The following is a 98626-nucleotide window of genomic DNA, read 5'->3' as shown; positions in this document are numbered from 1 at the left end:
CGTGGAAGACGGTGTGGCGGGCCATCGAGCCCGAGCTGGTCAAGCTGGCTGAGGACGAGTCACGGTTCGAGAATGTCACCACCCTCGGTGTCGATGAGCACATCTGGGGCTCTTCGCAGTTGAGGGGGTAGGTGGTTGAGCGCGTCGTTGCGGGGGTGAGGGTCGAGGTCTCCCGATGATGGAAGTTCTCACACTGACCATCTGCCGGAAGACCTCGACGTGCTCCACGCTACCTTTGCGACCCCTGATCTGACCGTGTTCTGCCGACTGGACGAGCTCGGTCTCGTCGCGGTGGGGCAGTGTCTTGAGTCGGACCGGGCGGTGATCGAGTGCCGGGTTGCGGAGCCGGATCCGTGGTGTCGGGGTTGTGGCAGCCAGGGGCTTTCTCGGCTCATCGCGGATGGGAGTGTAGGAGCGGTCTGAATCCGCCGGCTTCGAGGAGCGATCTGGCGATGTAGTGCGTGAGGTTCCGGAAGCCGAGTGCGGAACCGCGAAGGTGCTCGAGCCGGCCGTTGATGGCCTCCGTCGGTCCGTTGCTCGTGCCGGGGCCGAGAACCTCACCGACAAGCAGCGCGCCCGGCTGGTCGCGGCCATCGAGACCGACCCCGCCCACGACGAGGTGTTCGTCGCGTGGCAGTGCGCCCAGCAACGACGTTCCGCCTACCACCAGAAGGACCTCGCCGCCGGGCGGCGGATCGCCGAGAAGGTCCTCGACACATTCCACACCTGCCCGATCCCCGAGATCGCACGCCTGGGCCGCACCCTCCGCCGCTGGCGAGCCGCGTTCCTGGCCTACTTCACGACCGGACGATCATCGAACGGCGGAACTGAGGCCGTGAACGGGATCATCGAGCTGCACCGTCGCCTCGCCCGCGGCTTCCGCAACCGCGACAACTACCGGCTCCGCATGCTCCTCGCCGCCGGCGGACTCACCCCATGACCCCCACCGGATGTCCGAAGAGCCGCTTGAAGGCCGAGCTCGTCGAGGCGGCAGAACGTGGTCAGGTCAGGTGTCGCGAACGTAGGGTGGTGCATGTCGAGGTCTTCCGGCGGATGGGCAGTGTAGGAACTTCCATTCTGGAAGACCTCGACCTCTATCTGCGAACCGGCCGGCGCCCCTCGTCTACACCTTCAACTGCGAAGAGCCGGTATACCGTTGAGGCCGTGACCGATTCGCGTGACTCGTTCCCCAGACTCCAGGCCCGCACCCAGCGGTTCCGGCTCGGCGCCCCGCGCAGCGCGCGCGTGGTCGGAGACGGATCCCGCGCCCTGTTCCTGCGCTCCTCTGGCCCGGAGGATCCCCGGCTCGCCCTGTGGCTGAGCGATCTGCGGGAGACGGACGCCGACGTCGAGCGCGTCGTCGTCGACCCGCGGGCGCTCGACGCTCACATCGATGCCGGCGCTGGCCCGGACATCGACGGGGGCTCGAGCGGGCCCGAGGGGCAGAAAGCCGACGAGCGCTCGAGCCCAGACCAGGCGCGCGACGCGGAAGGCGCGAACGGCCCCGACGACCTGACCGATGCCGAGGAGTCGAAGGCCGCCGAGACCCTGAGCGACGCCGAGCGCGCGCTGCGTGAGCGCACCCGGGAGCGGGCCAGTGGCATCGTCGGCTTCGACGTCGACCCCGAGGGCCGCACCGCCGCGTTCACGCTGGACGGTGCCCTGTGGACGGTCGACCTGCACCCGGACGCTCCCACGCCCGCGTTCACCCCGCGTCGCCTCGACGTGCCCGGGCCGGTCGTCGACCCCCGGGTGAGCCCGGACGGCCGCCTCGTCGCCTGGTCGACGGTGGACGCCGTGGTCGTCGCGACGACGGACGGCTCCACCTGGCGTCGGGTCGCCGGGGAGGATGGGGGCGACCCTGATGAGCGGGATGCCGCAGCTGGAGCCGGGTCCGCTGGCGATGTCGAGGTCACCGGGGCGGCATCCGCCGTCGAGTCGGCCGAATCGGCATCCGCGGCCGAGCCTGCAGCCCAGACCCCCGCGCCGGGCTCCAACGCGGGCCCCGTCACCTGGGGCATCGCCGACTTCATCGCGGGGGAGGAGCAGCACCGCTACCACGGGCTGTGGTGGTCGCCGGACGCCTCCCGGCTGCTCGTGCAGCGCACGGACGAGTCCCCGGTCGCGGTGTGGCATCTGTGCGATCCGGTCGATCCGGCCGCCGAGCCCCGCGCCTGGCGGTACCCCCGGGCGCTGACCGACAACGCCCGGGTCACCCTCCACCTGGTCGATCTCGCCGCCGCGGGCGGTGCTGGACCCTCCGCCATCACCGAGATCCCCTGGGACCACGCCGCGTTCGAGTACCTCACCGCCGTCACCTGGGACGCCCCCGAGGCGCTCGTGCTCGTCCAGTCCCGCGACCAGCGGCGCACCCGCCTGCTCGGCGTCTCCGTGGACGGCGCCGTGCGGACGCTGCAGGAGGTCACCGATCGCTGCTGGGTCGACCTCGTCCCCGGCACGCCCCGCCACGACGCGGCCGGCCGTGTGATCACAGTCGTCGCCGACCCTGACACCGACACGTACCGGGTGGCCCTCGACGGGCGCCCAGTCGGCTCGGCCGGGCTGCAGATCGACGCGGTCATCGGCGATGACCACGACGGCGTGCTCGCGCTCGCCTCCGCCGATCCGACGCGTCCGGCACCCGTGCGCGTCCGCTTCGACGGCGGCGTCGACCGCCTCGCCCCCGAGGACGCGGTGGCCGGTCTCGCCGCAGCCGCTGACGGCAGCGTCCTCACCGTTCGCACGCTCGCCGACACCCGGGCGACGGCGACCCACCGGTGGCGTGCACCGGACGGCGCGACCCGTGAGCACGTCCTGCGAGACCGCTCGGCGACGCCAGGCCCGCTCAACGTGCGGGTCACCGAGATCGCCGGACTGCCCGCGGCGATCGTCCTGCCCAGGCCCGGCACCGCGGCCGCCCGCGCGGCCAGCCTGCCCGTGCTCGTGCGCCCCTACGGCGGGCCGGGAGCCCGGCGAGTCATCCGCAGCGCCGCCGCCTACGCCGAGGATCAGTGGTGGGCCGATCAGGGGTACCTCGTCCTCGTCGCCGACGGCCGCGGCGCGCCCGGCCGCGGCCCGGCCTGGGACCGTCGCATCCACCTCGACTTCGCCGCGACCCTGCCCGACCAGGTCGCCGCCGTGCACGCCCTGCCCGGGGCACTCGCCCGCCTCGCCGGGCCGGGCCGCATCCCCGCCGCCGACCTCGACCGGGTCGCGATCATGGGCTGGTCGTTCGGCGGGTACCTCGCCGCGCTGGCCGTGCTGCGGGCGCCGGAGACGTTCCACGCCGCGATCGCCGGGGCGCCTCCCGCCGACTGGACGCTCTACGACACGCACTACACCGAGCGGTACCTCGGGCTCGACGCGGCCGCCTACCGCACGAGCAGCCTGATCGATGACGCGCCCCGGCTGACCCGGCCACTGCTGCTCGTGCACGGGTTCGCCGACGACAACGTCACGATCGCGCACACGCTGCGCCTCTCGCAGGCACTGCTCGCCGCCGGCCGCCCCCACGAGGTGCTGCCTCTCTCCGGCGGCATCACCCACATGGCCGCCGACGAGACGGTCGCTGAGCACCTGCTCCTACTGCAGCTCGACTTCCTGCGGCGCAGCCTCGACACGACCGCCGCAGCCCGCACCACCCCCGGCACCGAGGGGAGCCCGTCGACACACGTCGCCGACAGCGCCTCCCGGCCGACAGCCTCATGTACCGAGGAGGACGCACGATGACCGACATCCGCACGCTCGATGGCCGCCCGATCACTCCCGAGGCACTGGCCGACGCTCGCGGCGAACTCGCCCGCCTCGCCGACGAGTGGTGGAGGTGGCGCGCCGCCGAGCAGCCCCGCACCGATGACGACATCCCGCGCATCGAGCGTCCGGCGGGCTGGGCGCCCGACTGGTCGGCGGACGCCGTGGTCCGGTACCGTGCCGACCTCGCCGCGTTCGCCGCCCGCCGCGCCTCTCTGCCCGCGATCGACCCGGCCACGACCCTCGCCGGCACCCCCGGAGCAGAAGGTGCCAGCGCTGCGAACGCGAACAGCGGCGCGCGAGGGGCCAACGGAACAGCCGACGCATCCGCCACGGACGCGCCCGACAGCCCATCCGCCACCCACGCCGCCCAGGCCAGGGCGTACCTGGTCGACCGGGCGTTGATCGGCTCGTCGATCGCCCGGGCCCGCTTCGAGCTCGACGTGCTCGCCGCGTGGCAGCGCGACCCCGGGTTCTACATCGACCAGACGATCGGCGTCGTGTTCGATCTGCTGCGTCCGGAGGGCCCGTTTGACACGGCCCGCACCGAGGACGTCGCCGCAGCGCTCGAGCGCATCCCAGCCCTGCTCGACCAGGGGCGCACCAACCTTGTCGGCCACGCGCAGACCGAGCCGACCAGACTGGCGGCGGCGACCCTCGCCTCCGCTGGCGGACGCCCCGGCGGTGTGGGCGAGGCCGTGCGCGACGCGATCGAGGCCACCGCCGAGGAACTCGCCGGGGACGTGCCCGAGACGCTGCGCGAGCGCCTCGCCACGGCGGGGGAGGAAGCCGCCGACGCGCTCGACGCGTATCGGGCCTGGCTCGAGCACGACCTCGACACGACCCCGTGGCAGCCGATCGGGCGGGAGGCGTTCGTGCGGTTCCTCCGCGAGATCGCCCTGAACCCCGCCGATCCCGAGGAGCTGCTCATCACCGGTCGCATCGAGCTGGAGCGTGCCGAGGCGTTCAGCGTCATCGAGTCGCGCGGCCATCGCCTCGACTCGGGACGCAGTCAGCCGCGCGAGGCGCTGCCGGCGGCCACCGCGTCCGCCTGCGAGCGGCAGCACGCACAGGAGGCCGCGATCCGCGACTTCTACGAGCGCCAGGGCCTGCTCAGCCAGCCAGAGGAGCTGCGCCACTACCGGCTGCTGCCGATGCCCGCCCGCATCGAGCCGCTGCAGTGGCTCGGGGTGACCGACGACATCCCGGCCGAGCACGCCGCGGAGCGTGACGCGCTCAGCTGGCAGCCGGACGCAGCCGAGGATGCGGCCGGTCGCGCCGACACCGACTCCGGGCTCGGCTTCTTCGACGACGCGATCGCCCGCGACCCGATGACCGGGCTCATCCACGAGGGCTGCCACAGCCAGCAGATCGCGCTGTCGGCCGCCCACCCCGACCCGATCCGCCGCCACTACTACGATTCAGGTGCCAACGAGGGCATCGGGTTCTACAACGAGGAGATGCTCGCCCGGGCTGGGCTGTTCGGCGGCGGCATCGACGTCACCCCCGCCGACGACGACCCGGACAGCCGCGAGACGGTCCACGCGTTCCTGCGTCTGCGGGCGCTGCGCGTGCAGATCGACATCGAGCTCGCCCTGGGGCGGCTCACGATCGACGAGGCCACGCGGATCCTCGCCGAACGGGTGCCCATGGACGAGCCCACCGCCCGGTGGGAGGCCGCGTTCTTCGCCAAGACACCGGGACAGGGGATGACCTACCAGGTCGGCAAGACGCAGATCCTCGGCTTCCTCGCCGCGGCCGTCCGCTCGGGCCTGACCCTGCGGGAGTTCCACGACCGGCTCTGGCGCGAGGGCAACGTGCCGATCGCCCTGCAGCGCTACGAGCTGCTCGGCGACGTCGCCCAGCTGCGCGGGCTCGTGCTGTAGAGACGGGGGCCGTCACCTGGGCTGGCCCCCACCGCTCAGGGTCGGGTCGGGGCCCGAGCCGACCACCCGAGGAGCTGCTCCGGCCGGAACGACGCGGGCCGGCATCATCCAGCCGGCCTCGACGTCCTCGCCGCCCGGCGAGCTACTTCTTGAAGCGCTCGGCGACCTGCTGGGCGAGCTGGCCGAGGTCGAGGTTCGACGTGTCGATGCCGAGCCCATGCAGGCCATCGGCGAGCTTCTGCTGCAGGCCCTCCGCCCCCTCGCCGCCGGCGTTCTCACCGAGCTTCGCGATGAGCGACTGCACCTGCTCGTTGCCCTCGAGACTCTTGAGCAGGTCTGTGTTCTGGGCGGCGTCCTTCACCTTGTTGACGATGTCGTTGAAGTCGAACACGAGGGCTCCTTCTGTCGGTGTCGATGTGCGGGCACGGAGCGGGGCCGCCCACCACGGTCGGCGATGGGGCGACGTCCCGGCGATCGGGCTCCTCCTCAGCCTATCGGGGTGGCGCCCGGCACCGCGCCACGCATGGCATCCGCCCTGCATGTCGCGCCCGGCCCGCCCGTGGCACCGGCGGCGTCGCAGAGTGATCCGTGCGGCGCCGGGTGGGAGGGTTCGAGGGGCGTCTGGAGTGCCTTCTGCCGGCGCCGTCGGCGCCGTCGGACGCTAGGCTTGAGGCATGCTCATCTTCACCTCGGTCGTGCTGCTGGTCAACGCGTTCTTCAACGTGATCGTGTGGCCGCAGTTCCTGCGCCGCGTCTCGCGTGATGACCGGGCCCGCGACGAGGAGGGCAACGCCACGAGCTTCCTCCGCGTGCACCAGGTGCTCATCACCCTGGCGCTCACGATCGCCGCGGTCAGCGCGGTCGGCGGCGTGGTCGGTCTGGTCAACGCCGCCACGGCTGGACAGGCCGGCTGAGCCGGCAGGTGCGGGGAAGCTTCCGCACGCCCGCCCGATCCAGTGCGACCGCTGAGCTCGTGCTGCATGGGGCCGGTGCCGGAGCGGTTCGGGTGACGCTCTCGGAGGGCGCGTTCAGCCCCGCCGGGCGCAGTCGATGCACAGCGTGGCGTCCGGGCGCGCCGCGAGCCGCCTGGGATCGATGAGCCGACCGCATCGCGAGCACACGCCGAACGTCCCGGCGTCGGCCCGTGCCGCGGCGTCCTCGAGCGACGCCACCTGCGCCCGCGCCTGATCGCGCACCGCCATCGCCTTCGACCACTCGAACGACAGCGGCACGCCGTCGGGATCGTGCTCGTCGTCATCGGCGCCGGACTGCAGCCGACGCACCTGCGCCAGCGTCCGCTCCGCACGGTCGAGCGCGACCCGAGCATCCTGCAGCCGCAGCGCCAGCGCGGCGCGAGCCTCGGGCGGCGCCGCCTGGGCCACGGCAGGACGGAGTCCCGTGCGCCGTGAGGCGGAGCGGGACGTGCGCGGGGTGCGTGGGCTCATGTCCGCACTCTAGAGCAGAACCGGGTGGCCGGGTGCCCCGGGGATTGCGCGTGACGTCGATTCTGCGCGGCACGGTCTGCGCACGACGTGGATTCGGCATTCTGGCAGGGATTCAGCGCTCGAGGCGGGGTTCGTGGTGAATCGCGGTGATGGCGCTGAATCGGCGTCGGCGCAGAGGTCGAGGACGAGATCGAGGGGCGAGATCGAGGTTTGGCGGTGCCGGCGTCGAGTGTGACGTCGGCCTGGGGGCCTCGCCCCTCACCGCCGTTCGGCGCGCACCGCGAGCCATGCGGCGAGCACCCCGAGCAGGGCGAACGCCGCGAACGACAGACTCAGCGTGCGGGCGCTGCCGGCCACCGTCGGCCCACCCAGATTGATGAGCAGCCCGCTCACCGCCGACCCGATCGTGTTCGCGACGAGCTGCACGGTGTTGACTCCAGCAGAGACCTTCTGCGATTCGAGCGGATCGTCGGTGCTGCGCAGGGCCGCGGCCGCGGTGTGGCCGAACGCGGTGCCGATGCCGATGCCCGCCATGAACAGCGTCGCGAACCACAGCAGCACGATGCCCCAGCCCGCGGGGTCCGGCTGCACCAGACCGTAGCCGGCCAGCCCCAGCGCCAGCAGGACCGGTCCGCCCACCCGGTACGCGGCCACCCGTGCATCGGAGACGGCCCCGGAGGTGAGCAGGCCGCCAGCTGTCCACCCCCACGAGACCATCGCACCGAGGAACCCCGCCATGAACGGCGACATCCCGGCGAGCTCCTGCCCGAACAGCGGCACGAACGCCTCGACGGTGGATGCCGCGGCCAGCGTGGTGATCACGAGGTAGATCCAGCGCAGGGACGAGGCTCCGTGGTAGACGGTGTGCGGCAGCAGAGTACGGCGGCCATGCCGCTCCACCAGTCCGAACGTGATCGCAAGGACCAGCGCCAGCCCGAGCAGTGTCAGCACCTGCCAGGGCTCGGTGAACACGACGGTGAGCGCCAGTGCGGCGGCCACCGCAGTGACGAGGGCGAGGGAGGCGAGCGGGATGCGCTCGGTCGGCGACGTCCCGCTCCGCCGGGGCAGCGTCCGCGCCGCGAGCCATGCTGCGGCGACCGCGCCCAGCGCGAGTGGGGCGAACGCGCCGCGCCACAGCCCGAGCTGGGCGAACAGCCCGCCGAGCAGCGGGCCGATGAGGTTGCCGACGCCCCACATCGCCGACAGCAGGGCGATCGCCCGCGTCCACAGGCGTGATGGCAGGGTGACCCGCATCACTGCGTAGGCGAGGCCGGTGAGCAGCCCGCCGGCGCAGCCCTGGATGAACCGGCCGATGAGGAACACCGGCATCGTGGGCGCCAGCATGCTCACCACGAGTCCCAGCGCGAAGCCCAGGAAGGCGATCGGATACGTCCGCCGCGCGCCCCACGCCCCGAGCAGGCGCCCGACGAACAACGACACCACGACCGAGGGCAGCAGGAACGCGGTGGACACCCAGGCGTACAGGCTCTGCCCGCCGATGTCGGCCACTGCGCTCGGCAGCAGGCTCGCGGTGAGGTACACGTTCGTGCCATACAGTGCGATGCCGCCGGCGAACACGACCACCGCGGCACGGGTGTCGGCGGCGAACAGCTCGCGCCAGGTGGCCGGGTTGCGGGCGGAGTCGAGGGGAGCTGCGGGATCGGTGGACATACGGACCATCAGCCTACCCGGCGCGGCGATGTCGTGCGCGAGTCACAGCGATGTCAGGGGGTGCTCATAGAACTGTAGGCGGCACCGAACGTGCCCGCGCAGGTCAGGGAGACGTGCGACGCATGATGAAAACAGGAGGAACTCATGACCACACCGACTACGCCGCAGCCGAGCGGCCCGACGCACATCTCGCAGTCATCGCAGAAGCCCGGGGTCTCGGCCTGGGCCGTCGTCTCGCTCAGCATCGGCATCGTCTCACTGCTGCTGTGCTGGGTGCCGATCCTCAACAATCTCGTCATCGTCCTCGCCATCATCGGCGTGATTTTCTCGATCATCGGCATCGTCGGGACGAAGGCCGGCCGTCGCAGCGGTCGGGGCATGGCGATCGCCGGTCTCGTGCTCGGCATCATCGCGGTCGTCGGGGTGCTCGGCACCCAGGCGATGTACGGTGCCGCTCTCGACAACGCCTCGAAGTCGCTGGACAGCGCGGCGGCCAGCGCCAGCGACTCGCTCGATCGCATGAGCGGCGACGCCACGGACGACCTGCTCGGCAAGGAGATCACCGTCGATCTCGGCCAGTTCTCGGCCACCAAAGATCAGTATGGGCTCACGGAGACCACACTGCCGGTGCATGTGGTGAACCTCGCCAGCGAGCCGCACACCTACTCTGTGCAGATCGAGGCTGTTGACGCCTCGGGCAACCGGGTCACCGACGACACCCTGATGGTGAACAACCTGGGTGCAGGACAGGCGCAGGACCTGACCGCCTTCGAGTATCAGACGGATGACAAGATCGAGGCGTTGAAGACCGCCACGTTCAAGGTCACCAGCATCTCGCAGATGTGATCCGCAGCGGCGCCCTCAAACGGGTGCCGCGGCGATGAGGAGCAGGCGCGGGTGCGGCCCCTGACGGGGACCCACCCGCGCCTGTCTTCTTCACACGTCGAAGTCGCCGAAGCCACCGAAGTCGCCGAAGCCGCCGAGATCGAACCCCTGGCTGAGTGTCTCGTCCAGCTCGCCGAACGCGCTCGTCGCCTCGGTCGCGGTGTCGCCGACCGAGCCGACCGCCTCGCCGGCCGCATCACCCGCATTGGAGACAGCGTCGCCGAGGTCCGCCGCAGCGTCGCCGGCCGCCTGGGGCACACCATCGAACGCGTTGGTGAGCCCGTCGAACAGCAGTGCCCCGCCGGCGACCCCGAGCGCCGTCGCCGCGGCCCCGCGCAGGAAGCTGCCGCCGGGTCCCCGCCCGGCCGTCGCCGGGGCGGACGCCCCGGTCGCGTTCGCCGCGGACCGCTGCCACTCGCCGGCGGACCCGGTCGCGTCGGCCGTGGTCCCGACGTCGGCCGCTCCGGTCGAGGACGCGGCCGTGGTCTGGGCGTATCCGGTGTTCTGCGCGTGCCCGGCGGCCTGGCCGTATCCCGCCGCGCGGCCGTTCGCCTGACCTCCGGAGCGGCCGCCCTGGAACGCGTCGAACAGCGAGCCGAGCAGGCCACGGGGCGAGCCGTTCTGTCGCGCGCCGGCGGCCTGCGCGTTCTGCAGCTGCTGAGCGAGCGTCGTCCGCTCCCGCTCGAGGGCGTCGATGCGCCCGCGGGCCTCGCACAGCGCCTGCTCCTGCAGCAGCACCGCCTGGGTGAGCAAGTAGACCGCGTTCGGCTGGGCAGCGATCAGCCGCCCGATCTCGGCGTCGGCCTCGGCATCCGGGGTGACGGGCTGCGCGGCGCGGATGCGCTCGGCGAGCGCCTGGATGAGGGTGTGGTCGTCGGCGTCCATTGATCTCCTCTCGGCGTGGCACGGCCGGGCGGGCCCGGCGCGCGTCGATGCGCCGAGTCTATGAGCGCCGGCTGTGCGGAGGCTGAGCGAGCGAGGCCACGCCCTCGCCGGCCAGGACGCTCAGCGCGTCGAGCAGAGCGGCCAGCTGCGCGTCCGTCAGCGGGACGTCGTCGGCGTTCCCGGACCGCTCGTCACCGGGCCCCTCGCGCCGGGAACCCCCTGATGTCCTGACCGGCCGGGCCGACGCGTCCGCGCGGTCGGCCGTCACGCCCCGGGCGACTCCCTGCAGTGTGGTCGTCCAGACCTGCCGCAGCCGGGCGAGGTTCTGCTGGGCCGCGTCCGTGGCGGTGAGCAGACACGCGCGTCGGTCGGCCGGGTCGGGAGCGGAGGCGACGAGCCCGAGGGCGCGCAGGTGACGCACCGTGGGGGTCAGGTTGCTCGGCAGCACGTGCAGTGCCCGCGCCAGCGCGCTCGGGCGGATCGGACCGTGCCGGTCGATGTGCCGCAGGGCGGAGGACTCGGCGGCGGTGAGCCGGTGCACCTCGGGATCGGCGTCGACAGCCGTCTGCAGGGTGCGGGCGAGGGTGAGCGCGAGGTCGGCGCACTCGGCGAGCAGCGCGGTGCGGTCGGCGGACGACGGGGGATGCCCCGCCTCGGCATGGCGCGGGAGGCGGCGGTGTCGCGACGCGGGGAGTGGCTCCCGCAGCGCCGGATCCGCGGGCGACGCGGCCGGCTCGGCGGGCGCCTGCGGTCCTGGGGAATCTGACATGCCTCCATCGTGCCACGCGGCGGAAGATTGTTCTATAGTCATAACCAACGACGTCCACGTGGGCACCACGGCCGGCGTCGCATCCCCCCGTCGAAGGAATCCATGAGCGTCACCCCCTCTCCGTCATCCGACCCGACTCCGTCATCCGACCCGGCCGCAGCCCCGGCGTCGTTCGTCCCGCCGGTGCAGTCGGCGGAACGCCCGGGTGTCTCCACTCCGCTGCTCGTCACCCTCGCCGTGCTCTCCGCGGTCGCGCCGTTCTCGACCGACCTGTACCTGCCGGCGTTCCCGCAGATGAGCACGGAGCTGGCGACCTCCGACACCGCGGTGCAACTGTCGCTCACCGCGTTCCTCATCGGCGCGGGCGTCGGTCAGCTCGTCTTCGGGCCGGTCTCCGACCGACTCGGTCGCCGGTGGCCGCTGCTGATCGGCCTGATGCTCTTCCTCGCGTCGAGCTGTGGGACGGCGATGGCACCGTCGATCGGTGTGCTCATCCCCCTCCGCCTCGTGCAGGGGATCAGCGGCGCCGCCGGGATGGTGATCGGCCGCGCCGTCATCGCCGATCGCTCGCACGGTCGCGCCGCAGCACGCGCCCTCAGCCTGATGATGATGGTCGGTGGCCTCGCCCCGGTTATCGCCCCGCTGCTCGGCAGCGGGCTCGCAGGCGTCATCGGCTGGCGCGGCCTGCTGTGGATCGTCGCCGGTCTCGGTCTGGCCGGACTGGTCGCGAGCGTCGTTTTCGTGCCCGAGACGAACGATGCCGACGCGCGCGCCAGGCGGGCGGCCGCGGACGCAGCCCTCGCCGCGGAGCATCCCGGTGCCGGCGGGGTGCGTGCCCTGGCCACCCGCACGTTCATCGGGCGGACGCTCGCGTTCGCGTTCGCCTTCGCGACGATGATGGCGTACATCTCCGCCTCGCCGTTCGTCTACCAGCGGATGATCGGCCTCTCCGTGCCCGCCTACGGGCTGCTCTTCGGGCTCAACGCGCTGCTGCTCATGCTCGTCTCCGCGATCTCCGCGCGACTCGTGGCCGTGTACGGTGCTGAGCGCCTGCTGCGGATCGGTCTCATCACCAATCTCGTCGGCTCCGCCGCGACGCTGCTCGTCGCCGTCACCGGGGTGCCCGTGTGGCTGCTGACCCTCACCCTCCCGATCGCCGTCGCGCCGCTCGGGCTCGTGTTCGGCAACGCCACAGCCCTGGCGCTCGACGCGGCACCCGCTCGGGTCGCGGGCCTCGGATCAGCGATCCTCGGCATGGCGCAGTTCGCACTGGCCGGTCTCGTCTCGCCGCTGGTGAGCCTCGGCGGCGAGGGCACCGCGACCCCGCTCGGGATCGTGATGGTCACCGCCTCTGTGGTGGCGATGGCGATGTTCCTCGTCGGTCGGAGCAGGACCTCTATCCTAGAGGGATGACGGGAGACGGCGCGCATCGAGCCCTGCCGGGCTGGCCGCCGGTGCTGCGGCACACCCGCGACTACGACCGCCGGTGGCTGCGAGGCGACATCGTCGCCGGGATCACCCTCATCGCCGTGCTGCTGCCGACCGGCATGGGGTACGCGGAGCTCGCCGGGCTGCCGCCCTACACGGGGCTCGTCGCGACCGTCGTGGGTCTTGTCGCCTACGCGGTGTTCGGTCCCTCGCGCACGCTCGTCGTCGGGCCGGACTCGTCACTGTCGCCGATGATCGCCGCGGCCATCGTGCCGCTCGCCCTCGGCTCAGACGCCCGGGCGATCGCCCTGGCCGGGGTGCTCGCCGTGATGATCGGCATCGTGCTGCTGCTCGCCGCGGTGCTGCGCCTGGGCGTGCTCACCGATCTGCTCTCCAAGCCGATCCGCGTCGGCTACCTCAACGGCATCGCCCTGACCGTGCTGGCCGAGCAGTTGCCGGGCGTGCTGGGACTGAACCGGGTCGAGAGCGATGGCGCCGACCCGTTCACCGGGTTCGTGCAGGACGTCGCGGCCGGCATCGCCGACTGGCGCACGCTCGCCCTGGGCGGCGGCGGCCTCGTTGTCATCCTGCTGCTGCGCCGGCTCGCCCCGCGGGCGCCGGGCGCCCTGCTCGTCATCCTCATGGCCGCGATCCTCTCAGCCGGGCTCGGCTGGACCGCCTCGATCGCCACCGTCGGCGCCCTGCCGGCCGGGCTGCCGGCGATCGGCATCGACCTCGCCCTCTTCGACTGGGGCGATGTCGCCGCACTCACGCCCGCCGCTCTCGGCATCGCCCTCATCGCACTGGCCGACACCAGCATCCTCTCGCGCAGCATCAGCGAGCGCGACCACAGACTGGTGGACCCGCGTCAGGAGATGATCGGGCTGGGGCTGACGAACATCGCCGTCGGCGTCATCGGCGGGTTCGCGATCGGAGGGTCGTCGTCACGCACGCCCGTGCTGCGGTCGGCCGGGGGCCGCAGTCAGCTGGCCAGCCTCATCGGCGCGGCCGGCATCCTCGTGTTCCTGTTCGCCGCACCGGCAGCGACCGCCTGGGTGCCCGCCGCTGCGCTGTCGGCGGTCGTGGTCGCAGCCGCGCTCGCCCTGGTCGACGTCGGCACGGTGCGCCGCCTGTTCCGCATGAGCCCCGTCGACGGGCTGCTGTGCCTCACAGCCACGGCCGGGGTGGCGGTGGCCGGGGTGCTCACCGGCATCGGCATCGCGGTCGGCCTGTCGATCCTCGCCCTGTTCATCGAGCAGTGGCGGCCGTATCGTGCTGAACTCGGCCTGGTGCCCGGGCTGCGCGGCTATCACGATCTGCGCCACCCAGGCGCTCGACGCATCCCCGGCATCGTCATCGTGCGCTTCGACGCCCCGCTCAACTTCGCCAACGCGGGCACCTTCTCGGAATTCGTCCGTCGCACGCTCGAACGACGGCGCGACCGCGTGCATGAGGTCGTGCTCGCCGCAGAACCGATCACGGGGATCGACACGACCGCGGTCGACGCCCTGATCATGCTGGACCGCCGGCTCGCCGAGACAGACGTCGACCTCGTGCTCGCCGAGATGAAGGATCCGGTGCGCGAGCGCCTGCGCCGGCTCGACCTAGCCGGGCAGCTCGCCGACAACATGTTCGAGCCCACGGTGGGCGCGGCTGTCGACCGGTTCACCGGGCGGCTGCGCTCCGACATCGCCGCCGGGCGAGACGAGGCCGGGCGCACCGGCGGTCAGAGCGTGGCCCGGCATCTCGGCGGTCAGGATGCGACCAGGCATCCCGACGGATCGACCGCGGGGGAGTGACCCCGCCCCGCATCACTCGGTCGAGGGCGTCAGGTCGTAGAGCGTCACCCCGTCGACCGTCTGCGCGGTGAAATGCTGTTCGACCCACTCGGAGATCTGCTCGGCGGCGTCGGAGCCACCCATCGACCTCCCCATGCTGCGGCCGGCGATGTACCAGCGGATCTCGCCCTGCCCGACATGCTGCTGGAACTCCTCCAGCGTCGGCGCCGGGTCAGTGCCGTTGAACCCGCCGATCGGCATGACGGCACGATTCGAGGCGAGCTGGTAGGCCGCCGCGCTCTGCGACCCGGTCGTCGCCGCCGCCCACCGGGCGTCGCCGGTGTCCTCGAGCAGCGCCACGATCTCATCGGAGGCGTCGCCGCCGTCGAGCAGGCCGCTCATGCCGCTCATGCTGCTCATGCCGCCCATGCCGCCCAGCTCGGGCGTCCCCGAGGCCTGTTGCCCGGCCCCGTCCGGGCCATCCTGCTCGGTCTGGCCATGTCCTCCGTCACCATCCTGGCCGCCGGGGCCACCGAACCGCCCCTGACCACCCTGGCCGCCGGACATCGTCCGTCCTGCGGAGCCGTCGCCGGAGGCGGGTCCGCCCTCTGACGCGTCGGCGGTGGGCATCGCCCCGGTCGTGCCGGAGCCGGACCCTTCCACTCCGGCTGAGCCGCCGTCCGTCATCGCGCCGGGGTCGCCCAGGCCTCCGCCCATCGAGCCGGGGCCGCCCAGGCCTCCGCCCACGCCGCCCATCGAGGTGGTCGACACGGAGGGGCCAGCGGTGATGATCGACCCGGTGTACCCGCGCTGCACCGTGTACAGGGTGTAGGCGACCGGGCCGGTGAACGCCGCGGCGAGGGCCGCCGCGGCCGCGGCGCGCGTGATCCACGGGGAGGTCCACGGCAGCCACGGCGACAGCGCCAGGGCAAGCCCGGCGAGCACGCCGACGACGAGCACCGGCCACTGCTCGACGCTCGAGCTGCGGCCCAGCAGCACCCACGCCCACACCACGGTCAGCGCCGTCACCGCGCCGAGCGTCACCACAGCCGGCCACCGGTCGCGGCGCCGCCACAGCTCTCCGCAGCCGAGCCCGACGAGCCCGGCGATGCCCGGGGCGAGGGCCACGGTGTAGTACGCGTGGAAGATGCCCGACATGGAGCTGAACACGAGGCCGGTGACCACGAGCCACGACCCCCAGATCACGGCGGACGCGCGCAGGGCGTCCGTGCGCGGGCGCCGCCACGTGACCACGAGCAGGGCGACGAGCAGCACGAGCGCGGCGGGGATCAGCCACGAGGCCTGGCCGCCGAACTCGCCCTCGAACAGCCGGGTGATCCCCGTCTCACCCCACATGCCGCCCTGGCCCTCCATGCCACCGACCGACCCGGTCTCGTCGCCGGTGATGCGACCGAACCCGTTGTAGCCGAAGGTGAGCTCCAGGAACGAGTCGTCCTGCGAGCCGCCGACGTACGGTCGCCAGTCACTCGGCACGAGCTCGACGAGCGCGACCCACCAGCCCGCGCCGGCCACGAGCGTGCCGACCGCGATGAACCCGTCGCGGATGCGCCGGCGCAGTGACACGGGCGCGGCGATCAGGTACGCCACGGCGAATCCGGGCAGCACGACGAACGCCTGCAGCTGCTTGGTCAGGAACGCGAATCCGACGGTGAGCCCGGCGAGCGCCATCCAACGGGTGCGGCCGTCCTGGACCGCCCGCAGCACGAGCCAGGCCGTGACGGTCAGCAGCAGCACGAGCAGCGCGTCCGGGTTGTCGTATCGGAACATGAGCGCGGCGATCGGGGTGGCTGCGAGGGCGAATCCGGCGATGAGCGCGGCCTGCGGAGTCGACACCCGGCGCACGGCACCGTGCAGCACGGCGACCGACAGCACGCCCATGAGCGCCTCAGGCACGAGCAGCGCCCACGAGTTCAGCCCGAACAGGCGCACAGACAGCGCCATCACCCACAGGAACGCCGGCGGCTTGTCGACGCTGATCGAGTTGCCCATGTCCGAGGAGCCGTACAGGAACGCCTCCCAGTTCTGCGAGCCCGCCTGCGCCGCCGCGGCGTAGAAGGAGTTGCCCCGGCCAGAGGCGGCGAGATTCCACAGATACGCGACCGTGGTCACCGCGAGCAGCACGAGCAGTGCGGGACGCTCCCAGCGGGTGCGCGGGGTCGCGGCGGCCTCGGGGCGGGTCTCGCCGCGCAGCCAGCGGACGACGTGGTCGCGCACGCCCCGCAGGCGTCCCGCGCCCGGTGCGCGCACGTCGGCTTCGGTGGCGATCGCCGCGGTCGCGGCATCGGATGCCTCGGCCGCAAGGCTGGATGCCCCCGTTACCGGGCTTGTGGTGGCCGCGAGGCTCGCGGCGGCGCGGCCGGGGCGAGGCGTCAGCGGACTGGTGGATGCGGTGGTCATCGGTGCTCCATCGTGTCAGAGGTGTCAGCGGTGCCGTCGGGGCGATCTGCCGGTGTCGGCAGCGCCGCCGGTGTCGCGTCCTGATCGTCCAGCAGGGCGTCACGTGCGGGGCTGTGTCGGGCGGGGCCGACCCCCGCATCCGTCGTGGTGGCAGGCCGGTGCGGCCGGAACACCCAGTGTCGGAAGAGCAGGAACTTCACCAGCGTGGCCAGCAGATTCGCGACCGTGGCGGCGACCGCCTGCCAGACCGGGGCGAGCCCGGCGGTCAGCTGCAGCGCGATCGCGGTGAGCAGCCAGCCGACGAGGAACACCACGAGGCCCTGCCCCTGGTGGACGAGCGCCCGGCGGCGGCCGTGCACGCCGAACGTGAACCACCGGTTCGCCTGGGTGTTCGCGAGCGTGCTGAGCAGCAGGGCGAGGAGGTTCGCCGCCTGCGCGCCGGCGAGCGGCATCAGTCCGAGCAGCAGCAGCGTGTACAGCACCGTGGAGGCGAGCCCCACGACGGCGAAGCGCACGATCTGGCCGAGCAGCCCGTCGTGAGGCGCCTCGTCGTGATCCGTGGCCATCGGCGGGTGCACGGCCTGGCGGATCGCCTCGAGCGGGATCCGCCCGCCGAGCAGCGCGCCGGCCAGCCGGGCGATCCCTGCGAGATCCTCGCGCACGGTGCGGGGGATGTCCACCCGGCTGTCTGGGTCGTCGACCCAGTCGACCGGCACCTCGTGGATGCGCAGCCCGGCCTTCTCGGCGATGACGAGCAGCTCGGTGTCGAAGAACCACTGCGTGTCGTGCACCTGCGGCAGCAGCGCGCGGGCCGCGTCCGCGGTGATCGCCTTGAACCCGCACTGGGCGTCGGAGAACCGCACGCCCAGCAGCGTGTGCAGCAGCAGGTTGTACGAGCGCGAGATGAACTCGCGCGTCGGACCGCGCCGCACGTGCGATCCGCGGGCGAGCCGGGTGCCGATCGCCACGTCGGAGTGGCCGGAGACGAGCGGGGCCACGAGCGGGGCGAGCCCGCGCAGATCGGTCGACAGATCGACGTCCATGTAGGCGAGCACCGGGATGTGCGCCGCGTCGGCGCGCCACACGGTCGACAGGGCGAGCCCCCGCCCCTTGCGGTCGAGGCGCACCGCGGCGACGCCGGGGATCTCGGCGGCGAGCCGGCGGGCGATCGCCCAGGTGTCGTCCGTCGAGGCGTTGTCGACGATCGTCAGCCGGGCAGGCCAGGGCAGCTCCCGGTCGAGGAACGCCCGGGCGCGGGCCACGGCGTGGGGCAGGTCGTGTGCCTCGTTGTGGACGGGGATGAGCAGATCGACGACCGGAGCGGGCACCTGAGTCGTGGTCTGGCCCGGGGCGGGGCGGGGGACGAGCGCGGTGCCATCGGTGGTGGACATGTCGGCGACGATACGGGCCGGACTCTGGGAGGCCGGACAGCGCCGGCTGTGGGACCCCTGATAGCCGGATGCGGAGACGCGGCGCATCTGATGCACATGCGCAGGGCCCGTCCGGTGATCACCGGACGGGCCCTGCGACGCGGTCGGCTGCGGCTCAGCGCTCGACCCAGCCGCGCATCGTCTGCTCGAGCGGCTCGGTCGGGTGGCCGATGAGGCCCGAGAGCACCCCGTTCGTCTCGCCGAGCAGCCCGTCTCGGGTGTTGCCGTTCAGCACGACGACGAACTCCGCGGTGCCATGGTCGACGCCGCTCTGCTCAAGGTCGGTGAGCTCCTGCTCCGGGGTGATCGTCTCGTAGACGACCGGGTGGCCGAGCACGCGGGCGGCGGTCTCGGCGAACTCCCGGAACGACCAGGCATGGTCGCCAGTCACCTCGTAGACGCGGTTCTCGTGGCCGGTCCCCGTGAGCACGACCGCCGCGGCCTCGGCGTAATCCCGCCTGGGGGCACTCGCGATGCGGCCCTCGCCCACGCTGTTGCGGATCACCCCGTGCTCGCGGGCCTGGTCGAAGTCGCCCCGATAGTTCTCGGTGTACCAGCCGTCGCGCAGGATCGTGTATGCGAGACCCGATGCACGCAGGGCCTCCTCGGTCGCCCTGTGCTCCGGGGCGAGTACGAGCGGTGTGTCGTCGGCGTGCGGGGCGGAGGTGTACACGAGCCGGTCGACGCCGGCGAGCTTCGCCGCGTCGATCACGTTCGCATGCTGTGCGACCCGGCGGCCCACCTCGGAGCCGGAGATGAGCAGCGCGTTCGCCACGCCGTCCAGCGCACGCTGCAGTGAGGCGGGATCGCCGTACTCGGAGCGGGCGGTCTGCAGGCCGCGTTCCGCGAGGGTGGCGAGCCTGCGCTCGCTGCGTCCGATGGCGCGGATGTCATCCGGTGCGACGCCGCGGGCGATGAGCGCGTCGATCACGAGGGCGCCGAGATGTCCGGTGGCTCCGAGGACGGCGATGGTCATGTGTGCTCCTTCGATCGGTCGCGGACGCGGGTCGCGACCGATCGCGACCGGCACGCCCGTGGGGGGATGACCGTGGCCGTGAGGAACGGTCCTCGACTGGGGGAGGGCGCGCAGGGCCCGCGGTCAGTGCTTCACCTGCTCCAACGCCTGCCGCCACAGCGAGTATTCCGTCGGCCGATCCTCGTAACTGGCCGACAGCAGGATCGGATGGTGGTCGCTGTCCCCCTGCGGCAGCGAGGCGACCTGGTCGATGCGGAACCCGGTCGACGTGGCCAGGTCGTAGCGTCCCCGGAAGATACGGTAGCGCTGGTAGGTGCGGTCGCTCGTCACGCTCAGCCGGAAGCCGTGACTGCCGACCCGGCGCTCGAGCCCCCGTTGGAAGAACGGGTAGTTGTAGTCGCCGACCATGATCGTCGGCAGGTCAGGGCCCAGCGCGCCGAGCAGCTGGAACGCCGAGCGGATCTGCGTGCGCCGCAGCGCGTTGCGGGCGGTCAGCGGAGCCCCGTGGAACGAGGCGACGAGCAGGTCGCGGCCCGCCTCGGCATCGTGCAGGCGGGAGGCGACCAGACGCTCGTGCGCGGGCGCGGCGACCCGGTCGTGCAGCGACTTCTTCAGCTGGAACGTCTCGGAATCGACGAGCGAGAACCGGTCGTCGCGGTAGAGGACGGCGATGCCGAGCCGGTTCGCCCGGGTCGCCTCGGCGAGCGTGAGCGGGCCGATGCGGCCGGGCAGGGTCTCCACGTCGCACTCCTGCAGGCACAGCACGTCGGGCAGGGTCGCCTCGACGAGGCCCTCCAGCTCGTGCGCCGCCCGGTTCTTGCGCAGGTTGTAGCTGACCACGTTCATCGCCACGGCTGGCCTCCGTTCGTCGTGCCACCCTCCAGCCTAGACGTCGCACCTGTGGATGAGACGGGCGGTGCGGCTGGTCCGGGCGGCAGGAACGACGAGGTGAACGTGGCGAGGGGCAGCGTGGCCGGCGTGGCGGGCAGGGCTGACTCAGGCGGCGAGCGGGGCCGGTTCAGGCGGCGACGGTGTGGGGTAGGACAGCGATGCGTGCGGGATGGCGATGTCGAGGCACGGCCGGCTCAGACTGCGAGCGGGGCGAGGAAGGCGTGCACGTCCGCGAGCTCCTCCGGCGTGGTGGTGTGCCCCATGCCCGCGTACCGGTGCTCGGCGTCGGCGGTGTGGCCGGCGAGCCAGGCCGCGGTGCGGGCCACGGCGGCCGGCGTGATGACCGGGTCGGCGTCCCCGTGCCCCCAGAACGCGGGCGGACGGGTCTCGGCGAGGGCCTCGTCGGCCGGCTGCGCGGCCGAGAGAGCGAACCCGCTGAGGCTCACCGGGCGTGCGACCCGGTCGGGGCGGGTGCGCAGCAGCTGCACGGCCATCAGTCCGCCCTGTGAGAACCCGATCGGCACGACCCGGGTGTCGGCGGGCAGCATCGCGTCCGTCCAGTGCCACACCGCGGCGGTGGCACGCTCGATCGGCTCGGGGCGCGGGTCGCCCGGGCGCTCGATCGGGAACCAGGCGAAGCCGCCGGTCGGCAGGGCGAGCGGGGCGCGCAGCGACGCCCACGGCATCCCCGGGGGAAGGATCAGCGGAGCGAGGCCGGGCAGGTCGCCCTCATCCGTGCCGAAGCCATGCAGGAACAGGGCGACCGGCATGGATGGGTCTGGCATGTCCGTGAACGAGGTGACGGCGTGGAGCAGGTGTGTGGCAGTGGTGGGGGTGGCGGCGGTGACTGGTGCGTCGGACATGGGACCTCGGATCTTGACGGCAGAACGGTGTGATGGTGGGGACGACCAGGATTGAGCCACCCTGCTGGGCACGACCGCGGCTGCGCCAAGAGGTGGCGCAGCCGCGGTCGTTCGTGTCACGGTGGCGCAAGTGGTCGGCGGGTCCCGGGTCAGCGCGAGAGCCCTCCAGATCAGCGCTCGAGCGCGCTCCCGGTCAGTGCTCGAGAGCGAACCCGCCGGTCCAGCCGATCCGCTCGCCGGCGGCCAGGGTCAGCTGCAGGAACCCCACGGCCTCGAGCTCGCGGGCACGCTTGAGCGATCCGGCGTCGACGGCCCTGAGGCCGCCGGCCGCCACCGCCTGAGCGAGGGTCTGCTTCGCCTGGGCGTCGTCGCCGGCGATGAGCACGGTGGTCGGCTGATCGCCGACGTGCCCGGAAGCGAGTGTGGCGGCGAAGTTCGTGTTGAAGGCCTTGAGCACCTTCGCCTCGGGCAGCTGCTGCTGCAGCTCGGCGGCGGCCGAGCTGTCGGACGGCACGACCAGCGCGTCGAACGTGCTGAAGTCGAGGGGGTTCGTGATGTCGACGACGATGCGGCCGGCGAGCTGCGAACCGTAGGCCGAGACGACCTCCGCCAGCGCCGGGTAGGGCAGGGCCAGCACGACCATGTCGCCGTCGACGGGCTTCGTGCCGAAGTCGGAATGGGCGATCGTGGTGACGGCGGCGCCGCCCCGCTGCAGCACGCCGGTGATCGCGGTGCCCATGCTGCCGGTGCCGATGACGGTGAAAGTGGTCATGATGCTCGTGCGTCCCTCTCTGGATCCGTCCGGGCGATGTGCTGGACGGAGGTCACGACGACCGGGCCCGGCAGGTGTCGACGGGGCGGGACCCACCTTCGATGTTGGAGGTGTGCCCGTGCCCGCATCGGACCCGGTGTGCGGTGCGCCGAGCGACATATGTTGTCGCTACAAGTGACTATAGCTGGTGGGGCGTGGTGCGCACAAGGGCGAGGTCGAGCAGCCAGCTCTGCGCCGGTCGCACCCGGGGCAGCCGTGTTCACGCCGCGGGGGGGGGTGGCGCGTTCGTGGCTGCAGGTCGGCAGCGTGGCGCATTCGTGGTCGAGGTTCGTGGGCGCCGCCCGCCACCCGGCCGGCCTGTCGCCGGGTGTACGGGGACTGCGACACGTGCTCAATAGGATGGCGGCATGACCCGGGACGAGCGGCACGCGACGAACGCACAGGACGAGTGCGGCCGGACTGATGCCCCGAACCCGCTCGAGGCGTTCAGCCCCCTCACGCAGGCCTGGTTCCGAGACGCGTTCGCCGCCCCCACCCGGGCACAGGCCGAGGCCTGGCGGTCGATCGCATCCGGCCAGAACTGCCTGGTCGTCGCGCCCACGGGTTCGGGCAAGACGCTCGCGGCCTTCCTGTGGGCGATCGACCTGCTCGTGCGCGAGCGGCGCGCCGCCGCCCAGCCGCAGCCCGTGACATCCGACACAGGCGGCACGGTCAGGGTCGCACAACCGGCACCCCACACCTCCGCTGCCCCCCGGCTCGCCAGCACCGCGAAGCCCGGCGTGCGCGTGCTCTACATCTCCCCGCTCAAGGCGCTCGGCGTCGACGTGCAGCGCAACCTGCGCGCCCCGCTCGCCGGCATCCGCCGCCAGGCCCAGCTGACCGGGGCGCCCCTGCCCGAGATCAGCGTCGGCGTGCGCTCGGGTGACACCCCGCCCCGCGAGCGCCGTCGCCTCGCCGCGCACCCGCCGGACATCCTCATCACGACCCCCGAGTCGCTGTACCTGATGCTCACCAGCCGCGCCGCAGAGACGCTGCGCGGCGTGCACACCGTCATCGTCGACGAGATCCACGCGCTCGCCGACGACAAGCGCGGCGCCCACCTCGCGCTGTCGCTGGAGCGGCTCGATCTGTTGCTCGAACGGCCAGCCCAGCGCATCGGGTTGAGCGCCACGGTGCGGCCGGTGGACGCCGTGGCCCGGTTCCTCGGCGGCGACCGGCCGGTGGACGTCGTGGCCCCGCCCGCCCACCGGCGGTTCGACCTGACTGTCGAGGTGCCGGTGGATGACATGGCGCATCCGCCGACCCCGGATGCAGTCGCAGACCCCTCGGAGCGCGCCGCGGCACGGGAGCCGAACAGTGGCGAGGTCTCCGACGCGGACAGCGCCGGCGAGCACCGGGTCGGCTCGATGTGGCCGTGGATCGAGCGGTCGCTGCTCGACCGCGTGCTCTCGGTGCGCTCGACGATCGTGTTCACGAACTCGCGCCGGCTCGCCGAGCGCCTCACCACCAGGCTCAACTCGCTGCACGCCGAACGACTCCGGGCCGACCAGGGGCCGGAGCGCCGGAGCGCGGACCGTCAGCGCTCGAGCCCTGAGCGGCCGGATGCACCGGTCTCGAATGCTCAGACCCAGGACACACAGCACACGGCCTCGCCGCGCACGGGCACCCCGACCTCCGGCGATCAGCCCTCGGACGCCCCCGCACCGCTCGCCCGCGCCCACCACGGCTCCGTGTCGAAGGAGCAGCGCGCCGAGGTGGAGGAGGCGCTCAAGACCGGCCGGCTGCGCTGTGTCGTGGCCACCTCGAGCCTCGAGCTCGGCATCGACATGGGGCAGGTCGACCTGGTCGTGCAGATCGACGCGCCGCCCTCCGTCGCCAGCGCACTGCAGCGGGTCGGCCGCGCCGGCCACCAGATCGACGGGGTCTCCCGCGCCGTGTTCTACCCGACCCACCGGGCGCAGCTGCTGCAGACGGCGATCGTCACCGAGCGGATGCTCGCCGGCGAGCTCGAGACCCTGCACCTGCCCGCCAACCCCCTCGACGTGATCGCCCAGCAGACGATCGCGCAGACGGCCATGGGCGACCTCGACGTCGAGGCGTGGTACGACACCGTCCGCCGGGCGGCCCCGTTCCGCACTCTGCCCCGCTCCGCCTACGAGTCGGTGCTCGACCTCGTCAGCGGCCGCTACCCGTCGACCGAGTTCGCCGAGCTGCGCGCCCGCGTCGTCTGGGATCGCGACCACGGCGTCCTCACCGCCCGCCCGGGCGCCCAGCGGCTCGCCGTCACCAGCGGCGGCACGATCCCCGACCGCGGGCTCTACCGGGTCATGGCCGTCACCGGCGACGAGGGCACGCCAGGCACCCGCGTCGGCGAGCTCGACGAGGAGATGGTCTACGAGTCCCGGGTGGGCGACGTGTTCACCCTCGGCACCACCGCCTGGCGCATCCGCGAGATCACCCACGACACCGTCAACGTCGTCCCCGCGTTCGGGCAGCCCGGGCGGATGCCGTTCTGGCGCGGCGACAGCGCATCCCGTCCGGCGGAGCTCGGCCGCGCCCTCGGCGCGCTCACCCGCGACCTGCTGCCCGCGGCCCGCGCCGCCGCTGCGGCCCCACCAACCTCCCCGGTCGCCGCGGCCCGCGACTCCACGGACCAGGATGCCAGGGGCCACCCCGCCCCGGTCGCGGCGGAAGACGCCGGCCCGGCCAACCCTGTGAACGTCGGGGTCGACCCCGGCTCGTCGCGGACCCGGACCCGGACCGATCCCCGCCAGGCCGCCGCGGCCCGACTGCGCGCCGCCGGCCTCGACGACCGCGCTGTGACCAACGCGATGACCTACCTCGCCGAGCAGGTCGAGGCCACCGGATCGGCCCCCACCGACTGCGAGCTGACCGTCGAGCGTACCCGCGACGATGTCGGCGACTGGCGACTCGTGCTCGAATCCCCGTACGGCCAGGCCGTCCATGCCCCGTGGGCGCTCGCGATAGCCGCCCGCATCGAGGAGCGCTGGGGCGTCGAGGGCAGCGCGACCGCCTCCAACGACGGCATCATCGTCCGCGTGCCCGACATGGAGGGCGAGCCGCCCGGCGCAGACCTGTTCGTGTTCGATCCGGACGAGATCCGCGCCACCGTCACCGACCGGGTCACCGGTTCGCCGCTGTTCGCCGCCCGTTTCCGGGAGTGCTCCGGCCGGGCCCTGCTGCTCGGCACCGCGGCGCCCGGCCGGCGCTCGCCGCTGTGGCAGCAGCGTCAGCGGTCGGCCCGGCTGCTCGAGGTGGCCGCCCGGCACCCGCGCTTCCCGATGATCCTCGAGACGGTGCGGGAGTGCCTGCAGGACGTCTACGACCTGCAGGCGCTCGAGACGCTGATGCGCGACATCGCCGGACACCGCGTGCGGGTGCGCGAGGTCGCCTGCGAGACGCCATCGCCTTTCGCCCGGTCGATGCTCTTCGGCTACGTCGGCGCGTTCATGTACGAGGGCGACCAGCCGCTGGGGGAGCGGCGCGTCGCCGCGCTCACAGTCGACCCGGCGGTGCTGCGCGAGCTGCTCGGGGAGGTCGAGCTGCGCGATCTGCTCGACGCCGAGGCGATCGCCGAGGTCGCCAGTCGACTGCAGCGGCTCGCCCCGGCCCGGCGGGCGCGCGACGCGGAGGGCGTGGCCGACCTGCTGCGCGAGCTCGGGCCCCTCGACCTCGCCGCGATCGCCGCGCGGATGCGGGAGCCGGACGGCGGGGACGGCTCCGCCCGGACATCCCCGTCGGCACCGGACGCCACCGTCACGAGCGATACGGAGGCCGTCGACGTGCAGAGCCCGTCCCCCGCGGCGTACGCCGCCGCCCGGGCCGCGGTCACCGATCTGCTCGACGGGCGCCGGGCGATCCGGGTGCGCATCGCCGGGCGGGACGAGATCGCCGCGATCGAGGACGCGGCACTGCTGCGCGACGGGCTCGGCTGCGCACCGCCCCCGGGCGTGCCGGAGGCGTTCCTCGCACCCCGAATGGACCCGCTGCGCGAGCTGCTGCTGCGCTGGGCGCGCACGCATCCGCCGTTCCCCGCCATCGACCCGGCCCGGGCGCTGGGGCTCGGCCCCGCCGTCGTCACCGCCGCGCTCGAGCGGCTCGTCGTCGACGGCCTCGTCGTGCGCGGCGCGTTCCGACCCGACGTGCGCGGCGACGCGCCCGAGTACGTGCACCGCGACGTCCTGCGGGCGATCCGCACTCGCAGCCTCGCCCGGCTGCGTGGCGGCATCGAGCCCGTGCCCCAGCCCGCCTACGCGCGGTTCCTCGCCGACTGGCAGCACTGTGACCGGTCGCTGCATGGGCTGGAGGGCGTGCTCGACGCCGTCGAACAGCTCGCCGGCGCACCCCTGCCGGCGTCGACGCTCGAGACGATGATCCTGCCACAGCGGGTCGCCGACTACCGGCCCGGGATGCTCGACGAGCTCGTCACGGCCGGACAGGTGGTGTGGGCCGGATGCGGCTCGCTGCCTGGCCATGACGGCCGGGTGAGCCTGCACCTGGCCGACACGCTCGACCTCACCCTGCCCGTGCGGGAGGACATGGCCGACGGCTGCTCGCCTGCTGTCGGGACGGGGACCGCGGACGGGGTCGCCGACGTTTCAGCTGCGGACGGGGCAGGAATCGCGGATGCGGCCGCAGCCGACGTCCCGTCCGCGGACGCCGACGAGGCGGCCCTGCGTGCCGGCATACGGCATGTGCTTGCCGACCGGGGCGCCGTGTTCGCCCGCGAGCTGCGTGCGGGGCTGCGCGAGCGGGGGCTCGTCGTCACCGCCGACTCCCTCGCCGCGGCGCTGTGGGCCGAGGTCTGGGCCGGTCTGGTCACCGCCGACTCACTCGCCGGGCTGCGCGCGCTCGTCGCTGGCGGTCACGCCGCGCAGAAGACCCGCCGGCGCACGCCCGTGGGACGCGCCCGGCGGCATGGCACCTTCGCCCGGCTGCGCGCCCAGCGGGCTGCGCTCGATGCGGGCCCGGCGAGCGGCACGGCGAGTCACCGGGCGAGCGAGCTCGATGCGACAGGCCTGTCGGTGGAGACGGACCCGCGCCTGGCCGGCCGATGGAGCCTGCTGCCGCCCCCGCGGGCGGGACGCGAGCAGCGGCTCTCCGCCGCGGCCGGCCTGTTGCTCGACCGGCACGGGGTGGTCACCCGCGGCGCCGCACAGGCGGAGGGATTCCCCGGCGGGTTCCAGGCCGCCTACCGCGTGCTTGCTGAGTTCGAGCGAGCGGGCCTGTGTCGTCGCGGCTACCTCGTCGACGGGCTCGGCGGCGCGCAGTTCGCCGCACCCGCCACGGTCGACCGGCTGCGCGAGATGGCCGACAACCTGGCGGACGCGGCACGCCACGGCGACGCCGCCGCCCTGGTCAGCGTGGCTGCCTCCCGAACCGGCGCAGGCCGAATGGAGGCCGCGGCACTCACCCTCTCCGCCACAGACCCGGCCAGCCCGTGGGGTGCGGCCCTCGACTGGCCGGAGCCCGCCGGTGGCGGCAGGACGCGGCCCCGCCGAAATCCCGGCGCGCTCGTCACTACGCTGGACGGCCGCCCCGTGCTGTACCTCGAGCGCGGCGGACGCACCCTGCTGACCTTCCCGGCGTTCGCAGCCGGGTCCGAGGCGGCGTCCGCGCACGCGACCGGCCAGGCTGCAGCCGCAGCGGCCGATTCGGCAGGCGGCCTGGCTGCGGTGCCGGTGACCGGTCCTGTCGCCAACGCCGGGCGGGATGTCGCGACCGCCGAGGACCGCCTGGCCGCAGCCGCCTCCCTTGCCGACACGGTGCGGGAGCGACGCCTGGCCACGTTCACGATCACCCGCATCGACGGGGTGCCGACGACGGACCCCGCGGTCGCCGGGTGGCGGCGGGCGCTGTGCGACGCTGGTCTGGAGCCGACCCCGCGCGGGCTCATCCTGCGCCTTCGACCCTGGTGACCCGACCCGTGCAGAGTCGTTCGCGCGGGGTCGTTCACTCGTCCGGCCGCCTCGAGGGGCTCGAGCCATGACCCAGACGACGACGCGCCCGCCCCGAGACGTTCGGAGCGGGCGCGTCGCATCCCACGCGGAGCCGGCGGGTCAGGCCTGCTCGGCCTGCCGCTCGGCGATGACCGCCTTCTGCAGGCGGTCGCGGCGGGCGATGTACTCGGGGAAGTCCCGGTGCGGGTACTCCCGGTCGGCGTCGGCGCCGATGTGCGCGATCACCTCGTCGGTGAGCGCGTCGCCCTGGCCGATGTCCTCCGCGAGCCCCTTGCCGATGTGCTCGAGGATGTACTTCAGGCCGCCCTCGCCGCCGCCCAGGTGGAAGGCGAGCAACGGGCCGACGCTCGCCCAGCGGATGCCGAGCGAGTTGGTGACGATGTCGTCGAGCTCCCGGGCGTTGACGACGCCCGCGTCGACCAGCCGGATCGCCTCGACGATCACGGCCGCCTGGATGCGGTTGGCGACGAAGCCCGGCACCTCTTTGTGCAGCTGCACCGGATGCTTGCCGATCGACCGGTAGAACGCGAGCGCCCGGTCGATGAGGGCCTGGTCGGTCTGCTCGTCGGCCGAGACCTCGACCAGGGGCAGCACGTGCGGCGGATTGAACGGGTGCCCGATCAGCAGGCGCAGCGGGTTGACCATGAGCTCCGACTGCACGCTCGCCACGATGCCCGAGCTGGACGACAGCAGCAGCGCGTCGGCCGGGGCGTGCGCTTCGACCTCCTTCCAGTTCGCCTGCTTGATGTTCGCCCGCTCCGGGCCGGCCTCCTGCACGAGCTCGGCGTCGGCGACCGCGTCGGCGATCGTCGTCACCGGGATCACGCGGGCGACGGCGGCGGCGACGGCGTCCGGGTCATCCGGGAAGCCCGGGACCCCGGCGACCGCCTGGGGCACCGTCTTCGCGAGCGCCTCGGCGAGATCGGGGCGGGGATCCCACACCTTCACGGTGAGCCCCTCAGCGGCGAACAGCGACGCCCACGACAGGCCGATCAGCCCGGCGCCGACGACAGCGGCCCGCGAGACGGTCGGGGTGGATGCGGCAGGGGCCTGCCCCCCGGCGGATCCGGTGGTCGCAGCAGGCTCAGTGGGCTCAGACATGATTCCTCCTTCGGAATGCACTGCGCGCACGCGGGTCGCGGCGCGCGGGCCGCGGGGAGGTCGGCGTCATCGTCGAGGTCGCACGAGACCCAGGTAATGGAACACGGCGGGCGGCAGGGACATTCCGCGGGATGGCGGGGATACCGTGCGCACGGACACGGACCCGCTGCACGGTCGGTGCTCCGCGACGCCGTCGCGGTGCGATGATCTCCTGGTACAGCGGCACTCCGTGCGCTGACTACGATGGCCGCGTCGAGAGGAGCGCATGCCCGAGGGAGACACCGTGTTCCGCACCGCCCGGGTGCTCGACCGCGCCCTGCGCGGCGGGCGGATCACCCGATTCGAGCTGCGCGTGCCCCGGCAAGCGACCGCCGACCTCACCGGGCTCGTCGTCGACGAGGTCACGTCATACGGCAAGCACCTGCTGCACCACATCGGCGACTGGACGCTGCACAGCCACCTGCGCATGGAGGGACGCTGGGAGCGGCACCGGCCCGGGGAGCGCTGGTGCTCACCCGGCCACCAGGCCCGCGTCGTCCTCACCGTCGCCGCGCACCCGGGCGGGCCCGCGGTCGAGTCGGTCGGGTTCGAGGTCGCCGAGGTGCGGCTCGTGCCGCGGGACGAGGAGCACCTGCTGCTCGATCACCTCGGCCCCGACCCGCTGGGCGCCGCATGGGACGCCGACCCGGCCGGGTCGCGCGGCCGCGACGAGGCCGTCCGCCGGCTCGCCGCAGACACTCGCCCCCTGCACGTCGCCCTGCTCGACCAGCGGAACGTGGCCGGGTTCGGCAACGAGTACGGCAACGAGATCTGCTTCCTCGCCGGCGTCGACCCGCGCCGGCCGGCCCGGGAGACGGACGCGGCGGCGATCCTGCGCCTCGGGGCCCGGATGATCCGGGCGAACCGGCTGCGCGTGGAGCGGACGACCACCGGTGACCGGCGGCGCGGCCAGCGGCTGTGGGTGTGCTTCCGGGCGGGGCGGCCCTGCCGGCGCTGCGGCACGCCGATCGCGTTCGACCGGCTCGGTGCCGATCCCGCCCGGCTGCGCGACGTGTACTGGTGCCCGCGCTGCCAGCGGTGACCGGTGGTGGGCCCGGGCAGCGCGGAACAGCGCGGTCCGGCCGAGCAGCCCGCATGACGTGGGGATGCGGCGGACGGACAAGCGCGTCGGCGCGGGGCAGAGCGGATCAGAGCGGCGGCAGCTGCGACTCGTCGACGACCTGCCGGCGCCCGGCGCGGTCCTCCCGGGTGACGTCGAGCAGCACGACCGGCAGGATGCCGCGCACGGCCAGCTCGATCCGGGCGCGCACGTCCGGGTTCAGCAGCAGGCCGCCGGCGAAGTCCCCGGCGCTGGCGAACACCGACACGGGCGCCACGTGCGCCTGCAGGAACGCGAACAGCGGACGCAGCTCGTGGTCGATCATGAGCGTGTGCCGATCGCTGCCACCGGTTGCCGCGAGCAGCACCGGCCGGTCGGCGAGCGCGTACTGGTCGATCAGGTCGAAGAAGTGCTTGAACAGCCCGCTGTACGACCCGCGGAACACGGGGGACGCGGCGACGAGCAGATCGGCGCCGGCCACCTGGTCGAACACGGCGGCGACCTCCGGGGTGAGGTCGTCGGGCTCGAGCGCCCCGGTGAACCCCTGGCCCAGCCGGGCGACGTCGATGGTGGTCGCCGTCATGCCGTGGCCGGCGTCGGCGAGCTGCCGGCGGGTCTCCTGCAGGATGTCGCGCACGAGCGTGTCGGTGCGTCCCCCGGTCGAGTAGGCGCCGTTCACGGCCACGACGCGCACCGGACGGCCCGGGAACGGCCGGTCGATCCGGTCGATCTCCTCGCGCACGCTCATGCCCTGGCCTCCGTCTCGGCCGCCGCATCCCCGGTCTGTCCGAGCGCCCGGCGCACCGCGGGCAGCACCTCGGTGCCGAGCAGCTCGATCGCGCGCAGCGCGTCCCGCTTGGGCACGTTGCCGAAGCCGAGCTGACAGATGTAGCGCACGTGCCCGTACACCTCGTGCTGGCGCAGGATCTTGTCGACGATCTGGGCGGGGCTGCCGACGAACAGGGCGCCCCCCGGCGAGGCCATCGCCTCGTACTGGTCGCGGGGCACGCGCCAGCCGCGGCCGCGCTGGTGGAAGTTCTGCTGCATCCCCTCGGCGAAGGCGGGGTACGACAGGTCGATCGCCGCCTGGCTCGTCGGGGCGACGAAGCCCGGGCCGTTGACGCTCACGAGCGCCTCGTCCGCCGGGCGGCCGAGCTCGGCCCAGGTGCGACGGTACAGGTCGACGAACCGGCGGAAGCCGTCGAGGCGGCCGCCGAGGACGCCGAGCGCCATCGGCAGGCCGTGTCTGGCGGCGCGCACGGCGCTGGCCGGGGTGCCGCCGACGGCGATCCACACGGGCACGAGCCGGTCGCCGACCGGGCGCGGGGTGATGTCGGCGTCGTGCAGGGAGGGCCGCAGCGTCCCCTGCCAGGTGATCGGGTTCTCACGGCGCAGGTGGTCGAGCAGGTCGAGCTTCTCCTCGAACAGCGCGTCGTAGTCGGCCAGGTCGTAGCCGAACAGCGGGAACGACTCGGTGTACGAGCCGCGACCGACCATCAGCTCGGCACGTCCGTCGGAGAGGTCGTCGAGCATGTTGATCTGCTCCATGACCCGCACCGGGTCGTCGGAGCTCAGCACGCTCACCGTCGGGGTGAGGTGGATGCGGCTCGTGCGCGCGGCCATCGCCGCGAGCAGCACGACGGGGGAGGAGACGGCGAAGTCACGGCGGTGGTGCTCGCCGACGCCGAAGACCGACAGCCCCGCCTGGTCGGCGACCTCGGCCTGCTCGATCAGCTCATGCAGGCGGCGCTGCGCAGTCACGACCCGGCCGGTCTCGGGGTCGGGGGTGAGCTCGCCGAAGTGATAGACGCCGATCTCGAACGGGCGGGTCATCGCCTGGCCCCCTGCAGGACGGGGTCGCCGGCGATGTCCTTGACGCAGGCGGCGGCGAGATGCTCGGCGACGCTCCAGCGCTCGGCCCAGGCGGTGAGTGCATCGAGCACCGGCAGCAGGTCGCGGCCCTTGGCCGTGAGCCGGTACGGGGCGCGGGTGGCGCCGTCGACTCGCTCGATCAGCTCGCAGTGCTGCAGCTCGCCGAGACGGCGGGCGAGCACGGCGTCACTGATGCCCGGGATGCCGCGCCGGATGTCGACGAACCGCTGCGGGCCCGTGCCGAGCGCCTGGATGACCAGGCCGTTCCAGCGTTTGCCGAGCAGGGCCATCGCGGCCAGGAGGGCCGGGCACAGCATCTGGTCGACGTCGGCCTCTCCGCGGCTGGGCGCTGGGGCTGTCGCGGTGCGGGCTGCCGTGCTGGAGGTGGTGTCGATGACGGTGCGTGGCGGGGTCGCCGCGGCGCGCGCCGGGTGGTCGGCGGGAAGGGATCGAATCGTGCTCACAGAATGAGAGTAACAAGGGTGTTCGCAGATAGCGAGCGATCGGCGGATCGTGTCCGCGTCGCTCGCCGGGCGGCCTGCCCGGTGCCGGAGCGCGGCGCCGGGCTACGAGGCATGGTGGAGCGCAGGCCCGCCATGTCGTTGGCCGGAGGAGGGGGGGCAGGGGACGCGGCGTCACCGCCGGCCGCGCGGGCGGACTGCGGTGGAATCGGGGGGCGAACGCGCCGACCCGGACGGGACTGCCGCTGCGGCATCCCCGGGGCCGCACGCGGGTGTGTCGCTGGCACGGCGCCCCGCTCGTCGACTGCTCCGACGGCGCGCGGACGCTGCACGGGGTCTGGACCGAGCCGGAGGCCCAGCGCGCGGCTGACATCAAGGTGCCGATCCTCCTGCATCACCAGTTCACGGCCGACCCTGACGGCGTGCCCACCTGGCTGCGGGACAACTACCTGTACATCGGCGACTCCGAACAGCAGATCGCCTACATCTCCGACGACCACCATCACCTGCTCGCGTGGGACGAGCTCGCGGCGTTCGTCTCCGGGCGCCTGGCGCTGCCGACTGGAGCCGTTGCGCATGCGCGTGGACCACGGGGAGTCGTCCAGCCGGCTCACCGTGCTGCCTCGGTGATCACGGCCCGGGGCCTGGGGACGTGCCCGGACGGTCCCGGGTGACGTGTCCCGGGGATGGCGGCTCAAGCCCGGGGCACGAAGGAGCCCCGCGGCATGCAGTCGCGGGGCTCCTTCAGGCCGACGCCGTGTCAGCCCGGCGTCGACGAGGGATGCGCGCCGACCGAGACAGCCCGGCCGGCGCGCGACGTCCGGCGACGGATGGGCGCCGTGCCGGACGACCGGATCACTTGGTGAAGTCGGTGATGACCGTCACGCCGTTGACCTTGAACGTGTCCATGTCGTGGTACACGTCGACGATGCCGCTGAGGTTCGTCTCGGCGGTCACCAGATCGCCGGGGCGCAGCTTGCCGGTGGCGACCTGGTTGAGCAGGGCCGGGAACTCGGCGCGCGGCATGCCGAACGAGCCGAGGTAGGCGACCTCGTTGGCGATGATGTCGTTGACCGCGATCGGGATGTCGCCGTCCTTGCCCATCGGGGTCATGCCGATCTGCACCGCGCGGCCCTTGCGCTTGGTGCTGTTGAGCGAGGCGAGCAGCGTGGCGTTGATGCCCAGCGCGTCGACCGACACGTCGGCGCCGCCGTGCGTGTAGTCCTTGATCGCCTCGACCGGGTCGGTCTCCATGCTGTTGACCGTGTGGACGGCGCCCATCTTCTTGGCGAAGTCGAGCTTGTCCTGGGCGATGTCGACCGCGATGACGTTCGCGCCGGCCGCGGTGGCGATCTGGATCGCCGACAGACCAACGCCGCCCGCGCCGTAGACGCTCACCCAGTCACCGGGGCGCACGTCGCCGACGCTCAGCACGCCGTGGTAGGCGGTCATGAAGCGGCAGCCCATGCCGCTCGCCTGCGAGAAATCGACCTCGTCGGGCAGCGGGATGAGGTTGAAGTCGGCGGTGGGCACGTGCGCGTACTCGGCGAATCCGCCGTTGTACGTGAAGCCGGGCATCGTCTGATGCTCGCAGACGTTCGAGTCACCCTCGAGGCAGGCCTGGCAGGTGCCGTCGCCACAGGTGAAGGGGACGATCACGCGGTCGCCGACCTTGACCTTCTTGACGTTCTTGCCGACCTCCTTGACGATGCCGCTCATCTCGTGGCCGCCGATCATCGGCAGCGGGGCGAGGAACCCGGTCCACTCTCCCTTCCAGCCGTGCCAGTCGCTGCGGCAGATGCCGCAGGCCTTGACCTCGATGATCGCGCCGTCGTCGGTGAGCGTCGGGTCCGGGACGTCGGTGACGTTGAGCGGCTTGGTGAACTCCTCCAGCACAGCAGCCTTCATGGCGTACTCCTCTGTGTGTCGTCGTGGTGCTCCGGTCGCCTCGTCTCGCACACACAGGTGCGAGGGCGGAAGGCCTCGCGGAGGACCGCACTGTCGGCTCCGGTCTCTCCGGAGCCCCTGATCACTGGCGAGCGTAGCGCCGCACGCGGGCGATGCCGAGAGGTGTCGGAGCCGGGATCCGGGCTGCGAACCGTTCTCAGGAATGGGCGGATCGGCATGCCGGTGCGGAAGCTGGGATCGAGGGGCGAGCGGCGCTGTCGCAAAGTGACACATCCGATGATGGAAGCGGGCACCCATGGACACATCTGATGATCCCGCCGACTGCGACATGCTCACGTCGTCGCTCGCCTCCGCGCGCCGCGAATACCAATGCTTGCGCATATATTGCAGGTGCAACTATAGTGAGGCGTGCCGGGCGCGGCAGGGGAGTACGGCATCGCATCCCGCGGCCGGACGGCGTACCGGACGCACCACCAAGAACGGAGACGACATGCAGTTCGGCATCTTCTCGGTCAGCGACATCACCCGCGACCCCGTCAGCGGCCGCACGCCCAGCGAGGCGGAGCGCATCCGCGCGGCCGTCACGATCGCCCGCAAGGCGGAGGAGGTCGGGCTCGACGTCTTCGCGATCGGCGAGCACCACAACCCGCCGTTCTTCTCGTCGGCGCCGACGACGCTGCTGGCGTACATCGCCGCGCAGACGAAACGCATCATCGTGAGCACCTCGACCACGCTCATCACCACGAACGACCCGGTGCGCATCGCCGAGGAGTACGCGATGCTGCAGCATCTCTCCGAGGGCCGCATGGACCTCATGCTCGGCCGCGGCAACACCGGCCCGGTCTACCCATGGTTCGGCGCCGACATCCGCGAGTCGCTGCCCATGGCGCTCGAGCACTACAACCTGCTGCACCGGCTGTGGCGTGAGGACGTGGTGGACTGGCACGGCCGATACCGCACCCCGCTGCAGGGGTTCACCGCCACGCCCCGCCCGCTCGACGACGTGCCCCCGTTCGTCTGGCACGGATCGATCCGAACCCCGGAGATCGCCGAGCAGGCCGCGTACTACGGCGACGGCTTCTTCGCTAACAACATCTTCTGGCCCCGTGACCACTTCAAGCGGCTGATCGGCCTGTACCGGCGCCGCTTCGAGCACCACGGCCACGGTCGGGCCGACCAGGCGATCGTCGGCCTCGGTGGCCAGGCGTACATCGCCCGGCGGTCGCAGGACGCGGTGCGCGAGTTCCGCCCCTACTTCGACGAGGCGCCCGTGTACGGCAACGGGCCGAGCCTGGAGGACTTCACCAGCCAGACCCCGCTGACGGTCGGCAGCCCCCAGCAGGTCATCGACCGCACGCTCGAGTTCCGCGAGGACTTCGGCGACTACCAGCGACAGCTGTTCCTCATGGACCACGCCGGGCTGCCCCTCGCGACGGTGCTTGACCAGCTCGAGTTGCTCGGCGGCGAGGTCGTGCCGGTGCTGCGTCACGAGATGGAGGCGATGCGGCCGGCCGGCGTCCCCAGCGACCCGCCCTCGCACGCCGACCTCGTGCGTGCGAGGTACGGCGACGAGCCACCCCGACAGCCGCGCCCGAACGCCAACCGGGGCGACAACGTCACCGGCGGCTCGCCCTACCAGGACAGCCCCGAGATCATCGCCCGGCAGCGGCGCGAGGCGCGACGGGCCGCGGAGGCCGGGCGATGACCAAGGCCGCCTCCCGCGCCCGCACCCGGCTCGCCAACGAGGCGTGGGAGGCGCTCTTCCGCGCTCAGGGCGTGCTGCTGCGCGAGTTCGCGGCCGCCGACCTGTGGCATCCGGCGACGCTGTCCGAGTATGACGTGCTCTACACGCTCGCCCGGCACCCGGATGGGCTCGACCAGCGCACGCTGGGGCAGGACGTCATGCTCACCCAGCCCGGGCTCTCGCGGCTCGTCGAGCGGCTCGTCACCCGTGGCTGGGTGTCCCGCGGACGCGACCTGCGCGACGCCCGCCGGGTGCGGCTCGGCCTGACCGAGGCGGGGCACGAGGTGCAGCGGACGATCGGCCGCCGGCACGCCCGCCAGGTCGCCGACCGGATGACGGCGTCGCTCGACGACGCCCAGCTCACCGGGCTGCGGGACCTGGCCCGGCGGCTCATCGACCGTGCGGACGGGACGAGCAGGGGCCGGGCACCTGCGGGCCAGACGGCCGCGGGCCGGTCCGACTCGGGCCGGCCGAGCGAGAATCGGGCGGACTCGGGCCCGGACGGGATGGAGGACGCGGCGGCCTCCGCCGTCGCCTCGGAGACGAGCGGATCATGACCACGACAGCCACCACCAGCAGGCATGATGCCGGACCGGACGAGACAGCCGGTCAGCCGGCCGGACCGGAGCAGACGCGCGACGACCGCGCGCGGACGATCCTCATCATCAGCGCCGGGGTCTCCGAACCGTCGTCGACCGACATGCTCGCCGACCGGTTCGCCCGGGCCGCGGGCGTGACCGCCGACCGCGCCGGGGTGCGCGTGACCGTCCGGCGCATCGGGCTGCGGCCGCTCGCCCAGGAGATCATGCAGGCGCTCGTGGGCGGGCTGCGCTCCGAACGGCTGGAGTCCGCGGTCACCGCACTCGCCCACGCCGACGGCGTCGTCATCGCCACACCGATATACAAGGCGGGCATGAGCGGGTTGCTGAAGAGCTTCCTCGACGTCCTCGACCAGGACCTGCTCGTGGCGAAGCCGGCCGCCCTGCTCGCGACCGCCGGCACCGCCCGGCACGCCCTCGCCGTCGACATCGAGCTGCGCGGGGTGCTCGCCTTCTTCCGCACGCTGACCGTGCCCACCTCGGTGCTCGCCACCGGCGGGGACTGGTTCGACCCCGGCCTCGGCGAGCGGGTCGAGCGCGCCGCCGCCGAGCTCATCGCCCTCGTCGCCGACGACGTCGAGCGGGCTATGACCCGCAGCACGTGGAGCTCGTACGACCACACCTTCGACTCGGCCGCCGAGCGCCGCCGCGACGACGGGCCCGACTTCGACACGGATCTGATGCGCCTGGCCGCCGGAGGGGAGTGAGGGCTGCCGCTGGTGGGCGGCGGGCCGGTCTCGGACGGTGGGTGAGGCGTGTCGAGACGCGGATTCAGCATCCTTGATCGGGTTCAGCGGGATTCGCGGTGCTGCTGCTGAATCGGGGTCGGGATGCTGAATCGGCGTCAGCCCGGGCCACACCTCGGCTAGAACTCCTCGTAGGTGGCAGGGTCCTGGCCTTTCAGCCGGCCGTCCGGACGGGCGAGCTCCGCGATCCGGGCGAGGTCCGACTCGCTCAGGGCGAAGTCGAACACGGCGAGGTTCTCGCGCTGCCGGTCGGGGCTGGCGGCCTTCGGGATCGGCACGACGCCCCGCTGCACGTGCCAGCGCAGGACGATCTGCGCCACCGTCCGGCCGTGCTCGCGGGCGATCGCCTGGAGCACGGGGTCGGCGAGGATGCCGGACGCGCGGCCCAGCGGGCTCCACGCCTCGGTGCGGATGCCGTGGTCGGCGTTCCAGCGCACGGCCTCGTCCTGTGGGAAGCGCGGGTGGATCTCGATCTGGTCGACGACCGGAGCCACCCCGGTCGCGGCGATGATCCGCTCCAGATGCTCGGGCAGGAAGTTGCTCACCCCGATCGAGCGGACGAGCCCGCGCTCCCGGGCCTCGAGCAGGGCCTGCCACGCCTCCACATACCGACCCGCCAGCGGGTTCGGCCAGTGGACGAGCATGAGGTCGATCGGGCCGATGCCCATGCGGTACACCGACTCCTCGATCGCGGCGAGCGCCTGGTCGTAGGCGTGGTGACGGCCGGGCAGCTTGGAGGTGACGGTGATCTCGGAGCGGTCCACGTCGGAGTCGCGCACGCCGGCGCCCACGGCGCCCTCGTTCTCGTAGCTGAAGGCGCTGTCGATCAGCCGGTAGCCGGTGCGGATCGCCCGGGCGACCGCGTCGGCGCCGGCGGCGCCGCGCAGGCGGTAGGTGCCGAGGCCGATGGCGGGCAGGGCGTGACCGTCCGAGAGCGTGAGCTGGGGGACGTCGACAGGGGAGGACGGGGTGGTCGGGGATGCGGTTCCGTGGGTGCTCATGCCACGAGCCTACGCACCTCCACAGACTCTCGTCAGCCCGACGTGACGGCGTGCGTCATCCGCCGGCCTCGCCAGGCGCCCTCGGCCGTGCCAGAGCGTGCGCCCACCGGGCACACCCGGGAGCCGGGTCGGCTCGCGAGTCGGCTCACCTCATCGGGCAGCCGACCCGCGAGCGGCCTGCGCCATGTCGGATCCGTCCGGCGCCGGTCAGGCCGCGTCACCGACCGGGTGCGGAGCCGGATGCGCGTCGGTGCCGCTCTCGACGGTCACCGAGAGCTGCCTGTCGTGCTCGTCCACCCGGGCGGTGTCGCCGGGCTGCAGCGTGCCGGTCACGAGGCGGTCGGCGAGGCGGTCATCCAGCTCGCGCTGGATCGTCCGCCGCAGTGGGCGGGCCCCGTACTCGGGCTGCCAGCCGAGCTCGGCGAGCCGGGCGACCGCCGCGTCCGAGACGACGAGCCGCACGCCCTGCCCGGCGAGCCGGGCGGCGACCTCGTCGACCATGCCGCGGGTGATGCGGGCGACCTGGTCGCGGGTGAGCCGGTGGAACAGTACGATCTCGTCGATGCGGTTGAGGAACTCGGGCCGCATCGTCTCGCGCAGCCGGCCCATCACCCGATCGCGCAGCGCCTGCTCCGAGCCGAAGCCGGTCGGGTCGTCGTTGGCGACGAACCCGAGCGCCCCCGACCGCGAGGCCAGGAATTCCGAGCCCAGGTTCGACGTCATGATGATCACGGTGTTGCGGAAGTCGACCGTGCGGCCCTGCCCGTCGGTGAGCCTGCCGTCGTCGAGCACCTGCAGCAGCAGGTCGAACACGTCAGGGTGCGCCTTCTCGATCTCGTCGAGCAGCAGCACCGAGTACGGTCGGCGGCGCACAGCCTCGGTCAGCTGCCCGGCCTGGTCGAACCCGACGTAGCCCGGAGGGGCGCCCACGAGCCGCGAGGCGGTGTGTCGCTCGCCGAACTCCGACATGTCGAAGCGCACCATCGCCCGCTCGTCGCCGAACAGCGAACGGGCGAGTGTGCGGGCCAGCTCGGTCTTGCCGACGCCGGTGGGCCCCAAGAACAGGAAGCTGCCCACAGGGCGGTGCGGGTCGGCGAGCCCGGTGCGCCCGCGACGCACGGCCCGGGCGACGGCACTGACCGCGTCGTCCTGCCCGACCACCCGCGCGTGCAGCTCCTCCTCGAGGTGCGCCAGCCGGGCGCGCTCGCCCTCGCTGATGCGCTCGGCGGGGATGCCGGTGCGCCGGGCGACGACCCCGGCGATCTGCGCCTCGTCGACGACCGCCTCCACCGGGGCGTCCTGGGACCCCGCGGCGCGCTCCGACGCCACTCGCGCGTTGTGCGCGGTGGCCTCGTCGAGCTCGTGCTGCACCTCGCGGATGCGATCCCGGGCCGTGCCGGCGTCCTCGTAGCGCTCCTGGTCCACGGCGGCGTTCTTCTCCGCCTCCAGCTCGGCCAGCCGCTCCATGAGCGGCGCGGTGTCGACGGTGCGCTCCCCGGTGACAGCGCCGAGCCGCAGCCGCAGCCGGGCCCCGGCCTGGTCGATCAGGTCGATCGCCTTGTCCGGCAGCCGACGGTCGGGCAGGTAGCGGGCCGACAGCCGCACGGCGGCGCGAAGCGCCTCCGGCGTGTACCGCACGTCGTGGTGGTGGGCGAAGGCGGGGGCGACACCCTCGACGATCCGCACCGCGTCGTCCTCGCTCGGCTCGTCGACCGTGACCGGCTGGAACCGGCGGGCCAGCGCCGGGTCGTGCTCGATGCGCCGGTACTCATCGAGGGTCGTCGCCCCGACCAGGTGCAGGTCGCCGCGGGCCAGCCGCGGCTTGAGGATGTTCGCCGCGTCCATGCCGTCGCCGGGTGCGGAGCCGCCGGCGCCGACGACGGTGTGCAGCTCGTCGATGAACACGACGAGCTCGTCGCGGTGGGCGGCGATCTCGTCGAGCAGGCGGGTCAGCCGCTCCTCGAAGTCGCCCCGGAACCGGGTGCCGGCCACCAGGGCGGGCAGGTCGAGGGTGATGACACGCCGGCCGGCGACCGCCGGGGGCACGTCGCCGGAGGCGATCCGCTCGGCGAGCCCCTCGACGACGGCCGTCTTGCCGACGCCCGCCTCGCCGACGAGCACGGGATTGTTCTTCGTGCGCCGCGAGAGGATCTCCACGGTCTGCACGATCTCGTCGTCCCGGCCGATCACCGGGTCGAGCTCGCCGGCCTCGGCGCGGGCGGTGAGGTCCTCGCCGAAGCGATCGAGCATCGGGGTGGCCCCGGCCTCGGTGGACGCGGTGGCGTCCTGCGCATCGTCGTCCTCGTCCACCGCGCCGTCGGACGCGTCGGCCGCCGCGGTCTCCGCCGCATCGGACGCGTGCGCGATATCGGCGGGCCGCACGCCGCGGGTGACCGCCTGCGGAGTGATGCCGAGCCGGGTGAGCACCTGGCCGGCGGGCGTGTCCTGGTCCAGGACGAGCGCGAGGAAGAGGTGCTCCAGATCGATGTAGGTCGCTCCCGAGGCGCGCGCGATCTGGAAGGCGTGGAAGAGCACCCGCTGCAGCGAGGGGGTGATCGCCGGGGCCTCGGTGACCGCGGCGCCCGGCACCGCCTGCGGGAGCCGGGCCTCCACGGCCTCCACGACCCGCTCGGGTGTGATGCCGAGTCCGCGCACCACGCCGGCCGCCGGATCCCGGGTCACGAGCACGCGCAGCAGGTGAAGCGCGTCGACCTCGCCCTGTCCACGGGCGACCGCGTACGAGCCAGCCCGGGCCAGCGCCGTCTGCGTGCGCCGGGCGAGCAACCGGCTGATGTCGATCGCCTGCCGCGACTGCGTGGCCCGCTCGCCGGCGAGATAGCGGGCGAGGAACTCGTCGAATGCGGCGCGCTCCCGCTCGCCGTCATGGTCGCCGTGGGGGCCTGCCTCGCCGCGGCTGGGGGTGACGTTCTCTGGCACGGTGCCTCCTCACAGTGGTTGGAAGGGTGCGGCCGGCCCGCGGACTCGCGGACGTCGCACCCTCGGACTTGAGTGTCATACGCTCAACTCCAACGATCGGGGCGTCGGGATATTCCCCGCGCAGGGTGCGGCCGGGCTGCGGCGGCCGGGCCTCTACCATGGGGCTCATGTCGAGTCAGACCCCGCGCACGCTCCGGCCGGATGCTCCAGAGCCGGTCCGCGCCGCCGGCGTGGACTGCGGCACGAACACGATCCGCCTGCTCGTCCTCGAACGCGCGCCCGACGGGGCGCGCGAGCTCGCGCGGCGCTCCCGGGTGATCCGCCTCGGCGAGGGCGTCGACCGCACCCGCCGCTTCGCCCCGCCGGCGCTCGCCCGGCTCGACGCCGCCCTGGCGGTGATCCGAGCCGAGCTCGACCGACTCGCCGTGCCGGCGTCCCGGGTGCGGTTCGCGGCCACCTCGGCCAGCCGTGACGTGACCGACCCGGCCCCGCTCGTCGACCGGGTCCGCAGCGTCCTCGGCGTCATCCCGGAGGTCATCGCCGGCACCGAGGAGGCGGCGCTGTCATTCCGCGGGGCGACCGCGGGCCTGCCGCGCGCGGCGGCGCCCGGGCGACCGGATCGCACGCTCGTGATCGACATGGGCGGTGGCTCCACCGAGCTCGTCGTCGGCGACGCGACGGCCGGCGCCGTGCTGGCCGCGCACTCGATGGACGTCGGCAGCGTCCGCCTCGCCGAGCGGCACGTGGCCGGCACGCCGCTGGACGCCACCGTTCGTGCCGCGATCGCGCGGGACGTCGACCGGGCGCTCGACCGCGCCGAGCAGATCGTGCCGCTGGGCGGCCTCGACCGGGTCATCGGGGTGTCTGACTCGGTCGGCGCGATCGCGGCCGTCGCAGCCGGCGTCTCCTGCGCGCGCCGTGCCGAGCTCTCCAGGCGCGCGTGGCCGGTGGACGCACTGCGCCGCGCGGCGGCCCGGATCATCCGCTCCGACGCGACCGAGCTCGCCGCGCTCGGCGTCGACCCGGGGCGCCGCGACGTGGTCGGCGCCGCGGCGGTCATCTGGGATCGCGTGTGCGCCCGACTGGTGGCCGCGGGGCTCGCCGTGCCGATCGCGTACAGCGAGCAGGACATCCTCGACGGCGTCGCGAGGAGCGCGCTGGAGCGGCCCGACGCCGGTCGATCGTAGACTCGAGAGCATGCCAGCCAGCACCGAGCCCGCGGCCACCGCGGTCGTCTACCGCGACGGCCGCATCGAGTGCACCGCCGCGGTCGAGGAGATCACGGCGCTGCGCGACGACGCCGAGCGGGTCACCTGGGTCGACCTCGTCGACCCCGATCACGAGCGGCTCGAGCGGCTCGCCGAGCTGCTGCACCTGCACCCTCTCGCCGTGGAGGATGTCGAGGGGAGCGAGGAGCGGGCGAAGCTCGTCCGCTACGAGACCCATCTGTTCCTCACCCTCTACGCCCTGGCGCTCGCTGGGCCAGGCCCCGCGCCGGCCCCGCAGGATCGCATCGTGCGCCACGAGGTGGACGTGTTCGTCGCCGGCCGAGTCGTGGTCACCGTGCGTCGGGCCGACGGGTTCGACATCGACTGCGTGAGACGGGGGTGGGAGGCGCATCCGGGGCTGCTCGCCGCCGGGCCGATGACCTTGGTGTGGGCGATCGTCGACCACGTCGTAGACACGCACTTCGACACCGTCCAGGCGCTCGACGAGGAGGTCGAGCAGCTGGAGGCGGAGGTGCTCGGCACGCATCCGGACGCCCACCGTGTGCAGCGGGACGCCTACCTGCTGCACAAGCAGCTCGTCGTGCTGCGCCGGCTCGCCCTGCCCACCCGCGAGATCGTCAGCAGCATCATCAACCGCTCCGACCCGCCGCTGCCGGACGCGCTGCAGCCCTACCTGCTGGACGTGTACGACCACGTGCTGCGGGTGAGCGACTGGACCGACTCGCTGCGCGACCTCGCCAGCACGATCGTCGACACGAACCTCTCCAGCCAGGGCAACCGGATGAATCTCGTGATGAAGAAGCTCACCGCCTGGGCGGCGATCATCGCCGTGCCCACGCTCATCACCGGGTTCTTCGGCATGAACGTCGACCTGCCGCTGTTCGGCACCGGCACCGGCGGCGTCGTCGCGATCGCCCTCGTCGCGCTCACGAGCGTCGGCCTGTACATCCAGTTCAAGGTGCGCGACTGGCTCTGACCCGCGGTCCCGTCAGCGGGCGAGCCGCTCGCGCAGCTCGGTCGCCGCCTCCAGCAGCGTCTCCGCAAGTCGCTCGGCGCGTCCGTCGGCGAAGCGCTGCTCCACCCCGGTGACGCTCAGCGCCCAGGCCGGCGCCCCCGGCTCGCGCACCGCCACGCCGACCCCGTGGCTGCCAGCCACGATGAGGCCGGGGTTCCACGCCCAGCCGAGCCGTCGCGTCCGCTCGGCGCGCACCCGCACCCGGTCGTCGTCGAAGGCGGGGCCGAGCTCCACCCGCCCGGCCCGGGTCGCCGCGAGCGCCCGGTCGAGCTCGTCGGCGTCGAGCAGTCCCGCGAACGCCATCCCCGCGGTGCCCACGCCGACGGGGAACCGGCTGCCCACGTGCAGCACGTACGACCGCATCGGGTACCAGCCCTCCTCTTCAGCCACGCACACGGTCGTGTGGCCGCGCAGCACGGAGAGGAACGCGCTCTCCCCGGTGGCCTGGGCGATCCGCTGCAGCAGCGGCCGGGCGAGCCGGGGGAGCGGTCGTCGCGCCGCGGCGAGCGTGCCGAGCACGGCCAGCTGCGGCCCCAGCTCCCAGCGTGCCGTGCGGTGCGACCCCGTGACGGGCTCGGTCGCGTCCGCGCGGGAGACCATGCCGGCGTGGTGCAGGCCCTGCAGCAGCCGGTGGGCGGTCGGACGCGTCAGTCCGGCCCGGCGGGACAGCTCGCCGGTGCCGCAGGGGGCGTCCGCGTCGGCGATGAGGTGGAGGAGGCGCAACGCCCGGTCGAGCGACTGCGTGCCGGTCTGGGCGGCGTGGTCATCGTTCACGGGTCCACTATACGGACATGACTGGTGTCCATCGGGGCGTGTATATCATTTGCCGGCGCGCCCGGCCGTCTTTACGCTCGGGGCAGTCGATGAGAGTCGATGACCGGCATGTGGACAATGGGGTCCGCACTGGTCCAGGGATGAGGAGGTCCACATGATCAAGCGGATCACGGCGGCGCGCCAGGCGCTCGAACCGCTGCTGCATGACGGGATGACGATCGCCGTGGGCGGGTTCGGCATCTGCGGCTCGCCGCTCGAGCTCATCGAGGCAGTGCGCGACTCGGGGGTGCGGGAGCTGACCATCATCTCCAACAACATGGGGCTCGACGGCGTCGGGCTCGGCCTGCTGCTCGACAGCCACCAGGTCGCCCGCGTGCACTGCTCGTACGCGGGGGAGAACGACGAGTTCGCCCGGCAGATGATCGCCGGCGAGGTCGAGGTCGTGTTCGTGCCGCAGGGCACGCTCGCCGAGCGGCTGCGCGCCGCGGGGGCCGGCATCCCCGCCTTCTACACGCCCACCGGTGTCGGCACCGACGTCGCCCGCGACCACGAGGTGCGTGACTTCGACGGGGTGCCGCATCTGCTCGAGACGGCGCTGCACGCCGATCTCGGCCTCGTCCACGCTCACCGGGCCGACCGGTTCGGCAACCTCGCCTACCGGGCCGCGGCCCGCAACTTCAACCCGCTCGTCGCCCAGGCCGCCGACCACACCGTCGTCGAGGCCGAGCGCATCGAGCCTGACGCGCTCGAGCCAGACCGCATCGAGACGCCCGGCATCTTCGTCGAGTCCGTCGTCTCGGCCGCGCACCGGGAGCGGCCAATCGAGCGGCGCACCGTGCGCCCGCGTCCCGCCCGCGACGTGGCGGCCTGAGAGAGGAGTGAACCATGAGCTGGACACGAGACCAGATGGCCTGGCTGGCGGCCCGCGAGCTGCACGACGGCGACTACGTCAACCTCGGCATCGGCATCCCCACGCTGGTGGCCAACCACGTGCCCGAGGGAGTGCACGTGACCCTGCACTCCGAGAACGGCATCCTCGGCGTCGGCGCCTTCCCCTGGGAGGGGGAGGAGGACCCGGATGTGATCAACGCCGGCAAGCAGACCGTCACCGTCGCCCCCGGCGCGAGCTTTTTCGACTCGGCGCTGTCGTTCGGGATGATCCGCGGCGGTCGCATCGACATCGCCGTGCTCGGGGCGATGCAGGTCTCCGAGCGCGGCGACCTCGCCAACTGGGCGATCCCCGGGCGCAAGGTGAAGGGGCCGGGCGGGGCCATGGACCTCGTCGCGGGCACCCGACGGGTGATCGTGCTCACTGACCACACTGCCAAGGACGGCACGCCCAAGATCCGTCGTCGCTGCGACCTGCCGCTCACCGGCGCCGGTGCCGTCGACCGGATCATCACCGACATCGCCGTCATCGACGTCACACCGGAGGGGCTGCGCCTGGTCGGCCACCCCGCCGACGTCACCGTCGACGAGATCCGTCGGCGCACCGACGCGCCGCTCGTCGTCCCCGACGACCTGCACATCATCCAGCCCGAGACCGAGGAGACCCACGCATGACCGCCACCCGCACCGATCCCCGCCCCGACGACGTCCTGATCGCCGGCTGGGCCCACTCCCGCTTCGGGAAGCTGCCCGACGAGACGCTGGAGAGCCTCATCACCCGCATCGGCGGGCAGGCGATCGCCGACGCCGGCCTCGAGCCCGGTGACATCGACGAGGTCGTCATCGGCACCTACAACGCGGGGCTCGTCCCGCTCGCGTTCCCGTCGTCGCTCGCCCTGCAGATCGACGAGGCGCTGCTGTATCGGCCCGCGACCCGGGTCGAGAACGCCTGCTCCTCCGGCGCCGCTGCCGTACGCACCGGGGTGCGCGCCGTGCGCAGCGGCGACGCTGACCGGGTGCTCGTCATCGGCGTCGAGAAGATGACCCAGGCGAGCCCCGAGCAGGTCGGCCGGGCACTGCTCGGCGCCTCCTACGAGCTGGCCGGCACCGACTCCCGCGGCGGGTTCGCCGAGATGTTCTCGGCCGTCGCGGACGCCTACGCCGACCGGTACGGCGACCCCGCCCACACGATGGCGCAGATCGCCGCGAAGAACCACGCCAACGGGATGCGCAACCCCTACGCACAGCTGCACAAGCCGTTCGACGTGGCCTTCTGCGAGACGGTCTCCGACCGCAACCCCACCGTGTTCGGCCGCCTGAAGCGCACCGACTGCTCGCCGGTCTCCGACGGGGCCGCCGCCCTCGTCCTCACCCGCCGCGACCGCGCCCCGCACACCGGGCACGGCGCCGTGCACCTGCGGGCGATCGAGCAGGCCAATGACTGGCTGCCGCTCGACCGGCGCGACCTGACCCTGTTCGGCGGTGTGCGCGAAGCCTGGCAGCGCGCGCTCGAACGCACCGGCCGCACCCTCGACGACTTCAGCCTGCTCGAGGTGCACGACTGCTTCACGATCGCCGAGCTCGTCATCTACGAGTCGATCGGCCTGGCCGAGCCGGGGCAGGGCGCGCGGCTGCTCGACGACGGCACCGTCGAACGCGACGGCCGGCTGCCCGTCAACGTCAGCGGCGGGCTGAAGGCGAAGGGGCACCCGGTGGGAGCCACCGGTGTGTCGCAGCATGTGCTCTGCGCGATGCAGCTGACCGGCACGGCCGGCGAGATGCAGCTGCCGACCGCTGACGTCGCCGGGGTGGTCAACATGGGCGGCACCGCGGTATCGAACTACGCCAGCGTGCTCGAGCGCGCCTGAGCCGTCGGGCCGGGCCGGCTGCGGACACGATCCCGGCCTCGCCCGACGGTCCGGCCCCGTTGACCGCTCCAGCCGTCTGCCCGGGTGGGGTCCGTCCCGGGGGGGTCCGTTCCAGACGGTCCGTCCCCCGTGGCCCAGTACCATGACCGCATGACCCCGGCCTGCCGCAGCGCCCCGATCCGAACATCCCCCGCCGCCCGGATCGCCGCGCTCGCGCTTCTCGCCGCGCTCATGGCGCTCGCGATGATCGACACGTCGCTGCCCGCGCGCGCCGACACCGACGCCACGGGGGCGGCCGTGCCGTACACGACCGACGAGGAGGGCGGGGAGCTCGTCGTCTCCATCGGCGACGACCGCTGCGTGCGCGGCGTGCAGACCTACGTGATCGTCTACGACCTGGTCAATCTCGTGCGCCACTTCAGCGACACCGATGCCGACGAGTTCTACTGGGACGTCAACGGCACCGACTGGGCCCAGCGCTTCGACGCCGTGACCGCGACTGTGCACGTGCCCGCAGGCCTCGCCGCCGCCGCGAACGGCGAGTCCGCCTGTTACCGGGGTGCCGAGGGCGACACCGGTCGGTGCCCGATCAACCGCATCACATCGGATGCGGCGGATGACGGCGTGACCTGGCAGGCCGTCAGCGACGGCGCGCTTGGCGCCGGGCAGACGATGACCGTCGCCGTGGGGTTCGCCCCCGGAACATTCACCGTCCCCACTGCCCCGGCTCGCACCTGGTGGGCCACCTGGCTGCCCCTCGGTGCGGCCGCCGCCGCCTTGTTCGCGGCCGTCGGGCTGTGGGGGCAGCGCCGCCGCCGCTGGGGCGACGTGCCCGGGCGCGAGGTCATCGTCCCCGAGTGCACACCGCCCCAGAGGGTCGATCTCGCCGAGGGCGCTGACCTCCTCGAGCGCTCCGGTCGATGGTTTCCGGCCGCGGTGCTGGAACTTGCCGTGCGCGGCGTCGTTCGTGTCGTCGAACGTCGCGACCGTGGACTCCTCGGTCGCGAACGGGTGCGCCGCGGCGTGCGCGTGGTCGGTCTGCCCGATGCGGCGAGCCCGCCCGACCGGCTCGCCCTCGCCGCCGTTGTGGGTGAGGGGGCACCGTCCCCGGGACGCGTCGTGTGGTTCGACGGGCCGAGTGAGGAACGGGCCGGACGGGTGGCCAGAGTGGTCGGTGACGCCCGCCACCGCGCCATAGCCGACGGGCTTCGGGCTCGGTCAGAACGCCGGCTCACCCCTGCCCTGCGTCTCGGTGCCTGGGCACTCTCGGCGGCCGCCGTCGCGGTCGTCGGCCTCGTGTCCACCCGCATCAGCACGGTCTCCGGCTGGCTGTTCGCCGCCGGGGTGGTCTCCATCGTCGCCGTCGTCCTCTGCACGCTGACCGTGCGCCCGCCGCAGTCACTCACCCGCGCTGGCTCCCTCGCACGCGAGCACATCGAGGGGCTGCGCATGTACATGGCGCTCGCCGAGGCCGACCGGCTGCGAATGCTGCAGAGCGTCACCGGCGCTGAGCGGGAGGACGCGGACGCCGGCGCGCCCGAGTCCGTCGTCCGGATCACCGAGCGGCTGTTGCCTTGGGCAGTGCTGTGGGGCGTGGAGGAGTCGTGGGGGCATGCGCTCGAGCGCGCCTACGTGGCCTCGGGGACGGCCCCGACCTGGCTCGACGGCGACGTCGTCGTGCGGGCCGGCACGCTCGCCGGGATGGTGCACGGGCTCGCCGGGGCTGCCGACTCAGCTGCGACCGCCCCCTCCTCGGGTGGCAGCTTCTCTGGCGGTGCCGGCGGTGGAGGGTCAGCCGGTGGCGGAGGCGGAGGTGGCGGTGGCGGAGGCCGCTGACCATCGCCCCGCGGCCTGAACCGGGTCGGTGTCTCGGTCCCGATCCGGTTCAGGCCGGCGGTCGCCCTCGTTCAGGGCCTCGCCACCTCCTGCCGTGCTCAGTGTCCGCTGAAGGCGCTGTGCCCGGTGAGGTCGCGGCCGACGATGAGCGACTGGACGCTCTCGGTACCCTCGTAGGTGTGCAGTGCCTCGATGTCGGCGAAGTGCCGCATCACCCCGTACTCGAGCAGGATGCCGTTTCCGCCGAGCATGTCCCGGCCCAGCTGGGCGATCCGCCGGGCCCCGCGTGTGGCGGTCACCTTCGCCAGCGACGCCTGCTCGGGGCGCATCGTGCCCGCCGCGTCCCGCTCGGCGAGTGTGCGCACGTGCAGCTGCAGGCTGGTGAGGATCGACAGCATCTCGGCCAGGCGTTCCTGGACGAGCTGTGTGTCGCCGATCGCCCGACCGAACTGGTGGCGCTGCCGGGCGTACTGCACGGCGATCTCCGTGACCGCCTGCGCGTGGCCGACCGCAGCCCAGGCGATGCCGAGCCGGGTCGCGGCGAGCACGCGCGCCGTGTCCTTGAACGACCGGGCCCCGGGCAGCACCGCGTCGGCGGGCAGGCGCACGTGGTCGTAGGTGATGAGCGCCTGATGGATCGACCGCAGCGACCCCTTGCCGCGGATCGTCTCGGCGATGTAGCCCGGCGCGGTCTGCGGCACGAGGAACCCGCGCACGCGGCCCTCCTCGTCGCGGGCCCAGGTGACGGTCACGTCGCCGACCGAGCCATTGCCGATCCACTTCTTGCGGCCGGTGATCACCCAGCCATCGCCGTCGCGGCGGGCGGTCGTGGTCAGCGCGACCGCGTCGGAGCCGTGCTCGGGCTCGGTCAGCGCGAACGCGCCTAGCCGCTCGCCGCGGGCGAGGGGGACGAGCCACTCGCGCTGCTGCTCCGGGCTGCCGAACATCGCGATCGAGCGCAGGGCCAGCCCGCCCTGCACGGCGACGACCGTGCCGACCGACCCGTCGCAGCGGTGCATCTCCATGCCGACGAGCCCGGCCGCCAGCGGCGACATCGGAGTGAGCCCCGGGCCGGTCACCCCGTCGGTGAGCAGGTCGAGCGCGCCGAGCCGGCGGGCCCAGACGAGCGGGTACTCCGCATGGTCCCAGGCGGTGTCGACCTCGTCGGCGATCGAGTCTGTGAAGCGGCGGGCCCGCTCGTGCCAGGAACGGTCCTCCGCCGGCACGTCGTCGAACACCCCGTAGAAGTCGAGGTCGAGTGGGCGCAGCACGTCGTAGGCCGCCAGCGCCGGCAGGTCGTCGTGCCGATCGCCGGGGACGTTCGCCTCGCCGTCGGGCAGCAGCTCTCGCCCGCGCGGCGCGCGGCGGCTCGCCCCGGAGCGGTCGAGCAGGGGCAGCAGGCCGCCGTTGTGTCGGGGATGGTTCGCCCCGAGGATCATCGCCGCGTCGATGTCGCCCGGCTCGGTGACGGTGCCGTCGGCGAGCATCAGCGCCGCCTCGTCGGCGACGCCGCGCAGGATGTGCAGCCGGGCCGCCTCGGCGGTGTCGCAGGCGGGGTCGTGGGCGGGCCGTTCGGCGACGGCGACCGCGATCGCGTCGCGCGCCGCCGCGGTCAGTCGGCCGGAGTCGTCCAGCCAGCGGGAGCGCGACCCGGCCGGTGTGCGCTCGACGAGCAGGCGCAGGCTCGTGCTCACGGGGAACCGTTCCGGCCACACCTCGTGCAGCGTCTCCAGCACGTGCAGCTGCACGGGGTGGCCGATGTGGTCGAGCAGGGTGAACATGGTCATCGGCAGGCCGTCGCGCACGAGGCAGCGGTCGACGAGCAGGGGGTCCCAGCCCGCGTCGACGAGCTCGAGTGCCTCGGCGAACAGGCGGCTGAGCAGCCGGTTGACCAGGAAGCCCGGCCGGTCTCCGGTGCGCACGATCGCCTTGCCGAGTCGGCGGCCGAGCTCCAGGGCGGTGTCGGCCAGGCCGCGGTCGGCGGTCTCCGGCACGATGAGCTCGACGAGCGGCAGCACCGCCACCGGGTTGAAGAAGTGGAAGCCGATCAGCCGCTCGGGGTGCTGCAGCGCGGTGCCCTGCGCGGCGACCGGCAGCGAGGACGTGTTCGTCAGCAGCAGCGCGTCGTCGGCGACGTGCGGCTCCACCTCGGCCCACATGGCGCGCTTGACGTCGAGATCCTCGTAGACGGCCTCGATGACCACGTCGGCGCCGTGAACGGCGGTGACGTCGGCGTGCACGGTCAGCAGCCCTGCGATCCGCTCCCGGGCGGCGGCGTCGAGGTCGCCGTGTGCCTCGGCCCGGTCGAGGAGCCCCGCGATCCGCGCGCGGGCCTGCTCGACCCGGTCGGCGTCGAGCTCGACGACGCGCACCGGCACCTCGAGCCGGGTCGCGAACAGCACCGCCAGCTGCGTGGCCATGAGGCCGCCGCCCATCACGCCGACGGCGTCGACGCGCCGCTGCGCCCCGGAAGGGCGCGCCCGCCGGCGGGCCTGCTGCAGGGCGAAGAACGCGTGAATGGCCGCCCGGCTCTCGTCGGTCATGAGCAGGTCGACGAACGCGTCGATCGTCTCGGCCTCGAGCGGCTGGGGCGTTCCGGCCTGCGCGATGCGGGCCTGCGCCGACCGGAACGCCGGGTCGGGGTGACGGGCGGCCTGCGCGATGAGAGCCACGGCCCGATCCACCGCGGGCGGGGGCGTGGGGATGCGCCGGCGCACGCGGGCGAGCAGCGCGTCCGGCGTCCACGCCTCGCCGGCGCCCTCGGGCTCCAGGCGCACCGGGGCGGCCTCGAGCGCGTCGACGATGCGGTCGAGCGTCTCGACGCCGTCGAGGTCGTCGACCAGGTCGTCGACCAGGCCGATCGTCCGTGCCGTGGTCGCGTCGACGCCGCGTCCGGAGAGCGCGTCGAGGACGGCGAGCCGGCCGGTGGCCTCAGGGCCGATCACCGCGACCGCCGCGGGGATGCCGCCCCAGCCGGGCACCAGGCCGAGCCCGACCTCGGGCAGGCCGAGCCCCTCGACGTCCGCCCGGGCGATGCGCCGGTCGCAGCGCAGCGCGAACTCGAGGCCGCCGCCGAGGGCCGCCCCGCCGATCAGGGCGAAGGTCGGCACGGGCAGCGCGCTCACCCCGGCGAGCGCCCGGTACCCGGCCGCCGCGGCCTCGCGGGCGGCGTCCCGTTCGGCGATGTCGCGGAAGCCGGAGAGATCCGCCCCGGCGCCGAACACTCGACCGGCCGCGGCGAACGCGATGGCGTCGACGCCGCTCGTGTCGACGTCGCGCGTCCAGTCGGCCAGCGCGGCGAGCGCCTCCGGCGACCAGACGACGAGGCCGGATGCCGGGCGCAGCAGCACGCGGGCGATCCGGTGGCCGCGATGCTCGACGACGGTCGTCTCGAACGCGAGGGCCGGGGCGGCCTCGGCCCCGGGCCGGGGTCCCGGCTGGGGCGGTGTCTGAGACTCCGGCGCCTGCGTCGTCTGCTGAGGCTGCGGCTGTGGGATGGTCTGGGGCTGGGACATCGTCGTCTCCTTCGATCTGACACGGCATCCCGATCGCGGCACGACGGTGTGCCCCGGTCGGCGGATGGCGCCATCGTGACATGAGACGGCGTCTCATGTCGAATGGGACGGTGTATCAGATACGATCCGGGTCGCCGAGCTTGCGCAGCCGGCGATCCAGCTCGGCCAGCGGCAGGCTTGACCGGAACGCGACGACCACGGACTCGCCGGCGCCCGCGTCCCCGTCGACGAGCCGGGCGCGCAGGTCGGCGAGCTCCCGGGCGAGCCGGTCTCGCGCATCCGCCGGGCCGAGCCCGTCGCGCAGCACCCGACGCAGCACGGCGTTGTGGGTCGCCGCAACCGCGTCGGCGAACTGCACGGTGCGGATGGGGGAGACCGCCGGCAGCCGGGCGCGCAGATGCCGGTCGAAGGCCCGGTCGTAGCGGGTGATGGTGACGATCTCCCGGTCCCGCAGCGCCGGCGTGCGCCGCACGACGTCGTCACGGCGGCGGATGCTGTCGAGGCGGTCGAGGAATCGGTCGAGCACGAGCATGGCGCCGGAGACCACGTCGTCCCAGGCGTCCGTTGACCCGGTCCGCGCCCGCTCGGCCAGATGCGCCTCAAGGGCGGCGACCGTCTCGTCGTGGTCGGCGAAGATAACGTCCTCCTTCGCACCGAACTGGCGGAAGAACGTGCTGCGTGACACCCCGGCGGCACGGGCGATGTCGGCGGCGCTGACGGCGTCATATCCCCGGGCGAGGAACAGGTCGAGGGCGATGTCGGCGATCTGGACGCGGGCCAGCGGCTGGACAGTCATCGCGCGTCACGCTATCACGGGCCCGGCCGCTCAGCCCTCGAACAGGCGCCCGGCGAGCAGGCGCGCCAGCAGGCTGTCCGGTGGCACGGTGTCCGCATCGAACTTGTGGCTGAGCTTCTGGGCGAACGAGAGCCGGGAGGCCGCGGCGACGAGGTCCGAGTCGTACGGACGGAACATGACCATCTGCAGCAGGTGCGCCGGGGCGCTGCCGAGCCACGGCGTCCCCGCCCACAGCAGCCCCGCCTGTGGGTACTCGGCGAGCAGCCCGGCGAACATGCGGTGGAAGAGGAAGTAGTCGGGCAGGGTGCCGATCTCGGTCCACCACAGCTCGAGCGCCGCGCGCAGCAGCCGCACCAGCGGGTGCCCGGGCGTCGCCGCGATGAACCAGTTGGAGATCTCGCGGTCGGTCCAGCGCGGCATCAGCAGGCTTGGCCCCGGCTGGGGGCCGGCCTCCGCGAGCCCCTCGTCGATCGAGCGCAGCAGCAGGCAGGTGGCGTCCACCCACACCCCGCCGTGCCGCTCCAGCAGGCTCAGGCGCAGGAAATCGGCATAGTGGGCGGGCCGCTCCCGCAGCCGGTCGACCACGGCGCCGGGCAGCGTCACCCAGTCGGGGACGCTCGCCGGGGTGAGCACCACGGCGTCCGGATGCAGCGCGCGCAGCCGGTCAAGACATGCGCGCACCAGCGGGGGCACGTGGCCGTCCGGGGCGCTCCAGTACGAGAACACCGGGCCGGCGGGAGCGGCGGACGCGGCAGCCCGGGCCTGCGCCGCATCCGGCAGCCCCGTGCGCAGGATGTCATCCTCGCCCAGTCCGGCCGTGGCCAGCACCAGATCGTGGCGGTCGGACAGGAACAGCTGCACCTCGCGGTGCGCGGTGAGCGCGGCCCGGGCGCTCACGGTCGGCGCGAACCGCTCGCGCACCCGGTCGAGCTGGATGCGCAGCGGCCCGGGCGGCGCGGGCTGCGGATCCGGTTCGAGCATGCCCCGAGTCTATCCGCCGGTCCCGGCCCGCCGGGCGCGGCGCCGTGGCCGGGTGAGCTGCCCGGTCTACACTCGCTCCCGGCGCACCGGCCGGCGCGCGACGCGGCGAGGGTGAGGAGACGACATGGCCCGGGGCATGTTCGACTGGCGACTGCACGGCGACGGGGCGCACATCGCACCGGGGGAGGCGGTCGCCCCGGACGAGCGGCTCACCTGGCCGCGCACGATCGGCATCGGCGCCCAGCACGTGGTCGCCATGTTCGGGTCCACGTTCCTCGTGCCGCTGCTGACCGGCTTCCCGCCGGCGACGACGCTGCTGTTCTCCGGCGTGGGCACGATCCTCTTCCTGCTCCTCACCCGCAACCGCATCCCGAGCTACCTGGGCTCGAGCTTCGCGTTCATCGCCCCGATCGCCGCGGCGCAGAGCGAGTACGGCTATGCCGGTGCGCTCGGCGGGGTCGTGATGGCCGGCGTCGCACTGTTCCTCGTCGGCCTCGTCGTGCAGTGGGTCGGGGTGCGCTGGATCGAGGTGCTCATGCCGCCGGTCGTCATGGGGGCGATCGTCGCTCTGATCGGCCTGAACCTCGCCCCGAGCGCGAAGGCGAACTTCATGCAGGCGCCGGTGACCGCCCTGGTCACGCTCGGCGCGATCATCGTCTGGGGCGTCGTCTTCCGTGGCTTCCTCGGCCGGCTGTCGATCCTCTTCGGTGTGGCCATCGGCTACGCCGTCGCCGTCCTCCGCGGCGAGGTGGACTTCACCGCCGTCGAGCAGGCCGCCTGGATCGGCCTGCCGCACCTGCAGACCCCGACGTTCCACCTCTCACTGGCCGGGCTGTTCATCCCGGTGATCTTCGTGCTCATCGCCGAGAACATCGGCCATGTGCGTTCCGTCGGGCTCATGGTCGGCCGTGATCTCGACGAGAACATCGGCCGGGCGCTCATGGGCGACGGCCTCGCCACCACTCTCGCCGGGTTCGGCGGCGGCTCGGGCACGACCACCTACGCCGAGAACATCGGCGTGATGGCCTCGACCCGCGTGTTCTCCACCGCCGCCTACTGGGTGGCCGGCATCGTCGCGGTGCTGCTGAGCCTCAGCCCCCGCTTCGGCGCGGCGATCTCCACCGTGCCCGTCGGTGTGCTCGGTGGGGCCGGGGTCGTACTGTACGGCATGATCGGCATCCTCGGCGTGCGCATCTGGGTCGAGAACCGGGTCGACTTCTCGAACGCGATCAACCTCACCACCGCCGGCGTCGCCCTGATCATCGCGATCGCCGACTTCACCTGGCAGGCCGGCGACCTCGTCTTCGGCGGCATCGCGCTCGGCACCTTCGCCGCGATCGCCGTCTACCACCTGATGACCGGGATCACCCGGCTGCGCAGCGGCCGGGAGACGAACCCGGGGGCACCCGTCCCGGACGCACAGACCGGCCGCCCGGCGGCGTCCGCGGACTGACCGGGCCCGGCGGGCGAGTACGCTGCTCTCATGCGTCTGATCACCCCGGAACATCCCCTCATCAAGCACAAGCTCACCATCCTGCGCGACGAGAACACCCCACAGCCGGTGTTCCGCCAGCTGGTCGAGGAGCTCATGACCCTGCTCGCCTACGAGGGCACCCGCGACGTGGCCGTCGAGTCTGTCCCGGTGACCACGCCCGTCGCGAGCACCACCGGGGTGCGGCTGAGCGAACCGCTGCCGCTCGTCGTGCCGATCCTGCGGGCCGGCCTCGGGATGCTCGAGGGCATGACCCGGCTGCTGCCCACCGCCGAGGTCGGGTTCCTCGGCATGGTCCGCGACGAGCAGACGCTGCAGCCGACCACGTACGCGAAGCGGCTGCCGGAGGAGCTCAGCGACCGGCTGTGCTTCGTGCTCGACCCGATGCTCGCCACCGGCGGGTCGATCATCGGGGCGATCGACTACCTGTTCGAGCGCGGGGCGCAGCGCGTCACCGCGATCTGCATCCTCGCGGCACCCCAGGGGCTCGAGGCCGTGCGCGAGCACTTCGCCGACCGCGATGTCACCGTCGTCGTCGGCGCGGTGGACGAGGGGCTCAATGACCGCAGCTACATCGTGCCCGGCCTCGGCGACGCCGGCGACCGGCTGTACGGCACGATCGACTGATCCACCCGGCGTGGCGCAGACGGTCGCTCAGGGCGGCGGCTGCTCGGGCGGGTCCCACGGACGGGCGAGATGTGCGGGGCGAGTGCTCCCAGCATCCCCTTGACCAGCGGCCGCACGGGCGGGTGCCCGCTCGGGTGATCGACTTCTCGGACAGGCATCGGCGAAGCGGGGCCGGGGGAGCGGGGCGGAGCGGCCCGATCCGATAAGCTGGCGGACGGAAGTTCCATGGGTCTTCCGCCTGACGGAAGACCCCTCGAACCTGATCAAGGGAGACAGTCCATCCATGGCGAAGATCATCTACACGCACACTGACGAGGCTCCGCTGCTCGCCACCTACTCGTTCCTGCCGATCCTGCGGGCCTTCACCTCGCCGGCCGGTGTCGAGGTCGAGACGAAGGACATCTCCCTCGCCGGCCGCATCCTCGCCGCCTTCCGCGACCGTCTGCCCGCCGACCAGCAGACCGAGGACGCTCTCGCCCAGCTCGGCGCGCTGGCGAAGACGCCCGAGGCGAACATCCTGAAGCTGCCGAACATCTCCGCGTCCGTGCCGCAGCTCAAGGCCGCCGTCGCCGAGCTGCAGGGCCTGGGCTACGCGATCCCGGACTACCCGGACGAGCCCGAGGATGACGAGCAGCGCGCCGTGCGCGCCGTCTACGACCGCATCAAGGGCTCCGCCGTCAACCCGGTGCTCCGCGAGGGCAACTCCGACCGGCGCGTGCCCGCGGCCGTGAAGAACTACGCGCGCAGGCACCCGCACAGCGTCGCCGAGTGGTCGCACGACTCGAAGACCCGCGTCGGCACGCTCGACGACCACGACTTCCGCCACAACGAGAAGTCGGTCGTCATGGATCACGACGACACCCTGCAGTTCCGCCTCGTCGGCGACGACGGCACCACGACCGTGCTCAAGCCCGAGCTGCCCGTGCTCGCCGGCGAGATCATCGACGGCACGTTCATGAGTGCGCGCGCCCTCGACGCGTTCCTCGCCGATCAGGTCGAGCAGGCCCGCCGCGACGGGGTCATCCTCTCTGTGCATCTGAAGGCCACGATGATGAAGGTCTCCGACCCCGTCCTCTTCGGCCACGCCGTCCGCGTGTACTTCCACGAGCTGTTCGACCGCTATGGCGACCAGCTCGAGGCCGCTGGCCTCAGCGCGAACAACGGACTCGGCAGCATCATCGCCGGCATCGACACCCTGCCGGAGGACCTCCGCGAGGGCGTGCGCGAGGCGATCCAGCACGGCTACGAGCAGGGACCGCGCCTGTCGGCCGTCAACTCCGACAAAGGCATCAGCAACCTGCACGTGCCCAGTGACGTGATCATCGACGCCTCGATGCCCGCGCTCATCCGCAACGGCGGGCGGCTGTGGGACATGACCGGCGCCGAGGGCGACACCCTCGCCGTCATCCCCGACAGCTCCTACGCGGGCGTGTACGCAGCGACCATCGAGGATGCGAAGGCCAACGGCAAGTTCGACCCGACCACCGTCGGGACCGTCCCCAACGTCGGCCTGATGGCGAAGAAGGCCGAAGAGTACGGCAGCCACGACAAGACGTTCATCATCGACCGTCCCGGCACCGTCCAGGTCGTCGATCAGACCGGGAACGTGCTCCTCGAGCACCAGGTCGAGGCCGGTGACATCTGGCGCGCCTGCCAGACCAAGGACGAGGCGGTGCGCGACTGGGTGAAGCTTGCCGTGACCCGTTCCCGTCTGTCCGACACCCCGGTCGTCTTCTGGCTCGACGACGAGCGCGCCCACGACCGCGCGGTGGCCGAGAAGGTGCGCGCGTACCTGCCGGAGCATGACACCGACGGGCTCGACATCCGGATCCTCTCGCCGATCGAGGCGACGAAGCACACGCTGCGCCGCTTCCGTGCCGGGCAGGACACCATCTCGGCCACTGGCAACGTGCTGCGCGATTTCCTGACCGATCTGTTCCCGATCCTCGAGGTCGGCACGAGCGCGAAGACGCTCTCGATCGTCCCACTGCTCGCCGGCGGCGGCCTGTTCGAGACCGGCTCGGGCGGCTCGGCCCCGAAGCATGTCCAGCAGTTCCTCGCCGAGGATCACCTGCGCTGGGACAGCCTCGGTGAGTACCTCGCGATCGCCGAGAGCCTGCGCTTCCACGCCCGGGCCACCGGTGACGATCGGGTGCGCGTGATCGGCGACGCCCTCGACCAGGCGACCGAGCGCTACCTGGACGAGGATCGCTCGCCCTCACGCAAGGCCGGCGAGATCGACGATCGCGGCAGCCACTACTGGGTCGCCCGTTACTGGGCCGAGGCGCTGGCCGCGCAGACGGAGGACGCCGAGCTGGCGGCCCGTTTCGCCCCGGTGGCGAAGGCCCTGGCCGACGGTGAGCAGACAATCACCGACGAGCTGCTGGCCGTGCAGGGCAGCCCCGTCGACCTGGGCGGCTACTACCGTCCGGATGACGCGAAGGCGACGGCGGCCATGCGGCCGTCGGCGACGTTCAACGCGATCATCGACGGCATCGCCGACTGACCCGTCGCGATCCCGCACGAGGGCGCTCCACCCGGACATCCGCCGGGGAGCGCCCTCGTCGTGTCCCGGGCCGCCCTTGACGGAGAACGTCGGCGCACCATCGGGCGGGGAACCACGCGGGCACATCGATGACCGCCGTCCGCGTCGCCGGCCGCCCACCGGCTTGGTCGGGCCGCACCATTCCTCTCGGACGGCTGTCGGAGAAGTCGGGGCCGGTCGACGTCGGGCTGTGCCACTCTGACACGTCCGCGCGCGGCATCGTATACGTCCGTTGCCGTGCCCCTCGCGACCGCCCAGAATGAGCAGCGGCGGCCGGGACCGGCCGTCTGGACGACCGGGCGAGATCCCCGGTCAGAGAAGGAATGAGGGAACCACATGACGGTTTACGCACAGCCCGGCACCGAGGGCAGCCTGATCACGTTCCAGGACTCCTACGACAACTACATCGGCGGCGAGTGGGTCGCCCCCGCCGACGGGGAGTACTTCGAGAACGTCACCCCGGTCACCGGCCAGGTGTTCACCCGCGTCGCCCGTGGCAAGGCCGCCGACATCGAGAAGGCCCTCGACGCTGCCTGGGCCGCGTTCCCGAAGTGGAGCGCGAAGTCCGCCACCGAGCGTGCCGACATCCTCTGGAAGATCGGGGATCGCATCGACGCGAACCTCGAGAAGATCGCCGTCGCCGAGACCTGGGACAACGGCAAGCCCGTCCGCGAGACCCTCGCGGCCGACATCCCGCTCGCCGCCGATCACTTCCGCTACTTCGCCGCAGCGATCCGCGCCCAGGAGACCGGCACGAACGAGATCGACTCCGACATGGTCGCCTACCACTTCAAGGAGCCTCTGGGCGTCGTTGGCCAGATCATTCCCTGGAACTTCCCGATCCTGATGGCCGCGTGGAAGATCGCCCCGGCCCTCGCCGCCGGCAACACCATCGTGCTCAAGCCCGCCGAGTCGACCCCGGTGTCGATCCTCGAGCTCATCAAGGCCATCGAGGACCTCCTGCCCGCCGGCGTGCTGAACATCGTCAACGGCTTCGGCGCTGAGGCCGGCGCCGCACTGACCTCCAGCCCGCGCATCCGCAAGATCGCCTTCACCGGATCGACCACGACCGGCCGGTTCATCGCCCAGCAGGCCGCGAACCTCATCATTCCGGCCACTCTCGAGCTCGGCGGCAAGAGCCCGAACGTCTTCTTCGAGGACGTCGCCGACAAGAAGGACGACTTTTACGACAAGGCGCTCGAGGGCTTCGCGCTCTTCCAGCTCAACCAGGGCGAGATCTGCACCTGCCCGTCCCGCGCGCTCGTGCAGGAGTCGATCGCCGACACGTTCATCCCGGATGCGATCGCCCGCGTCGAGCAGTCCGTCCAGGGCAACCCGCTCGACACCGACACCCAGGTCGGCGCCCAGGCGAGCGAGGCCCAGATGAAGAAGATCAAGAGCTATCTCGAGATCGGTCGGCAAGAGGGCGCGGAGGTGCTCACCGGCGGTGACGTCGCCCACCTCGACGGCGATCTCGCCGGCGGCTACTACATCCAGCCGACGGTCTTCAAGGGCAACAACAAGATGCGGATCTTCCAGGAGGAGATCTTCGGCCCGGTGCTGGCCCTGACCACCTTCAAGGACTTCGACGACGCCATGTCCATCGCCAACGACACGCTCTACGGGTTGGGATCGGGCGTGTGGAGCCGGAACTGGCGCACCACCTACAAGGCGGGCCGGGCCATCCAGGCCGGCCGTGTGTGGACCAACACCTACCACAACTACCCGGCGGGCGCTGCGTTCGGCGGGTACAAGGAGTCGGGCATCGGCCGTGAGACCCACAAGATGGTCCTCGACGCCTACCAGCAGGTGAAGAACCTGCTCGTCTCCTACAGCGAGAAGCCCCAGGGCCTCTTCTGAGCCGCTCGAGCGCCGGGCGGGGCGCGAGCCCTGACCGGTCGCCGTTGAGGTGAGTCATCCAGCGCGGGGCGTCGGGCATTGGTCGACGCCCCGCCACGCATCCGGGCCGGAACCGATCCGACCGGGCCGGGGCACGACACGGATCGCACGCGTCAGGCCATCCGCTTCCCCCTCAGCAGGCTTCGGGATGCCGCGGCGGCCTCGAGCGCGACACGACACGGCGCCCATCACCACGATGCGACGCCAGGCGGCCAGCGGCCGCATGACGCGGAGGACGACATGAGTGACGACCAGCAGACCACGACCGAGACCACCACGCTGCAGCGGGCGCTGCACTCCCGTGCGGTCATCACGACCGCGGCGGCCCGTGTGCTGCACACCCTCCGCCAGAAGCACGGACGGGTCATCTTCCACCAGTCCGGCGGATGCTGCGAGGGCTCCGGCCCCTCCTGCTTCGCCGAGGGCTCCTACATCGTCTCGCCGCTCGACCGGCTGCTCGGCGTCGTGCTCGACGGATCCCCGGAGGATGTCGAGGGCACCCCGGTGTGGATCTCCGCCACGCAGTTCGCCGCCTGGGAACACTCCCAGGTGGTGATCGACGTCACCGAGGGCATGGCCATGGGCGGGTTCTCACTCGAGGGCCCCGAGGGGTACGTGTTCCTCTCCCGGGCGAGGATCTTCACCGACGAGCAGAACGCCGCGCTCCCGTCTGCGCCGACGAAGGCCGAGGTGGACGCCGGGGCTGCCCGGCCCGAGCCCTTGCCGCCCGTCGACCTCACCGGTGACTTCGGCGCGGTCTGCGCGCTGCCCGAACTCTGAGCCGTCCGGCGGCGGGCCGGCCATCAGCCGGTCGCCCGCCTGCCGCGGATCGCCCCCGGGAGGGGCGTCCGCGCGCGGGTCGTTCGCTCGCCGTGGTCAGAGGTCCTCGAGCCCGTAGGCGCGCATCTTTCGGTACAGCGAGGAGCGGGAGATGCCGAGCTGGGCGGCGGTGTGCGATTTGTTGCGGTCGCACTCGTACAGGGTCTGCACGATCGCATCCCGCTCGATCGACTCCATCTCGGTCAGCACGAGCAGATCGCTCAGGCTCGCGAACCGCGGGATGTCCGATCGCCGCACGACCGCCCCGGGGGCGAGGCTGTGGTGCAGGTCGGCCAGGACGTCGTGCAGCTGCTTCAGGTTGCCCGGCCAGCTGGCCTGGCTGAGCGCCTCCATCGCCTCCGGGGCGACCTGCAACGGGCGCTCGTCGCCGGCGAGCACCCGCAGGAACTGCCGGACGATGCCCGGGATGTCATCGGGGCGGCGGCGCAGCGGCGGGATCGTCGTCGTGTGCTGGAAGAACGGCAGCAGTGAGGACGCGGGCGTGCGATCCGTCATGTGCGACGGGTTGTAGGTCGCGGCGACCCGTACATCGGCCGAACGGGTCACCAGGAACTGCGACAGCGCCGTCACGGTCCCCTGCGGCAGCGTGTGGATGTTGCGCAGGATCAGCAGGTCGGGCCGTCCGGCGAGCAGCTGGGAGAAACCGCGGCCACGCCGCACCCGCCGGTTGAGGTCCTCCGGCTCGACGATCGTGCTGCTGCCCTCGGGCTCGATCTGGTGGAAGATCTCGTCGATCGCCGAGGTCTTGCCGGTGCCGGTCTCGCCCACGGCGAGCACCGACTCCCGACGCCGCAGCGCCGCGCCGAGATCCGTGCGGGTCTGCAGCCACAGCGGCGAGCGTCCGTCCAGCAGCTGGACGTCTGCGAACCGCCGATAGTTCTCGCCGAGCCGCATGGTGGTCGCCTGCCCGGGCGCGTGCACGCGGTACGAGCGCGCACTGCCGATGAACTCGAGCTCCAGCAGCAGCCCGTCCTGGGCGAGTCCCGATGAGAGCACCAGCGTGGGCTTCACGATGCACTCCGCCCCCGTGTGCAGCCGGACCTGCCGGCGCTCGGCACTGTGCTCGGCGATCATCCGCTGCGCGGTGCGCTGCAGCATCGCGCGATCCTCGACATCGAGGGTCAACGTCGCCCACGTGTTGCAGATCTCGAAGTCGTCGGCATAGGCGAGCACGGGGCCGGTCGCGAGCGACTCCCGATCGCGGAACAGCTGCAGCAGCGGATGCCGCGTGGTCGTCGCCTCGTGCAGCAGCCCGTGCTCGATCGAGCGCTTGGCGCCGGTCAGCGCGTGCCGCATCAGCATCGCCGCCTGCACGTCGTTGGTCGCGCTCGTGGTCATCTCCACCACGCCGATGAGCGATCCGTCGATCGGATGTCGCAGCGGCAGCCCCACGCATGTGTACCCCTGGAACACCTCGTTGAGGTGCTCGGGACCGATCACCGCCGTCGGGCGACCCGTGGCGAGCGTCGTTCCGACGCCGTTCGTGCCCACCGCGCGCTCGTCGAACGAGTACCCAGGCAGCATGTTGATCGCGGCGAGCGAGTCCCGCCCGTGGATGTCGCAGAAGGCCGATGAGAGGATCACCCCGGAGGCATCGGCGACGACGACACCGGCGCTCACCTCGCTGAGATCCCCGGCGAGCCGCTGCAGCGCCTCATCCCCATGCCGGGCGAGCGGCGAGTCGGTGGGCACATCGGCCACGGCCGGCGGCAGGACCGGCGCGGAGCCGAGACTCGCCTCCCGGCAGCGCTCCCATGAGGCGGCGATCGCCGGGTCGACGCGCACCACGTCGATCGCGCCGGTGTCGGTGAAGCGCTCGCGTGCCAGTGCGGTGCCCGCCCCGCCTCGATCATCAGGGGTTCGCTCTCGCTGCGCCATCGCGTCACTCACGCCTGCCAGTCTACGAGTCGGCCGCGGTGGCGTCCATGGCCTGTCGCCATGGGTGGGGCGCGCGGACGAGCCCACCGGATCACCCATGGGCCAGCCCGCGCGCTGGCCGGGGCTCGGCGAGGAAGCAGGTCGAGGCCCGACGCGCTTCCGTGCTGCGCAGCAGTCCGCCGTGCCCAGCGCCTGGGATGATGCGCAGTCGGGCACGCGGGATGTAGGCGGCGCTGAGCTGGGCAGCTCGCTCGCGCTCGGCGTCCCGGTCGCCGACCAACAGCAGCACCGGCAGGTGCAGGCCGGTCAAGGCATGGAAGGGAACCCCGAGGTCAGCGTCCTCGGCGACCATGTACGCGGCGAGTGCGCGCGGATCGTTCGCGGCCAGCACGGCTCGGTCCGCAGGCGGGATCGGCCGGCCCCGGCGCCGTTCCCACTCGTGCAGCGTCGCGTCCATGTCGCCTGCGGCCAACGAGCGGGCGATGCCCGGGAAGAACACCCGGTCGAACGCCCCGGCACGATTGACGGGGGAGCCGGCGAGGCTCACCATCGTCGTGAACCGCTCTGGGTGCGCGGTCACGGCGGAGAACGCGACTCGTCCCCCCAGAGAGAATCCGATGATCGAGGCGGCGGGCGCGCCCGTCGCGTCCGCGACGGTGAGGGCGTCGGCGACGAAGCGGTCCATCGCGTAGGCCGCTGGGTCGTGTGGCCGGTCGCTGCGACCGTGTCCCCGCAGATCGACCGTCCACACGTCGGCGCCGTCGCGCAGGGCGTCGACCCAGCCGAGGCCCCGCCACATGGCCTGGCTCTGCGCGGTGCCGTGCAGCAGGATGACGGGCGGACGCTCCGGCTCTCGGCGGGCGGGGAAGCGACGGGCCATGAGTCGCACTCCGTCGGCCGGGCTCGTCAACGGCAGCCACTCCGGGGGAGGGGTGTTCCACCGAGATCCTGACATATATCCTGCCCTTCTCACGATGACATGCGCCGGGGCGTCTCGTAGGCTCAGGGCATGAACGCTCGACGAGATGACCAGCATAACCGCGCCCGTGCGGCGGCCGCCCGCCGCGACGCCGCGCATGACGCCGACCTCGAGCAGCTGTGGCAGGACGAGTCACCCAGCACGGCCCGGCACACCGAGGTCGCCGACCAGGTGGACGGCGAGCTCGGCACCCGGCGACGAGCCGACCGTGACCCCGAGCAGGGAGCCGACGGGGTCGCCGGGCGCTGACCAAGTGGGCCGGCGCCGCCCGGTGGAACAGCGCCGCCCGCCGCCCGGTGGAACAGCACCGATCGGTGGGATCAGTCCCGCTCGATCGGGGCGGTGCGGGCGCCCGTGGCCCGCACGAGATCCGCCGGGGCAAGCTCGACGTCGAGGCCCCGCCGTCCACCGGAGACGACCACCAACGGCTGCGCGAGCACGCCGTCGTCGATCACGATCGGCAGCCGGGTGCGCTGCCCGAGCGGGCTGATGCCGCCGACGACGTACCCGGTGCGTCGCTCGGCGACCGCTGGGGCGGCCATCCGACACCGCTTGCAGCCGAGGGCATGGGCGAGGGCCTTCAGATCGAGCCGGCCGGCGACGCTCACGACGCCCACGGCGAGGGGCACGTCCCGCGCGTCCGTCTCGACGACCAGGGTCTTCAGCACCTGTGGCGCCGGCAGCGGCAGGCGTGCGACGGCCTCGTCGCCGAAGTCGGTCACGGCCGGGTCGTGGTCGAACCCGAGCAGCCGGTAGGGCACCCCGATGCGATCGAGGGCGCGGATGGCCGGGGTGGCCGATCCGCGCCCTCGACTGGCATGCGGCATGACGCGCCTCAGGCCTGCTCGGGGGCGATGGAGGCGGCGTGGATGGACGCGATCGACGCCTCCAGTGTCGCGTTGAACTCGGCGTCGCTCTGCTGGGCGGTGAGGCCCTCGGTCAGCGCGCGGCTGAAGCTGGCGATGATCCCGTGGTTGCGGGCCAGCCGGGCGTTCGCCTCGTCGCGCGAGTAGCCGCCGGAGAGCGCGACGACGCGCACGACCCGGTCGTGGGCGACCAGCGGGGCGTAGAAGTCGTCCTCGCTGGGCAGCGAGAGCTTCAGGGCGACGTCGCGACCCTCGGGCAGGGCGTCGAGGTGGGCGAGGATCTGCTCGCGCAGGATCGCCTCCGACTCGGCCTTGTCCGGCGCGGTGATGTCGACCTCGGGCTCGACGATCGGCACCAGACCGGCGTCCATGACCTTGTCGGCCAGCTCGAACTGCTGGTCGACGACCGCGATGATGCCCGACTCGTTCGCCTGCTTGATCAGCGAGCGCTCCTTGGTGCCGAACACCTCGTTCGCGTTCGCCTTGTCGAGCTCCTCGGCAAGCGGCGGGATCGGCTTCATGATCTGCACGCCGTCCTTCAGCTCGGCGAGCCCCTTGTCGATCTTGAGGAACGGCACGATGCCGAGCTCGTCCCACAGGTACCGGGCGCTCGGCAGGCCCTTGATCTCGCGGTCGACCGTCTGCTCGAACAGGATCGCGCCGAGGATGCGCTCAGCGGTGAACGCCGGGCTCGTGATGATCCGCGTGCGCATCTGGTGGATGAGATCGAACATCTCATCCTCGGTGTGATAGGCGCTCTCGGGCACACCGTAGAGACGCAGCGCCTTCGGCGTGCTGCCCCCGGACTGGTCGAGCGCGGCCAGGAAGCCCGCGCCCGTGGAGAAGCGCTCGTACTGGGCGTCGAACACTGATGACATGGTCACCGCTTTCTTGCGATCGAAGGATGTGACTGGTGCGACTCGCGTCGGCCGAGGGCCATTATCTCACGGGCTGGGACACGGCCGGTGTGCGCCGCCACTGGGAAGAGGGCCACTCACGACTCGGCGTCGGGCTCCGCGAGCGGGGGCAGCCGGTCCAGCAGCGCCCGCGCGGCCTCCTCGGGATCCTCCGCCTGCGTGATCGCCCGCACCACGACGATGCGGCGGGCCCCCGCCGCGACGACCTGGTCGACCGTGTCGAGGTTCACCCCGCCGATCGCGAACCAGGGCTTCGCATCCTGCTGCGAGCGCACCTGGCGGACGGCGTCGAGGGTCACGGCGGCCCGGCCGGGCTTCGTCGGCGTGCGCCACACCGGGCCGATGCAGTAGTAGTCGGTGTCGGCGAGCCGGGCGTGCTCGGCCTGCACGCGGGAGTGGGTGGAGAGCCCCACGAGCGTGCCCCTCGGCAGCAGCCGGCGCGCGTCCGGGATGGACAGGTCGCGCTGGCCGACATGTAGGATGTCGACGCCGGCGAGCGTGGCCACGTCGGCCCGGTCGTTCGCGGCGAACAGTCGGCCCCAGCGCCGGGCGGCGGAGGCGAGGATCTCGAAGTACTCGAGCTCGTCGCCGGCGTCGAGATGCTTGTCGCGCAGCTGGATGACGTCGACGCCACCGCGGTAGGCGGCCTCCACAAAGTCGGCGAAGTCGCCGGTGCCGAGCCGGGCGTCCGTGCACAGGTACAGGCGGGCCCGGCGCAGCCGCTCGAGCCGCCACGCGCGGGTGCGGGCGGGCGGCTCGCCGGGGGCGGCGGGGCCGGTGACGGATGGGGTGGTCGTGCGATCGATCATGCCCACCAGCCTAGGGCCCGGCGGCGACAGGTCGGCGGACGCGTCCTGCCGCGAGACCGCGTGCCGGCGCCGCCGGACATGTGAGCGGGCATGCCGCCTGACGCGCCCGAGGGGTGCCCGCGTCGGACGGCGCGGCTACACTTCAGGTGCGAGCGCGTGCGTCGACGCCGAGGGGCTGGCCGTCCGTCACCGGACGCGCCCCCCGGGCGGACGCCACGCGGGGAAGCGAGCAGGAGCACGTGAGCAAGCACATCATCGTCATCGGCGCCGGCGTGGTCGGGCTGGCCGCGGCCTGGCGGCTGCACCGGCGCGGTCACCGTGTCACCATCATCGACCCGGCCCCGGCCTCCGGCGCCACGCACGCCGCGGCCGGCATGCTCGCCGCGGTGAGCGAGTACGTCTTCGAGGAGGAGCATCTGCTCGCGCTGTCGGTGCCGGCCGCGCGCCGCTACCCTGATATCGTCGCCGAGCTCGCCGAGGCCACCCGGGCCGGCACCGGGTTCCGCGACACCACCACGATCGTCGCCACCGCCGACTCCGCCGATCGCGACCACCTGCGCGCCCTGCAGCGTCGGCAGGCCGAGCTCGGCCTCGACGTCGAAGACCTCACCCCGCGGCAGGCGCGCCGGCTCGAGCCGCTGCTCGGGCCCGGCATCTCCGGGGCGTTCCTCGCCCGCGACGACCACCAGATCACCCCGCGCCGCCTGGCCGGGGCGTACCTGTCGGCACTGGAGGTGTGCGACGACGTGCACATCGTGCCCGAACGGGTCGGGTCGCTCGTCTGGGAGGGCGACCGGGTCGTCGGCGTGACGTTGACGACCACCGACGGCGAGCACCGGCCGGTCACTCATGCGTTTGACGAGCAGCCCGCCTGGCCGGGCACCGAGGTCGTGGCCGACGCGCCACTGCCCGCCGAGGCGGCCGATCCGACCGGCCAGCGCATCCTCGCCGACGAGGTCGTCGTGGCCAACGGGCTCGACAGCCCCGAGCTCGAAGGGCTGCCGGAGGGGCTCGTGTGGCCGATCCGGCCCGTCTACGGCGACGTGCTCCGACTGCGCACACCCGAGCGGCTGCGGCCGCTGGTGACGCGGACGATCCGCGGGCTCGTCCACGGGCGCAGCGTGTACATCGTGCCCCGTGAGGACGGCACGGTCGTCATCGGCGCCACCGAGCGCGAGGACGGCCGCCCCGCGGTGCTCGCCGGCGGGGTGCTGCAGCTGCTGCGCGACGCCCACGAACTGCTGCCGGCCGTCGACGACCTGGAGCTCGTCGAGGCCACCGCGCGGGCCCGGCCGGGCACCCCGGACAACGCGCCGATCCTGGGCCGCGTCGCCCCGGGGCTGCTCGCGGACACCGGCACGCACCGGCACGGCATCCTGCTCAGCGCGCAGACCGCGGTCGTGGTCGCCGATCTCGTCGACGGGCTCGAGCCGGATCCCGCCTGGGCGGCGTTCGACCCCTGGCGGTTCTCCGCCGGGGTCGTGAGCACGGCCGCGGTCGCGTCCGGCGCCGAATCGTCCCGTGCCGGCGCCGCACACGTCGACACGGACGACGTCGAGACCGCCGGCTCCGCCCGGGATGCCTGTTCCGCCGTCGACGCCGAGGCACAGGAGGACTGATGCCCGACATCCCGATCACCCTCAACGGCGAGCCCGCCACGACCGCGGCCCGCTCGCTGCGCGACCTCGTCGCCGAGATCACCGGCCGTGCCATCGCCGACGACGGCCGGCCGGCCGACGGCAGCCGGCTCGGCGTCGCCGCCGCCCTCGACGACGCCGTCGTGCCCCGCGGCCGCTGGGCCGCCACGCCGCTGCACCCGCAGGCTCGCGTCGAGATCGTCACCGCCAACCAGGGAGGCTGAACATGATCAGCAACGAGGAGCAGGACCACGCTTCGACGAGCGCCCGGCCGGCGTCCGGGACATCCGACGGCGCGACGGCCACCGGTCACACGGGGTCGACCGGTGGCGCGGTCGCCGAGGGCGTCACCGCCGGCGTGCGGCCCGAGGCCAATGATGAGCGGCTCGTCATCGCCGACCGCGCGTACACGTCCCGGCTCATCATGGGCACCGGCGGCGCGTCGAGCCTTCACGCCCTCGAGCAGGCGCTTATCGCCTCGGGCACCGAGCTGACCACGGTCGCGATGCGCCGCTACGCCGCGTCGAGCGGGCCGAACCTGTTCGACATCCTGCAGCGCGACCACATCGACGTGCTGCCGAACACGGCCGGATGCTTCACCGCGCGCGAGGCCGTGCTCACCGCCCAGCTCGCCCGCGACGCGCTCGAGACCGACCTGGTCAAGCTCGAGGTCATCGCCGACGACCGCACGCTCATGCCCGACGGGCTCGAGCTCGTCGACGCGACCGAGCAGCTCGTCGCCGACGGCTTCCACGTGATGGTGTACACGAATGACGACCCCATCCTCGCCCGGCATCTCGGTCAGGTGGGCGCCGCCGCGATCATGCCGCTCGGCGCCCCGATCGGCACCGGCCTCGGCATCCTCAACCCGCACAACATCGAGGCGATCGTCGCCGAGGCGACCGTGCCGGTCATCCTCGACGCCGGGGTCGGCACCGCCTCCGACGCGGCCCTGGCGATGGAGCTCGGCTGCGACGGGGTGCTGCTCGCCAGTGCCGTGACCCGAGCGGAGCATCCTGCGGTGATGGCCCGGGCCTTCCGCCACGCGGTGGAGGCCGGCCGGCTCGCCCGACTCGGCGGGCGCATCCCGCAGCGCCCGGACGCCCTCGCCTCGTCGCCGGTCGAGGGCCGGCCCGACCTGTGACCCGCATCCCGCTCGCCGCGGAGCAGGCCGGCGGGCTGCCCGCGCTTACCGATGACGACCGGCGCCGCTACGCCCGACAGACGATCCTGCCCGGGGTGGGGGAGGCGGGGCAGCGGCGGCTGCGCGCCGCCCGCGTGCTCGTCATCGGCGCCGGCGGACTCGGGTCGCCCGTGATCGAGTACCTCGCCGCGGCCGGCGTCGGCGTGCTCGGCATCGTCGACGACGACGTGGTCGAGGAGTCGAACCTGCAGCGGCAGATCGTGCACGGCGTCGACACGCTCGGGCTGCCGAAGGTCGACTCGGCCGCGCAGGCGGTCGCCCGCATCAACCCGACCGTGCGCGTCGAGCCGTATCCGGTGCGGCTCACCGCGGACAACGCCGTCGACCTGTTCACGCGATACGACCTGATCATCGACGGCGCCGACAACTTCGCCACCCGTTACCTCGTCGCCGACGCCGCCGAGCTCACCGGCCGGCCGGTCGTGTGGGGATCGATCCTGCGCTTCGACGGGCAGGCGAGCGTGTTCTGGCCCGGGCACGGGCCCACCTACCGCGACGTGTTCCCGGAGCCGCCGGAGCCCGGTGCGGTGCCGTCATGCACGGTCGGCGGCGTGTTCGGCGTCCTGCCCGGCATGATCGGCACCGTCATGGCCGGCGAGGCGGTCAAGCTCGTCACCGGCGTCGGCGAGCCGCTGCTCGGGCGTCTGCTCGTGCTCGACGCTGCGCGGGGCGTCTGGCGGACGCTCGCCGTCTCGGTCGACCCCGACCGGCGACCGGTCGAGCGGCTCGCCGACGACTACGAGGTCGTCTGCGGCACCCCGGGCGGTGCACAGGGCGCGGCCGTGACCGTCGAGCGGCTCGCGGGGATGCTCGCCGAGCGGGACGCCGGACGCCGCGCGCTCACCGTCGTCGACGTGCGCGAGCCGGCCGAGCATGCGGCGGGACACATCCCCGGCGCGGTGAACGTTCCGCTCTCCGGGGTGCTCGACGGATCGGCCGCGCTGCCCGCCGGGCCGCTCGCGCTGGTGTGCCGCACCGGCGTCCGCTCGGCCCGCGCGCTCGAGGCGCTGCGGGCCCGAGGACGCGCCGACGCCCTGCAGGTGATCGGCGGCACGCTCGCCTGGGCGCGCCGCATCGACCCCACCCTGACCGTGGTCTGAGGGTCCACGGCGGGCCGTCTCGCGTTCCAGGCGTGCGGGACGCCTGGTGCACGAACCTTCACTGTCTGGCACACCCGTGCGCCTGGGCGGGGCTCTGACAGGCCGGTGCACAGTGAGGGTGATGCACGTGAAGTGAGGTGGTGATGCCGGGCGGCACCGGGCGCCGTGGTCTCACCGGCTGCCGGAGCTACCGGATGCAGCCACGCAGGTCGACGAAGTGGTCCACCGGACCATGACCCTGCCCGACCTCGAGGTCGGCGGCGGCGGTGAGCGCTCGTGTCAGCCAGGCCTTCACCCGCTCCAGCGCCTGCGGCCACGTGTCGCCCGCGGCGATGCGGGTCGCCATCGCGGACGAGATGGTGCAGCCGGTGCCGTGCGTGCAGGTGGTCGCCACCCGCGGGGCGTGGGCCTCGGCGTACCCGCCGGGGACGGCCGGGTCGGGCCGCGCGTCGACCAGGGCGTCCGGGGCGTCGGCGCCGGTGAGATGCCCGCCCTTGAGCAGCACGGTGGTGCCGAGGTCACGGCTCACCTGTCGGGCCTGGCTGACCGCTTGGTGCCAGTCGGCCGCCTCGGCCGTCTCGGCGAGCACCGCGAGCTCGGGCAGGTTCGGGGTGATGAGGTCGGCCACCCGGCACAGCTCGCGCAGCGCGCCCTCGGCGGACGCGTCGAGCAGCCGGTCGCCAGAGGTCGCCACCATGACCGGGTCGAGCACGACCAGGGGCGGGCGCACGTTGTCGAGCCAGCCGCGCACCGTGGCGATGATGTCGGCGTCGGCGAGCATCCCGATCTTCACCGCGTCGATGACGACGTCATCGGAGACCGCGTCGAGCTGCTCGCGCAGGAACGACACGGGCGGCACGTGCACCGACCGCACCCCGCACGTGTTCTGCGCGACGAGCGCGGTCACCACAGCCATGCCGTAGCCGCCCATCGCGGAGATCGCCTTGAGATCGGCGTGCATGCCGGCCCCTCCGGTCGGATCCGTCCCGGCGATGCTGAGGACTCTGGGCGCGTGGGCGCGATTCATCGGTGACCATCCCTTCGCTCGTGCTGACGAGAGCAGGTTCGGCGGGTCTCATCTCAGCCCGCGGTCGCGGGCACCCCGTGTCAGAGTCAGGAGTATACGCCGGTGGCGATGCCCGTCAGCACATCGCGGAACTCCGCGACCGGCTGCGCCCCGGAGACGCCGAAGCGGCCGTCGATCAGACAGAACGGCACGGCCGTGATGCCGAGCTCGGCCGCACGCCGCTCGTCGGCGGCCACCGCGCCGGCGTGGGCGTGGGTGCGCAGCTCGAGGGCCGTGGCCTCGACGTCCATGCCGGCGGCGCGGGCGACGTCGAGCAGCACGTCCTCGGCGGCGAGGTCGGCGCCCTGCACGAAGTGGGTGTCGAACAGCCCCTCGGCGACCCGCTGCTCGGCGTGCTGGGTGCGTGCGGCGTGCAGCAGCTCGTGGGCGGCCTGCGTGTTCGCCCGTCGGGCGTCCGCCAGCCGCTCGTCGAGCCCGGCGTCCCGCATCGCCTGCGCGGTGCGGGCGATCTCGCGGTCGGCGATCTCGGGATCGACGCCCGCGCGCTCGGCGACGAGCTCGCGCAGCGGACGCTCGTCATGCTCCGCGTCCGGGTCCAGCTGGTAGCTGCGCAGCCCGATGCGCACGGTGGGCGCACCGGTGGTGCGCGCCACCTCGTGGGCCGCCTGCAGCAGGTTGTGCAGGCCGATCCGGCTCCACGGGCACACCGGGTCGAGCCACAGCTCCACGTCGATCGTCTCGGGCCGGGGCGCGCCGTCGGCGGGGGACTGCTGAGTCTGGGTCATCTCGTTCCTCTCGTCAGGTCCGCGCTGCGGCGGAGTGGTGTCTGTCGGCGTCGCGGACGCCCTCGGCGGGCTCGAGGTCTGATCCGACGGCCGGCGAGCGGGCATCGGCACGCTGCCGGTGGCCGTCGGGCGCGGCGCCCGGCGCATCCCGGTCATCGCGTCCGCCTGGGGCGGATGCGTCCGCGGCCGGACAACTCGGGCGGCAGGAAGTGCGGCGTCCAGCGCCACAGCGTCCACGCGCCGGCGAGGCCGAGAGCGCCCATAACGACCGCGGCGGCGCCGAGGCCGGCCAACGCCGCGAGCGCCGACAGCAGCAGGGGTGAGCAGGCGCTGCCCGCATCCGCCGCGAGTCGCCACGCGCCGAGGAACGCCGTGGGATTCTCCCGCGGCGCGAGGTCGGCGCCGAGCGTCATCACGATGCCGGAGCCCAGCCCGTTCGCGATCGACATGAGCATGCCGACGGCGAACAGTCCCCACACCTCCCGCACGGGCAGCAGCGCGAGGTGTGCCAGGGCGAGCCCGACCAGCGTGGGCAGCACGACCCACAGCCGGCCGAAGCGGTCCATGATCTGCCCGGAGGCGTAGAACAGCGCGAGGTCCACGCCGCCGGCGACGCCCATGATCACCGCGACCGCCTCCGGATCGAGCCCGAGATGCGTGCCCCACAGCGGCAGGATCACCTGGCGGCTCGAGCGCAGCAGCTGCACCGCGGCGATCCCGGCGCCCATCGTGAGCAGCACCCGGCGGGCGTCCCGAATCGTCCGCCACAACGGCATCCGCTCGGGCTGCTGCGGCGCCGCGGCCTCGGGTGCGAGCCGGCGGCCCGGATCGGGCAGCACCACGAGCAGCGCGACGAGGACGACGGCGAGCGCGCCAGCGCACCACAGCGCCGAGACCGTGCCCCAGCGGGCGACGACCGGGGCGACGAGCAAAGGCCCGAGGAACAGCCCGGCGCGCAGCGTGCCGCCGAGCACCGACATCGCCCGGGCGCGGTACGGCACGGGGACGATCTCGGTCAGCAGCGCGTGCCGGGCGAGGTTGAACGCGGCGGCGGCCACGCCGACGACGAGCACGACGAGCATGAGCCCGGGGAGTCCAGGAAGCACCCCACCGGCGACGATCGCCACGGCCGCGAGGCCCGCCGCGGCGAGCATCGTGCGCTGCTCGCCGATTCGCGCGACCACCCAGCTGCTCGGCAGATCGCCGACGACCTGGCCGATCATCAGCAGCCCCGCGACGAGCCCGGCCAGCGCGGTGTCGGCGCCGAGTTCCACGGCCCGGGCGGGCAGCACGGGCATGAGGCAGCCCTCCGCGGTCGAGAACAGCACGGCCGGCAGGAAGATCGGCACGGCGTAGCGACGGAGGGGATGCATCCGGCCCAGTGTAGTCTCGCCTGCGTGGCGGACGAGCGGTTGAGCAGTGGCATGGCGCGGCAGGGCCGAGGCGGTCGAGGCCGTCAGGGCGGGGCAGCTGAGTCAGACGGGCCGGGCGGGGGCGACGTGCGCGTCCTCACGTTCGACGATCTGGCGATCGGCCTGCGCGTGCGGCCCGTGCGCCGGGTCACCCTGCGCGTGCTGCCCGACGGACGCGTCACGGTCACCGCGCCCCGCGGGGTCGACGAGCACCGGCTGCGGACGTTCGTCCACGCCCGCCGGGCCTGGATCGACCGCCAGCGGGCGCGCTGCCGCACCCGGGCCGCCGTGCTGCCCGAGCTCGCCTGGACCGACCCGCAGCGCTGCTGGGCGACCGCGCGACTGAAGCTTCTGGTGCCCGGGATGATCGCCCGCTGGGCGCCCGTGCTCGACGTGGCGGAGCCCGTGTGGCGGCCCCGGCTCATGCACACCCGGTGGGGCAGCTGCACACCGGCGACCGGACGGGTGCGGATCAGCCTCGAGCTCGCCCGGTTCACCGACCCACTCGTCGAGGGGGTCGTCGTGCACGAGCTCGCGCACCTCAGACACGCGGATCACGGGCCGGGGTTCCAGACCCTCATGACCCGGGCGCTGCCGGACTGGCGGGAGCGCCGGCGCAGACTGAGCTCGCCGCGGCCGGAGGACCTGGCCTCCGGCGGGCGTCTGGCCGAGGCCGCCGAGGGCTGAGCCGCCGGCCCGACCGACGGCCGGGCTCGGCCGCTCAGTCGCGCGGCGGGCGGGCCGGCTCGGGCAGCTTCGCGGTGCGCCCGTCACCGGAGGAGCGCCCGGTGAGCCGGCGCACCACCCACGGCCACAGGTACTCCCGGGCCCAGTGCAGGTCCTCGCCGGTCACCCGCCAGCGTGCCGGCGGCAGGTCAGCGGCCACGGCGGGGTCGAGGTCGTGCGGCACGCCCAGCGTGTCGAGCACGTGGATCGCCATCGTCTGGTGGCCGAGCGGCGACATGTGCAGCCGGTCGGTCGACCACATCGCCGGGTCGCGGGTCTCGGCCATCGCCCACTGGTCGACGACGAGCGCGCCGTGCCGCTCGGCAGCGGCGCGCATCAGCTCGTTGTAGATCGCGACCTTCCCCCGGATCAGGTGGAACACGGGCGCGTGGCCGACGTCCATGCCGGTGAAGATGACGACCGTCGCCCCCGTCGCCGTCAGTCGGCCGAGCGCCGCGTCGAACACCTCGGCGACGCGGTCCGGGTCGCTGCCGGGGCGCAGGATGTCGTTGCCGCCCGCACAGAACGTGATGAGATCCGGATGCAGCGCGATCGCGTGGTCGAGCTGCTCGGCGACGATCGGCCGGATGAGCCGGCCGCGCACCGCGAGATTCGCGTACGTGAACGCCGGATCCCGGGCTGCGAGCACCTCGGCGACGCGGTCGGCCCAGCCGCGCACGCCACCGGGGGAGCGGGGGTCCTCGTCGCCGACCCCCTCGGTGAAGCTGTCGCCGATGGCGACGAAGCGGTGGAACTCACGCGGTGACTCGGTCATCTGCCCTTCCTCGGCTCCCGGGCGCGCCACCGATCTCGGGGCGAGCCACGCCGTCCACGCTACCCGCCGGGTGCGACATCGGCGCGACCGGGCGCAGCGCGTCGGTCAGGACGGGGCGGCCTCGTCTGCCCCGGCGGACTCGTCCCGCAGCCGGGCCAGGGCCCGTCGCCGCAGCAACCGCTGGACGCCCCGCACGCCCCAGTCGATCGCGGCGCCGAGCGCGAGCGCGACGACGATCGCGAGGCCTGCGGCCAGCAGCGGGTCGTCCTCGGTCCAGCCGGCGGCGAGCATCCCGATGCCGACCGAGTACACGGCCCAGCACACCCCGGCGACCGCGCTGAGCGGCACGAACCGTCGCCAAGGGAACCCCGTGGCCCCGGCCGTCATGTTCACGACCACCCGGCCGACGGGGATGTAGCGGGCGGAGAGCAGCAGCGCCGCGGGCCGGCGATGCAGCATCCGGCTCGCCGCCGCGATCATCCGGGCCACCCGGGGGCGCGCCGCCCACGCCCGCTCGTTCAGCCGCAGCCTGGCCCCCAGCCACCAGGCGATGCTGTCGCCGACGACGGCGCCGACGGCCGAGACACCGAGCAGCACCCAGGGGTCCGGGGCCCCGCTCGCGCGGGAGACCGCGGCCAGCGCGACGACGAGCGTCTCGCTCGGCACCGGCGGGAAGAATGCGTCGACCACGATGAACGCGAACAGGCCGACGAGCGTCCACGGGCTGCCGGCGGCGGCGACGAGCCCGTCGGTGAAGGCCGCCAGCAGATCCGTCATGCGCGCTCCTCAGGGGTCGTGCGGTGGATGGTCCGTCCGCCGGTGCGATCAGTCGTGGAACGTCTCGATGTCGGCGCCGAGCGAGACGAGCCGCTCCTGCAGCTGCTCGTAGCCGCGGGCGATGATGTCCACGTCGCGCAGCACGCTCTCGCCCTTCGCCGCGAGCATCGCGATGAGGATCACCACGGCGGGCCGCAGCGCCGGCGGGCAGCTCACCTCGGCGCCCGACCAGTGCGTGGGGCCGGTGACGTCGAGCCGGTGCGGGTCGCGCAGCCGCACGTCGGCGCCGAGACGGGTCAGGTCGGTCAGGTGGATCGCCCGGCCCTCGTACACCCAGTCGTGGATGAGCGTGTGCCCGGTCGCGCAGGCGGCGATCGCCGTGAAGAACGGCAGGTTGTCGATGTTGAGCCCCGGGAACGGCATCGAGTGGATCTTGTCGATCGGCGCGTGCAGCCGCGACGGGTGCACGGTGACGTCGACGAGCCGGGTGCGCCCGTTGTGCGCCTCGTACTCGGGCGACACATCGTAGCGCAGCCCCATCTCGTGCAGGGTGGCCAGCTCGATCTCCATGAACTCGATCGGCACCCGGCGCACGGTGATCTCGGAGCCGGTGACGATGCCCGCCGTCAGCAGGCTCATCCCCTCGATCGGATCCTCGCTCGGCCAGTAGTCGACGTCCTCGTCGATCACGCTGCGACCGGTGATCCGCAGCGTCGTCGTGCCGATCCCCTCGATACGCACGCCGAGCAGCTCCAGATAGAAGCAGAGATCCTGCACCATGTAGTTCGGGCTCGCGTTGCGGATCACGGTGACCCCCTCGTGCACCGCGGCCGCCATGATCGCGTTCTCGGTCACGGTGTCGCCGCGCTCGGTGAGCACGATCGAGACATTCTCCGGCACATCCGGATCGACGGTCGCGTGATACCAGCCCGCCTCGGCCGTGATGGCCAGGCCGAAGTGCTGCAGGGCGATCAGGTGCGGCTGGACGCTGCGCTCGCCGAGATCGCAGCCTCCGGCGTACGGCAGGCGGAACTCGTCGTGGTCGCCGAGCAGGGGGCCCAGGAACATGATGATGCTGCGGGTGCGCCGCCCGGCGTCGGCGTCGATGTGGGTGAGATCCAGATCGGCCGGCACGTGGATCTCCACGTCGTTGCCGTCCTCGCTCCACACCACCGAGGCCCCGAGCGAGCGCAGCACGTCGATGATGCGGTCGACCTCGACGATGCGGGCCACCCGGTGCAGCCGCGTCGTGCCCCGGTTGATCAGCGAGGCACACAGCAGCGCGACCGCACCATTCTTCGAGGTCTTCACGTCGATGGAGCCGTGCAGCTGGTGGCCACCGTGCACGCGCAGGTGCGTGTGGCGGGGGCGGTCACCGAGGGTGATCAGGTCCCGGCCCAGCGCGTCACTGATGCGGCCGAGCAGGTCCACGCCGATGTTCTGGCTGCCGTGCTCGATGCGGTTGATCGCCGACTGGCTGGTGCCGACCTGCTCGGCCAGCTCGGCCTGGGTGAGACTGCGGCCGAGTCTGGCCGAGCGGATCAGACTGCCCACCTGCTGCACGAGCGAGGTGGTGCCGGATGGTGTGGAGGCGTGGGAGGACTGCTGCGTCATGGTGGGGAGTCTATCCCGGATCTGAGATATTCGGACCGGGGACACGCACCCGGGCAGCGGTAGGCTGGAGGGCACGACCGGGGCGCATCCCGATCGCCGGCGACGAGGGAGGCCCATGACCGAGCAACACGACGGCACGTCCGCGAACGAGGAGACCGACGGACGAGACCGCTGGCCCGGCACCGCCATCTCGCTGTGGTGCGGCGGGAGCATCCTGCTGCCCCTCGTGGTGCTGCGGTTCATCCCCGGCGCCGAGGCGTGGTCCGTCGGCTGGTTCGCCTACGCACTGCCGGTCGCGGTCATCGTGGGTGGCATCCTCTGGGGTCGGCGGGCGCGGACGCTGCGGCAGATCTGGCAGGTGCCGGCCGTGCTCGTCGTGGTCGCGGCCGTCGCCGCGCTGCTGTACTTGGGCCGCATCTCCTGGACGGTGGCCGGGTTCATCGTGCTCGAGACGGCGGTCGTCGCGATGATCGGCGTGTTCGTCGGAACGAGTCTGCGCCGACTGCGCGATCTCTGACGCGCTCCGCCGCCACAACCGACGAGAAGGGTGCGAGCAGGCCACGTGACCCGCTCGCACCCGCCTCTGGCGCGCACCCGGATCAGCCGGGCAGCATCCAGCCCAGCACGGGCGTCGACTGCAGGAACACGATCACGCACAGCGCGACGAGCAGGCCGAGCGACCACTTGATCGAGGCGCGCAGGATCGTCGACTCCTGCCCCTTCAGATCCACGGCCGTGGCGGCGATGGTGAGGTTCTGCGGGCTGATCATCTTGCCCACGACGCCGCCCGAGGTGTTCGCGGCGATGAGCAGGTGCTCGTTGATGCCGATCTGCTGGCCGGCGGCCTGCTGCAGCCGGGCGAACAGGGCGTTGGCCGAGGTGTCCGACCCCGTCACGGCCGTGCCCAGCCAGCCGAGGATCGGGGAGAGGAAGGCGAACGCGGCGCCCGTGGCGGCCAGCCACCGCCCGATCCACACCGTCTGCCCGGAGAGGTTCATCACGTAGGCGATCGCGAGCACGGTGGCCACCGTCGCGATCGACAGCCGGGACTTCACGATCGTGCGGCCGAGCTCGGCGATCGCCTGGCCCGGGGTGATGCGGAAGCGGCCGTCGGCCGTCCAGATCGAGTAGACGACCGCGACGGCGAGCCCGGCGATCAGCAGCGTCGTGCCGGGGGAGGACAGCCACTGCAGCGTGTATACCCCGGAGGACGACACCGAGCCGTCGGCGGTGAGCAGGTCGGTCGACAGCAGCGGCCAGGGGATGCGCACGTCGGTGGCGGCGAGCGCCTTCGGCACGTCGACGCCGAGCTGCCACAGCTTCGTGATCCCGAACAGGGTGATGACGATCACGTACGGCAGCACGGCCATCCACACGCGGACGCCGGTGAGCGGCTCCGGCTCGACGTGCGAGCGCTGGTCGTCAGGTGTGCGCGGCCGCCAGAACTTCAGCAGCACCGTGGCGAACACGAACCCGCCGAGCGCCGCGACGACGTCGGTGAGCTCGTAGACGAAGTGGTGCGCGCACCACCACTGCAGCAGCGAGAAGACGATGCCGGTGGAGACCGCCGGGACCCACAGCTGGCGGACGCCCCGCCAGCCGTCGAGGATGAACAGCAGGATGACCGGCACGAGCCAGGCGAGCAGCGGGGTCTGCACGCCGATCACCTGGGCGATCGCCTCGGCCTGGTCGCGCTTCGAGCCGTCGCCCGCGGTGAGGTTCGCGGCCGTGGTGATCGGCACGGCCATCGCGCCGAACGCGACCGGGGCGGTGTTCGCCACGAGCACCGCGAGGGCCGCGCGCAGCGGGGGCAGGCCGAGGGCGACGAGCATCACGCCGGTGATCGCCACGGGGGCGCCGAAGCCGGCGAGGGCCTCGAGCAGGCCGCCGAAGCAGAAGGCGATCAGCACGGCCTGCAGCCGCATGTCCCCGCGGCCGACGCTGCTGAACACCCGGCGCAGATCGTCGCTGCGGCCGGCGACCACGGTGACCTCGTAGAACCAGATCGCGGCGATCACGATCCACATGATCGGGAAGACGCCATACACGGCCCCCTCCGTGGCGCTGGCGATGGTCAGTCCCATGGGCATTCCCATGCCGAGGATGGCGACGAGCACCGCGGCGAGCAGCGCCCCGAGGCCCGACCACAGTGCGCTGACCCGGAATCCGCCGAGCAGCACGAAGAACACCGCCAGGGGGATGAGCGAGATCAGGGCGGTCAGCGGCAGGCTGCCCGCCACTAGCCCGGAGTCGAGGTTCGGGGCGAAGCCCGCGGCGTGCGCGAGCGCCGATGCCGCGGGGGTTCCGCCCGCTGCGGTCATGAGGTGCATGGTGTTCTCCTCGTCGAGAATCCGTCGGGTGTGATGACGGGGTGCCGTCCGCGGCAGATTAGCGAGCGTGGTCAGACCACGTCAAATCGACTGTGGCACGGTATACGACTGGTGGCGGGGTGTGTGGTGCGTCCGCAGCGGGTGCGCGGGGACGGGGCGGGGCGTGTGGTGAGCGACCGCGGCTCAGGCGGAGACGCCCGCGTCGGACCTGTCGGCGCGCTCCTCGACCGGGACGGTCCGCTCCGCGGGCGGACGGGGCTCCGTCTCGACGTCGGCCATCGGGACGGACACGGCCGGCGAGCCGGAATGATGCCGCTCGGTCAGCTGCCAGTAGCCGAGGATGTGCCGCTGCAGCAGGTCGGCCGCCTCGTCGCAGCGGCCCTCCTGCAGCGCCGCCAGCACGGCCGCGTGCTCGGCATGGAGCCGATCGGCGGTCGTCGGCCAGTCGGGCAGCGCCCGGGAGCGCTCGAGCGTGTGGTCGGCGATCGCGCTGCGCAGCCCATCCATGAGGGTCGCGATCAGCGGGTTGCCCGCGGCGCGGGCGAGTTCGGCGTGGAAGGCGGCGTCGAGGCGCAGGTACTGCTCGACGGGCAGGTCAGGCTCGGCGGTGCGCTCGAGCAGGGAGGCCGCATCGGCCCAGTCGTCGTAGTCAGGGCGGGCGTGCGTCGCTGCCCAGGTCTCGAGCAGCAGGCGGGTCTGCACCACGTCCTCGAACCGCACCTGTCGGGTGCTCAGCTGCAGGCTCAGGGCGAGCCCCAGCGCCTCCTGCGGCTGGGCGACGATGATCGTGCCGGACTTCGGCCCGGAGCCCGTGGCGGAGGTGACCGTGCCGAGCGCCTCGAGGATGCGCAGGCCCTCGCGCACGGCGCTGCGAGAGAGTCCCAGCTGCTCGGCGAGCAGCCGCTCGCCGGGAAGGCGGTCGCCGACGTTGAGGGCGCCGCTGGCCAGCTGGCCGCGCACCCAGGACAGCACCGTCTGATGAGCTCTCATAGCAGTACTGAGGATACCCTACGTTGCCGACGTGGCCGGCACGTGGTCCCATGGTTGCAGTGGGTCGCGGTCCGACCACACCGTGGTCGGACCACACGGGAGACGCCGAGGTCCCCGGCAGCGACGACCCGAGCGACGATGGGAGTCACACATGCGCGTGGGCATCTTCGCCACCTGTCTGGTGGACACGCTCTATCCGGAGGTGGTGCGGGCCACGGCCCGGCTGCTCACCCGGCTCGGCCAGGAGGTCGTCTTCCCGGAGGGGCAGACCTGCTGCGGCCAGATGCACATCAACACCGGCTACCAGCGCGAGGCGCTGCCACTGGTGCGCAACCACGTCGAGGTGTTCGGCGACGACACGGTGGACGCCGTGGTGCTGCCGAGCGGCTCATGCACCGGGTCCGTCCGCCACCAGCATCCGCTCGTCGCCGAGCGTTTCGGCGACGCGGCGCTGCGCGAGGGCGTCGAGCGGGTCAACGCCAAGACCTACGACCTGTCCGAGTTCATCGTCGACGTGCTCGGCCTCGTGGACGTCGGCGCCTGGTTCCCGCACACGGTCACCTACCACCCGACCTGCCACTCGCTGCGGATGATCCACATCGGATCCAGACCGATGCGCCTGCTGCAGCACGTGGAAGGGCTCGAGCTGCGCGAGCTGCCCATGGCCACCGAGTGCTGCGGATTCGGCGGCACCTTCGCCGTCAAGAACGCCGCGACGTCCACCGCCATGGTCGAGGACAAGGTGCGCCACATCGGCGAGACCGGCGCCGAGTACTGCACGGCCGGCGACGCCTCATGCCTGACGAACATCGGCGGGGCGATGTCCCGGCTGAAGATGGGCACCCGCACCGTCCACCTCGCCCAGATCCTCGCCAACACCCGCGCCGACGGTGATGGCGACCTCACCCTGCAGGGCGCCGACCGGACGGAGGCCCGCGCATGAGCACCTTCCTCGGGATGCCGCCCGTCGCCCCTGCGGGCGTCGGCAACCTCCGCGGCCGCGAGTCCTTCCCCCACGCCGCCGAGCACGAGGTGACCAACCAGCAGCTGCAGCACAACCTGGACTTCGCCACCCACGCCATCCGCCGCAAGCGCCAGCACGTCGTCGACGAGCTGCCCGACTGGCAGCGCCTGCGCGAGGCCGGCAGCCGGATCAAGCGCGAGGCGCTCGCCCGACTGCCGGAGCTGCTCGAGCAGTTCGAGGCCCGGGTCACCGAGCACGGCGGGCACGTCCACTGGGCTCGCGACGCCGCCGAGGCGAACGAGATCGTCCGCTCGCTCGTCGCCGAGCGCGGCGAGACCGAGGTGCTCAAGATCAAGTCGATGGCCACGCAGGAGACCGGTCTCAACGAGTACCTCGAGGCGCATGGCATCCACGCGCAGGAGACCGACCTGGCCGAGCTCATCGTGCAGCTCGGCCACGACACCCCCTCGCACATCCTGGTGCCCGCGATCCACCGCAATCGCTCCGAGGTGCGCGACATCTTCCTGCGCGAGATGCCCGGCGTCGATCCCGAACTCGACGACGAGCCGGCGCACCTGGCCGAGGCGAGCCGCCGCTTCCTGCGCGAGCGGTTCCTGCGCAGCCGCATCGCGATCTCAGGGGCGAACTTCGGCATCGCCGAGACCGGGACGCTCGCCATCTTCGAGTCCGAGGGCAACGGACGGATGAACCTCACCCTGCCCGAGACGCTCATCACGGTCATGGGCATCGAGAAGCTGCTGCCCCGGTTCAGCGATCTGGAGGTGTTCACCCAGCTGCTGCCGCGCTCGTCGACGGGGGAGCGGATGAACCCCTACACCTCGCTCTGGACGGGCGTCACCCCCGGCGACGGTCCCCAAGACTTCCACCTCGTGCTGCTCGACAACGGGCGCACCCACGCGCTGGCCGACCAGACCGGGCGCGAGGCGCTCAAATGCATCCGCTGCTCCGCATGCCTGAACAACTGCCCGGTCTACCAGCACGCCGGCGGCCACGCGTACGGCTCGACCTATCCCGGGCCCATCGGCGCGATCCTCACCCCCCTGCTGACCGGCATGCAGGACGCCCACGACCCGAACGCCTCGCTGCCGTACGCGTCGAGCCTGTGCGGCGCCTGCTTCGAGGTCTGCCCGGTCAAGATCGACATCCCCTCGATCCTCGTCGACCTGCGCGACCGCAAGGTGCACACGGTCGGCTCCGGGGTCGAGAAGCCCGTGCTTGACGCCGCTGCGACGGCGATGAGCGGGCCGCGCCGCTGGCATGCTGCCCAGCGCGTCGCCGGGCTCGGCGGACGCGTCCTCGCCGGCCCTGACAAGGTCATCGACCGCCTGCCCGGCCTGCTGGGCGGCTGGACGCGCTCCCGCGATCTGCCCGCGCCGGCCCGCCGCACGGGTCGCGACTGGTTCCGCTCCGCCGCCGGCCGGGCCGAGCTCGCCGCAGAGCGCGCCCGCGCCGATGCGTCTCTGCACGACTTGGCGGGGCGGGAGGACAACGCGGACGTCACCCGCGACGCCGACTGGGAGCCGAGGCCCCGCCCGGCCGCCGCCGATGCCGCAACCTCGTCGGGCACGCCCGCACCCGACCAGCACACCACGAGGGGAGACCGCTGATGACCACCGCACGCGAGGAGATCCTCGGTCGCATCCGGGCGTCGCTGTCCATCGCCCCGGTCGAGGTGCAGCCGGTCGTGCGCGACTATGACGCCGAGCTCGAGCTGCCGGACGCCGAGCGGATCGACCTGCTCGTCGAACGCCTCGAGGACTACCGCGCCCGGGTGCGCCGGGCGACCACGGACACGGCTGCGGCGGAGGTCGCCGCCGCGCTGGCCGAGACTGGCGCCCGCAGGGTCGGTGTGCCGGCCGGGCTCGATCCGGCGCTGCTGGCCGGCTTCGACGGCGAGGTGCAGGTGGACGGGCCCGAGATCCCGGCCGCGAGCCTCGACCGCCTCGACGCGATCGTCACCGGCGCCGCCGTCGCCTGCGCGACGACGGGCACGATCATGCTTGATGGCTCGCCCGACCAGGGCCGCCGCGCGCTCACCCTCGTGCCCGACGTCCACGTGTGCGTGGTGCGCGACGAGCAGGTGGTCGTCGACATGCCCGCCGCCATCCGTCGCCTCGTGCCGGAGCGACCGATCACGATGATCGCCGGCCCCTCGGCGACCAGCGACATCGAGCTGCAGCGCGTCGAGGGCGTGCACGGCCCGCGCACACTCATCGTCATCGTTGTCACCGACATCCCCGCCTCGGATCGAGGCTGATCCGGCCCGCTCTGCTACGCTGGCCTGCGACACGGGGTGCTCCCGACCGGGAGCTGAGATCACACCCGCCGAACCTGATCTCGTTCACACGAGCGGAGGGATGTCCAGGATGCATCGCACCACGCGAGCGTCCGCCGGCCCGAGCGAGGCCGCGTCGAACGCCGCCCACCTCTCACAGCCCACGGCCACACCACGGCTGCCGCCTGCAGCCCATCGGACGGAGCGAACGGCCTCGGCCACAGCGGACGGGGCCGGTCCCGCCTCGGCCACGCCGCCCCTCGTCCACTGCGCCGGAGTGTCCTGCACGCTCGACGGCCACCCCGTCCTCGCCGACCTCGACCTCGATGTCGCGGCGGGGGAGCGCATCGCCGTGATCGGGGCGTCGGGATGCGGCAAGTCCACGCTGCTGCGCCTCCTCGCCGGTCTGCTGACCCCCGACTCGGGCACGCTCGCCGTCGCGGGGCGCACCGCCGCACGGGACCGCACCGGCGCCTGCGCACTGACCCCGCAGGGCGACTCGCTGCTGCCCTGGCTCGACCTGACCGACAACGTCGCCGTCCCGCTGCGCAACCGCGGGATGCGCCACCGGGCAGCACGCGCCCGGGTGCAGGCACTGCTGGCCGACTGGGGCCTCGCCGAGGCCGCGGGACGGCGTCCGGCGGCACTCAGCGGCGGCCAGCGCCAGCGCGCGGCACTGCTGCGCGCGCTCGTCGCCGACAAGCCGGTGCTGCTCGCCGACGAGCCGCTCGGCGCCCTCGACGCGATCACCCGCGCCGACGCCCAGGACTGGCTGCGCCGTCGGCTGCGCGAGACGGCCACCGCGATGGTGCTCGTCACCCATGACGTGGACGAGGCGCTCGTGCTCGCCGACCGCGTGCTGCTGCTGGCCGGCCGTCCGGCCGCCGTGCGTCTCGTCGAGTCCGGCTGGCTCGCCGACCCCAGGCCCCGTGACGAGCTCGTCGGCGACCCCGCCCTCGCGGACGCGAGGGCCCGCCTGCTCGCGGCCCTCCGCGCCGACCGCGGCGCGGATCCCACCGCCACCGGGGGAGTCGTCACGACGGGACGGGAGCGTGTGGCATGACGCCCCGCCATGGCCGCGCGGTCGCCGCCCACGTGCTGCCCCCGACCGCGGCTGTCCTCGTCGTGCTCGCCGCCTGGTGGGCCGTGACCGCGTGGACGCCGCTGCCGGCCTACCTGCTGCCCTCTCCCGGGGCCGTCATCACAGCGCTCGTCGAGAACTGGCGCACGGTGCTCTGGCCCGCCACCGCGGTCACCGGCGCCGAGACGCTGTTCGGGCTCGGCGTCGGCGTCATCGCCGCGTTCCTGATCGCCCTCGTCGTGCACACGGTCACCCCGCTGCGCCGCGCGATCGAGCCGCTGCTCGTCGCCACGCAGACCGTGCCGGTCGCCGTGCTCGCCCCGCTGCTGACGATCGCGCTGGGCTACGGCATCGCGCCCAAGGTCGTCGTCGTCGCCCTGCTGACCTTCTTCCCGGTCACGGTGAGCCTCCTGGCCGGGATGGAGGGCGTCGACCCCGCGGTGATCGCGACGATGCGGACGCTGTGGGCGCGACCGGCGGCCATCCTCTGGCGGGTGCGACTGCCGGCCGCGCTGCCGCAGGCGTTCGCCGGGCTGCGCATCGCGGTCACCTTCGCCCCGGTCTCCGCCGTCTTCGGCGAGTACGCCGGGGCGAGCGAGGGGCTCGGCTACCACATGATCCAGGCGATCCCGCGCCTGCGCACGGACGTCGTGCTCGCCGAGGTCGTCATCCTCACCGCGATGACGGCGCTGCTGTACCTGCTCGTCGCCTGGCTCGAGCACGTCGCCTGCCCGTGGCGGCCACGCGGACGCTGACTCGCCGCGAGTCTCGCCGCAGCAGAAAGCCGGGCACGGCTCACACCGCACCCAAAGACAAAGAGAGGAGTCACCGCCATGCGCGGAGACCACACCAGAACAGCGGGATGCACCCGCACCATCCGCCGCCGGACCCTCGTCGCCGGCGCCATCCTCACCGTCGGGGCGCTCGCCCTCGGCGGCTGCACGCAGGGCGCCGTGGACACTGATCAGACGAGCCGGAGCGTCGACGTGCTGCTCGACTGGACCCCGAACCCGGACCATCTCGCGCTGTACACCGCCCAGGCGGCCGGATACTACGACGAGGCGGGGGTCGACGTGACCTTCACCACGCCCTCAGGCACCGCCGACGCGGCGAAGATGGTCTCGCTCGGCCAGACGGATCTCGCCGTCTCGTACGAGCCCGACACGCTCATCGCCGAGTCCGAGGGGCTGGATGTCGTCTCGGTCGCCGCGCTCGTGCCCCGGTCGATCACGTCGTTGATGACCTGGTCCGGATCGGGGATCTCGGGGCCGGAGGATCTCGCCGGGCACACTGTCGGCACGTCCGGGCTCGCCTCGCAGGAGACCACTGTCGACTGGATCGCCCGGCAGCACGGCGTCGACCCGGACACGATCAGCTACGTCAACCTGTCCCAGGGGCTGAACCAGCCGCTCATCGACCACCAGGTCGACGCCACCTTCGGCGCGTACCCGAACATCGAGGGCGTCGAGCTCGCCGAGCACGGCGACTTCCCGTCGTTCACCGCCACTGAGATGGGGGTGCCCGACTACGCCGAGCTCGTCGTGATCGCCCAGCGATCGCGCCTCGACGACGACGCGGACTACGCGCAGCGGGTGCGGGACTTCCTCGCCGCCACGGCCCGCGGCCAGCAGGACGCGGAGAACGACCCGCAGACCGCCGTGGCCGCCCTGCGCGAGCCGACGGCGGGGGCCTACACCGACGAGCAGCTGCGGACGATGGTCGAGCGCACCGTCCCGCTCACCGTCAACGACCGCGGTTTCGGCCGGCAGGACACCGCGGACTGGGCGACGTACGCGAACTGGATGCGTGACAACGGCCTGCTGGAACAGGATGTCGACGGGGCGAGCGGGCACACGAACGACCTGCTGCCTGAAGTCTGACGCCGGAGCGACGACGAGGGCCCCGCCGCCGGTGGCGGACGGGGCCCTCGTGCGGGCACACGGCTGACGGGTCAGATCACGCCCTGGGCGAGCATCGCATCGGCGACGAGCTGGAACCCGTGGATGTTCGCCCCGGTGACGTAGTCACCCGGATGGCCGTACTCCTCGGCGGTCTGCCGCACCGAGCCGTGCAGCCGCGTCATGATCTGCTCGAGCCGATGGGCGGTGTAGTCGAACGTCCAGGAGTCGCGTGAGGCGTTCTGCTGCATCTCGAGCGCCGAGGTGGCCACGCCCCCGGCGTTGGCCGCCTTGCCCGGGCCGAACAGCACGCCCGCTTTCTGGAACGTGTGGACGGCCTCGGGCGTCGAGGGCATGTTCGCGCCCTCGGCGACCGCTCGCACGCCGGCCTTCACCAGCACTGCGGCGTCCTCGGCGTTCAGCTCGTTCTGCGTCGCGCAGGGCAGCGCGACGTCGGCGGGGGCGTCAGCGGCGATGCTCCACACCGTCCGACCCGCGCGGTACTGGGAGCGCCCGCCGCGCCGGGCGGCGTACTCGCTGATGCGGCCGCGCTCGACCTCCTTGATCTCGCGCAGCAGGTCGAAGTCGATGCCGTCCGGGTCGTACACGCTGCCTTGGGAGTCGGAGGCCGACACGACCGTGGCACCCAGCTGCTGCGCCTTCTGGATCGCGTACAGCGCGACGTTGCCGGAGCCGGAGACGAGCACGGTCGCCCCGTCGAGCGAGCTGCCGCGCGTGGCGAGCATCTCCTGGGCGAAGATGACCACGCCATAGCCGGTCGCCTCGGTGCGGGCCCGCGAGCCGCCCCAGCCGATGCCCTTGCCGGTGATGACCCCCGACTCGTACTTGTTCGTCAGACGCTTGTACTGACCGAACAGGTACCCGATCTCCCGTGCGCCGACGCCGATGTCACCGGCCGGCACGTCGACGTACTCGCCGACATAGCGGTGCAGCTCGGTCATGAACGACTGGCAGAACCGCATCACCTCGCGATCGCTCTTGCCCTTCGGGTCGAAGTCCGAGCCGCCCTTGCCGCCGCCGATCGGCAGACCGGTCAGCGCGTTCTTGAAGATCTGCTCGAAGCCCAGGAACTTCACCGTGCCGAGCAGCACGGAGGGATGGAAGCGCAGCCCGCCTTTGTACGGGCCGAGCGCCGAGTTGAACTGGACGCGGAACCCACGGTTGATGTGGACGTGGTTGTGATCGTCCGTCCACGGCACGCGGAAGATGATCTGGCGCTCGGGCTCGCAGATGCGCTCGAGGATGGCGGACTCGGCGTACTCAGGATGGCGCTCGATGACCGGGGTGAGCGACGAGAACACCTCGTGCACCGCCTGGTGGAACTCCCGCTCGCCCGGGTTGCGGGTGAGCACCGCCTGGTACACGGAGCTGACGAAATCAGCGGCCTTGGACATGCAGTGGACCTCTCTGGGGATGATGGACCCGAGGCGCGCGACATGGAGCGCGCTCGTCCCTCGGCGGCGTGCCTTCTGGGAGCACGCCTTCCACCAGTCTACCTGCCCGTGTCGCGCCGGGCTCTACCAGCCCCTGCCGCCCCAAGGCCGCGCATCGCCGACGGTCGGGAACGCCGGAGGGCGGGCACCCGCCTGTCATCGACACCCGCCCTCGTGACGGTCGCGGTGCGCGGCTAGAACATCGCCTCGATCCGCGCCCGGTCGCGCACGGCGCCCTTGTCCGCGGAGGTGGCCAGGGCCCCGTACAGCTTCAGCGCGGTGGAGACCTGCCGGTCACGATGCGCGGGGTGGTAGCCGCCGTGCGCCTCGAGCTCGGCCCGCCGGTCGGCGAGCTCCTCCTCGGGCACGTTGAGCGTGATCGTGCGGTTCGGGATGTCGATGGTGATCGAGTCGCCGTCGCGCACGAGCGCGATAACGCCGCCGGACGCCGCCTCTGGGGAGACATGGCCGATCGACAGCCCGGAGGTGCCACCGGAGAACCGGCCGTCGGTGATCAGCGCGCACTGCTTGCCGAGGCCGCGACCCTTCAGGAAGCTCGTCGGGTACAGCATCTCCTGCATGCCGGGGCCGCCCTTCGGACCCTCGTAGCGCACGACGACCACGTCGCCGGCCTGGACGGTCTTGTCGAGGATGACCTTGACGGCATCCTCCTGCGACTCGACGACCACAGCCGGGCCGGTGAACGTGAGGATCGACGCGTCGACGCCCGCGGTCTTCACGACGCAGCCGTCCTCGGCGAGGTTGCCGTACAGCACGGCCAGGCCGCCGTCAGCGGTGTACGCGTGCTCGACCGAGTGGATGCAGCCGTTCTCGGCATCGGTGTCAAGCGACTCCCACCGCTCCGACTGCGAGAACGCCTCGGTGGTGCGCCTGCAGCCGGGCGCGGCGTGGAACAGCTCGACCGCCTCGGCGCTCGGAGAGCCGCCGCGGATGTCCCACTCGGCCAGCGCGCTGTCGAGATCGGAGTGGTGGATGCTGTGCACGTGCTCGTCGAGCAGCCCGGCCCGGCGCAGCTCGCCGAGGATGGCGGGGATGCCACCGGCCCGGTGCACGTCCTCCACCAGGTAGCTGCCGTTCGGGGCCACCTTGCAGATGCAGGGCACGTGGTGCGACAGGTCGTTGATGTCCTTCATCGTGTAGTCGACGCCGGCCTCCTGGGCTGCGGCGAGCAGGTGGAGGATCGTGTTCGTCGACCCGCCCATGGCGATGTCCATCGCCATCGCGTTGCCGAACGCGGCCCGGGTGGCGATCGACCGCGGCAGGATGCTGTCGTCGTCCTCGTCGTAGTACCGGTGGGCGAGCTCCACGATGAGCCGGCCGGCCTGCTCGAACAGGCCGCGTCGGGCGGTGTGCGTGGCGAGCGTGGTGCCGTTGCCGGGCAGGGCGAGTCCCAGCGCCTCGACCAGGCAGTTCATCGAGTTCGCGGTGAACATGCCCGAGCACGACCCACAGGTGGGGCAGGCGGTCTGCTCGAGCCGCAGCAGGTTCTCGTCGCTGAGGTTCGGGTCGGCGGTGCCGGACATCACCGAGATCAGCTCGGTGCGCCTGCGCACGGTGCCGTCGACGAGCACCGTCGTGCCGCCCTCCATCGGACCGCCGGAGACGAAGACGGTCGGGATGTTCAGGCGCAGCGCGGCCAGCAGCATCCCGGGGGTGATCTTGTCGCAGTTGGAGATGCACACCAGCGCGTCGGCCTGGTGGGCGTTGACCATGTACTCGACCGAGTCGGCGATCAGATCGCGGCTCGGCAGCGAGTAGAGCATGCCCGAGTGCCCCATCGCGATGCCGTCGTCGACGGCGATCGTGTTGAACTCGCGGGGGATGCCGCCGGCCTCTTTGATCGCCTTGGAGACGACACGTCCGACCGGGGCGAGATGCGTGTGCCCCGGGACGAACTCGGTGAAGCTGTTCGCGACGGCGATGATGGGCTTGCCGAAGTCCGATCCGTCGACGCCGGCGGCACGCAGCAGCGCGCGCGCACCGGCCATGTTCCTGCCGTGGGTGACGGTCCGTGATCTCAAAGTGGCCATGTTCTCGATGCTACTCCGGCTCCCCCGACGGCCACGGGTAAGCTCGACCTATGCCACATCAGCCCCCGGCATCCGTCTCACCCCCTGCACGACGCCCCGGCGCCACCCATCCCGCACCCCGCGAGCCCGCCGTCCCCCGGGCCGCGGCGTGGATGTCTCGGGCCGGCCTCGGCCTGGGCGTCGCCCGCACTCTCGCCCTCGGCATCGGCGTGCTGGCGCTGGGCGGGCTCGTCGACGCCCCCGCCGATCCGGCGCGACCCGTCCTCGCGGCGGCCGTCGCCCTCGTCGCCGCCGTGGCGTGCGAGGTGGCCGGCCGGATGCTGCAGGACGCCGCCCGGCGCCGCATCGCCCGCGACCTGCGGCTTCGCCTGCTCGCCGACCCCGCGTCGCAGGCGCTGCCCGAGGAGGGGGACGTCGCCGACCTCGCCGTCGACGGCGCCGTCTCCCACGCCACCTACCGGGCCGAGTTCCGCGGCGGCATCCTCGCGGCGCTCGTGGCCCCGCTCGTCGTGCTCGCGCTCGTCGCCCTCGCCGTCGACGGGCCGCTGGCCGGCTGGCTGCTCGTCTGCCTTGTCGCCGCAGTGCTGCTCGTCGGCGGGCTGCAGCGGCTCACCGCCCGATCGACCGGCGGCTGGCGACACCGCGAGGCCTCGCTGGCGATCACGTTCCTGCAGAGCCTGCAGGGACTGCGCACGCTCGCCCTGTTCGGTGCCGGCGAGCGGCGCCTGACGCGCCTCGCCCGGGCGGCCGAGCGGCAGCGGGCCGAGATCATGCGTCTGCTCGCCGTCAACCAGACCCTGATCCTGCTGCTCGACGCCGGGTTCTACGCCGCCGTCCTCGCCGCCGGCACCGGGCTGGCGATGGCCCGGTCCCGGGGCGGGGCGATCACCCCGGGCCAGGGCGTCGCCGTCGTGCTGCTCACCGTGGTGATGAGCGCCCCGCTCGACGTGATCGGCAAGTTCTTCTACCTGCGCGCGCAGGGCCGGCGGGCCGGGCAGGCCCTCGCCGCGGCCGGCGTCACCCAGACGCCTGCGACCCCGGCGGACGACGCCGCTCGTCCCCGGGGTGCCGGCTTGGCCCACCCCGGGCCCATCCTGGCCCGGCTGGACCAGGCGACGGTAGCCACGCCGGAGGGCCGCGTCCGCCTCGCCCCGGTCGACCTCGTCCTCCAGCAGGGCGACCGCATCGCGATCAGCGGGCCCAGCGGGATCGGCAAGTCGACCCTGCTCGCCCTGCTCGCCGGGCGTCTCCAGCCCACCGCGGGACGCGTCGAGCGCGCCCCCGGGCTCGTCACCCGCACCGTCGTGCAGAACCCCGTCATCCTCTCCGGCACCGTGCGCGACAACCTGCTGCTCGGCCTGGCCCCGGGAGCGGAGGAGGAGGACTTCGACACCCGCGTCGAGCGCGCCCTCGCCGCGGTGCGGCTCGACGGCCTCATTCGCGATCGGGGCGGGCTCGACCTGCCGCTCGGGGAGCGCGGAGCCGGCCTCTCCGGCGGGCAGCGCCACCGCCTCGCGCTCGCCCGGGCCCTGCTGACCGACCCGGACCTGCTGCTCATCGACGAGCCGACCAGCGGTCTCGACGGCGCCGTCGCCGACGAGATCGTCGACACGATCGCCGGGCTGCCCGACCGCCTCACCGTCATCGTGGTCACCCACGACCCCGCCCGGTTCGGCCGCCGGATGCCACTGTGCCGGCTCGATGCGCACGGGCTGCACGACGTCGCCGAGGAGACCAGGCGATGAGGCGGACACTGCACCTGCTGCTGCCGATGACCCGGGGGTTCCGGTGGACGCTCGCCGGCTCGCTCCTGCTGCGCGTCGTCACCCAGCTGACCGCCGTGGCGGCGCTCGTGACCGGGGTGCTCGCCGTCCTCGCCGGCGGGCCGATCACGCCGGTCGTGCTCGCCCTGCTCGGCCTCGCCCTACTCAAGGGCCTCACCCGCTACGGCGAGCAGTATCTGGGGCACCGGGTCGCGTTCATCCTGCTCGCCCGGCTGCGCGTGCGCGTGTTCGCCGCGCTGCTGCCCCAGGCGCCGGCGATCGCCGAGACCGGTCGCAGCGGCGACCTGCTCGCCCGCACGGGCCGGGACGTCGACGCACTGGAGGTGTTCTTCGCCCACACGATCGTGCCGGCGATCGCCGCCGTGCTCACCCCCGTCGCCCTGGTGTGGGGTGCCGCCGTGCTCGCCGGCCCGGCGCCGGCGGCGGTGCTCGCCGCGGGCCTGCTCGTCGCGGTGCTCGCGGCCCTGCTCGGCGGGGGAGGGGACGGCGCCCTCGCTGCCCGGCGCGCCCGGCAGGGCGCGGCGATGAGCCAGTTCGCCGCGGAGACCGTCCACGCCCGCGACGACCTCCTCGGCCTCGGCGCCCTGCCGCGCCGCACGCGGGGCTGGGGCGATCTCGTGGACAAGGCCGGCGCCCTCGACGCGGTGGCGGATCGCCGCGCCACGGTCCGGGACACCCTGGTGACCGTCGTCCACCTGGCGACCGTGGTGCTCGCGGCGCTCGTCGCGGCCCCGGCCGGAGCCGCGGCCGTGGCGGCCGTCCTCGCGATCGGGGTGGCCGGGTTCGCCGGCCCCGTCTCGGTCGTCGGGTTCGCCGACCACTGGCGCGAGGTGGTCGCCGCGGCCGACCGCATCGACCAGGTGCTCTCGGGCCCGCCCGCCGTGCCCGCGCCGTCCCGGCCGGCGGCCGTGCTCCCGCGCCGGGGCGCGCTCGTCATCGGTCCGCTCGAGGCGACGCGCGCAGCCGGCCGCGGGGTGCGCGTGCCGCAGCCGCTGCGCGTGCCGGCCGGGGCGAAGGTGCGCATCACGGGCTCGAGCGGGTCGGGCAAGTCCACGCTGCTCGATCTGATCGCCCGCGTGCACGACCCCGATACGGGGGGCATCACGATCGACGGGGTGCCGCTCACGGCCCTCTCCCGCGAGCAGGTGGTGGCGACGGTGGCCGTCGTCGACCAGCACACCTTCCTGTTCGACGACACGATCGCGGCGAACCTGCGCGTCGCCGCGCCGGCGGCCACGGAAGAGGCACTGGAGGGGGTCCTCGCCGCCGTGGGGCTCGGCGTCCTCGTCGCCGGTCTGCCCCGGGGCCTCGAGACCAGGCTCGGCGGGGGACGCGGCGCCCGCCGCCTGTCCGGCGGCCAGGCCCAGCGGCTCGGCCTCGCCCGCGCGCTGCTCACCTCGGCGCCTGTGCTGCTCGTCGACGAGGCGACCAGCCAGCTCGACCGGGACACGGCCGGGCGCGTCCGCCGGCTCGTCCTGGGACTCGCCGACCGCACCGTGCTGTGGGTGTCGCACCGCGAGGACGAGGAGTGGCCCGGCCCCGTCCTGCACGTCTCCGAGGACGGCGCGGTCTCTTGGGCCCGCGCGCCCCGGTGACGGCGGCGGCTCAGTCGGCGACGAGGATGCCGCGCGCGGCGGGGATGCCGATGTCCAGCTGCCGGTCGCCGAGCAGCAACCGCATCGTGCCGGCCACCTCGACGCGGTCGAGCACGGTCAGCGTGCTGTCCAGGTGCAGCCCGATCGTCGCCAGGTAGCGCAGCAGCTCCGGGTTGTCGTCGTTCACCCGCCGCACGGTGACGGTGTGCCCGGCGGGCACCTCGCTCAGCGGCCGCGCCTCCAGTGCCGGGATCGTGCCATCGGCCCGGGGGATCGGGTCGCCGTGCGGGTCGCGCACCGGATGGTTGAGCCGGGCGTCGAGCCGCTCGATCATCCGCGCGCTGACCGCGTGCTCGAGCACCTCGGCCTCCTCGTGCACCTCGTCCCAGTCGTAGCCGAGGTAGGAGACAAGGAACGTCTCGAGGATGCGGTGGCAGCGCACCATGCGCACGGCCGTCCGCTCGCCCTCGGGGGTGAGCGCCACGGTGCCGTAGCGCTCGTGCTCGACGAGGCCCAGATCGGTCAGCCGCCGCACACCCTCGGAGACGGTGGAGCGGGTCAGTCCCATCCGCTCGGCGAGATGTCCGGGGGTGATCGGCGCGCCTGACCACTCGGAGAACTCCCAGATCACCTTCAGATAGTCCTCATTGGTCTGCGAGAGCGTGTGGTCGGCGGTGGGCATGCGCACGAGTCTATCCCGGCCGGGCCCGCGGCCGCGTCCATGCGTGTCTCGAGGTGTGCCGGGCCGCCGTCATGCCCGTGGGGCATAATCGGAGGGTGACTGACGACACTCTGCGCGATGGGCCGGAGGACGCGACGACCGCGTCCGCGCCGGCGTCGGCGCCGCTGCCGGGGGACTGCGACGACCCGACCCCGATGCCGTGGCTCGATCTGTATCCGGACGACGTCCCCAGCGAGGTCGGACCCCTCGAGGACGAGACGATCCCCGCACTGGTGGACCGTGTGTGCGAGCGGTTCGCCGACCGGCCGGCCTTCACGAACATGGGGCAGACCCTCTCGTTCGCGGACGTCCGCCGGCTCTCCGACGACTTCGCCGCCTGGCTGCAGCAGGGGCTCGGGCTGCAGCCAGGCGACCGCATCGTGCTGCAGATGCCGAACCTGCTGCAGTACCCGATCGCCCTGTTCGGGGCGTTGAAGGCCGGGCTCGTCGTCGTCAACGCGAACCCGCTGTACACCGCCCCCGAGACGAAGGACCTCATCCTCCGCGCCGAGGCCGTCGCGATCGTCGTGCTCGAGGTGTTCGCCGACAGGCTCTCCGCCATCCTGCCGGAGACGACACTGCGCCATGTGATCATCACTGGCCCGGCCGACCTGTGGAGCGCCCCGCGTCGCGTGCTCACCAGTCTCGGGATGCGGGTGAAGCGGATGATCCCCGCCTACGACCTGCCCGGGGCCGTCGCCTTCCGCGACGCGCTCGCGCAGGGTGCCGGGCTGACCCTCGAGCCGGTCGCCGCCGGCCGCGACGACGTCGCCCTGCTGCAGTTCACCGGCGGCACCACGGGCACGCCGAAGGGCGCGATGCTCTCGCACGCGAGCCTGCTGAGCGACGCGCAGGGCATGCGGCACTGGATGCGGGTGGTCCTCGAGGAGGGCGGCGAGAGCGTGCTCGCCGCGCTGCCGCTGTACCACGTGTTCTGCATGACGGTGAACTGTCTGTGCTTCTTCTCGTACGGGCTGCACAACGTGCTCGTCACGAATCCCCGTGAGGTGGACGCGCTGGCGCGGACGATCGTGCGCGAGCGCACGAGCGTGGTCATCCTCGTCTCCACCCTGGCCCAGGCGCTGCTCGAATCGAAGCGGTTCCGCCGGGCCGATCTGGGCTTTCTCAAGCTCACCGTCGCCGGTGGCATGGCGATGCGGGTCTCCACCGCGGACGCGTGGCAGGAGCTCACCCACCGGCCGCTGCTGGAGGGGTACGGCCTGACCGAGGCCTCACCGGTGGTGAGCGTGAACCCGACCTGGCGGCCGCCGGTCATCGGCACCGTCGGCATCCCGCTGCCGTCGACCGAGATCCGGGTCGTCGACGAGGCCGGCGCCCCGCTGCCGTACGGCGCCACCGGCGAGCTGCAGGTGCGCGGCCCCCAGGTGATGAAGGGGTACTGGGGGCAGCCGGAGGAGACCGCGCGGGTGATCTCCGCCGACGGCTGGCTGAGCACGGGCGACATCGCCGTGCAGCGCCCGGACGGCTACTTCAGCATCGTCGACCGGCGCAAGGACATGATCTCGGTCTCCGGCTTCAACGTGTACCCGAACGAGGTGGAGGAGGTCCTCTCCGCCCATCCGCGCATCCGCGCGGTCGGCGTCATCGGTGTGCCGGACGAGCACTCGGGTGAGGCGGTCAAGGCGTTCATCGTCCCCCGCGACCCCGACCTCACCGAGGAGGAGGTGCGCCAGTACGCCCGCCGCTACCTGACCGGCTACAAGCGCCCCCGTTACTACGAGTTCCGTGACGATCTGCCCGTCTCCGCCGTCGGCAAGGTCGTCCGCCGCGAGCTGCGCGGATGAGCGCACGCCCGGAGCAGACCCTGGTCGTCATCCCCACGTACAACGAGGCCGAGTCGCTGCCTGGCGTCGTCGACCGTGTGCTGGCCGCGCTGCCGACGATCGCGGTGCTCGTCGTCGACGACGCCTCCCCGGATGGCACGGGCGACATCGCCGACGCCCTCGCCGCCCGTCACCCGGGGGTGTCTGTGCTGCACCGCACCGCCAAGGAGGGGCTCGGCCCCGCCTACATCGCGGGTTTCGACTGGGGCGTCGCACACGGGTTCGAGTGGCTCGTGGAGATGGACGCCGACGGCTCGCATCGCCCGGAACAGCTGCCGGATCTCCTCGTCCAGGCGGGGCCGCACCGGCTCGTGCTCGGCTCGCGGTGGGTGCCGGGCGGCGCGATCGTCAACTGGCCGTGGCATCGCAGCGTGCTCTCCCGGTCGGCGAGCGTGTACTCTCGGGTGCTGCTCGGCCTGCCCCAGCGCGATGTGACGGCCGGGTTCCGCGTCCTGCCCGCGGCGGCGCCGCGCGAGCTCGACCTCGCCGGGGCGGAGAGCCACGGCTACTGCTTCCAGATCGACGTGCTGCGGCGGGCGGTCGCCGCCGGCTACGAGATCGTCGAGATGCCGATCACGTTCGTCGAGCGCGGTCTCGGCCGCTCCAAGATGGATCTCGGCATCATCCTCGAGGCGATGTGCCGCGTGACGCTGTGGGGGATGGAGCGGCTGGACCCGCGACCGCGGCGCACGCTGCGCTGAGAGGCGTGGCGGAGCGGCGACACGCCCGGGGCACGCGCGTCCGCCGCGGTGGAATAGCCCTCACGAACATGTTGTAGATACAAATACTGCGAGACGCACCGTGCGCCTCTACAGATTCGAGAGGACCCCTCCATGACCGCACCCGTCCCCGGCTTCGTCGCCGGCACCTGGCAGCTCGACCCCGCCCACAGCACCGTCTCGTTCTCCGTGCGCCATCTGGTCACGAAGTTCCGCGGCCGCTTCGTCGACGTCTCGGCGACGCTGACGACCGCCGACCGGGTCGAGGACTCCGCGGTCGAGGCGCAGGTGCGCACCGCGAGCATCAGCACCGGCAACCCCGACCGGGACGCGCACCTGCGCACCCCCGACTTCTTCGACAGCGAGCAGCACCCCGAGATCGCGTTCGTCTCCACCGGGGTGAGCGGCTCGGGCGACGAGTACCAGGTGACCGGCGACCTGACCATCCGTGGCGTCACCCGGTCGGTGACCCTCGACACCGAGATCGGCGGCATCGCCACGAGCCCGTACGGCCAGACGGTGCTCGGCGTGGAGGCGGAGACGAGGATCCGCCGCGAGGACTTCGGCCTCGAGTGGAACGCCGCGCTCGAGACCGGCGGGGTGCTGCTCGGCAGCGACGTGCGCATCCGCATCGAGGCGGAGTTCATCCTCCAGGCCGCCTGACCGTCTATTCCGCCCGTCGGGGTGGTCATCGGCATCGTCCCGCGTGCCGTAGAATCGTGTCGCGGGGGGGCGCCCGGGCGGGCCCGGCGCCGGGTGGCGGTCGGCGGCGGGGGGGGCCCATATGGCACG

At 72.9% G+C, this 98626-nt stretch carries 78 protein-coding genes, 5 pseudogenes and 2 riboswitches; of the genes and pseudogenes, 43 read left to right on the top strand and 40 right to left on the bottom strand.

The window, feature by feature from the left end:
• Window positions 1-219 precede the first annotated feature (219 nt).
• A pseudogene (locus tag F8O02_RS07440) lies at window positions 220-390 on the top strand (ISL3 family transposase); the annotation flags it as partial.
• Between the two features lies 1 nt (window position 391).
• Here the strand turns inward: F8O02_RS07440 and F8O02_RS07435 are convergent.
• Window positions 392-547: pseudogene (locus F8O02_RS07435) on the bottom strand (transposase); the annotation flags it as partial.
• On the opposite strand from F8O02_RS07435, the pseudogene F8O02_RS07430 reads away from it, so the two are divergent.
• The 3 genes and pseudogenes from F8O02_RS07430 to F8O02_RS07420 form a co-directional block, all read left to right on the top strand.
• Window positions 527-940 (top strand): annotated as a pseudogene (locus tag F8O02_RS07430) (ISL3 family transposase); the annotation flags it as partial. The pseudogenes F8O02_RS07435 and F8O02_RS07430 overlap by 21 nt on opposite strands.
• A 224-nt stretch (window positions 941-1164) precedes the next feature.
• Window positions 1165-3729: a prolyl oligopeptidase family serine peptidase gene (locus F8O02_RS07425; RefSeq protein ID WP_158036614.1), complete on the top strand. Its 2565-nt coding sequence runs from the start codon at window positions 1165-1167 to the stop codon at window positions 3727-3729.
• Window positions 3726-5636 carry a DUF885 family protein gene (locus F8O02_RS07420; protein ID WP_179416329.1) on the top strand — a complete coding sequence of 637 codons (1911 nt, stop codon included), beginning with the start codon at window positions 3726-3728 and terminating at the stop codon, window positions 5634-5636. The genes F8O02_RS07425 and F8O02_RS07420 overlap by 4 nt, the downstream gene beginning before the upstream one ends.
• A gap of 142 nt (window positions 5637-5778) precedes the next feature.
• Here the strand turns inward: F8O02_RS07420 and F8O02_RS07415 are convergent, their stop codons facing one another.
• Complete coding sequence (locus F8O02_RS07415) at window positions 5779-6027, bottom strand: hypothetical protein (protein ID WP_158036612.1); 249 nt, start codon at window positions 6025-6027, stop codon at window positions 5779-5781.
• A 283-nt stretch (window positions 6028-6310) separates the two neighbouring features.
• Here F8O02_RS07415 and F8O02_RS07410 point away from each other — a divergent pair, with 283 nt between their 5' ends.
• Window positions 6311-6550, top strand: coding sequence for an SCO4848 family membrane protein (locus F8O02_RS07410; RefSeq protein ID WP_158036611.1), 240 nt, complete (start codon window positions 6311-6313; stop codon window positions 6548-6550).
• Window positions 6551-6664: 114 nt separating this feature from the next.
• Here F8O02_RS07410 and F8O02_RS07405 read toward each other — a convergent pair whose 3' ends face one another.
• On the bottom strand, window positions 6665-7081 hold the full coding sequence (locus F8O02_RS07405; RefSeq protein ID WP_158036610.1) for a TraR/DksA family transcriptional regulator: 417 nt from the start codon (window positions 7079-7081) through the stop codon (window positions 6665-6667).
• A gap of 258 nt (window positions 7082-7339) precedes the next feature.
• Entirely contained in the window at window positions 7340-8752 is a 1413-nt protein-coding gene (locus F8O02_RS07400) for an MFS transporter (RefSeq protein WP_158036609.1), read from the bottom strand.
• Window positions 8753-8896: 144 nt separating this feature from the next.
• On the opposite strand from F8O02_RS07400, the gene F8O02_RS07395 reads away from it, so the two are divergent.
• Window positions 8897-9598, top strand: a complete 702-nt coding sequence (locus F8O02_RS07395) for a DUF4190 domain-containing protein (protein ID WP_158036608.1) — start codon at window positions 8897-8899, stop codon at window positions 9596-9598.
• Window positions 9599-9688: 90 nt separating this feature from the next.
• Here F8O02_RS07395 and F8O02_RS07390 read toward each other — a convergent pair whose 3' ends face one another.
• Window positions 9689-10522 carry a DUF2076 domain-containing protein gene (locus tag F8O02_RS07390; RefSeq protein ID WP_158036607.1) on the bottom strand — a complete coding sequence of 278 codons (834 nt, stop codon included), beginning with the start codon at window positions 10520-10522 and terminating at the stop codon, window positions 9689-9691.
• A gap of 58 nt (window positions 10523-10580) precedes the next feature.
• Complete coding sequence (locus F8O02_RS07385) at window positions 10581-11291, bottom strand: MarR family winged helix-turn-helix transcriptional regulator (RefSeq protein ID WP_179416328.1); 711 nt, start codon at window positions 11289-11291, stop codon at window positions 10581-10583.
• A gap of 102 nt (window positions 11292-11393) precedes the next feature.
• Between F8O02_RS07385 and F8O02_RS07380 the strand changes: the two genes are divergently transcribed.
• The gene (locus F8O02_RS07380; protein ID WP_158036605.1) at window positions 11394-12704 is read left to right on the top strand and encodes a multidrug effflux MFS transporter; all 1311 of its coding nucleotides are present in this window, start codon (window positions 11394-11396) and stop codon (window positions 12702-12704) included.
• Window positions 12701-14518 carry a SulP family inorganic anion transporter gene (locus F8O02_RS07375; protein WP_158036604.1) on the top strand — a complete coding sequence of 606 codons (1818 nt, stop codon included), beginning with the start codon at window positions 12701-12703 and terminating at the stop codon, window positions 14516-14518. The genes F8O02_RS07380 and F8O02_RS07375 overlap by 4 nt, the downstream gene beginning before the upstream one ends.
• A gap of 12 nt (window positions 14519-14530) precedes the next feature.
• Here the strand turns inward: F8O02_RS07375 and F8O02_RS07370 are convergent, their stop codons facing one another.
• The 6 genes from F8O02_RS07370 to F8O02_RS07345 form a co-directional block, all read right to left on the bottom strand.
• Window positions 14531-16915, bottom strand: coding sequence for an ArnT family glycosyltransferase (locus tag F8O02_RS07370; protein ID WP_158036603.1), 2385 nt, complete (start codon window positions 16913-16915; stop codon window positions 14531-14533).
• Window positions 16912-18306 carry a glycosyltransferase gene (locus F8O02_RS07365; protein ID WP_158036602.1) on the bottom strand — a complete coding sequence of 465 codons (1395 nt, stop codon included), beginning with the start codon at window positions 18304-18306 and terminating at the stop codon, window positions 16912-16914. The genes F8O02_RS07370 and F8O02_RS07365 overlap by 4 nt, the downstream gene beginning before the upstream one ends.
• A gap of 154 nt (window positions 18307-18460) precedes the next feature.
• Window positions 18461-19321 (bottom strand): SDR family oxidoreductase, encoded by an 861-nt coding sequence (locus F8O02_RS07360; RefSeq protein ID WP_158036601.1) that lies wholly within the window; start codon window positions 19319-19321, stop codon window positions 18461-18463.
• Between the two features lie 123 nt (window positions 19322-19444).
• Complete coding sequence (locus F8O02_RS07355) at window positions 19445-20167, bottom strand: endonuclease/exonuclease/phosphatase family protein (protein WP_158036625.1); 723 nt, start codon at window positions 20165-20167, stop codon at window positions 19445-19447.
• A gap of 239 nt (window positions 20168-20406) precedes the next feature.
• Window positions 20407-21075 (bottom strand): alpha/beta hydrolase, encoded by a 669-nt coding sequence (locus tag F8O02_RS07350; RefSeq protein ID WP_158036600.1) that lies wholly within the window; start codon window positions 21073-21075, stop codon window positions 20407-20409.
• A gap of 193 nt (window positions 21076-21268) precedes the next feature.
• Window positions 21269-21847, bottom strand: coding sequence for an NADPH-dependent F420 reductase (locus tag F8O02_RS07345; RefSeq protein WP_158036599.1), 579 nt, complete (start codon window positions 21845-21847; stop codon window positions 21269-21271).
• Between the two features lie 407 nt (window positions 21848-22254).
• Between F8O02_RS07345 and F8O02_RS09245 the strand changes: the two are divergent.
• A pseudogene (locus tag F8O02_RS09245) lies at window positions 22255-27420 on the top strand (DEAD/DEAH box helicase); the annotation flags it as partial.
• 507 nt (window positions 27421-27927) lie between these two features.
• Here the strand turns inward: F8O02_RS09245 and F8O02_RS07335 are convergent.
• Window positions 27928-28929 (bottom strand): 3-hydroxyacyl-CoA dehydrogenase NAD-binding domain-containing protein, encoded by a 1002-nt coding sequence (locus F8O02_RS07335; RefSeq protein ID WP_158036598.1) that lies wholly within the window; start codon window positions 28927-28929, stop codon window positions 27928-27930.
• A gap of 265 nt (window positions 28930-29194) precedes the next feature.
• Here F8O02_RS07335 and F8O02_RS07330 point away from each other — a divergent pair, with 265 nt between their 5' ends.
• A complete protein-coding gene (locus F8O02_RS07330; protein WP_158036597.1) occupies window positions 29195-30010 on the top strand; it encodes a DNA-formamidopyrimidine glycosylase family protein in 816 nt (271 codons plus the stop codon).
• 106 nt (window positions 30011-30116) lie between these two features.
• Here F8O02_RS07330 and F8O02_RS07325 read toward each other — a convergent pair whose 3' ends face one another.
• The 3 genes from F8O02_RS07325 to F8O02_RS07315 are packed head-to-tail and all read right to left on the bottom strand — an operon-like array spanning window position 30117 to window position 32364.
• Window positions 30117-30776 carry an NAD(P)H-dependent oxidoreductase gene (locus tag F8O02_RS07325; RefSeq protein WP_158036596.1) on the bottom strand — a complete coding sequence of 220 codons (660 nt, stop codon included), beginning with the start codon at window positions 30774-30776 and terminating at the stop codon, window positions 30117-30119.
• Complete coding sequence (locus F8O02_RS07320) at window positions 30773-31861, bottom strand: LLM class flavin-dependent oxidoreductase (protein ID WP_158036595.1); 1089 nt, start codon at window positions 31859-31861, stop codon at window positions 30773-30775. The genes F8O02_RS07325 and F8O02_RS07320 overlap by 4 nt, the downstream gene beginning before the upstream one ends.
• Complete coding sequence (locus F8O02_RS07315) at window positions 31858-32364, bottom strand: winged helix-turn-helix transcriptional regulator (protein ID WP_225734204.1); 507 nt, start codon at window positions 32362-32364, stop codon at window positions 31858-31860. Before F8O02_RS07315 ends, F8O02_RS07320 begins: the two co-directional genes overlap by 4 nt.
• Before the next feature lie 269 nt (window positions 32365-32633).
• Between F8O02_RS07315 and F8O02_RS07310 the strand changes: the two genes are divergently transcribed.
• A complete protein-coding gene (locus F8O02_RS07310; RefSeq protein WP_158036594.1) occupies window positions 32634-33035 on the top strand; it encodes a hypothetical protein in 402 nt (133 codons plus the stop codon).
• Between the two features lie 181 nt (window positions 33036-33216).
• Here the strand turns inward: F8O02_RS07310 and F8O02_RS07305 are convergent, their stop codons facing one another.
• A complete protein-coding gene (locus F8O02_RS07305; protein ID WP_158036593.1) occupies window positions 33217-34269 on the bottom strand; it encodes a zinc-binding dehydrogenase in 1053 nt (350 codons plus the stop codon).
• 490 nt (window positions 34270-34759) lie between these two features.
• Here F8O02_RS07305 and F8O02_RS07300 point away from each other — a divergent pair, with 490 nt between their 5' ends.
• From F8O02_RS07300 to F8O02_RS07290, 3 genes are read left to right on the top strand one after another with little or no spacing between them, the layout of a single operon-like run.
• On the top strand, window positions 34760-35974 hold the full coding sequence (locus tag F8O02_RS07300) for an LLM class flavin-dependent oxidoreductase (RefSeq protein ID WP_158036592.1): 1215 nt from the start codon (window positions 34760-34762) through the stop codon (window positions 35972-35974).
• On the top strand, window positions 35971-36570 hold the full coding sequence (locus F8O02_RS07295; protein ID WP_179416327.1) for a MarR family winged helix-turn-helix transcriptional regulator: 600 nt from the start codon (window positions 35971-35973) through the stop codon (window positions 36568-36570). Before F8O02_RS07300 ends, F8O02_RS07295 begins: the two co-directional genes overlap by 4 nt.
• A complete protein-coding gene (locus F8O02_RS07290; protein ID WP_158036591.1) occupies window positions 36567-37319 on the top strand; it encodes an NAD(P)H-dependent oxidoreductase in 753 nt (250 codons plus the stop codon). The genes F8O02_RS07295 and F8O02_RS07290 overlap by 4 nt, the downstream gene beginning before the upstream one ends.
• A 158-nt stretch (window positions 37320-37477) precedes the next feature.
• Here F8O02_RS07290 and F8O02_RS07285 read toward each other — a convergent pair whose 3' ends face one another.
• Both F8O02_RS07285 and F8O02_RS07280 read right to left on the bottom strand, forming a co-directional pair.
• Window positions 37478-38359, bottom strand: a complete 882-nt coding sequence (locus tag F8O02_RS07285) for an aldo/keto reductase (RefSeq protein ID WP_158036590.1) — start codon at window positions 38357-38359, stop codon at window positions 37478-37480.
• 207 nt (window positions 38360-38566) lie between these two features.
• Complete coding sequence (locus F8O02_RS07280) at window positions 38567-41296, bottom strand: ATP-dependent Clp protease ATP-binding subunit (RefSeq protein ID WP_158036589.1); 2730 nt, start codon at window positions 41294-41296, stop codon at window positions 38567-38569.
• Between the two features lie 167 nt (window positions 41297-41463).
• Between F8O02_RS07280 and F8O02_RS07275 the strand changes: the two genes are divergently transcribed.
• Both F8O02_RS07275 and F8O02_RS07270 read left to right on the top strand, forming a co-directional pair.
• A complete protein-coding gene (locus F8O02_RS07275) occupies window positions 41464-42483 on the top strand; it encodes a Ppx/GppA phosphatase family protein (protein WP_158036588.1) in 1020 nt (339 codons plus the stop codon).
• Window positions 42484-42493: 10 nt separating this feature from the next.
• Window positions 42494-43501 (top strand): magnesium transporter CorA family protein, encoded by a 1008-nt coding sequence (locus F8O02_RS07270; protein WP_158036587.1) that lies wholly within the window; start codon window positions 42494-42496, stop codon window positions 43499-43501.
• 12 nt (window positions 43502-43513) lie between these two features.
• On the opposite strand, the gene F8O02_RS07265 is transcribed toward F8O02_RS07270, so the two are convergent.
• A complete protein-coding gene (locus tag F8O02_RS07265) occupies window positions 43514-44314 on the bottom strand; it encodes an IclR family transcriptional regulator (protein ID WP_158036586.1) in 801 nt (266 codons plus the stop codon).
• 154 nt (window positions 44315-44468) lie between these two features.
• On the opposite strand from F8O02_RS07265, the gene F8O02_RS07260 reads away from it, so the two are divergent.
• The 4 genes from F8O02_RS07260 to F8O02_RS07245 all read left to right on the top strand — a co-directional run bounded on the left by F8O02_RS07260 (window position 44469) and on the right by F8O02_RS07245 (window position 48906).
• Window positions 44469-45185 carry a CoA transferase subunit A gene (locus F8O02_RS07260; protein WP_158036585.1) on the top strand — a complete coding sequence of 239 codons (717 nt, stop codon included), beginning with the start codon at window positions 44469-44471 and terminating at the stop codon, window positions 45183-45185.
• 14 nt (window positions 45186-45199) lie between these two features.
• On the top strand, window positions 45200-45877 hold the full coding sequence (locus F8O02_RS07255; RefSeq protein ID WP_158036584.1) for a CoA transferase subunit B: 678 nt from the start codon (window positions 45200-45202) through the stop codon (window positions 45875-45877).
• A complete protein-coding gene (locus F8O02_RS07250; protein ID WP_158036583.1) occupies window positions 45874-47070 on the top strand; it encodes an acetyl-CoA acetyltransferase in 1197 nt (398 codons plus the stop codon). The genes F8O02_RS07255 and F8O02_RS07250 overlap by 4 nt, the downstream gene beginning before the upstream one ends.
• A gap of 150 nt (window positions 47071-47220) precedes the next feature.
• Window positions 47221-48906 carry a DUF2207 domain-containing protein gene (locus F8O02_RS07245; RefSeq protein ID WP_158036582.1) on the top strand — a complete coding sequence of 562 codons (1686 nt, stop codon included), beginning with the start codon at window positions 47221-47223 and terminating at the stop codon, window positions 48904-48906.
• A 98-nt stretch (window positions 48907-49004) separates the two neighbouring features.
• Here F8O02_RS07245 and F8O02_RS09240 read toward each other — a convergent pair whose 3' ends face one another.
• The 4 genes and pseudogenes from F8O02_RS09240 to F8O02_RS07230 all read right to left on the bottom strand — a co-directional run bounded on the left by F8O02_RS09240 (window position 49005) and on the right by F8O02_RS07230 (window position 54198).
• A complete protein-coding gene (locus F8O02_RS09240) occupies window positions 49005-50201 on the bottom strand; it encodes an acyl-CoA dehydrogenase family protein (protein WP_225734210.1) in 1197 nt (398 codons plus the stop codon).
• A 381-nt stretch (window positions 50202-50582) separates the two neighbouring features.
• A pseudogene (locus tag F8O02_RS09355) lies at window positions 50583-52421 on the bottom strand (3-hydroxyacyl-CoA dehydrogenase NAD-binding domain-containing protein); the annotation flags it as partial.
• Between the two features lie 115 nt (window positions 52422-52536).
• Window positions 52537-53217, bottom strand: coding sequence for a TetR/AcrR family transcriptional regulator (locus F8O02_RS07235; protein WP_158036580.1), 681 nt, complete (start codon window positions 53215-53217; stop codon window positions 52537-52539).
• A gap of 30 nt (window positions 53218-53247) precedes the next feature.
• A complete protein-coding gene (locus F8O02_RS07230) occupies window positions 53248-54198 on the bottom strand; it encodes a capsular polysaccharide synthesis protein (RefSeq protein ID WP_158036579.1) in 951 nt (316 codons plus the stop codon).
• A 124-nt stretch (window positions 54199-54322) separates the two neighbouring features.
• Between F8O02_RS07230 and F8O02_RS07225 the strand changes: the two genes are divergently transcribed.
• From F8O02_RS07225 to F8O02_RS07205, 5 genes are all read left to right on the top strand, one after another.
• Window positions 54323-55651 (top strand): uracil-xanthine permease family protein, encoded by a 1329-nt coding sequence (locus F8O02_RS07225; protein ID WP_158036578.1) that lies wholly within the window; start codon window positions 54323-54325, stop codon window positions 55649-55651.
• A 30-nt stretch (window positions 55652-55681) separates the two neighbouring features.
• The gene (gene upp / locus F8O02_RS07220) at window positions 55682-56317 is read left to right on the top strand and encodes a uracil phosphoribosyltransferase (protein ID WP_158036577.1); all 636 of its coding nucleotides are present in this window, start codon (window positions 55682-55684) and stop codon (window positions 56315-56317) included.
• A gap of 283 nt (window positions 56318-56600) precedes the next feature.
• Window positions 56601-58823, top strand: a complete 2223-nt coding sequence (locus F8O02_RS07215) for an NADP-dependent isocitrate dehydrogenase (protein ID WP_158036576.1) — start codon at window positions 56601-56603, stop codon at window positions 58821-58823.
• A 375-nt stretch (window positions 58824-59198) separates the two neighbouring features.
• Window positions 59199-60722 (top strand): acetaldehyde dehydrogenase ExaC, encoded by a 1524-nt coding sequence (exaC, locus tag F8O02_RS07210; protein WP_158036575.1) that lies wholly within the window; start codon window positions 59199-59201, stop codon window positions 60720-60722.
• A 279-nt stretch (window positions 60723-61001) separates the two neighbouring features.
• Window positions 61002-61541, top strand: coding sequence for a DUF779 domain-containing protein (locus tag F8O02_RS07205; protein WP_158036574.1), 540 nt, complete (start codon window positions 61002-61004; stop codon window positions 61539-61541).
• 96 nt (window positions 61542-61637) lie between these two features.
• On the opposite strand, the gene F8O02_RS07200 is transcribed toward F8O02_RS07205, so the two are convergent.
• Together F8O02_RS07200 and F8O02_RS07195 are read right to left on the bottom strand one after the other, a co-directional pair.
• Entirely contained in the window at window positions 61638-63491 is a 1854-nt protein-coding gene (locus tag F8O02_RS07200) for a sigma-54-dependent Fis family transcriptional regulator (RefSeq protein ID WP_179416326.1), read from the bottom strand.
• Between the two features lie 79 nt (window positions 63492-63570).
• Entirely contained in the window at window positions 63571-64359 is a 789-nt protein-coding gene (locus F8O02_RS07195) for an alpha/beta fold hydrolase (RefSeq protein ID WP_225734203.1), read from the bottom strand.
• A gap of 129 nt (window positions 64360-64488) precedes the next feature.
• On the opposite strand from F8O02_RS07195, the gene F8O02_RS07190 reads away from it, so the two are divergent.
• Window positions 64489-64707 carry a hypothetical protein gene (locus tag F8O02_RS07190; RefSeq protein WP_158036571.1) on the top strand — a complete coding sequence of 73 codons (219 nt, stop codon included), beginning with the start codon at window positions 64489-64491 and terminating at the stop codon, window positions 64705-64707.
• 71 nt (window positions 64708-64778) lie between these two features.
• Here F8O02_RS07190 and F8O02_RS07185 read toward each other — a convergent pair whose 3' ends face one another.
• The 3 genes from F8O02_RS07185 to thiE all read right to left on the bottom strand — a co-directional run bounded on the left by F8O02_RS07185 (window position 64779) and on the right by thiE (window position 67050).
• Window positions 64779-65285, bottom strand: coding sequence for an aminoacyl-tRNA deacylase (locus tag F8O02_RS07185; RefSeq protein WP_158036570.1), 507 nt, complete (start codon window positions 65283-65285; stop codon window positions 64779-64781).
• Window positions 65286-65293: 8 nt separating this feature from the next.
• Window positions 65294-66202 carry a fructose bisphosphate aldolase gene (locus F8O02_RS07180; RefSeq protein ID WP_158036623.1) on the bottom strand — a complete coding sequence of 303 codons (909 nt, stop codon included), beginning with the start codon at window positions 66200-66202 and terminating at the stop codon, window positions 65294-65296.
• A 116-nt stretch (window positions 66203-66318) separates the two neighbouring features.
• The gene (gene thiE, locus F8O02_RS07175; protein WP_158036569.1) at window positions 66319-67050 is read right to left on the bottom strand and encodes a thiamine phosphate synthase; all 732 of its coding nucleotides are present in this window, start codon (window positions 67048-67050) and stop codon (window positions 66319-66321) included.
• 113 nt (window positions 67051-67163) lie between these two features.
• Here thiE and F8O02_RS07170 point away from each other — a divergent pair, with 113 nt between their 5' ends.
• The 4 genes from F8O02_RS07170 (at window position 67164) to F8O02_RS07155 (ending at window position 70991) form a co-directional block, all read left to right on the top strand.
• The gene (locus tag F8O02_RS07170) at window positions 67164-68669 is read left to right on the top strand and encodes an FAD-dependent oxidoreductase (protein WP_325065437.1); all 1506 of its coding nucleotides are present in this window, start codon (window positions 67164-67166) and stop codon (window positions 68667-68669) included.
• Window positions 68669-68911 (top strand): sulfur carrier protein ThiS, encoded by a 243-nt coding sequence (gene thiS / locus F8O02_RS07165; protein ID WP_158036568.1) that lies wholly within the window; start codon window positions 68669-68671, stop codon window positions 68909-68911. Before F8O02_RS07170 ends, thiS begins: the two co-directional genes overlap by 1 nt.
• Window positions 68912-69111: 200 nt before the next feature.
• Complete coding sequence (locus tag F8O02_RS07160; RefSeq protein WP_233448779.1) at window positions 69112-69831, top strand: thiazole synthase; 720 nt, start codon at window positions 69112-69114, stop codon at window positions 69829-69831.
• Window positions 69828-70991, top strand: coding sequence for a ThiF family adenylyltransferase (locus F8O02_RS07155; protein ID WP_225734201.1), 1164 nt, complete (start codon window positions 69828-69830; stop codon window positions 70989-70991). The genes F8O02_RS07160 and F8O02_RS07155 overlap by 4 nt, the downstream gene beginning before the upstream one ends.
• Window positions 70992-71178: 187 nt before the next feature.
• Here F8O02_RS07155 and thiD read toward each other — a convergent pair whose 3' ends face one another.
• The 3 genes from thiD to F8O02_RS07140 form a co-directional block, all read right to left on the bottom strand.
• Complete coding sequence (gene thiD / locus F8O02_RS07150; RefSeq protein ID WP_158036566.1) at window positions 71179-72018, bottom strand: bifunctional hydroxymethylpyrimidine kinase/phosphomethylpyrimidine kinase; 840 nt, start codon at window positions 72016-72018, stop codon at window positions 71179-71181.
• Window positions 72010-72106: riboswitch (TPP riboswitch) on the bottom strand. It overlaps the preceding gene by 9 nt.
• Window positions 72105-72803 (bottom strand): DsbA family oxidoreductase, encoded by a 699-nt coding sequence (locus F8O02_RS07145; RefSeq protein ID WP_179416324.1) that lies wholly within the window; start codon window positions 72801-72803, stop codon window positions 72105-72107. Its footprint overlaps the riboswitch before it by 2 nt.
• 152 nt (window positions 72804-72955) lie before the next feature.
• Window positions 72956-74176, bottom strand: a complete 1221-nt coding sequence (locus F8O02_RS07140; protein WP_158036564.1) for an MFS transporter — start codon at window positions 74174-74176, stop codon at window positions 72956-72958.
• A gap of 126 nt (window positions 74177-74302) precedes the next feature.
• Here F8O02_RS07140 and F8O02_RS07135 point away from each other — a divergent pair, with 126 nt between their 5' ends.
• On the top strand, window positions 74303-74902 hold the full coding sequence (locus F8O02_RS07135; protein WP_179416323.1) for a M48 family metallopeptidase: 600 nt from the start codon (window positions 74303-74305) through the stop codon (window positions 74900-74902).
• Between the two features lie 34 nt (window positions 74903-74936).
• Here the strand turns inward: F8O02_RS07135 and F8O02_RS07130 are convergent, their stop codons facing one another.
• From F8O02_RS07130 to F8O02_RS07120, 3 genes are all read right to left on the bottom strand, one after another.
• Window positions 74937-75716, bottom strand: a complete 780-nt coding sequence (locus F8O02_RS07130) for an SGNH/GDSL hydrolase family protein (RefSeq protein ID WP_158036562.1) — start codon at window positions 75714-75716, stop codon at window positions 74937-74939.
• Window positions 75717-75821: 105 nt separating this feature from the next.
• Entirely contained in the window at window positions 75822-76493 is a 672-nt protein-coding gene (locus F8O02_RS07125) for a DedA family protein (protein ID WP_158036561.1), read from the bottom strand.
• Between the two features lie 48 nt (window positions 76494-76541).
• The gene (locus F8O02_RS07120) at window positions 76542-78107 is read right to left on the bottom strand and encodes a helix-turn-helix domain-containing protein (RefSeq protein WP_158036560.1); all 1566 of its coding nucleotides are present in this window, start codon (window positions 78105-78107) and stop codon (window positions 76542-76544) included.
• Window positions 78108-78222: 115 nt separating this feature from the next.
• On the opposite strand from F8O02_RS07120, the gene F8O02_RS07115 reads away from it, so the two are divergent.
• On the top strand, window positions 78223-78624 hold the full coding sequence (locus F8O02_RS07115; protein WP_158036559.1) for a hypothetical protein: 402 nt from the start codon (window positions 78223-78225) through the stop codon (window positions 78622-78624).
• Window positions 78625-78706: 82 nt separating this feature from the next.
• Here F8O02_RS07115 and F8O02_RS07110 read toward each other — a convergent pair whose 3' ends face one another.
• Window positions 78707-80428, bottom strand: a complete 1722-nt coding sequence (locus F8O02_RS07110) for an L-lactate permease (RefSeq protein ID WP_158036620.1) — start codon at window positions 80426-80428, stop codon at window positions 78707-78709.
• A gap of 192 nt (window positions 80429-80620) precedes the next feature.
• Window positions 80621-81427 (bottom strand): FadR/GntR family transcriptional regulator, encoded by an 807-nt coding sequence (locus F8O02_RS07105; protein WP_158036558.1) that lies wholly within the window; start codon window positions 81425-81427, stop codon window positions 80621-80623.
• A gap of 151 nt (window positions 81428-81578) precedes the next feature.
• On the opposite strand from F8O02_RS07105, the gene F8O02_RS07100 reads away from it, so the two are divergent.
• The 6 genes from F8O02_RS07100 to F8O02_RS07075 all read left to right on the top strand — a co-directional run bounded on the left by F8O02_RS07100 (window position 81579) and on the right by F8O02_RS07075 (window position 87648).
• Window positions 81579-82370 (top strand): (Fe-S)-binding protein, encoded by a 792-nt coding sequence (locus F8O02_RS07100; RefSeq protein WP_158036557.1) that lies wholly within the window; start codon window positions 81579-81581, stop codon window positions 82368-82370.
• Window positions 82367-84019, top strand: a complete 1653-nt coding sequence (locus F8O02_RS07095; protein ID WP_158036556.1) for a lactate utilization protein B — start codon at window positions 82367-82369, stop codon at window positions 84017-84019. Before F8O02_RS07100 ends, F8O02_RS07095 begins: the two co-directional genes overlap by 4 nt.
• The gene (locus F8O02_RS07090) at window positions 84019-84669 is read left to right on the top strand and encodes a LutC/YkgG family protein (RefSeq protein WP_158036555.1); all 651 of its coding nucleotides are present in this window, start codon (window positions 84019-84021) and stop codon (window positions 84667-84669) included. The genes F8O02_RS07095 and F8O02_RS07090 overlap by 1 nt, the downstream gene beginning before the upstream one ends.
• Window positions 84670-84691: 22 nt before the next feature.
• A riboswitch (TPP riboswitch) is annotated at window positions 84692-84787 on the top strand.
• Window positions 84788-84964: 177 nt separating this feature from the next.
• On the top strand, window positions 84965-85750 hold the full coding sequence (locus F8O02_RS07085) for an ABC transporter ATP-binding protein (RefSeq protein WP_225734199.1): 786 nt from the start codon (window positions 84965-84967) through the stop codon (window positions 85748-85750).
• Entirely contained in the window at window positions 85747-86523 is a 777-nt protein-coding gene (locus F8O02_RS07080; protein ID WP_158036553.1) for an ABC transporter permease, read from the top strand. Before F8O02_RS07085 ends, F8O02_RS07080 begins: the two co-directional genes overlap by 4 nt.
• Window positions 86524-86601: 78 nt before the next feature.
• Window positions 86602-87648, top strand: coding sequence for an ABC transporter substrate-binding protein (locus F8O02_RS07075; protein WP_158036552.1), 1047 nt, complete (start codon window positions 86602-86604; stop codon window positions 87646-87648).
• A gap of 71 nt (window positions 87649-87719) precedes the next feature.
• Here the strand turns inward: F8O02_RS07075 and gdhA are convergent, their stop codons facing one another.
• Together gdhA and ilvD are read right to left on the bottom strand one after the other, a co-directional pair.
• Window positions 87720-89081 carry an NADP-specific glutamate dehydrogenase gene (gdhA, locus tag F8O02_RS07070; protein ID WP_158036551.1) on the bottom strand — a complete coding sequence of 454 codons (1362 nt, stop codon included), beginning with the start codon at window positions 89079-89081 and terminating at the stop codon, window positions 87720-87722.
• Window positions 89082-89314: 233 nt separating this feature from the next.
• Window positions 89315-91171 carry a dihydroxy-acid dehydratase gene (gene ilvD / locus F8O02_RS07065; RefSeq protein ID WP_158036550.1) on the bottom strand — a complete coding sequence of 619 codons (1857 nt, stop codon included), beginning with the start codon at window positions 91169-91171 and terminating at the stop codon, window positions 89315-89317.
• 50 nt (window positions 91172-91221) lie between these two features.
• On the opposite strand from ilvD, the gene F8O02_RS07060 reads away from it, so the two are divergent.
• Window positions 91222-92916 (top strand): ATP-binding cassette domain-containing protein, encoded by a 1695-nt coding sequence (locus F8O02_RS07060; RefSeq protein WP_158036549.1) that lies wholly within the window; start codon window positions 91222-91224, stop codon window positions 92914-92916.
• The gene (locus F8O02_RS07055; protein ID WP_158036548.1) at window positions 92913-94550 is read left to right on the top strand and encodes an ATP-binding cassette domain-containing protein; all 1638 of its coding nucleotides are present in this window, start codon (window positions 92913-92915) and stop codon (window positions 94548-94550) included. The genes F8O02_RS07060 and F8O02_RS07055 overlap by 4 nt, the downstream gene beginning before the upstream one ends.
• Before the next feature lie 10 nt (window positions 94551-94560).
• Here the strand turns inward: F8O02_RS07055 and F8O02_RS07050 are convergent, their stop codons facing one another.
• Window positions 94561-95232 (bottom strand): metal-dependent transcriptional regulator, encoded by a 672-nt coding sequence (locus tag F8O02_RS07050; protein WP_158036547.1) that lies wholly within the window; start codon window positions 95230-95232, stop codon window positions 94561-94563.
• Window positions 95233-95327: 95 nt separating this feature from the next.
• Here F8O02_RS07050 and F8O02_RS07045 point away from each other — a divergent pair, with 95 nt between their 5' ends.
• The 3 genes from F8O02_RS07045 to F8O02_RS07035 all read left to right on the top strand — a co-directional run bounded on the left by F8O02_RS07045 (window position 95328) and on the right by F8O02_RS07035 (window position 98497).
• Window positions 95328-97076, top strand: a complete 1749-nt coding sequence (locus F8O02_RS07045; RefSeq protein ID WP_218859585.1) for an AMP-binding protein — start codon at window positions 95328-95330, stop codon at window positions 97074-97076.
• On the top strand, window positions 97073-97816 hold the full coding sequence (locus F8O02_RS07040) for a polyprenol monophosphomannose synthase (RefSeq protein ID WP_158036546.1): 744 nt from the start codon (window positions 97073-97075) through the stop codon (window positions 97814-97816). Before F8O02_RS07045 ends, F8O02_RS07040 begins: the two co-directional genes overlap by 4 nt.
• 132 nt (window positions 97817-97948) lie before the next feature.
• Window positions 97949-98497, top strand: a complete 549-nt coding sequence (locus tag F8O02_RS07035; protein ID WP_158036545.1) for a YceI family protein — start codon at window positions 97949-97951, stop codon at window positions 98495-98497.
• Window positions 98498-98626: the final 129 nt, after the last annotated feature.

This window comes from Pseudoclavibacter caeni (assembly GCF_008831125.1).
In the GTDB taxonomy this organism is placed as follows: Bacteria; Actinomycetota; Actinomycetes; order Actinomycetales; family Microbacteriaceae; genus Pseudoclavibacter_A; species Pseudoclavibacter_A caeni.
This window is presented reverse-complemented; position numbering and strand designations above follow the sequence as displayed.

Excerpts from the sequence above, each read along its gene's own strand:
- F8O02_RS07055 (WP_158036548.1), top strand. The coding sequence starts at position 92,913 with ATGAGGCGGACACTGCACCTGCTGCTGCCGATGACCCGGGGGTTCCGG.
- F8O02_RS07335 (WP_158036598.1), bottom strand. The coding sequence starts at position 28,929 with ATGTCTGAGCCCACTGAGCCTGCTGCGACCACCGGATCCGCCGGGGGG.
- F8O02_RS07230 (WP_158036579.1), bottom strand. The coding sequence starts at position 54,198 with ATGCTCGAACCGGATCCGCAGCCCGCGCCGCCCGGGCCGCTGCGCATC.
- F8O02_RS07255 (WP_158036584.1), top strand. The coding sequence starts at position 45,200 with ATGAGCTGGACACGAGACCAGATGGCCTGGCTGGCGGCCCGCGAGCTG.
- F8O02_RS07270 (WP_158036587.1), top strand. The coding sequence starts at position 42,494 with ATGCCAGCCAGCACCGAGCCCGCGGCCACCGCGGTCGTCTACCGCGAC.
- F8O02_RS07195 (WP_225734203.1), bottom strand. The coding sequence starts at position 64,359 with ATGGCCCGTCGCTTCCCCGCCCGCCGAGAGCCGGAGCGTCCGCCCGTC.
- thiE (WP_158036569.1), bottom strand. The coding sequence starts at position 67,050 with ATGATCGATCGCACGACCACCCCATCCGTCACCGGCCCCGCCGCCCCC.
- F8O02_RS07035 (WP_158036545.1), top strand. The coding sequence starts at position 97,949 with ATGACCGCACCCGTCCCCGGCTTCGTCGCCGGCACCTGGCAGCTCGAC.
- F8O02_RS07140 (WP_158036564.1), bottom strand. The coding sequence starts at position 74,176 with ATGCATCCCCTCCGTCGCTACGCCGTGCCGATCTTCCTGCCGGCCGTG.
- F8O02_RS07385 (WP_179416328.1), bottom strand. The coding sequence starts at position 11,291 with ATGTCAGATTCCCCAGGACCGCAGGCGCCCGCCGAGCCGGCCGCGTCG.
- F8O02_RS07120 (WP_158036560.1), bottom strand. The coding sequence starts at position 78,107 with ATGACGCAGCAGTCCTCCCACGCCTCCACACCATCCGGCACCACCTCG.
- F8O02_RS07245 (WP_158036582.1), top strand. The coding sequence starts at position 47,221 with ATGACCCCGGCCTGCCGCAGCGCCCCGATCCGAACATCCCCCGCCGCC.
- F8O02_RS07225 (WP_158036578.1), top strand. The coding sequence starts at position 54,323 with ATGGCCCGGGGCATGTTCGACTGGCGACTGCACGGCGACGGGGCGCAC.
- F8O02_RS07420 (WP_179416329.1), top strand. The coding sequence starts at position 3,726 with ATGACCGACATCCGCACGCTCGATGGCCGCCCGATCACTCCCGAGGCA.
- F8O02_RS07405 (WP_158036610.1), bottom strand. The coding sequence starts at position 7,081 with ATGAGCCCACGCACCCCGCGCACGTCCCGCTCCGCCTCACGGCGCACG.
- F8O02_RS07300 (WP_158036592.1), top strand. The coding sequence starts at position 34,760 with ATGCAGTTCGGCATCTTCTCGGTCAGCGACATCACCCGCGACCCCGTC.
- F8O02_RS07290 (WP_158036591.1), top strand. The coding sequence starts at position 36,567 with ATGACCACGACAGCCACCACCAGCAGGCATGATGCCGGACCGGACGAG.
- F8O02_RS07180 (WP_158036623.1), bottom strand. The coding sequence starts at position 66,202 with ATGTCATCAGTGTTCGACGCCCAGTACGAGCGCTTCTCCACGGGCGCG.
- F8O02_RS07395 (WP_158036608.1), top strand. The coding sequence starts at position 8,897 with ATGACCACACCGACTACGCCGCAGCCGAGCGGCCCGACGCACATCTCG.
- thiD (WP_158036566.1), bottom strand. The coding sequence starts at position 72,018 with ATGAATCGCGCCCACGCGCCCAGAGTCCTCAGCATCGCCGGGACGGAT.
- F8O02_RS07095 (WP_158036556.1), top strand. The coding sequence starts at position 82,367 with ATGAGCACCTTCCTCGGGATGCCGCCCGTCGCCCCTGCGGGCGTCGGC.
- gdhA (WP_158036551.1), bottom strand. The coding sequence starts at position 89,081 with ATGTCCAAGGCCGCTGATTTCGTCAGCTCCGTGTACCAGGCGGTGCTC.
- F8O02_RS07325 (WP_158036596.1), bottom strand. The coding sequence starts at position 30,776 with ATGAGCGTGCGCGAGGAGATCGACCGGATCGACCGGCCGTTCCCGGGC.
- F8O02_RS07365 (WP_158036602.1), bottom strand. The coding sequence starts at position 18,306 with ATGTCCACCACCGATGGCACCGCGCTCGTCCCCCGCCCCGCCCCGGGC.
- F8O02_RS07375 (WP_158036604.1), top strand. The coding sequence starts at position 12,701 with ATGACGGGAGACGGCGCGCATCGAGCCCTGCCGGGCTGGCCGCCGGTG.
- F8O02_RS07400 (WP_158036609.1), bottom strand. The coding sequence starts at position 8,752 with ATGTCCACCGATCCCGCAGCTCCCCTCGACTCCGCCCGCAACCCGGCC.
- F8O02_RS07360 (WP_158036601.1), bottom strand. The coding sequence starts at position 19,321 with ATGACCATCGCCGTCCTCGGAGCCACCGGACATCTCGGCGCCCTCGTG.
- F8O02_RS07115 (WP_158036559.1), top strand. The coding sequence starts at position 78,223 with ATGACCGAGCAACACGACGGCACGTCCGCGAACGAGGAGACCGACGGA.
- F8O02_RS07295 (WP_179416327.1), top strand. The coding sequence starts at position 35,971 with ATGACCAAGGCCGCCTCCCGCGCCCGCACCCGGCTCGCCAACGAGGCG.
- F8O02_RS07105 (WP_158036558.1), bottom strand. The coding sequence starts at position 81,427 with ATGAGAGCTCATCAGACGGTGCTGTCCTGGGTGCGCGGCCAGCTGGCC.
- F8O02_RS07390 (WP_158036607.1), bottom strand. The coding sequence starts at position 10,522 with ATGGACGCCGACGACCACACCCTCATCCAGGCGCTCGCCGAGCGCATC.
- F8O02_RS07380 (WP_158036605.1), top strand. The coding sequence starts at position 11,394 with ATGAGCGTCACCCCCTCTCCGTCATCCGACCCGACTCCGTCATCCGAC.
- F8O02_RS07250 (WP_158036583.1), top strand. The coding sequence starts at position 45,874 with ATGACCGCCACCCGCACCGATCCCCGCCCCGACGACGTCCTGATCGCC.
- F8O02_RS07320 (WP_158036595.1), bottom strand. The coding sequence starts at position 31,861 with ATGACCCGCCCGTTCGAGATCGGCGTCTATCACTTCGGCGAGCTCACC.
- F8O02_RS07080 (WP_158036553.1), top strand. The coding sequence starts at position 85,747 with ATGACGCCCCGCCATGGCCGCGCGGTCGCCGCCCACGTGCTGCCCCCG.
- F8O02_RS07040 (WP_158036546.1), top strand. The coding sequence starts at position 97,073 with ATGAGCGCACGCCCGGAGCAGACCCTGGTCGTCATCCCCACGTACAAC.
- F8O02_RS07145 (WP_179416324.1), bottom strand. The coding sequence starts at position 72,803 with ATGACCCAGACTCAGCAGTCCCCCGCCGACGGCGCGCCCCGGCCCGAG.
- F8O02_RS07410 (WP_158036611.1), top strand. The coding sequence starts at position 6,311 with ATGCTCATCTTCACCTCGGTCGTGCTGCTGGTCAACGCGTTCTTCAAC.
- F8O02_RS07185 (WP_158036570.1), bottom strand. The coding sequence starts at position 65,285 with ATGCCGCATGCCAGTCGAGGGCGCGGATCGGCCACCCCGGCCATCCGC.
- F8O02_RS07190 (WP_158036571.1), top strand. The coding sequence starts at position 64,489 with ATGAACGCTCGACGAGATGACCAGCATAACCGCGCCCGTGCGGCGGCC.
- F8O02_RS07130 (WP_158036562.1), bottom strand. The coding sequence starts at position 75,716 with ATGACCGAGTCACCGCGTGAGTTCCACCGCTTCGTCGCCATCGGCGAC.
- thiS (WP_158036568.1), top strand. The coding sequence starts at position 68,669 with ATGCCCGACATCCCGATCACCCTCAACGGCGAGCCCGCCACGACCGCG.
- F8O02_RS07260 (WP_158036585.1), top strand. The coding sequence starts at position 44,469 with ATGATCAAGCGGATCACGGCGGCGCGCCAGGCGCTCGAACCGCTGCTG.
- F8O02_RS07345 (WP_158036599.1), bottom strand. The coding sequence starts at position 21,847 with ATGACCACTTTCACCGTCATCGGCACCGGCAGCATGGGCACCGCGATC.
- F8O02_RS07285 (WP_158036590.1), bottom strand. The coding sequence starts at position 38,359 with ATGAGCACCCACGGAACCGCATCCCCGACCACCCCGTCCTCCCCTGTC.
- F8O02_RS07370 (WP_158036603.1), bottom strand. The coding sequence starts at position 16,915 with ATGACCACCGCATCCACCAGTCCGCTGACGCCTCGCCCCGGCCGCGCC.
- F8O02_RS07275 (WP_158036588.1), top strand. The coding sequence starts at position 41,464 with ATGTCGAGTCAGACCCCGCGCACGCTCCGGCCGGATGCTCCAGAGCCG.
- F8O02_RS07205 (WP_158036574.1), top strand. The coding sequence starts at position 61,002 with ATGAGTGACGACCAGCAGACCACGACCGAGACCACCACGCTGCAGCGG.
- F8O02_RS07350 (WP_158036600.1), bottom strand. The coding sequence starts at position 21,075 with ATGTCCGACGCACCAGTCACCGCCGCCACCCCCACCACTGCCACACAC.
- upp (WP_158036577.1), top strand. The coding sequence starts at position 55,682 with ATGCGTCTGATCACCCCGGAACATCCCCTCATCAAGCACAAGCTCACC.
- F8O02_RS07125 (WP_158036561.1), bottom strand. The coding sequence starts at position 76,493 with ATGACGGATCTGCTGGCGGCCTTCACCGACGGGCTCGTCGCCGCCGCC.
- F8O02_RS07330 (WP_158036597.1), top strand. The coding sequence starts at position 29,195 with ATGCCCGAGGGAGACACCGTGTTCCGCACCGCCCGGGTGCTCGACCGC.
- ilvD (WP_158036550.1), bottom strand. The coding sequence starts at position 91,171 with ATGGCCACTTTGAGATCACGGACCGTCACCCACGGCAGGAACATGGCC.
- F8O02_RS07305 (WP_158036593.1), bottom strand. The coding sequence starts at position 34,269 with ATGAAGGCTGCTGTGCTGGAGGAGTTCACCAAGCCGCTCAACGTCACC.
- F8O02_RS07090 (WP_158036555.1), top strand. The coding sequence starts at position 84,019 with ATGACCACCGCACGCGAGGAGATCCTCGGTCGCATCCGGGCGTCGCTG.
- F8O02_RS07100 (WP_158036557.1), top strand. The coding sequence starts at position 81,579 with ATGCGCGTGGGCATCTTCGCCACCTGTCTGGTGGACACGCTCTATCCG.
- F8O02_RS07355 (WP_158036625.1), bottom strand. The coding sequence starts at position 20,167 with ATGAACGTGGTCAGCTACAACCTGCGCAAGAACCGGGCGGCGCACGAG.
- F8O02_RS07215 (WP_158036576.1), top strand. The coding sequence starts at position 56,601 with ATGGCGAAGATCATCTACACGCACACTGACGAGGCTCCGCTGCTCGCC.
- F8O02_RS07110 (WP_158036620.1), bottom strand. The coding sequence starts at position 80,428 with ATGACCGCAGCGGGCGGAACCCCCGCGGCATCGGCGCTCGCGCACGCC.
- F8O02_RS07235 (WP_158036580.1), bottom strand. The coding sequence starts at position 53,217 with ATGACTGTCCAGCCGCTGGCCCGCGTCCAGATCGCCGACATCGCCCTC.
- exaC (WP_158036575.1), top strand. The coding sequence starts at position 59,199 with ATGACGGTTTACGCACAGCCCGGCACCGAGGGCAGCCTGATCACGTTC.
- F8O02_RS07050 (WP_158036547.1), bottom strand. The coding sequence starts at position 95,232 with ATGCCCACCGCCGACCACACGCTCTCGCAGACCAATGAGGACTATCTG.
- F8O02_RS07060 (WP_158036549.1), top strand. The coding sequence starts at position 91,222 with ATGCCACATCAGCCCCCGGCATCCGTCTCACCCCCTGCACGACGCCCC.
- F8O02_RS07160 (WP_233448779.1), top strand. The coding sequence starts at position 69,112 with ATGGGCACCGGCGGCGCGTCGAGCCTTCACGCCCTCGAGCAGGCGCTT.
- F8O02_RS07075 (WP_158036552.1), top strand. The coding sequence starts at position 86,602 with ATGCGCGGAGACCACACCAGAACAGCGGGATGCACCCGCACCATCCGC.